Here is a 113494-nt window from a genome sequence, read left to right as displayed (position 1 = left end):
GACGCTGCTGGGCGGCGACTGGTACCCGTCGCTGCACCTGGCCTGGGCCAACCCGTTCGACGACCAGCGGGCGGCCGGCGGCATCCTCTGGGCGGGCGGCGAGTTCGTCAGTGTGACGATGATCGCGGTGCTGGTGGTGCAGTGGATTCGTGCCTCCGAGCGGGAGGCCCGCCGGATCGACCGCGAGCTCGACCGGCAGGAGGCCCGGGAGCGGGCTCAAGATCAAAACGATGCGACGGTACGATCGGCGGCGCACGACTAACGACGTGGGAGCCTTTCGATGACCGACCGCACGTACACCGTCCTGCTCTACAGCGACGACCCGAAGGTGCGCGACCGGATGCGCCTGGCCGTGGGCACCCGACCGGCCGCCGACCTCCAGGTCGAGTTCGTCGAGGCCGACGACTACGACGCCTGCGTACGCCTGGTCGACGACTACGAGATCGACCTGATGCTGCTCGACGGCGAGGCGACCCCGGCCGGTGGCCTGGGCCTGGCCCGGCAGATCAAGGACGACCGCCCCAACGCCGCGCCGCCGGTCTGCCTGGTGCTGGCCCGGGCCGCGGATCGCTGGCTGGCCGCCTACGCCCAGGTCGAGGGCACCCTGATGTTCCCGCTCGACCCGATCGAGACCGGCCGCACCGTCGCGGCCATGCTCCGCTCGTACGCCTCCGGCGGGCCGGTCACCACCGCCTGAGTTCCCCCCACACCTCCGGCCCGACACGGGAGGCCCGGCATGGGCGATCGGACCTGGCCCAACCTGCTCGCCGCGCTGCTGCGCGACGAGGACCTCGCCACGCCCGACACGGCCTGGGCGATGGGCGAGATCATGGCCGGCTCGGCCACGCCCGCCCAGATCGCCGCGTTCATGATGGCGCTGCGGGCCAAGGGCGAGACCCCGGCCGAGCTCGGCGGCCTGGTCGAGGCGATGCTCACCGCGGCGGTCACGGTCGACCTGCCCGAGTCCGTCCGCGCCGACGCGGTGGACGTGGTGGGCACCGGCGGCGACCGCGCGCACACGGTCAACATCTCGACGATGGCGGCGATGGTGGTCGCCGCGTGCGGCGTGCGGGTGGTCAAGCACGGCAACCGCGCGGCGTCGTCGCTGTGCGGCACCGCCGACCTGCTGGAGCACTTCGGCATCCCGCTGGAGCTCGGCCCGGCCGGCGTGGCCCGCACCGTCGAAGAGGCGGGCATCGGCTTCTGCTTCGCCGCCCGGTTCCACCCGGGCATGCGGCACGCCGGCCCGACCAGGCGCGAGATCGGCGTGCCGACCGCCTTCAACTTCCTCGGCCCGCTGAGCAACCCGGCGCGCCCCCGCTCCGGCCTGGTCGGCTGCTTCGACGAGCGCATGGCGCCGGTGATGGCCGCGGTGTTCGCGGGCCGCGGCGACTCGGTGCTCGTGGTCCGCGGCGAGGACGGCCTCGACGAGATCAGCACGGCCGCGCCGACCCGGGTCTGGCTGGCCCATTCCGGGGCGGTCCGCGAGACCCGCCTCGACACGGTCGACCTGGGCCTCCCCCGCTCGGCACCGGGCGACCTACGCGGCGGCGACGCGACCTTCAACGCCGACGCGGCCCGCCGCGTCCTGGCCGGCGAGACCGGCCCGGTCCGCGACGCCACCCTGGTCAACGCCGCAGCGGCCCTGGTAGCCCACGCAGGCGGCACGGACGACCTCCTACCGGCCCTGAGCACGGCGTACGAACGCGCCGCCAACGCCGTAGACAGCGGCGCCGCAGCAGCCCTCCTGGACCGCTGGGTAACGGTCGCCCAAGCCGCTAAGGCCGACGGTCTGTAACCCGAGATCCAACGCAACGAGGCCGCCCTACGGGCGGCCTCGTTCGCGCTTGCGCGCAATCGCCGCACCACGCCGACCGGCAGCGCGCCGCGTTTCGGCGCGTCGCTCGCCGACGCGCCGACGCGGCGCGGATCTGGGTAAACGGGTGCTGCTCCAGCAGCAATCCCTTACCTAGATCTCGTGGGCGCGACCCAGCGCGGGCCTGGCAGCGGAGCGAAGCGGAGCGGTCCCCGGCGGGAGCAACGGTCCGGACCATCGCGAACCCGGGCAAAAAATAAGGCCGACCCGGACGAACCGGGCCGGCCCTACGCGAAGAAAAAGTTATCAGTGTTCGGCGGTGCGGCGGGTGCCGGTGTAGTACTCGAAGAGCAGGCCGCAGGCGGCGAGGACGACGCAGACCAGGCCGATGGCCAGCAGCCAGACCTGCCAGAACACCAGGCCGAGGCCCGCGATCGTGGCGGCCAGGGCGATGCCGAACGGCCAGTAGCTGCCCGGGCTGAAGAAGCCGATCTCACCCGCACCGTCGGCGATCTCGCCGTCCGAGCGGTCTTCCGGGCGCGGCTCGATGCGTCGGCTGACGAACCAGAAGAAGCCGCCGCACATCGTGGTGAGCAGGAAGCTCAGCGCGAGGGCGACCGTGCCGACCCAGTCGATGCCCTGGGTCTGCGCGTTGGTCCAGAAGGCGTAGACGAACGTGGCGACGAACAGGAAGGCGGAGATGACGCTGAACAGTTTCCATTCGGTGCGCATGGCCGGCCTTTCAGTTGCCCGTGCCGGCGGCGGTGCCGCCCGGGTTGAAGTTCGAGAGGTCACGCCGCGTCGGGAACGGTGACGTGGTCGACGCCAGCGGGTCCTCACCGATCGTCTCGAGCGCCTGCTGCGTCGTCTGCCCGGCCTGCTTCGCGGCCAGGAACTGGTCGTACTTGTCGCCCGAGACGGCGCGCAGCTCGAAGTTCATCATCGAGTGGTACGTGCCGCACAGCTCGGCGCAGCGGCCGACGTACGCGCCCTCCTGGTCGATGGTGACCTCGAAGACGTTGCGCACGTTGCCCGGGAAGACGTCGCGCTTGAACAGGAGCTCCGGCACCCAGAACGAGTGGATGACGTCGCGGCTGGTCTCCTCGAACCGGATCGTGCGACCGGTCGGCAGCACGAGGATCGGGATGATCTCGGTGGTGCCCAGCGTGGACGTGACCGTCTCGCCGACCCGGCCACCCTCGGTCGGGCCGGACTGGTAGTTGAACTGCCAGTTCCACTTGAACGCCTCGACCTCGACGGTCACGGCCGGGTTCGCGGTGGTCTTGTCGACGTCGGTCTGCACGATCGCCGTGTAGTAGAACAGCACGGAGACGACCAGCACCGGCGCGATGGTGTAGAGGAACTCCATCGGCATGTTGAAGCGGGTCTGCACCGGCAGCTTGTCGCCCCGCTTGCGGTAGCGGATGACGCACCAGAAGATCAGCGCCCAGACGAACACGCCGACGATCAGAGCGGCGACGGTCGACCCGATCCAGAGGTCGTACATCCGCTTGGACTGCTCGGTGATGCCGTTCTGCGGCCACCCGAAGCCGTCGACGTGACTGCCGACGTCGCAACCGGAGAGCAGCAACAGCAGCGCACCGCCGACGCCGACACCGGCCAACCGGACGGCCGTCGACCGCGCTTTCGAACGCACTGCGGACACGTTGTGGTCCTGCCCCTCTCGCACCTGCCGTCACCGACGGTCGCACATTACTCGACCAAGGTCGTCACACCGCTCCGGGGGTCGGCGCGCCGTCCGGGGATAACGTTTGATCGTGGGGGTTTCCGAAGCCTATTTCGACACCGCGAGCGCCGCTCCGCTGCACCCGGCGGCCAGGCAGGCACTGGCCGCGGCGCTGGACGACGGCTGGGCCGATCCGGCCCGGCTCTACTCACGAGCGCGGCGGGCCCGGCAGCTGCTGGACGCCGCCCGCGGCGCGACCGCCGAGGTGCTCGGGGTGCGTCCGGACGAGCTGTCGTTCACCGCGGGCGGCACGGCGGCGGCGCACGCGGCCGTGCTCGGCGCGCTCGCCGCCCGGGAACGCGTCGGCCGCGGGCTCGTGCACTCGGCGATCGAGCACTCGGCCGTCCTGCACGCCGCGGAACGGCACGTCGCGGCTGGTGGCACGGCCCATGAGGTGGGTGTGGACCGGCTCGGCCGGGTCGACCTGGCGGCGTTCGCTGACGCGGCCGCGCAGCCCGGCACCGCGTTGGCCGCGCTGATCAGCGCCAGCCACGAGGTCGGCACGGTGCAGCCGGTCGAGGCGGCCGGCGAGGCCTGCGCGCAGCACGGCGTGCCGCTCTATGTGGACGCTGCGCAGTCGGTCGGACGCGTGCCGTTGCCGTTCGGCTGGTCTTTGCTCACGGCCAGTGCCCACAAATGGGGCGGACCACCCGGAGTCGGGCTGTTGGTGGTGCGCAAGGGCACCCGCTTCGTCCAGACCGGCCCGTCCGAGGAGCGCACCGACCGGTCCACCGACCTGCCGGCGATCGTGGCGGCCGCGGCGTCCCTGCGAGCGGCCCAGGCGGAGGCCGCGGCGCTAGCCGAGCGGCACCGCGTGCTGGTCGACCGGATCCGCGCGACGGTGGCCGCGACCGTACCCGACGTCGAGGTCGTCGGCGACCCGGCCGACCGGCTGCCGCACCTGGTGACGTTCTCGTGCCTCTACGTCGACGGCGAGGCGCTGCTGCACGCGCTGGACCGGCGCGGGTTCGCGGTCTCGTCCGGCTCGTCGTGCACGTCGTCGACGCTGACGCCGAGCCACGTGCTGGTCGCGATGGGCGTGCTGTCGCACGGCAACGTGCGGGTCTCGCTGCACCGCGACAGCACGGAGGCCGACGTCGACCGCTTCCTGGCGGAGCTGCCCGGCATCGTGGCGGACCTGCGCGCCGAGGCGGGGGTGGTGGACCTGTGACCGAGATCCTCGACTGCCGGGGCCAGCGCTGCCCGCTGCCGGTCATCGCGCTGGCCCGGCGCCTTCCGGAACTACCGGTCGGCGCGACGCTGCGGGTGCTGGCCGACGACCCGGCCGCGGCGACCGACATCCCGGCCTGGTGCCGGATGCGCGGCCAGCACTACCTGGGCTCCCCGGAAACGCACGCGTTCGACGTGCGGCGCGATGTCTGAGCCGCGCCCTAGTCGTTGATCCAGGAGAGGGTGCCCGGCAGCGGGTCCCCGGCGATCGCCGTGTCGACGACCAGGCGGCGGCCGATGTACGGCTCGTACTCGGCCATCCGCAGCACCGTCTGCTCCCACGTCGGGTGGCCGTCGGGCGCGGCGGCGTGGCGCGTCTCGACCCGGCGCCGGTGCTCGGTCATGTCGTTGCACCAGACCTCGACCACGCGCAGCGCCGCCCCGCTGCGTTCGCACAGGGCCGGCCAGGTCGCGCGGGCCGCGGCGACCGCGTTGACGGCGTCGACCACGACGGTCAGCCCCATCGCGAGCTGGGCCTCGGCCAGCGCGGCGACCACGTCGTACGCGGTGACGCCCGGCGCCGGCTCGACCACGTCGTGGGCGCGCAGCACGCGGTCGACGTGGTCGACGGTCAGCACGGGCGCGGCCAGCGCCGTGCCCACCCGGGCGGCCAGGGTGCTCTTGCCGACCCCGGGCAGGCCGGCGAAGACGACCAGGCGGGGAGTCACCCCTTCAGGTGCGGCCGCACCTCGTCGGCCGCTTCCTGCCCGTACGAGTCGCCGAGCCGCTTGAGGAAGGTGTCGGCGCGCAGGTCGTACTCCTGGCCGCCGGCGCCCTCGAGGACGAGCCCGGCGAGCAGCGAGCCGATCTGGGCGGAGCGCTCGAGGCCGAGGCCCCACGACAGGCCGGCGAAGAAGCCGGCGCGGAAGCCGTCGCCGACGCCGGTCGGGTCGATCGGCTGCACGTCGGCGGCGATCGGCACGTGGATGCGCTCGATGTCCTTGCCGGTGATCTCGACGCCGTTCTTGCCCAGCGTGGTCACCCGGATCGCGACCTTGTCGAGCACCTCGGCGTCGGACAGGCCGGTCTTGCTCTCCAGCAGCGACTTCTCGTAGTCGTTGGTGAGCAGGTAGGCGGCGCCGTCGATGAGCGAGACGATGTCGTCGCCGTCCATCCGGGCGAGCTGCTGCGACGGGTCGGCCGCGAAGCGGTAGCCGCGGTCCCGGCACTCCTGCGAGTGGCGCACCATGCCCTGCGGGTCGTCGGCGCTGATCAGGACCAGGTCGAAGCCGCCCACCCGGTCGTTGGCCGGGGCGAGCTCGATGTTGCGGGCCTCGCTCATCGCACCCGCGTAGAACGAGGCGATCTGGCACATGTCCTCGTCGGTGGTGCAGACGAAGCGCGCGGTGTGCAGCACCTCGGAGACGTGCACCGAGTCGCAGTCGACGCCGTGGCGCTCGAGCCAGGACCGGTAGTCGTCGAAGTCCGTGCCGACGGCGCCGATCAGCACCGGTCGCAGCCCGAGCCGGGCCATCCCGAAGGCGATGTTGGCGGCCACCCCGCCGCGCCGGACCACCAGGTCGTCGATCAGGAACGAGAGCGAGACCTTGTGGAGCTGGTCGGCGATCAGCTGGTCGGCGAACCGACCGGGGAAGTGCATCAGGTGGTCGGTGGCGATCGAGCCGCTAACGGCGATCTTCATGTCGGCCCTCGGGGGTCGGTGGACAGATGGGCACACCGGGCTGCGGTGCGCGGGGTAGCTTACCGGCCGGTCAGACACGACGAACGGGACCGCCGGAGGAGGCGGCCCCGTTCGTCAAACAGCTATGTTGCGGCTTGCTCAGCGTGCGGCTTAGTGGAACGAGTCGCCGCAGGCGCAGGAGTTCTGCGCGTTGGGGTTGTCGATCGTGAAGCCCTGGGCGTCGATCCGGTCCGCGAAGTCGATCGTCGCGCCGGTCAGGTAGGGGGCGCTCATCCGGTCGATGACGACCTCGACGCCGCCGAAGGCGTTGACGATGTCGCCGTCAAGCGAGCGCTCGTCGAAGAAGAGCTGGTAACGCAGGCCCGAGCAGCCACCCGGCTGGACGGCCACGCGGAGCCGCAGGTCGTCGCGGCCTTCCTGCTCGATCAGGGCCTTCACCTTCACCGCCGCGACGTCGGTGAGGACAACGGTCGTAGCCGCGGTCTCGGCCGACCCGGTCTGCGCTGAAGTGGTCACGTGGGATCTCCCTGCTCGCTGCGATCGCCGGCCCCTGGGACCAACGTGGTCTCTCGGGCCAACGCTAGCCCGTCGGCCGGGCATTCCCCATCAGGGTCGCCAGCAAATTCTACCCCTGTCGCCGTTCTCGGGCCTGGTGAGGCCAATGTCACTGCCGTGACCACTGACCCGCGAGTCGACGCGCCAGTTCACGCAGGCCAGCGGCGGGTTCAGCGAGCGCTCGCGCCTCGTCGCCGAAGTGGTCCACCAGGCTGTAGGTCTCGGTCACACCCGCGTTGGCGGCCTCCCGGCGGCCGGTGCTGACCCGGCCGGCCAGCACCACGCAGGGCACGCCGCGGTCCCGGGCGCCGCCGGCCACCCCGGCGACCACCTTGCCGCGCAGCGACTGGTGGTCGAACGAGCCCTCCCCCGTGATCACCAGGTCGGCGGCGTCGAGGGCCGCTTCCAGCCCGATCATCCCCGTGACGAGCCCGATGCCCGATTCGCAGCGTCCGCCGAGCGCGAGGACGGCGGCGCCGAGGCCACCGGCGGCACCCGCGCCCGGGAGCGCCGCGACATCCGGTGGGCAGGTCGGAAGGGCCTTCACGAGTACGCCGGCGAACCGCTCCAGCGCGGCGTCCAGCAGCAGGACGTCGGCGCGGTCGGCGCCCTTCTGCGGCCCGTAGACGCTGGACGCGCCGTGCAGGCCGGTGAGCGGGTTGTCGACGTCGGTGGCCGCGACGAGGGTGGCGCCGCGCGTCATCGGGAGGCCGCCGAGCCCGGCCGCGTGGGCCAGCGCGGCGCCGCCGTAGGGCAGCGCGGCACCGTGCTCGTCCAGCGGCGCGGCACCCAGCGCGGCCAGCATGCCGGCGCCGGCGTCGTTGGTCGCCGAGCCGCCCAGGCCGATGACCACGGTCCGGGCCCCGGCCTCGACCGCGGCCAGGACCAGCACGCCCAGCCCGTACGACGTGGTGGCCTTGGGGTCCCGTTCGTCGCTTTTCAGCAGGTGCAGGCCGCAGGCCTGGGCGCTCTCCACATACGCGGTCGCCCGGTCGGGGGTCAGCAGCACCTCGGCGTCGACCGGGCGGCCGAGCGGGTCGGTGGTGCGCACCGGGATCCTGGTGCCGTTGACGGGAACGGCGAGCACCTCGACGAAGCCCGGCCCCCCGTCGGAGAGTGGCCGCAGGGTGAGCTCGTCGCCGGGTGCGTGCTCCCGCCAGCCCGCGGCGACCGCCTCGGCCACCGCCGGGGCCGAGATCGTGCCGGCGAACTTGTCGGGACAGACCAGAATCCGCATGTCGGCAGTGTGACAGCCCACAGTCACCAGGCCGCTGGGGGCGGGCGTGACGGTGGGAAGATTGATCGGTGACGTCGACCTGGACCGAACCCACCAACACGGCGACCGCCCTGCTGCTCCTCGGGCGTGGCGCCGACCCGTCGTCGGAGAAGGGTGTCGACTGCCCGGGTGATCTGCCCGCGCCGAGCGACCCCGATCTCGTGGCCCGCGCCACCGCCGCGAAGGCCAAGCTCGGCTCGAAGGTGTTCGTGCTCGGCCACCACTACCAGCGCGACGAGGTCATCCAGTTCGCCGACGTGACGGGTGACTCGTTCAAGCTGGCGCGCGAGGCCGCGGCCCGCCCCGACGCCGAATACATCGTGTTCTGCGGCGTGCACTTCATGGCCGAGTCCGCCGACATCCTGACCACCGACGCGCAGAAGGTGATCCTGCCCGACCTCGCGGCCGGCTGTTCGATGGCCGACATGGCGCAGCTCCAGCAGGTCGAGGCGGCCTGGGACGCGCTCGTCGACGCGGGCGTGGCCGACTCCACGGTCCCCGTGACCTACATGAACTCGTCGGCCGACATCAAGGGCTTCGTGGGTCGCCACGGCGGTGTGGTCTGCACGTCGTCCAACGCCAAGACGGCTTTGACCTGGGCGTTCGAGCGCGGGCAGCGCGTGCTGTTCCTGCCCGACCAGCACCTCGGCCGCAACACCGCCGTCCTGGAGATGGGCTTCGACGCCGACGACTGCCTGCTCTACGACCCGCACAAGCCCAACGGCGGCTTGACCCAGGCGCAGCTCGGCGAGGCGAAGATGCTGCTCTGGCGCGGGCACTGCTCGGTGCACGGCCGGTTCACCAAGTCGGCCGTCGACGAGGTGCGGATGCGGGTGCCGGGCGTCAACGTGCTGGTCCACCCCGAGTGCCGCTACGACGTGGTGACCGCCGCCGACTACGTCGGCTCGACCGAATACATCATCAAGACCATCGAGAACGCGCCCGCCGGCTCGGCCTGGGCCGTCGGCACCGAGCTCAACCTGGTCCGCCGGCTCGCCCTGGCCCACCCCGACAAGCAGGTCATGTTCCTCGACCGGCAGGTCTGCTACTGCTCGACGATGAACCGGATCGACCTGCCGCACCTCGTGTGGGCGCTCGAGGAGCTCGCCGAGGGCCGCTTGGTGAACCAGATCACGGTCGATCCGAAGACCTCGGCCGAGGCCAGGTCCGCATTGGACCAGATGCTCGCCCTGCCCTGATCTTCCCGTGACTCTTCGTGGCGCCCGGCGTTACCGGGTGCCACAGTCGTCCTGATTTCGTGCCAGACAACCCGGTGTGTGTGGCCCCACGCCCATCACCGAGCGCTATGCTGCCCGGGCGCCACTCCCGATCAACCCGCGATTCCGCGCATTGGTTACGGCCTACGTGTCGAATCGCTGCCCGCCCCGGAGGTTGCCTTGCCCGATGACGTCCTGGTCGTACACGGCGGCACGCCCCTGCATGGTCAGATCCGGGTACGCGGAGCCAAGAACCTCGTCTCCAAGGCGATGGTCGCGGCCCTGCTCGGTGACGAGCCCAGCCGGTTGTTCGACGTGCCCCGGATCCGCGACGTCGAGGTGGTCCGCGGACTGCTCGGCCTGCACGGCGTCAAGGTCACCGACGGCGCGGAGGACGGCGAGCTGGTCCTCGACCCGGCCAACGTCGAGCGGGCGTCGACCGACGAGATCAACGTGCACGCGGGCTCCAGCCGGATCCCGATCCTGCTGTGCGGACCGCTGCTGCACCGGCTCGGCCACGCGTTCATCCCCGACCTGGGCGGCTGCCACATCGGCCCGCGCCCGATCGACTTCCACATCCAGGCGCTGCGCGAGTTCGGCGCGGTGGTCGACAAGACCCCCGAGGGCATGCACCTGACCGCGCCCGCGGGCCTGCACGGCACCAAGTTCGAGCTGCCGTACCCGAGTGTCGGCGCGACCGAGCAGGTGCTGCTGACCGCGGTGCTGGCCAACGGCGTCACCGAGCTGCGCAACGCGGCCGTCGAGCCGGAGATCATCGACCTCATCTGCGTGCTGCAGAAGATGGGCGCGATCATCACCGTGCACACCGACCGGGTGATCGAGATCGAGGGCGTGCCGCGGCTCGGCGGCTACACCCACCGGCCGATCCCCGACCGGATCGAGGCGGCCTCCTGGGCGGCGGCTGCGCTGGCCACCCGCGGCGAGATCGAGGTCCTCGGCGCGCAGCAGGTCGACATGATGACCTTCCTCAACGTCTTTCGTTCCATCGGTGGCGAATACAAGGTCACCGACACCCTGCCGCCGCGTGGCGGGTCCGGCGGCACCGAGGGCGGCATCCGCTTCTGGCACCCGGGCGGCGAGCTTCGTGCCGTCGCGCTGGAGACCGACGTGCACCCGGGGTTCATGACCGACTGGCAGCAGCCGCTGGTGGTCGCCCTGACCCAGGCGCGCGGGCTGTCGATCGTCCACGAGACCGTGTACGAGCAGCGCCTGGGCTACACCGAGGCGCTCAACACGATGGGCGCGACGATCCAGGTCTACCGGGACTGCCTCGGCGGCACGCCGTGCCGGTTCGGGCGCCGCAACTTCAAGCACTCCGCGGTGATCGCCGGCCCGTCCAAGCTGCACGCGGCCGACCTGGTGATCCCCGACCTGCGGGCCGGGTTCAGCCACCTGATCGCCGCGCTGGCCGCCGAGGGCACCTCGCGGGTCTACGGTGTCGACCTGATCAACCGGGGCTACGAGGACTTCGAGAGCAAGCTCTCCGCGCTGGGCGCCCACGTCGAGCGGCCCTGACCCTGGTCGATGCCGGGACGAGCTGATCTTGGGGTCGGCTCGTCCCGGCGCGTCCGGGCCGGTTAACCTTCTGGTAAGCGCCGCGCCGCAGAAGGGCATCCCGTGCAGTCGCTGTTCCGACGCAAGTCATCCGACGTGGTCGAGGAGACCGTTGAGGCTCCCGAGACCGTGGAGTCCGGCCGTCCCAAGGGCTATACGCCCGCCAAGGGACGGGAGACCCCGAAGCGCCCGAACGCCGGCCGCCAGCCCGCCGGCAACGCCAAGGCGCTGACCAAGGAAGAGGCCAAGGAGCGCAAGCGCACGCTGCGCCAGGAGGCCGCCGCAGAATACCGCCGTGAGGGCGGCCCCCGTGACCGCGGCCCGGAGCGCCAGCTCGCCCGCAACGTGGTCGACTCCCGCCGCACGGCCGGCACCTACTTCTTCGGCGGCGCGCTGATCGTGCTGATCGGCTCGAACGGCGCCATGCCGGACCTCGTGCGCACGGTCGCCACCTCGCTGTGGGGCGTCCTGCTGCTGGCCGTGATCGTCGACGCGGTGCTGATCGCACGCAAGATCAAGCGACTGGTCAACGAGCGCTACCCCAAGACCGAGCAGAAGATGGGCTCGCTCTACATGTACGCGATCATGCGGTCGCTCACCTTCCGCCGCATGCGCGTGCCCGGCCCGGCCGTGAAACTCGGCGAGAAGGTCTGACGCCGCTCCTGCGAAACCGACCCCCTGGCGCTGGCCAGGGGGTCGTCGCTTTACTCGAGGCCCGCCAGGCGGAGTAGCGCGGCGGTGGCGGCGGCCGCGACCACGACCAGCACGAACGGGGCCCGGCGCCAGGCCAGGACCGCGCCCACCGCGACGCCGGTGGGCCGGGCCACGCCCGCGAAGACGCCCGAGTCGTAGAACGTCGCCGTGGCCGCCAGCGCGGCCAGCAGGGCTGCGGCGGCCATCGGCAGCAGGACCTGGACCCGCTCGGGCAGCGCGACCCGCTCCCGCAGGACGACCCCGGCCAGCCGGAACGCGTACGTGCCGATCGCCAGCCCGACGATCACAGCGAGGATCATGACGAGACCTCCCCCACCGCGCACCGCGCCTGCGCGCGGCCGACGAGCACCGCGAGCGGCATGGCGCGGCCTCCGCCCCGGCGTGACGCCGTTCGGCGGCCACCCGGCAGCGCTGCGCCGGTAATCACGACGCGGCCTTCCGCGGTCGTACCGCCACCATGACCAGGCCCGTCAGGGCCAGGAGGACCGGTAGGCCGGCGGGCAGGATCGGGGTGGTGACCAGGGCCACCAGGGCGCCGGTCAGCGCGACCAGCCGGACGGTCGGATCGCGCAGCGGGGGCAGCAGCAGCGCGATCAGGCCCGCGGGGAACGCGGCGTCGAGGCCCAGGCGCGCTGGATCGCCCACGTTGCCGAGTAGGACCCCGAGCGCCGCTCCGATGTTCCACAGGACGAACAGCGTGCAGCCGGTCGCCCAGTAGGCCCGGCGGCGGCGGGCGGGGTCCGGCTGGGCCAGGGCGAACGCGACCGACTCGTCGATCAGCAGGTGGGCGCCGACCAGCCGCTGCCACCAGCGGGTGCCGATCACCTCGCCGATCGCCAGGCCGAACGGGAGGTGCCGGGCGTTGAGCAGCAGGCCCGCGAAGATCGCCGCGAACGGGTTGCCGGCCGCGATCAGGCCCACCGCCAGGAACTGGGAGCCGCCGGCGAAGACCAGCAGCGACATGAGGATGGTCAGCCCGGCGGGGATGCCGGCCGCGACCGCGATCGCGCCGAACGAGATGCTCACGGCGAACACCGCCAGGCCCAGCGCCCCGACGTCGCGCACCAGCGAGCGATCGCCAAGGATGGACCCGACAGTCATGGTTACCGATCGTGCCCGCGCGGGGTAGTGTTCGTCAAGCCGAACAACTCGACCGATGGAGCGAACGAGCGTGACCGAGCCCACCATCGCCGCCACCATCGCCGCCGCGCTGCGCCACGAGCGGGAGCGGGCCGGCATCTCGCTGACCGAGCTCGCCCGCCGCGCCGGCATCGCCAAGTCGACGCTCTCCCAGCTCGAGAGCGGCGTCGGCAACCCCAGCGTCGAGACGCTCTGGTCGCTCGGGGTCGCCCTCGACGTGCCGTTCAGCCGGCTCGTCGAGCCGCCCGCGCCGGCGCTGCGGGTGATCCGGGCCGGCGACGGGCCGCGGATCAAGTCGGACCAGCTCGACTACACGGGCACCCTGGTCGCGGCCGGCTCCCGGGCCGCGCGGCGGGACATCTACGTGCTGACCATCGAGCCCGGCGCGGCGCGGCACGCCGAGGCGCACATCCCCCGCAGCGTCGAGCACATCGTGGTGGCCGCGGGCCGGCTGCGCACCGGGCCGGCCGGCGACACCGTCGACCTGGACCCGGGCGACTACGTGACGTTCGCGGGCGACGTGCCGCACACCTACGAGGCGCTGGCGCCCGGCACGTTCGCGGTGCTCGTCATGGAGCATCCGTGACCGGCACGCCGGTGTAGAGGCGGGCCACCACGTCCTCGATGTCGGGCTCCACGATGGACACATCGCGGATCGGCAGGCCGGCCAGCCGGACCAGCAGCTCGCCGGCGGTCGCACCGGTCAGGTCGTACTCGAAACGCAGTGGGGTGACCGTGACCAGCGTCGCGCCGATCACCTCGGGTGGCGCCGCCGGCGACTCGAGCTCGACCACCACCCGCCGGCGCGAGCCGTAGCGGGCGTGCAGCGCCTCGATCGTGCCGTCGTGCACCACCCGGCCGTGGTCGATGACCAGCAGCCGCCGGCACAGCTTCTCGATGTCGGCCAGGTCGTGGGTGGTGAGCATCAGCGTCACGTCGCCGGTCGCGCCGAGCTCCGCCAGGAAGCCGCGGACCGCCTGCTTGCTGACCACGTCGAGGCCGATCGTCGGCTCGTCCAGGAAGAGCACCTCGGGACCGTGCAGCAGCGCCGCGGTCAGCTCGCCGCGCATCCGTTGGCCGAGCGAGAGCTGGCGGACCGGTGTGTCGAGGAACTCGTCGAGGTCGAGCAGCGCCCGGCATCGCAGCAGCCGGGCGGCGTGCTCGGCCGGCGGCACCCGGTAGATGTGCCGGAGCAGCTCGAACGACTCGCGCAGGGGCAGGTCCCACCAGAGCTGGCTGCGCTGGCCGAAGACCACCCCGATCCGGCGGGCCAGCCGGGTGCGCTGCCGCACCGGCGAGAGCCCGCACACGCTGATGTCGCCGGCGGTCGGGGTCAGCACGCCGGTGAGCATCTTGAGCGTGGTCGACTTGCCGGCGCCGTTGGGGCCGATGTAGCCGACCATCTCGCCCCGCTCGATCGCGAGGTCGACGCCGTCGACCGCGGCGACCGTGCGCCGGTCGCGGCGCAGCCGCCCGACCTTGACCCGGACCGTGAACTCCTTGCGCAACCCGCGCGCCGATATGACCGTCATCAGGACCCCGTGCTCGTGTAGCGCCGAATGCCCGCCCGCCAGATCAGCGCCGCCGCGCCGGTGGCCGGCAGGGCGACCAGCGGCGCGATCCAGCCGACCCAGCCGGGCAGGCCGATCGGGTCGGGCTTGCCCAGCAACGCCAGCGCCGGGTAGTAGGAGACGAAGGCGAATCCCAGCCCGTACGCGAAGGCGTTCCGAAACCATCCACTGTAGACGCTGACCGGATAGCTGGTGAAATCCCGGCCACCGTAGGTGAAGGCGTTGCCGAACTCGCCCGACTCCGTCCACCAGAACGCGACCGAGGCCGTGACGACGAACACCGCGCCGAAGAACACGACCCCGCCGACCGGGGCGATGACGGCCAGCAGCGCCCGGCCGGGCGTCCAGGCGATGTCGGCCGCGCCGAGCGCGACCAGGTAGACGGTGGCCCCGAAGGCCGCGCGGGAAAGCTTGTGCAGCGGCAGGTCGAGCAGCACGAGCTGCGGCAGCGCCGGCAGCGGGCGGACCAGCACGGCGTCGAAGCGGCCCGTGCGCACGTACAAGGTGATCCGCTCGATGTTGCCGACCAGCATGTCGCCGGTCGCGAACGCGCACGCGGACATGCCCGTGACCACCAGCGCCTCGTGCAGGTCGAGGCCGCCGAGCGTGCGGGTCACCGCGAACAGCACGAACACGGTGAACACGTCGAGCGCGGTGGCCCAGACGTTGGAGACGAGGTCGATGCCGAAGGACAGCCGGTACGAGGTCTGGCTGCGGGCCTGGCCGCGCAACAGGGCCCAGTAGGCGCGCATGGCGCCGGGCTCAACCACCCTGCACGACCAACCGGCGCTCCGCCCGGCGTTGCACCACCCGGCAGAGCACGAGCACCAGCACCACCCAGGCGGCCTGCAGCACCACGAGCCAGAGCTGGCGCGGCGTCGGGTCGATCTCGACCAGCACGTCGAGCGGCGTCTGGAACAGGCTCGGCAGCGGCGTGAGCACCCACAGCGGCACCACGAGAGCGTCGGGCAGGAAGCGCAACGGGAAGTAGAGCCCACCGAGGACGCCGGAGACCAGCGCCCACAGGATCATCGGTCCGCGGATGTCCAGCAGCCAGTAGCCGGTCGCATTGACCAGATAGCGGCAGCCGAAGCAGAGCACGGTGGCCAGCAGCACCGAGACGGCGAACAACGGCACGGTCGTCCAGCGATGCGGGACATAGAACGGGAAGAACAACGGACCGATGAGCACCGGGGGTACGAATCGCGTCACCACCGCGTGACCGGCCCGGCCCAGATCCGTGGCCAGATAACGGGTCACGGGGTGGACCGGGCGGAGCAGGTCGGCGACCACGTCGCCGGTGCGGATCCGGTCGGCGAGCTCGGTCCAGCCCCAGAGCAGGACGACAGCCAGCAAACCCTGTCCGAACCAGACGAACGTGGCGAGACGGGCGGGGTCGTAGCCGGCGACCGTCGCGGTGCCGGCGCCGGCCGCCACGGCCAGCAACACGTAGCAGCGGAGGAAGCCAAAAACGGTGTTGGTGAACGCGCCCGCGACAGTTGCCTGCCGATAGGTCGAGTATCGGCGGAATCCAGCGCCCATTAGCGCCAAAAATGTCCTGATATTGCTGGCGACATTCGCAGAACGCTGGCGAGGGACAGTGGCGGTGACCAAGTCCACGCCGTTACCCTCCATCCGCGACATACGCCGTATCCGGCCGCATGACAGTATCGGGTGCCGGCGGATGCCGCGCGACACAAATTCCGACGAGGTGACCCGCCGTGAACGATCGACGCGAACCGCGCTCCAGCGGCTCGCGCGCGGGTTGCGCACAGCGGATCGGTGTGCCCGGATGAGCAACGAACGGGCAGACCGCCGGCGTCGCGACGGCGGCCGGGGTCGCGACCGCGATCGGCGCGGCGACGACGACCGACTAGACAGCGGTTGGGGCGACGAGGACGGCTGGCTGCGCGAGCTCGGCCGCAGTGACACCGGCACCACCGGCGGCGGCGGATACCGCGACCCCAACGACCCGTGGGCCTGGGCCAAGGACCGCCCACCGGCGCCGGGCTGGGAGCCCACCGGTGTGCCGGCCGGCCCGGGCGGACCCGGCTGGGACGACGGACCCGGCCAGGCTCCTGGCCAGACCGGCGGCTTCGGCCCCGGACCTCGACGGGTCGCGTCGACCGAGCCCTCCTGGGTCAGCGAGCGCACCGACGAGTGGGCGGCCTCGGGCGGCGAGCGCTACCCGGGCGACCAGCCCCAGCCGCGCTCCGGGCGCTCGTCCGGGCGCGCCGTGGTGCGCGGCCGGGCCGGTGCCGCACCGGACCCGGTCGACGAGTCCTACAACGCGGACCCGCGCAAGGCCGACCCGAGCGCCACCGACCCACACATGCCGGATCCCCGTGCGCCGCACCCGATCTCGCCGGTCGACGGCGTCGGCCGGCGCGGCCGGGCTGCCGACCTCGACGGCCCGCCGGCCCGCCGGGGCGCACCGGCCGGGCGCGAGGCCGCCTTCCACGACGAGCGCGGGCGCGGCCCGGCCCACGACGACCCGCGTGGCGGCCGGCCGCAGCACCCGGCCGACGACCGCCGCGCGCCCGCTCCCGGCTGGGCCGCGCGACCGCAGTCGCCGGCGGGGCCCGACTGGGCCGGACGGCCGCAGTCCCCCGCCGGACCCGGCTGGGCCGGACGGCCGCAGTCGCCGGCCGGACCCGGCTGGGACGACCGGCCGCAGTCGCAGCCCGGTCGGCGTGGTGCGCCGCCCGGGCGTGAGGCCGCGTTCCACGACGAGCGCGGAGCCGAGCCGTGGGACCGCGGCGGTCGGCCGCCGGTCGACGGCGCGCGGCGCGGGCCGGCCGGGCCGGTGTCGCCGGGCTACCCGCACGAGCAGTTCCCGGACGAGCGCCGGCGCCCGGCGGGGCCGCCGCGTCAGGTGGACCGGCCCGCGGCGCTGCACGACGAGACCCGGCGCGGGCGTCCCTACGACGATCGCGCGCCGCACGACGACCGCGACGGGCCGCGCCGCGCGGACCGCCCCGGTGGCTGGGACGAGCGCCGCGGCGGGCCTCCCCCGGGCTACCGCGACCGGCCGGCCGAGCCGATCTCGCCCGCCTACCCCGACGAGCCGGTCCGGCGGGGCGAGCCGGACCGCCGGCCGCGCCGCGACGAGCGCCCGGCCGCGTTCCGCCAGCCCGGTCCGCCGCCGGGGTACTCCGACGCGCCCGACGGACCGCGCCGCGACGAGCGGCCTGCCGCCTACCGCGACCAGGCGCCACCGCGCCACGCGCCGGGCCGCGACGAGCGCGTCGCGCCGTTCCGCGAGCCCGACGAGCGGCGCCGCGACGAACGTCCAGCCGCCCGGCACGAGCCGCCGCGCCGCGAGCAGGTCCCGCCGCACGCCGAGCCCCCGCGCCGCGACGAGCGGCCGGCCGCGTTCCGCGAGCCGGTGCCGTTCAGCGAGGCGTCCCGGGTGGAGCAGCGTCCGGCCGCCCGGCACGAGGAGCGGGTCGCTCCGCGTCCGCCGCTGGTCGACGACCTGCCGACCGCGCCGCTGTCGCCGCCTCCGCCGCGCCAGCCGGAGCGGCTGGGCGACGCCCCGACCCGGGCCGCCCGCGACGGCGGCACGCCCGAGCCGTGGCTGGTGGCACCGCCGCCGCCGTCCGTACCGGAGTTCGGCGGGTCCCGACCGGCCGCGCCCGAAGCGGCACCGGAGCCGGTGCGCGCCGAGGTTCCGCCGCCGGCCGAGGTGCCGGCCGCCCCGCTGCCGGTGGCCGAGGTGCCACCGGCGGCCGAGGCCGCCACGGGCATCCGCGTGCCGGCACCGCGCACACCGGACTCCGCACCCGCCTACCCACGCCGGGTCTCCGACGACGAGCTCCACGCCGCACCGACGGACGAGCCGCCGACGCCTGCTCCCGCCGAGCCCCGCACCGACACGGGCTGGTTCGCGGCCGCCCTCACCGAACCGACCACACCGACCGAGCCCGCCGAGCCGGTCGCCGAGGTCGCGGCGCCGACGGTCGAGCCGGTCGCCGAACCCGAACCGGTCGCGGAGCCCGAACCCGTCGTCGAGCCCGAGCCCGTCGTCGAACCCGAACCCGAGGCCGTCGCGGAACCCGAGCCCGAGCCCATCACGGAGCCCGAGCCCGTCGTTGAACCCGAACCCACCGCGGAGCCCGAGCCGGTCGAGGCCGAAGCCCCGGCCGAAACGGCTGAGCAGGCCGAGCCAGCGGAGGACGCGCCGCAGGACGAGACTCCGGCGGCCACCGAACCCGCAGAGCCGGAGCCGGCCCCCGAGCCGATCGCGGTGGCGGAAAACGCCGCGACCACCGAACCGGACGCCACCCCGGCACCCGTGGACGAGCCGGTCGCCGAGGAAACGGCGGAGCCCGAGGACACCACCGAGACGGACGAGGCGGAGGCGACCCCGGACGACAGCACGACCGACGACACCGGTCCGGCACCGTCGCCCGTATCCCCGGAAGAGCCGGAAGCTGCCGCGGACCCTGTTCCGACCGCCGAGCCCGGCCCGACGACCGAGCCAGAACCCGCCCCCGAGCCGGAACCGGCCGACGAAGCAGAACCCGAGCAGAAGGCGTCCGCCGATACCGTGCTGCCGGTGCCGGAAGGCACCGCGGCCGGCGCGGCGACGGCTCTGCGCGCGCCCACGATGCTTCACCCAGTCGTCACGACCGAAGCCGACGAGGACGAGAAGCCGGATTCACCCAAGGACCCGGAACAAGTGCTCGCTGGTTACCAATGGCGTTTCCATCGCGAGACGTTGCGGGAGCTTGTCGAGGATCCGGAGGAGCTGCGGACGATCCGCGACCAGCTCACCGTGAAGGTGGACGCCGCGACCGACAACGCCTCGCGGGCGCGGCTGCTCAGCCTGCGCGCGGTCGTCTCGCGGATCCTCGGTGACCTCGGCAAGGCGCTGGCCGACGGCAAGCTGGCGCTGGCCCACGCCGAGGCGACCGGCGAGCTGCGCCGGATCTCGATCGCGCAGGCCCGCCTGGCCCACGTGCTGCAGTGGCGCGGCGACTTCGCGGAGGCGGACCGGCTCAACGCGCTGGCCAACTCCCCCGAGCTCCCGGACCGGCTGCGGGCGACGATGCACGAGCACGCCGGGCGCTCCTGCTACGACCAGGGCCGCTACATCGAGGCCTGCAACCACTTCGAGAAGGCGCTCGACCTGCGCAAGGTCGACGATCCGGAGCTGATCGCCCGGACCGAGCAGGCGCTCGACGCGGTGCTGGCCAAGGTGGCGACGAACGGCCTCGGCCCGTACCCGCGCGACGAGGACGAGATCCTCCAGATCCACAAGCCGCCCAAGCCCCGGTTCAGCGAGAAGGTGCAGCGCTGGGGGTACGTGGACGCGGAGGGTGAGTGGGCGATCGCACCGAGCTACGCCGAGGTGCAGCCGTTCCGGGAGGGTGTCGCCTGGGTGCGCCGGCCGGAGACCGAGCCGTGGGAGCTGATCGACGAGTCCGGTGAGGTGCTGCTCTTCGCGTCGCTGGGCTACCTCGGCGTCGGCTCGTTCCACGACGGGCTCGCCTGGGTCTCGCACAACGGCCGGGGCAACTGGCTGGCGATCGAGAAGTCGGGCGACGTCGTCATCAACATCGGCTTCGAGGACGTACGCCCGTTCCGCGGCGGGGTCGCGGCGGTCAAGCGGGGCGCCTGGGGCGCGATCGACAAGGCCGGTCGCACCGTGTTGCCGCCGCAGTACACCGGGTTCGCGACGGCGCTGACCGACGGCCGCTATGTGGACGGTTTCACCGACGAGGGACTGGCCGTCGTGGACTCCGGCGGGCGCAAGGGCGTGGTCGACCGCAACGGCCGGGTGCTGGTGCCGCCGCGCTTCCCCGCGCTGGTCATCCACCCGGTCGCGTTCCTCGTCGGTGGCGGGCAGGGCCTGTGGGGAGCGCTCGACCGGCGCGGCGAGCCACTGATCGACATCATCCACGGCAGCCGGGCCGCGGTGACCGAGGAGATCGACCGGTTACTCGCGGACACCAAACCCGTACTCTAAGCAGGATCATCCGCTTGGGTCACCGCGTTTGGTCGGGGTTAATGTGTCCCACATGGAATTCCGTCACCTAGGCCGATCGGGCCTTCAGGTCAGCGCGATCTCGTACGGCAACTGGATCACCCACGGCTCCCAGGTCGAGGAGGACGCCGCGGTCGCCTGCGTCAGTGCCGCACTCGACGCGGGCATCACCACGTTCGACACCGCCGACGTCTACGCCGGCACCCGTGCGGAGGCCGTGCTCGGGCGCGCCCTCAAGGGCCAGCGCCGCGAGGGCCTCGAGATCTTCACCAAGGTGTACTGGCCGGCCGTCCCCACCGGACCGGACGACACCGCCACCCCCGGCCACAACGACCGCGGCCTGTCGCGCAAGCACATCATGGCCTCCATCGACGGCTCGCTGCGTCGGCTGCAGACCGACTACGTGGACCTCTACCAGGCGCACCGGTTCGACTACGGCACGCCGCTGGAGGAGACAATGTCGGCGTTCGCCGACGTCGTGCACTCCGGCAAGGCGCACTACATCGGCGTCTCCGAGTGGCGGGCGGAGGAGCTGCGGGCGGCCCACGAGCTGGCCCGTGAGCTGCGCATCCCGCTCGTCTCGAACCAGCCGCAATATTCGATGCTGTGGCGGGTCATCGAGACCGAGGTCGTGCCGACCTCCGAGGAGCTCGGCATCAGCCAGATCGTCTGGTCTCCGATCGCCCAGGGCGTGCTGACCGGCAAGTACCTGCCGGGCCAGCCGCCGCCGGCCGGCTCGCGGGCGACCGACGAGAAGTCGGGCGCCAACTTCATCTCCCGGTTCATGTCCGACGAGGTGCTGACCGCCGTGCAGAAGCTCAAGCCGCTGGCCGAGCAGGCCGGGCTGACGATGGCCCAGCTCGCGGTCGCCTGGGTGCTGCAGAACCCGAACGTGGCCTCGGCGATCGTCGGCGCCACCCGCCCGGAGCAGGTGCACGACAACGTCAAGGCGGCCGGCGTGAAGCTGGAGGAGGGTCTCCTCAAGCAGATCGACGAGGCGCTGGGCGGCCTGGTCGAGCGCGACGCGGCCAAGACCGAGTCGCCGCGCAACATCCGCGCGTGATGTCAGGTGGCGGCGCGGCCAGGTCCTGGCCGCGCCGCCGCCGTCACCGTTCCCAGAACCGGATCAGCTCGCGGCCCAGCGCGTAGAGCTGGTCGGGTAGCCCGAGCCCGTCGCCCACGAAGAACACGAAGTCGAAGAAGTAGCGGTTGATCTCCGACTGCCAGAGCAGCACGAACAGCAAGATGAAGCCGTACGGCGCCAGGACGTTGTACATCCGCTGGGTGTTGGGCTTGAGCCACGGCGCCAGCGCGTTGCCGCCGTCGAGCCCGGGCACCGGGAGCAGGTTGAGCACGGTCGCGGTGAGCTGCAGGAAGGCCAGCAGCGCGACACCCGACCAGAACTCCAGGTGCAGCCAGACGTCCGGGTCGAACGCGAACGGGATCAGCAGCAGGAGCGTGAAGAGCAGGTTGACCGCCGGGCCGGACAGGCTGATCAGCGACTTGCGCAGCCGGCCCCGGATCGCCGCGTGGTCGACCCAGACCGCTCCGCCGGGCAGGCCGATGCCGCCGAGCAGCACCACCACCAGCGGCAGGACGATCGACAGCAGGACGTTGCTGTATTTGAGCGGGTTGAGCGTCAGGTAGCCGCGGTGGGCCACGTCCGTGTCACCGGAGCGGTAGGCGACCAGGGCGTGTGCGTATTCATGAAGGCACAGCGAGACCAGCCAGCCCGAGATGACGAACAGGAACACCGCGAAGCGCGGGGTGACCTGGTGCCACGCCATGAACCCGCTGGCGGCGAAGATCGCCACCAGCGCGAGGAAGATGCCGCTCGGCCGGAACGCCGCACGGGGCAGGCCGAGCACCAACGGGTCGCCCCGGCGCCAATCGGTCATTCGCCCGCCGGTGCCAGCGGCATCCGGTATTCGACCCGGTCGTCCTCGGCGAGCGCGACGGTGGCCACACCGGCGCCGGCGAGGTCGCGCCAGGTCTGCCCGATCCAGGACTCGGCATCGGCCTGACTCCCGAACGTCTCGGCAGGACCGGTGACCGGCTTGCCGTCCGCTCCCTCGTACCGCCAGCTCCACGGCATCGTGTCGACTCCCCTCGTGATCCCGGAACAGCACACAGCCTAGTCGGGCGACCACCGCTACCCCGAGGCATAGCGCGCGGCCGTAAGGTACGGGGCATGTCCGTAGACGGCTGGCGCTCCGTTCTCGTCCTCGGCGGGATCCGGTCTGGTAAGTCCGAACTCGCTGAGTCCTTGGTTGGCGAGGACGGCCCTGTCCGTTATGTCGCAACCGGCTCCCCCGCCGGCCCCGACGATCCCGATTGGGACGCCCGGGTCACCGCGCACCGGGAACGCCGGCCGGCCTCCTGGCCGACCGAGGAGGCGGGTGCCGACGTGACGCGCCTGCTGGAGCTCCTGTCCGGGGCCGACGAGGGCGAGACGCTGCTGGTCGACGACCTCGGCGGCTGGGTGACCGCGCTGATCGACCCCGAGCGGCAGCCGGCCGACGACGTGGCGACGATCACCGATCTGGCCACCACGGTACGCGAGAGCAAGGCGCGGCTGATCCTGGTCAGCTCCGAGGTCGGCCTGTCCCTGGTGCCGCTGACCCCGGTCGGGCGCGCCTACACCGACGCCCTGGGCGCCACGAACCAGGCGGTCGCCGAGGCGGCCGACGCGGTGGCCCTCGTGGTGGCCGGTCAGGTCGCGTGGCTCAAGCAGCCCTTTGCCGCCGCCTCCCCGGCCCCCGCGCTCGCCGCCGCCCCGGTTTCGGCCGAGCCCGCCGCCGCGCCGGTGGTTCCGGCCACGTCGCCCGAGGTGCTCACGCCCGCGCCGGCGCCGGCGGCGGACGTCAACGGTGCCGGGGCGGCCGGGCAGCCGGCCTGGTCCCAGCCGACCATGACGCTGCCCGCGCTGGCCACCGGGCTGATCATCCAGCAGGGCATGTCCCTGCCGATGCCCGACGAGTACACCCCGCCGCACGCCCGCGAGCGGCTCGGCACCCTCGACCTGGGCGGCGCCGGCTTCGGCGGGTTGCAGCGGGTCGTCGAGTTCGCCGCCGCGACCCAGGGGCGCGCGCTGCCGCAGCCCTGGCAGAAACCGCGCGTGGTGCTGATCCGGGGCGACCACAACGGCGGCGCCGCGGCCGGCACGCTGCCCGGCGAGTCCCGCCGGCGCGCCGACCAGGCCCGCGCCGGCGAGGGCCCGATCGCCCGGCTGGCCGCCGCCGCCGGCGCCACGCTCCAGGTCGTCGACGCGCCCGCCTGCGCCGCCATGGAGGAGCGCGAGGTCCTAACGCTGGAAGAGGTCGACTCGGCGCTGCGCTACGGCTGGCGGCTGGCCGAAGAGGCCTCGGACGACGGCGTCGACGTGCTCGTGCTGGGCGCCCTGGGCAGCGGCTCCGAGGCGGCCGCCGCGGCCGTCCTGGCCGCGACCACCGGCGCCGAGCCGGCCGCCGTCCTCGGCCGGGTCGTCGTGCCCGGGGCCGAGATCGACGACGACGCCTGGATGATCCGCTGCGCGGCCGTCCGCGACGCGATGCACCGCGTGCGGCGCAGCGCCCGCAGCGCAAAGCAGGTCCTGGTAGACGTCGGCGGCGGCGACATCGCCGTGGCCACCGGCTTGATCCTCGGCGCCGCCGCCCGCCGCGTCCCCGTGCTGCTCGACGGGCCGGTCGGCGTCGCCGCCGGCCTGGTCACCCGCGACCTGGCCGGCCAGGCCCGGCACTGGTGCCTGCTGCCCGACCACGGCAACGACCCGGCGGTCAAGCTGGGCGCCGACGTGCTCGGCCTGACCCCGGTGCTCGACCTGCGACTCGGGCTCGGTGAGGGAGCCACCTCGCTGGCCGCGCTGCCGCTGCTGGTCTCGGCGCTCACGCTGGCCGCCGGGCTGCCGGTGCACCCGGCCGTGGCACCCGACGACGAGACGCTGGCCGCCGCCGACTCCTTCGACGAGCCGGCCGACCCGGCCGAGCTGCCGCCGTCGGCGTGGCAGGGCCACCCGGAGCCGGACCCGGCCGCCACGACCTGGTCGGATCCGGTCGACGCGTCGGCCGCGACCTGGTCGGACCCGGCCCCCGAAGCGGCGCCGGCCTGGCCGGTCAGCCCGGCTCCGGACCCGGTCGAGAAGCCCGCCACGGCGTGGCCGGGCACCTCGGACCCCGACCCGGCCACGACCTCGCCCGCTTCCTCGGGCGACGCGGTGCCCGCGCCGCGCGACGGCGGCGACGACCACGCGACCGGCAACGGCACATCGGCCTCCGTCGAGCCGGAGCCGCGGCCGTCGGCGCTGGAGAGCTGGTTCAAGCCCGCCGACACCGAAACGGACCAGCCGACCCGCGGTGCCTGACGGCCTGCGGCTCGCGCTGACCACCCTCACCGTCCTGCCGGTCCGCGCCGGCCGGGTCGACCGGTCCGCCGCAGCGACCGCGATGGGCCTGGCCCCGCTGGTCGGCGCCGGACTCGGCGCCGCGGCCGGCGGCACGGCCGCCCTGCTGCACGCCGCCGGCGCGCCCGGCGTGGTCGCGGGCGCGGCCGCCGTCGGGCTGGCCGCCCTGCTGACCCGCGGCCTGCACCTGGACGGGCTCGCCGACACCGTCGACGGGCTCGGCTCCTACCGGTCCGGTCCGGCCGCGCTGGAGATCATGAAACGCCCGGACATCGGCCCGTTCGGCGTGGTCGCGCTGGTCGTCACCCTGCTGCTCCAGGCGGGCGCGCTGGGCGGACTGTCCGGCGCGGCGGCGGTGCTGGCCGGCACGGCCGCGTTCGCCACCGGACGGCTCGCGGTGAGCTGGGCCTGCCGCCGAGGCGTGCCCGCGGCCCGGCCGGACGGGCTGGGCGCGCTGGTCGCCGGCACGGTGGGTGCCCCGGTGTTGGTCCTGGGAACCCTGCTGACCACCGCCGTCGCGGTGCCCGCCGTGCCCGGGCGCCCCTGGCAGGGACCGCTGGCGGTCGCCCTCGGGCTCGCGGCGAGCCTGCTGCTGGTGCGGCACGCCGTGCGCCGCTTCGGCGGGATCACCGGAGACGTGCTCGGCGCCGCCGTGGAGACCGCCACCAGCGTGGCGCTCGTGGTGCTGGTGTTACGGGCTTAGCGCACGGACGGCGTCACGAACGGCGGCTTGACCACCTTCATCTCGGCCCGGCGGCCGCGGATGTCGACCTCGACGGTGTCACCGTCCTTGAGCCCGGCGGCCGTGTCGAGCAGGGCCAGCGCGATGCCGACCTTCTTGGTCGGGGAGAACGTCCCGCTGGTAATCTCGCCGATCGCCTCGTCGCCCACGTACACGGTCATGTGCGGGCGGGGAATCGCCCGGCCGACCGCCTCCAGCCCGCGCAGGGTGCGGCGGGGTCCTTCGGCCTTCTCGGCCAGCAGCGGCTCGCGGCCCCAGAACTCCGGCTTGTTCCAGCCGACGGCCCAGCCGACCCGGCCCTGCAGGGGCGTGATGTCCGGGCCGAGGTCCTGGCCGTGCAGCGCGTACCCCATCTCGGTGCGCAGCGTGTCGCGGGCGCCGAGCCCGCACGGCAGGATGTCGAAGGGCGCGCCGGCCGCGAGCACCGCGTCCCACACCGCCCCGGCGCCGTCAGCCGGCACGACCAGCTCGTAGCCGTGCTCGCCGGTGTAGCCGGTGCGGCAGACGACGAGGTCGACGCCGTCGAGGGTGGCCGGCTCGAAGCTCATGTAGTCGTGCTCGGTCGGCAGGCCCAGCGCCGCGAGCACCGCAGCCGACGACGGGCCCTGCACCGCGAAGATCGCGTGCCCGGTGTGCTCGTCGGTCACGGTCAGCCCGGCCGGCGCCGCGGCGGCCAGGCGGCGGACGACCTCGGCGGTGTTGGCCGCGTTGGGGATGAGGAAGACGTGGTCGTCGGCGTAGCGGTAGGCGATGATGTCGTCCACCACGCCGCCGGTCGCCGGCTCGCAGCACAGCGTGTACTGCGCCTGCCCCGCGCCGATCCGGTCCAGGTCGTTGGCCAGGCAGCTGTTGACGAACGCCGCCGCGCCCGCGCCGCGTACCCGCGCCTTGCCCAGGTGTGACACATCGAAGATGCCGACGCCCGTGCGGACGGCCGTGTGCTCGCGGATCACGCCGCCGCCCGGGTACTCCAGGGGCATCTCCCACCCGCCGAACGGCGCGAACTTCGCGCCCAGCGCGACGTGCCGGTCGTGGAAGGGAGAAAGGAGCGGTACGGCGTCGGTCATGGGTGGCAACTTACCGGGATCGGTCCGGATGGTTAGCATCGGCGGGACAAGACGGCTCCGGGTCGGTAGGTTTCGGCCGCAGAGACCGTCCATCGACCGGCCGGCCGTCATGAGCGGCCGACCCGCAGCCCAGCCCGGAGCCGCCGCGTGACCGCGCCCTTGACCACCGACCTTCGCCTCGTCGACACCGATCCCGCCGAGCTGACCACCGATGCGATCGTGATCGGTGTGCACAGCGTCGCGGACGCGGGTGGCGACGGCCCGCCGGGGCTGGCCGGCACACTGCTGCTGGCCAGCGGCGCCGAGAGCATCGCCGCCGCGTTCGACGGCAAGCTCACGGAGACGCTGGCCCGGCTCGGTGCGTCCGGCGCGGCCGGCGAGGTAACCAAGGTCGCCACGCTCGGCACCGTCGCCGCGCCCGTGGTCGCGGTCGTCGGCCTCGGCCCGGAGCCGTCCGGAGCGGCCCCCGCGCCCGAGACGCTGCGCCGCGGCGCCGCCGCCGCGATCCGCTCGCTGGCCGGCAACGCGTCGGTCGCGGTCTCGCTGCCGCTGCCGGACGACGAGGACGGCCCGGCCGCGCTGCGCGCCGTCGCCGAGGGCGCGCTGCTCGGCGCCTACAAGTTCGCCGGTTACAAGACCAAGCCGGCTCCCCGCGGGCCGGTCGGCGACATCGCCGTGCACGTCCCGGACGCCGCCGACAAGACCGCTCAGGACGAGCTCACCCGCGCCCAGGTGGTGGCCCGCGTCGTCGGGCTCTGCCGCGACTGGGTCAACACCGCACCCAACGACCTGCGCCCGCCGCAGTTCGCCGACGCGGTCGACGCGGCCGCGACCGCGGCCGGCCTCGAGGTCGAGGTGCTCGACGAGGAGCAGCTCGAGGCGGGCGGCTACGGCGGCATCCTGGCCGTCGGCCTGGGCTCGTCCGCCCCGCCGCGGCTGGTCAAGCTGACCTACAAGCCGGTCGGCGACGGTGCCCGCAAGCGGGTCGCGCTGGTCGGCAAGGGCATCACCTTCGACACCGGCGGCGTGTCCATCAAGCCCGCACAGGGCATGTGGGAGATGAAGAGCGACATGGCCGGCGCGGCCGCCGTCGCCGCGACGCTGCTCGCCGTCGCCGAGCTCAAGCCCGACGTCGAGGTCTCCGGCTACCTGCCGATGGCCGAGAACATGCCGTCGGCCACGGCCTACCGCCCCGGTGACGTCGTGACGATGTTCAACGGCAAGAACGTCGAGGTGCTCAACACCGACGCCGAGGGCCGGATGATCCTCGGCGACGCGATGGCGCGAGCCTGTGCCGACGGCTGCGACTACCTGTTCGAGACCTCCACGCTGACCGGCGGCCAGGTGATCGCGCTGGGCAAGCGGGTGGCGGGCGTGATGGGCACGCAGGAGATGTGCGATCGGGTGCGCGACGCCGGCGACGCGGTCGGCGAGGCGGCCTGGCCGATGCCGCTGCCCGACGACGTGCGCACCGGCATGGACTCCGACGTGGCCGACATCTCGCAGGTCAACGCCGGGATGGACCGGGCCGGGCACATGCTGCAGGGCGGCGTGTTCCTGCGCGAGTTCGTGGCCGACGGCGTGCCGTGGGCGCACATCGACATCGCCGGGCCGAGCTACCACTCCGGCGAGCCGACCGGGCACTGGTCGAAGGGCGGCACCGGGGTGCCGGTCCGCACCCTGCTGGAGCTGGTCGACCGGATCGCCGCCGAATAAACGGTTTCAGGCCCCATCGCGTACGGCGGTGGGGCCTGTCCGTTTCTAAGGGGGTCAGTTGGCGGCGCGCTTGCGTCGCTCGTTGTAGTCACGCATGCGCTGCGGGTATCCGACCAGTCGCACGTCGTAAATGGGGATCGCCATCCGGTGCGCGAACCGCCGCGCGCCCTCGGGGCCGTCGACCCGGCGCCGGGTCCACTCGCCGTCGTGTGCGATCAGCATCACTGTGGTCTCCGTGACGGTCGTCTTGGGCTCGATGAACGCCTCGACGCCGCGTCGGGACCGGACAAAGTTCTCAAGATGGTCGAGATCGGCCTGTGCGGTCGGCCTTCCGGCCTGCCTGCCGGGCGTTGCCTTCCGCCGCCGGAACCAGGACACCGACCCTCCCCTACGAAACGGACATCGAAGACTGCGGCAAGCGTACGTCCCAACGCCACATCGGCGGGTACCTCGTTACGCGGCCTGGCTCCACAAGTGACAAGATGGCCGAGGTAGCCCGCGCGACCTGGGAGATGACTGTGAGCCAGCCGAACGACGCAACCTTCGACGTCGTGATCCTCGGAGGTGGCAGCGGCGGCTACGCGGCCGCGCTGCGTGCCGCACAACTCGACCTGTCCGTGGTGCTGATCGAGAAGGACAAGCTCGGCGGCACCTGCCTGCACCGGGGCTGCATCCCGACCAAGGCGCTGCTGCACGCCGGCGAGGTCGCCGACCAGACCCGCGAGTCCGAGGCGTTCGGCGTCAAGGCCGAGCTGCTGGGCGTCGACATGGCCGGCGTCAACACCTACAAGGACGGCGTCGTCGGCCGCCTTTACAAGGGCCTCCAGGGCCTGGTCAAGGGCTCCAAGCTGATCACGTACGTCGAGGGTCACGGCACGCTCGTCGCGCCGAACGCCGTCGAGGTCGACGGCACCCGCTACACCGGTCGCAACGTCATCCTGGCGACGGGTTCCTACTCGCGCAGCCTGCCGGGCCTCGAGCTCGACGGCAAGCGGGTCATCTCCAGCGAGCACGCACTCACCCTCGACCGCGTGCCCACCTCCGCGATCGTGCTCGGCGGTGGCGTGATCGGCGTCGAGTTCGCCAGCGCCTGGAAGTCGTTCGGCGCCGAGGTGACGATCGTCGAGGCGCTGCCCCGCCTGGTCGCCGCCGAGGACGAGGACCTGTCGAAGGCGCTGGAGCGGGCCTACCGCAAGCGCGGCATCAACTTCAAGGTCGGCAAGCCGTTCGAGAAGGTCGAGCACACCGAGAACGGCGTACGCGCGACGCTGGCCGGCGGCGAGACCATCGAGGCCGAGCTCATGCTGGTCGCCGTGGGCCGCGGCCCGACGACCGCCAACCTCGGCTACGAGGAGCAGGGCGTCACGCTCGACCGCGGCTTCGTCACCACCGACGAGCGGCTGCGCACCAGCGTCCCCAACGTCTACGCGGTCGGCGACATCGTGCCCGGCCTGCAGCTCGCCCACCGCGGCTTCCAGCAGGGCATCTTCGTGGCCGAGGAGATCGCCGGCCTCAACCCGCCGGTCATCGACGAGGCCGGCATCCCCCGGGTCACCTACTCCGACCCGGAGCTCGCGTCCGTCGGGCTCACCGAGGCCAAGGCCAAGGAGAAGTACGGCGACAAGGTCACCGCCTACAACTACAACCTCGGTGGCAACGGCCGCAGCGCGATCCTCAAGACCCAGGGGTTCATCAAGGTCGTCCGGGTGGACGACGGGCCCGTTGTGGGTATTCACATGGTCGGCGCACGGGTCGGCGAGTTGATCGCCGAGGCGCAGCTGATCTACAACTGGGAGGCCTACCCGGCCGAGGTCGCCCAGCTCATCCATCCGCACCCGACGCAGTCGGAGGCCCTCGGCGAGGCCCACCTGGCCCTGGCCGGCAAGCCGCTGCACGCGCACGCCTGACGACCTCGGTCGCACGACAAAGGAGTCTGAAGAGAGATGCCGGTATCGGTCACCATGCCTCGCCTCGGCGAGAGCGTCACCGAGGGCACGGTCACCCGCTGGTTGAAGCAGGAGGGTGACACCGTCGAGGTCGATGAGCCGTTGCTGGAGGTCTCCACCGACAAGGTCGACACCGAGATCCCGTCGCCCGCCGCCGGCGTGCTCAGCCGGATCGTCGTCCGCGAGGACGAGACCGCCGAGGTCGGCAGCGAGCTCGCGGTGATCGACGGCGACGGCTCCGGTGGCGGTGCCCCGGCGCAGGAGTCGGCACCGGCGGAGCAGGCGGCACCCGCCGCGGCCGCCGAGGAGCCCGAGGGCGTCGAGCCCGAGGCCGAGCCCGCCGAGGAGTCCGAGCCTCAGCCGGCCGCCGCGTCCGCTTCCGCGTCCGGCAACTCCGGTTCCGGCGGTGGCGAGTCCACCACGCTGACCATGCCGGCGCTCGGTGAGAGCGTCACCGAGGGCACGGTCACACGCTGGCTCAAGGAGGTCGGTGACACCGTCGAGCTCGACGAGCCGCTGCTGGAGGTCTCGACCGACAAGGTCGACACCGAGATCCCGTCGCCGGTCGCCGGCACGCTGCTCGAGATCAAGGTCCCGCAGGACGAGACCGCCGACGTCGGCGCCGCGCTCGCGGTGATCGGTGCGGCCGGTGCTGGCGCTTCCGCGCCGGCCGAGACCGTGCAGCCCGAGGCCAAGCCGAAGGAAGAGCCCAAGGAGGAGCCCAAGCCGGCTCCCGCCGCAGAGAAGGCTCCCGAGCCCGCTCCGGCGAAGGCTCCGGCCCCGCGCCAGGCGCCGGCCCGCGAGCCCGCCCCCGCGGCGGCCCGCCCGGCGCCGTCCGCCGCTCCCAGCGGCGACGAGAGCAACGGCTACGTGACCCCGCTGGTCCGCAAGCTCGCCAGCGACCAGGGCGTCGACCTGTCGACGCTGAGCGGCACCGGCGTCGGTGGTCGCATCCGCAAGCAGGACGTCCTGGACGCCGCCGCCAAGGCCAAGGCCGAGGCCGAGGCGGAGGCCCGCGCGGCCGCACCCGCGGCCGCCGCCAAGCCGGCCGCCGCACCCGCCGCCAAGCCGGCGCCGAGCCCGCTGCGCGGCCGGGTCGAGAAGCTGTCCCGGATCCGCCGCACGATCGCGACGCGCATGGTCGAGTCGCTGCAGGTCTCGGCCCAGCTCACCACGGTCGTCGAGGTCGACGTGACCCGCATCGCGCAGCTGCGCCAGCGGGCCAAGAACGACTTCCTGGCGCAGCACGGCGTCAAGCTGTCGTTCCTGCCGTTCTTCGCGCTGGCGTCGGTGGAGGCCCTGCGCACCCACCCGTCGGTCAACTCGAAGATCGACATGGAGGCCGGCGAGGTCACCTACTACGACGCCGAGCACCTGGCGATCGCGGTCGACACCGAGAAGGGCCTGGTCGTCCCGGTCATCAAGGACGCCGGCGACCTCAACCTGGCCGGCCTGGCCAAGCGGATCGCCGACGTGGCCGACCGCACCCGCAGCAACAAGATCAGCCCGGACGAGCTGTCCGGCGGCACGTTCACGCTGACCAACACGGGCAGCCGGGGCGCGCTGATCGACACCCCGATCATCAACCAGCCCCAGGTGGCCATCCTGGGCACCGGCGCGGTGGTCAAGCGGGCGGCCGTCATCAACGACCCCGACCTCGGCGAGGTCATCGTGCCGCGCTCGATGGTCTACCTGTCGCTGTCGTACGACCACCGGATCGTCGACGGCGCCGACGCGGCCCGCTTCCTGACCGCGGTCAAGGAGCGGCTGGAGGCCGGCAACTTCGAGGCGGACCTCGGTCTCGCCTGAGCTGTTCGCTGACGGAAGGCCCGGCTTCGGCCGGGCCTTCCGCGTTTCGAGGGCCTTTCGCGTAACCGGACGGCACGCGAGCATGGCGGGGTGCAACCCTCGCCGCCGGTCATGGACCGCCGTCTGACGTTCCTGTTCGCCGTGGCCGCCGGCGCCGCCGTCGGCAACCTCTACTGGGCGCAGCCCCTGCTCGACGTCATCGCCGACGACCTGCACGCGTCCACCACCAGCGCGGGTTGGCTGGTCACCGCCACCCAGGTCGGCTACGCCACCGGCGTCCTGTTCGTCGTGCCGCTCGGCGACATCCTCGACCGGCGCCGCCTGGTGCCCGCGATGCTGCTCCTGTCCGCGGTCGCGCTGCTGTGCTGCGCGCTGGCGCCGACCATCGGCCTGTTGCTGGCCGCCGTCACGCTGGTCGGGCTGACCACGGTGTCGGGCCAGATCCTCACGCCGCTGGCCGGCGACCTGGCGCAACCGGAACGCCGGGGCCAGGTGGTCGGCGTCGTCGCGTCCGGCATTCTCACCGGCATCCTGGCCTCGCGTACGGTGAGCGGCCTGGTCGCCGACATCGCCGGCTGGCGCGCCATCTTCGCCCTCGCGGCGGTGGTCGCGGTCCTGTTCGCGGTCCTGCTGTTCCGGGCCCTTCCGCCGCTGGAGCCGAAGGCGCGCCTGCCGTATCCGGCCCTGATCGCGTCGGTCGCCTCGGTCGCCTTCCGCGAACGCACGGTCCGCTGGACCCTGGTCCTCGGCGCGACCGGCTTCGCGGCGTTCTCGATGTTCTGGACGGCGCTGACGTTCCTGCTGTCCGCACCGCCGTTCAGCTACCCGGTCTCGGTGATCGGCCTCTTCGGGCTGGCCGGGCTGGCCAGCGCGCTCGCCGCCCAACGCGCGGGGCGCCTGCACGACCGGGGCTGGTCGCTGCCCGCCACGGGCGCGGCGTGGTCGCTCGTGCTGGTCGCGTTCGTGCTGGCCGGTTTCGCGGGCCGATCCGTCGCCCTCGTGCTCGTCGTGGTCGTCACCCTGGACGTCGCGCTGCAGTCGCTCCAGATCCTCAACCAGACCAGGGTCTTCGCTGTCTCCCACGAGGCCCGCAGCCGGATCAACACGGCGTACGTGGTCAGCAACTTCATCGGCGCCGCCCTCGGCTCGGCGGCCGCGACGACGCTCTGGGAAGCCGGCGGCTGGTCGGCGGTGACCACCACCGGCGTGGTGCTGAGCTGTTTCGCGCTGACCGTGTGGGCTCTGGGCCGCCGCGGCGCCCTCGTCGTGGCCACCGCGACCCGATGACGCGTCGCCTGACGATCCTGTTCGCCGTCACGGCCGGCGCGGCGGTCGCGAACCTCTACTGGGCGCAACCGCTGCTCCACCTGATCGCCGGCGACCTGTCGGTCTCCACCGCGACCGCGGGCTGGCTCGTCACCACCACCCAACTCGGCTACGCGGTCGCCGTGCTGCTGATCGTCCCGCTGGGCGACGTACGCGACCGCCGCCGCCTGCTGCCCGCCCTGCTGTTCTGCTGCGCCGCCGCGCTGCTGGCCTGCGCGGTCGCGCCGACGATCGGCGCCCTCCTGGTCGCCACCACGGTGCTCGGCCTGACCACCATGTCGGCGCCTCTCCTGATCCCGCTGGCCAGCGAACTGGCTCCGCCGGACCGCCGGGGTCAGGTGGTCGGCGTCGTGGTGTCGGGCGTGCTGACCGGCATCCTCGCCGCCCGCACGATCAGCGGCCTGCTGGCGGCCGCCGCGGGCTGGCGCGCGGTCTTCGCGGTCGCGGCGCTGGCCACGGCGACCCTCGCGGTGGTCCTGCGCCGCGCGCTGCCGCCCCTGCCCCCGAAGTCGACCATCCCGTACCCGGCGCTGATCGCCTCGATCCCCGCCGTGGCCCTCGGTGAGCGCACGGTCCGCTGGACGCTGGCCCTGACCGCGCTCGGCTTCGCCGCCTTCAGCATGTTCTGGACGGCGCTGACGTTCCTGCTGAGCGCGCCGCCGTTCAGCTACCCGGTCTCGGTCATCGGCCTGTTCGGGCTGGCCGGCCTGGCGGGCGCGCTCGCCGCCCGGAACGCCGGCCGCCTGCACGACGCGGGCCGCTCCATCCCCGCGACCGGCGCCGCGTGGCTGGTCATCCTGGTCGCCTTCGGGGTTTCCGCGGTGGCTGCCGACTCCGCGGTGCTGCTGCTCGTGGCGATCGTCGCGCTGGACGTGGCCTTCCAGAGCGCGTCGATCCTCAACCAGATCCGCATCCTGGCGGTCTCGCCGACGGCCCGCAGCCGCCTGAACACGACGTACGTCGTGGCCTGCTTCACCGGCGGCGCGGCCGGCTCGATCCTCGCCACCACCCTCTGGCCGGTCGGCGGCTGGCCCGCCATCGTCACGGCGGGCCTGCTGCTCAGCGCCGCCGGCCTGACGGTCTGGGCCGTCGGACGTCCTGCTCTGGAGGTAGCCACACCGTGAAGCTCGTGACGCTGACCGGCGGAGCCGGCGCCGGGAAGACGACCCTCGCCGCGGCGATCGGTGCCGGTGTCGTCGTGCACCAGGACGACTACTACCACTTCGCCGACCCGGGTCGCGGCGTATGGATGCCGGACGAGAACGGTGTCCCGCGACTGGACGTAGGCGATCCGCGATCGGTCGACTTCACCCGGCTCGACCACGACGTGAGCGACGCGTTGGAAACCTCGGCGCTCGTAATCGTGGAAGGAATGTTCGCGATAGACGTGCGCCCGACGCGGCCATGTGTCCGCCTCGACGTGTTCGTCGACCTGCCGGCGGACCTACGGCTGGCCCGCAAGATCTACCGGCAATGCGTCGAGGGCGACATGCCACTCCACATCCTGCTGACCAACTACCTGAACCACCGCCGCGCCGCCTACGAACGGCATGTAGAGCCCTCGCGCGATCGCTGCGACCTCGTGGTGGACGCCCAACTACCCACGGAGCACCTCGCAGCCACCGTTCGGGGACTTCTGCGGGCCGTGCCGACTGCTCCATAGTCGACGGATGGCGGAGAAGCTGAGCTACGCGTACGCGGCACGCCTACTCGGCGGCGGCGAGAGCAAGGTCGTCAAGGCCCTCGACGCGGTGACCGGCGGCCTGCTGCTCGGCCTGGCCGGCCCCGTGCCCGGGGTGCTGAGCCTGTTCGACGCCAAGTCCGAGTTCATCCGCCTCTCGCACGAGTTGGTCCGGAAGGCGTCGGAACGGCGCAGCGGCCTGTCCCGCTACGACCGCACCCAACGCTTCGAGGCCGCCCACACGGTGATCATGGTCGTGGCGTTCTTCGAGGCGCTGGCGGAGGCCGCTCTTCCCCTCCGCGCCGTCGAGCTTGAGCTGACCCCGACGGAGCAGCTGACGATCGCGAGGGGCACGACCGCCACGGACCTGCTGCGCGGCCTGCTCACGGCCGAACCGCCTATTCCGTTGGCCCATTACGGCCACGACGTCAACCTTGCCGTCGTGAAGGAGTTCTACCAGGAAATGCGCCCGAACCTGGTCCAGTTCGTCGGCCGACTCGCGGTCTGGGACCGCATGTCCGACCGCGACCGGTCGGACGCCGAGGCGCGGCTTGAAGCGCTGCCCGCTGCGGCCTGCCGCCGCTACGCGGAACTGTTGCGGCAGCTGGCCGTGGACTTTCCGGAGGTCGGCTTCTGGATCAACCTGGGCCAGCACTCGGAAACCAGAGCGCAGGTGCGGGCCGGCCTGGCGCGGCTCGAGGACGCGCTGACCCGAAGCTCCACCGGCGACTCCCCCGACGCCCGCCGCGACGGCCTCGCCCGCGCCTACCGGGCCGAGCTGGATCTTCCGGTGGTGGCCGGCGGCGAAGTGCCCGGCACGCTCCGGGTACCCACGCTCGGCGCCGCCTACCTCGCGCCACGGTTCCGGGTCGGCGAGGCCGACCCCGCGGACAAGCCGAACGAGGAAGGCTGGTGGGACGGGCACGAGACCCGTGACGACTTCGACGAGTTCCTGGTCGGCCACCTCACCTCTAGAGCCGCGCTCACGGCTCCGCTGCTCGTGCTCGGCCAGCCAGGTTCCGGCAAATCGGTGCTCACCAGGGTGCTCGCCGCCCGCCTGCCCCCGAACGACTTCATGCCGGTCCGGGTGCCGCTGCGTGAGGTGCACGCGGCCGGCGACCTCCAGGAGCAACTGGAGCAGGCCATCCGCGCAGCCACCGGCGAACGGCTGGAGTGGCCGGCGCTCGCCGCCGCGGCGGGCGACGCCCTGCCGGTCGTTGCTCGACGGCTTCGACGAACTGCTGCAGGCGGTCGGCGTGAGTCACACGGACTACCTGCGGAAGGTGGCCGACTTCCAACGCCGCGAGGCGGTGCAGGGTCGTCCCGTCGCCGTGCTGGTCACGAGCCGCACGGCGGTCGCCGACCGGGCGTACGTGCCCGCCGGAACCGTCGTGCTCCGGCTGGAGCCGTTCGACGAGCCCAGGATCGAAGCCTGGCTCGACATCTGGAACGAGACGAACGCGGAGTCTTTCCGCGCGGCGGGTGTCGCACCGCTGTCGGCCACGTCGGTGCTGGCCCAGCGTGCCTTGGCGGAGCAGCCGCTGCTCCTGCTGATGCTCGCCATCTACGACGCCGACGGCAACGCGCTGCAGAAGCTCGGTGCGGACATCGGCCAGTACGAGCTGTACGACCGCCTCCTCACGACGTTCGCCCGCCGCGAGGTCGAGAAGCACCGCGCAGGTCTGTCGGAGGCCGATCTTCACCTCGCCGTCGAGGAGGAGTTGCGCACGCTCTCGGTGGTTGCTTTCGCGATGCACAACCGCGGCAACCTCTGGGTCACAGAGGAGGAGCTGCAGGCCGATCTCCCGGCGCTGTTCGGCATCCCCCGCGTTCCCACGGCGGGTGGCGACCTGCGGGTTCCGTTGCGGGCCGCGCAGTTGATGATCGGCCGGTTCTTCTTCGTCCACCGGGCCCGCGCCGCGACCGGTGCCGACGAGCGACGCGAGACCTTCGAGTTCCTACACGCGACGTTCGGCGAGTTCCTGATCGCCCGGCTGACGTGCCAGGTGCTCGACAGCATGGCCGCCCAGGAGCGGGCCACGATGATGTCGGTAGCCGCCGCCCCGGTCGACGACGACCTTCTCCACGCGTTGCTCTCGTTCTCGCCCCTGACCTTCTCGACCGCCATCCCCGGGTTCATCGAGGAGAAGATCGGCGCGGAGTTGGCCTCGCTCACGAGCCGCCTCTACCAGGCAGCCGGCGAAGACCCACCCGCGCGCCGCCATGGCGACTACCGACCGCGGCGCCTGCCCGACGCGGCCCGCTTCGCCGCCTACAGCGCGAACCTGCTCCTGCTGACCCTGTGCGCGGTCCGCGAGGTCTCGTACGCCGACCTGTGCCCCACCACCGACGACGTGGTGGCCGCATGGCGCCGTCAGACGCTGCTGTGGCGTTCGCAACTCTACGGCGAGGCGTGGACGAGCCTGCTCTTCACCATCCGCGTCGACAGGGAATGGCAGGACGGCCGCCGCGCGATCCGCCTGGGCTGGTTCAACGACGAACAGGACACCAAGCCCATCGATCCTTATTGGACGTACGACCTGCGACCGGCTTCCACCAACGGTTTCTCGGACTCGCGGGAGTCCCCTGACTTCTTCCTGCACAGGGCGAACTTCGAGTGCGACCGGATCGACGACGTCATCGGACACGCGCTGGAACCACTGGCCCGGTCCCTCGACGCGAGCGTCAACACCTTCACGGCCTGGTCGCCCGACGCCTGCTCCTCGGCCGTTCGCACGCTGCTGGAGGCATGGCTCCTCCCGCTACAGGATGCCGGCACCGACGAGCCGCGCGGCGTGTACGAGCGAGTCGCCGGAACCGCGGTCCTGAGATCGCCGTTATGGGGTTTCGACACCGACCTCCGCTTCGCCGGCCTGGTCCTCGACCGCCTTGCCACCGACCACCTCGTGTCGCCCGAGCTGGCCGTGCAGGTGTTGGAACGGCTGTTGGGGACCAGACGCCTCAGCGGCTCGCTCGCTCTCGCGCCTCATTTCGTGAGGTGTTTCCTGGCCTTCGCGGGACGGGAGTCTGACACAGACCTCGTTCTGCGGGACCTCTTCACGGATCGCGTCGACGCATACCTGCACGTGATGAACCCCGCCGACCGCGACCCGCTGGTTGAGGTGATCATTCGCTTCCAGGAGCTGGGGATCCCGATTCTGGGGCGCGCGACGTCGGACTGGCACCACGAAGCCGTCGCGACCACGCTCGCCAGACGCGTCGACCTCAAGAAGCGCTGGGCGGCGCTAGCGGCCGACGACGTCGGCGACCTGGGTGCGCGAGGCGACGCCGAGCTTGTGGAGGATGTTGCTGACGTGGACCGCGGCCGTCTTGGGTGAGATGTAGAGGCGCTTCGCCAGCTCCGCGTTGGTCAGGCCGTCGGCGATCAGCAGCGCGACCTCGCGCTCCCGCGGCGTCAGCGCGGCCGCACCCGTAACGGCGCGGTCGCCGTCGCGGGGCGTCAGGCCCAGCTGTTCGCGGACCCGGTCGAGCGCCGCCACCCGCCACCCGCCCCACCGCGCCAGCAGCTCAGAAGCCCGCGCCGCGTCGGCGGCGGCCTCCGCCGGGCGGTCGAGCGCCAGCGCACACCGTGCCGCACCCACCGCCGCGGTGCCCCGGATGGACGGCGGCAGGATCTGCGACCCGCAGACGGCCTGATACCCAGCCAGCGCCTCGGGCAGCCGCCCCGCCACCTCGGCGAGTTGCGCGTCGATCAGGCTGCGGTAGTCGTCCCAGACGTTGACGTCGAGCAGCGCACGCGTCAGCTCCGACAACCGCTCCTCCGGCAGCCCGCCCTCGATGGCCGCCGTCAGCAGGTCGTGGGCCTGCGAGCCGCTGCGCCAGCTCTGGTCGGCCACCGCGGCCAGCACCTCGTCGAACAACGCGGAAGCATCGCCATAACCCGGGCGCCGGCAGGCCAGGTGGAAGGCCAGGCCCGGCACCGTCAGCGGCTCGACCGTCGGGCCGGAGCGGAGCGACTCGATGATGGTGGCGACGCCGTCGTGCGACCCCAGCTCCAGGTAGAGGCCGGCCAGGAAGACCGCGTGGTAGTCGGCCCAGCGACCACGACGCAGATAGCTGCGGTCGCGCTCGCGACCCGTCTCCAGCGCGGCGATCGCGCGCGCCAGGTCACCCTCGCGGACCGCGATCCGCGCCTGGCCCTGGTAGTAGGCGGCGACGGCCAGCGACTCGAAACCCGCCCGCTCGGCGTCGACGCGCATGCGTTCGAGCAGCTCGGCGTGCTCGGCCGGCGAGTTGGGTGGCACGCCCTGGACCAACTCGTTCAACGCCCGCGCGGCCAGCACCCACTCGCCGGCCTTTTCGGCCTCGTCGACCAGGCCCGCCAGGATGGCCTGGCCCTCGGCCGCCAACGACGGCCACTCGGTCATCGCCAGGCCCTTCTCGACCAGCGCCGCCAGGCGTACGCGCGGCAGGTCGAGCTCGGACGCCAGCGCCAGCGCGCGGTCGGCCCAGGCGATCGCCTCGGCGGTCTCGTCGCGCAGCATCGACGACTGGGCCACGGCGGTCATCGCGAGGGCCTGGTCGGCGCCGGGTGGCAGCTCGGCGATCAGCAGCTCGACCTCGTGGGTCAGCTCGTCCATCTCGGCGACCTCGTCGGCCTCCCAGGCGAGCCGGATCATCAGGTAGAGCGCGTCGTTGCGGTCGGTGGCCGAGCGGGCCCGGTCGCGCCAGCGGCGGGCGTAGCCGATCGCGTCGGGCAACAGACCGGCCAGCCAGGCGGCACGGGCGGCGCCGGCCAGCAGCGACGGGTCTTCGGCGTCTTCGGCGAGGCCCATCTCGGCCAGCTCGAGCGCCTGGTAGGCCGAGCCGATCGACAGGTAGAGGGCCACGCCCTTGCGGGCGGCCGCCAGCATGTCGTCGTAGCGGCCGGCCGCCTGGGCGTGGTGGGCGAGCATCGCCGGGTCGTGCGGCAGCCGGCCCGCGGTGTCGGCGAGCAGGGCCTCCAGGGCCGCCTCGTGCAGCCGCCGCCGCTGCCGGCCGATCAGGTGGCCGGCGATCGCCTCGCGGAGCAGGGCGTGCCGGAAGCTGAACTCGTCGTCGCCGGTCTCGACCAGCACGTCGCGGGCGACCAGGGCACCCAGCGCGCGGATCAGCTCGTCTTCGCCGGCGCCGGTCACCGCGGCCAGCAGGTCGAAGTGCACCCGGTGGCCGAGCACGGAGGCCGCCTCGACGATGCGGCGCTGCTCGGGCTCGAGGTCGTCGACCTGGCGGCGGAGCACCTCGGCCAGGCTCCACGGCAGGGGTTGCTCGTAGACGGCTTCGAGGTCGTCGCGCTCGTGCCCGCGGAGCAGCTCTTCGAGGAAGAACGGGTTGCCGCCGGTGCGCTGGTGCAGGGCGGCGACCGCGCGCGGCGGCGCGGGCCGGCCGGTGACGGCGGCGAGCAGGGTGGCGGTGTCGGCCTCGTCGAAGGGATGCAGGTCGAGCCGGGTCAGCGAGTGGCGGCGGCCCAGCCGGGCGAGCAGGGCGGTGACCGGGTCGCGGCCGGTCACCTCGGCGGGCCGGAAGGAGCCGATCAGCACCTGCGGGCCCTCGATGTCGGCGATGCGCTCGAACAGCGCCGCGCTCTCGGAGTCGGCCCAGTGCAGGTCTTCGAAGACGATCACCGCCGGTCGCCCGGCGATCAGCTCGGTGACCAGGCGGACGCCGCTGTGCAGCCGCTCGACGGGGCTGCGGGCGGAGTCGCCGAGCTCGGCCAGCAGGGCCGGGTCGACACCGTCGCGCGCATCGAGGGCGTCCATCAGCACCTCGTAGGGCCGCGACAGCGAGCCGGGCTCGGCCTGGCCGACCAGCACCACGGTGTCGGCGTCGAGTGTGGACAGCAGCTCGCGGACGAGCCGCGTCTTGCCGACGCCCGGCTCGCCGGCGATCATGGCCACGCCGGACCGGCGGGCCGCGACCAGCTTGCGTAGCTGGCGCAGCTCGCGATCGCGCCCGATCATCACCGGGCTGGCGCCTCCCCGCGTCGTCCGCACGCGGACAGGCTACCCGCGGGCACCGACAACTCCGCACCCCGCGACAACTCCGCATCCCAGGGAAGCCAGGGGAGAATGCGGGCATGCGGATTCTCCTGGCCGGCGCGTCCGGCTTTCTCGGCAACCGGCTCATCACCGGCCCGCTGCGCGGCCACGAGATCGTCCGGCTGGTGCGGCGGGCGCCGCGCGGCGCCGACGAGATCCGCTGGACCCCGGCCTCCGGCCAGCTCGACCCAGCCGCGCTGGACGGCGTCGACGCGGTGATCAACCTGTCCGGCGCGAACATCGGCGACCAGCGCTGGACCCCGGCCTACCGCCGCCTGCTGCGGGACAGCCGGGTCGAGCCGACCCGCACGCTCGCGGAAGCGATCTCCAAGCGGACCGACCAGCGCCCAAAAACGTTCCTCAGCGCCAGCGGGATCAACATCTACGGCGACACCGGCGACCGGGTCGTCGACGAGTCCGACACCCCGGGCGAGGGCTTCTTCCCCGACCTCTGCCGGGTCTGGGAGGCGTCGACCCGGCCGGCAGAGGAGGCCGGGGTGCGGGTGGTCCTGCTGCGCAGCGGCGTACCCCTGGAGAAGAACGAAGGCTTTCTCAAGCCGCAGATGCTCCCGTTCCGGCTCGGCATCGGCGGGCCGATCGCCGGCGGCCGGCAGTGGGTTCCGTGGATCTCGCTGGACGACTGGCTGCGCGCGGTCGGCTTCCTGCTCACCGAGCGCACCGACATCGCGGGCCCCGTCAACCTCTGCTCTCCCCTTCCGGTGACCAACGCCGAGTTCACGAAGGCGTTCGGGGCGGCGCTGCATCGCCCGGCGGTGCTGCCGGTGCCAGAGTTCGGCGTGCGGCTGGTGGTGGGTGGCGTGGCCGAGTTGGCGGTCATGAGCACCCGGGCCGTGCCGGGCGTGTTGAGCCGGGCCGGTTTCACCTTCCGCCACCCGGACGTCCGTTCCGCGCTCGCGGAGGCCCTCGCGGATCGGTGACTGCCGATTCGGCAGACTGCGCAACCGCGCCCGAATAGCCTGACCGCATGTCGGCGGCATCGGGCGACAACAACGCGCTTTCGCTGTTGGCGTGCGTGTTGTTCGTCCTGGGAGTGGTGATAGTCGCGTTGGCGGTGGCCCGCCGTCGCGCGGGCGACCGTGTCACCCCTCGCCACCGGAGTCCCGCCGGCCACCGCCGCCGCAGGAACCTCTTCCGCCGCGAGCGCGAACGCGCGGAACAAGCCGCCGCGGAACAGGCCGAGCCGATCACGACCGCCCCGCCCGAGCCCGTGCGCGTCTTCGACGAGCCGCCCGCCTCCGCCTGGGCGCCACCCGACCAGGGCGGCTGGGCACCCAGCGACAGCGACGACCCGCCGACCCGGCCGGCCGGTCCGGCGGGTCCGGCCGAACGCGCCGGTCCGCGCGACGACGCCGACACCCTCGACCTCGGCGGCGACCTGCCCACGGCCCGCCTGCTCGCGCAGGCGGACGCGGCACTGGTCGCCGCCGACAACGCCCTGTGCACGAGCGAGCAGGAGCTGGCGTTCGCGCAGGCCCAGCACGGCCGGGACGCGACGGTGGCGTTCGTGGAGGCGGTCACCGCCGCGCGGGCCGACGTCGCCGAGGCGTTCCGGATCCGGCAGCACCTCGACGACCACGAGCCCGAGGACGAGTTCAGCCGGCGGCGGGTGCTGCGTGCGATCGTCGAGCACTGCGCCGCCGCCAACCAGCGCCTGGACGCCCGGGCCGAGCCGTTCGAGCTGCTCCGCTCCAGCGAGGAGGCCCGCCTCGGCGGCCGGTTGACGGTCCGCCGGGACGAGGCCCGCACGCGGCTCCAGGTCGCCGGGACGACCTGGAAAGAGCTGGCGGCGGCGTACGCGGAGAGCGCGCTGAGGCCGGTCGCCGAGAACCTGGCGCAGGCCGCGGCCCGCATCGACTTCGCCACCGCGGAGATCGAGCAGGACGGTCGCCGGACCGGCCTGCGGACCGCCCAGCAGGCGCTCGGCCAGGCCGAGGCGTTGCTGGACGCGCTGGACACCTACGCCGCCGACCTGGCCACCGCCGAGGACGCCGCGGCCGAGCTGCTCGCCGACCTGCACGCCGAGGTCGCGGCCGGCAAGGCGGTGCTGGCGATGGCCGGCCGGCCGCCGGGCAACGCCCGGGGCGACAAGGTCGGGCTGGCCGCCGACGTGACCCGGGCCGACGAGGCCGCCAGCGCCCTGGCCACCGAGCTCGCGGAGGCCAAGCCGGACCCGGTGGCCGGCCTGCGCCGGCTGGAGGCGGTATCCGGGCCGCTCGGCGAGTCGCTGGGCGCCGTCCGCGACCCGTCCTCGCGGGTGGCGCACGCCCGCGAGCAGCTCGACCAGGCGATGTTCGCCGCCCGCGCGACCATCGACGCGGCGGCCGGCTTCCTGGTCACCCGGCGCGGCGCGGTCGGCGCCCGGGCCCGTACCCGGCTCTTCGCCGCCCGCTGCGAGCTCGGCCAGGCGGCCGTGGCCACCGAGGCCGAGCCGGTCGAGGCCCTGGCCGCCGCCCGCGCGGCAGAGTCGCTGGCGAACCAGTCGCTCGCCGCAGCCCGGGCCGACGTGGAGCGCTGGTCACCGCCGGAGGTCGAGGGCATGGAATGCGCGCTGCTCGGCGGCATCGTGCACGCGCCGGACCAGACTGGCCGACCCTACGGCAGCCGCTTCGGCGGCCCCGGCACGAGAGACCGGGACCGCGCGGCGTAAAGCGGGGTTCAGCAGCCCACGACCCAGTAGTCCGGGCCGGTCTGCTTGAGGGCGTTGGTCTGGAACACGTTGTAGAGGCCCATCGCCTGGTTCGAGCCGCGGGCGTACACGTAGCCGAGCTGTTGGTAGGCCCGCCCGGCGGAGACGTGGGCGTAGTTCGTCGCGGTGATGCACGGCCCGGTCGTCGGCGGCGGAGTCGTCGGCGGCCCCGTCGTCGGCGGCGCGCTCGTTGGCGGCGTCGTCGGTCCGCCCGTGTTCAACCCGAAGAAAGTCGCGTCGTGGTACGCCGAGCAGATGGTGTCCAGGAAGTACGCCGCCGCCGTGCCGCACTGGTCGGCCGCGCTCCCGGGATCGACCGGCGTGCCGTGCCCCATCCCGGACACCCGGTAGACGCGCACCTGGTCGTTGCCGTAGCGCTCCAACGTGGTCCCGCCGGACAGCGAGGCGGTGCCGGTCGGGCTGGCCGAGATGCCGAGCACGTTGGTCCACTGGTCCCGCGACTCGTTGGCGTTCGCGGTCGCGACGGTGTAGTCGGACGTGCCGTGCCAGACGGCGACCTTCGGCCGGGGACCGGTGTAGCCGGAGTACGCGCCCCGGACCAGGTCGCCCCACTGCGCCGGGGTCTTGTCGACGCCCGGGTTCATGCAGCTGAACGCGTTGACCATGCTGGTCGCGCAGCGATACGGAATGCCGGCGATCACCGACCCCGCCGCGAACACGTCCGGATACGTGGCCAGCATGACCGCGCTCATCGCGCCGCCGGCCGACAACCCGCTGACGTAGACCCGGTTGGCCGCGATGCCCCAGGTGCTCACCGCGTACGCGACCATGGTGCGGATCGAGGCCGCCTCGCCCTGCCCCCGCGCGGTGTCGCCGGTCTCGAACCAGTTGAAGCACGACGTCGAGTTGTTGCCGCCGCTCTGCTGCGGGATGACCAGCGCGAACCGCCACCGGTCGGCGAACGTACGCCAGCCGCTGTTGGTGAAGTAGCCGTTGGCGTCCTGGCCGCAGCCGTGCAGCAGCACCACGGCCGGCGCGCCGCTGGGCAGGCCGTCTGGGCGGTACGCGTACATGGCCAGGTTTCCGGGGTTGGACCCGAAGCCGCTGACCTGGGAGAGCTGTGCCGCCTGCGCGGGCGCGGCCAGCGCGAGCACAGCCGCGACGACCAGCGCCGCGCCGGCGGCACAGAGGGACAGGATTCGTTTCGTCACGGCGACCTCCCTCGAGGTGTTTCAGGGAGGCTACGATTCGCGACCATCGATCTGACATGGTCGACGAGCCCACACTTCGCCGTGCGTCAATGTGGCGCGGCTAACAGTCCCGGAGCTCAGGGGACTGGTTACGGAGCTGTTCGCGGGGCGAGACGAACTCCCGGTAGCCGGCACCGTCGACCGCCGCCGGTGGGAACGCGGCGACCCGGTGGCAGTTCTGGAAGGCCAGCTTGACGCCGAAGTGGCGCTCCAGCGCACCCCGGATGGCGTCGCTGGCCAGCGCGCGCAGCAACTGGCCACGCTCGGCCTCGCTCGGCGGCGGCACCGCGTGCTCGGCCACCTCGTCGGCGGCCCGGGTGGCGACGTCGGAGACGACCTCCCAGGCGTACGGCAGGGAGGTGCGGACGCAGTCGACGAAGTCCGCGTCGTCGACGGGGCCGGCCTCGGCGCGGTCGAGCAGGTCAGCATTCACGGTCAGGGACATGACTCTCTCCTCAGTGGACGAGCAGGTGGTGGTCACCCAGGACGAAGTCCGGGTCGATCTGGTCGGTCAGGTCGGCGCCGGCCCGGTCGTTGGCCCAGGCGACGGCGTTGCGGCGGTGGAACTCGGCGGCCTGCCGGGCGTACCGGGGCCAGTCCTTCTCCGCGGCGTCGGCCGCTTGGCGCAGCAGGTCCAGGGCCGCGTGGTTGGCGGGTTCGAGGGCGTCCAGCGACCGGACCTCACCGCGCTCGGCCGCCCGCACCCAGTCGGAGCGGCCGAGGACGGTCAGCAGATCGGCCCCGACGTGCGTGCGGAGGAAATCGACGTCCGACTCGTCGGTCACCTTGTTCCCGACCACGTGCACGCGCACGTCGTGGTCGCGGGCGTAGCCCAAGTACTGCCGGTAGACCCCGACGCTGCGCAGGGTCGGCTCGCAGACCAGGAACGTCGCGTCGAAGCGCGTGAACAGGCCCGACGCGAACGAGTCGGCGCCGGCGGTCATGTCGACCACGACGTACTCCCCCGGGCCGTCGACCAGGTGGTTGAGCAGGAGCTCCACCGCGCCGACCTTGCTGTGGTAGCAGGCGACGCCGAGGTCCCGCTCCGCGAACGGGCCGGTCACGGCCAGCCGCACGCCGCGCACCTGGCGCACCGTCGCGTCGTACACGGGATTGGTCCCGGCGACGGTGAGCAGCCGCGAGCCGCGACCCGGCGGCGTGGTCTTGACCATCGCGGCGGCGGACGCGATCCGGGGGTTGTCGCCGCGCAGGTACTCCTTGAGCTCCGTCAGGTGGTCACCCAGCGCCGGGAGCACCGCGTCCTCGCCCCCGCCGAGCGCGGCGGCCAGGTGCTGGTTGATGTCGGCGTCGACGGCGAGCAGCGGCGGGCGGTCCGGCGCCGCGGCCAGGTGGCGGGCGAGCAGGGCGGCCAGCGTCGTCTTGCCGCTCCCGCCCTTCCCGACAAAGGCGATTTTCATGCTGACATTGGAAGTCATTTTCAATAAGATCACAAACAACGGGCGCTTCCTGGGCGTGTCGTCCCGATTGGTAGCCTCCGCCCGTGTCGATCGCGTCCCCCGCTCCCCCAGACGTCGCTCCGGTCTCGCCGGCCCGCACCTCCCGGTGGCGGGCGGACCTGCTGGTCACGGGCATAGCGCTGGTCCTGGCGGTCTGGGTGACCAGCGGCCTGTGGATCGACCCGAACGGCCGCGCCATCAAGGTCAACTCCAGCGACCAGGCCCTGTTCGAGTGGTTGCTCTCCTACGGCGCCCGGGCGATCACCCATGGCGAGAACCCGTTCTTCACCCACCTGATCGGATTCCCGGACGGCGCCAACCTGGCCGTCAACACCTCGATCACCGTGTACGCGGTGCTGTTCGCGCCGTTGACGTTCCTGGTCGGAGCGCCCGCCACGTTCCTGGTGATCCTCACTCTCAACCTGGTCGCGACGGCGTACGCCTGGTTCTGGCTGCTCTCCCGCCACCTGGTCCGCTCTCCGCTCGCGGCGGCGACCGGTGCGCTGTTCATCGCCTTCGCGCCGAGCATGGTCTCGCACGCCAACGCCCACCTGAACTGGACGGCCGGCTGGCTGGTGCCGATCGTGGTCTGGCGGGTGCTGCGGCTGCGCGACGGGCGCTGGCTGCGCGACGGCGCTCTGCTGGGCGTGCTGGTGGCCATCGCCTTCTCCATCGCGGCCGAGGGGCTGTTCTTCATCGCCCTGGCCTGCCTGGTGTTCCTGGGCGTCTGGTCGCTGTCGAAGGCCACCCGGGCCGAGGCCCGCGCCGCGCTGCCGGCGATGCTGCGCGGCCTGGGCGTCACCGCGGTCGTCGGGTTCGCCCTGCTCGCGTACCCCATCTGGATGCACTTCCTGGGTCCGCAGCGGTTCCACGGCACGGGCTTCGACGCGCGCGTGCACAGCGAGGACATCGCGGGGTACTTCGCGTTCCCGCAGCGCTCGCTGGCCGGCGTTCTCGGCCTGGACACCTCTTTGGCGCCGAACGAGACCGAGGAGAACTCGTTCTTCGGGCTGCCGCTGGTGCTGCTGGCGATCGGCGCGTTCTGGTACCTCTGGCGAGTCGCCACGCCGGGCCGCCGCGCCACGCTGCGCGCACTCGGGGTGACCGCGCTGGTCTTCACCGTGCTGTCGTGGGGTCCGGCGGTGAAGATCTTCAAGAACTACACCGACTTCCCCCTGCCGTACGCGCTGCTGAACCCGCTGCCGGTCTTCAACGCGGCGTTGCCGCAACGGCTGGCGCTGGTGGTCACGCCGATCGTCGGACTGCTGCTGGCCCTGCTGGTCGACGCGCGGCCACGCGGACGGGCCTGGGTGGCGGCCTTCGCGGTGGCGCTGGTGCCGATCCTGCCGGTCAACCTGCTGACGGTCGCCCGCGAGCCGATCCCGACCTTCATCACGTCGGGGAACTGGACCTCGGTGGTCCCGCCGGGTGGGGTGCTCGCGACGGTGCCGTTCACCCTGGACACCGTTCCGGACGGACAACGCTGGCAGGCGTACGCATGGACGCATGGTCAGGGCGAGTTCTCCCTGGCGTCTGGCTTCTACCTGGGCCCCGGCGGGCCGGACGGACGGGGCCGGATCGGCCCGGTGCCGCGATACACGGACGGGATGCTCTACGAGGTGGCCCAGACGGGCGTGATCCCACCGATCGGCCCGGCAGAACAGGCCCAGGCGCGCGCGGACGTGGCCTACTGGCGGCTCGACGCCCTGGTGCTGGCGGACCAGATCCACGGCTCGAAGTGGCCGGTCCAACACGACGCGCTGCTGTCCGCGACCCAACAGTTGTTCGGCCCGGGCGAGCGGATCGACGACGTGTGGGTGTGGCGCGTCAAAGGGTCGTGACCTCAGCCCTTGTTCAGCTCGACCACGAACGCAACCACCAAGTGGACGGCGCCGAATACGACGAAGAGTGCGCTCACCGCGGCGCCTATCCAAACCGCCGGGCCCGGGGCGCCCGGATCCAGGAAGAGGTAGACGACCGCGGCAATGGCAATGACGTACGGAATGCAGACCACGACGGTGTTCTTCAACGCGACACCCCAGGCGAGCAGGGTGGGACCGCCGATGAAGTCGACCATTTCCACGTCACTCGACACAATGGTGCTGGAGGGCGTCAACGAGGTATGGAGCTGTTGCCGGTAGACGCCGGGGAGAAATTTCCTGAAGACCTCGTCACAGATGGCATCGATCATGACCGAGCGACCGATCAGAGCGGACACGCTGTAGGCGAGGTACGCGAGAACCGGCGGTATGCCCAGGCGGATTGGCTCCAGCTTGGAAATCTTGACCGGGCCCATGCTCAATTCCCCGACCACGCCAATGCGCAGGAAAACGTAGACGGCGCCGATGGACAACAACAGAAGATAGGCCCGGGCAATCTTCGATTCGACGGCGCGATACTCGGCCAGCAGTGATTCCACGAAGAATCGCAGCGTTTCCCGGTCTTCCAAGTCTCCGGACGCGTCCCTGACGCTCGCGCTAATGGACCGCATGCTCCATCCCTCGCAACGTCACCGAAGAGCAGAGTTTTTCTTACCAAATTAAGTCAGACGCAATGACCATCGTCAAGGACTCCTGCGCCGATCCCGGTGGCGCTCGTCTCACCAGAGATAGCCGACCGCGAAAGCGGCAGCGACCAGCGCGAACATCGCGATAGCGGCGGCCCGGAACCGGCGTCGGAGGGCGGGTAGCTCGGCCGGCAGGGCGAACACCCTGCGTGGCCAGCCGCGCCAGGAGACCCACCAGAAGAGGACAGTGGCGGCGGCGAGCAGGACGATCTTGACTGCCGCGGCGGGACTGGGCTCGCTGATGGTGAGAATGATCCCGGTGACCCAGAGCACAGTGATCATGGCGACGACCGGGCGGCGGTTGCCGTGGGCCAGGGTGCGCTGGGCGTCCTCCTGGTCGGTCGCGATCGCTGGCAGCTTCGGCTGCACCACGAACAGGCTGTAGGCCATCGAGCCGAGCCAGAGCGCGGCGACCCCCGCGTGGATCAGGACCAGCGCCCGGGTCACCATGACGCGAATCATGTCAGGGGGCCGGGCCGCCGGGCGAGGGCTACGCTTTGGGGCGTGACCAGCGTGCTTCCGAAGCTCCAGGCCCGCCGTCTCGGCACCGTCGACTACCAGGTCGCCTGGGACGAGCAGCGCCGCCTCCACGACGAGGTGGCCGACGGCGTCACTCCTGACACCGTGCTGCTCCTGGAACACCCCTTCGTCTACACCGCCGGCAAGCGCACCGAGCCCTGGGACCGTCCGACCGACGGCAGCCCGGTGATCGACGTCGACCGCGGCGGCAAGATCACTTGGCATGGGCCGGGGCAGCTCGTCGGTTACCCGATCCTGCGCCTGCCGGCGCCGATCGACGTGGTCGCCTACGTGCGGCGCACCGAGCAGCTGCTCATCGACACGTGCGCCGAGCTGGGCCTGGCCACCACCCGCATCGAGGGCCGCAGCGGCGTCTGGGTGGCCGAGGACGACCGCGGGCCGGCCCGCAAGGTCGCCGCGATCGGCATCCGCGTCTCGCGCGGCGTCACCCAGCACGGCTTCTCGATCAACGCCGACTGCGACCTCGCCGCGTACGACCACATCGTGGCCTGCGGCATCCGCGACGCCACGACGACGTCCCTGACCGCCGAGCTCGGCCGCCGGATCACCGTCGACGACGTGCTCCCGATCGTGGAGCGTCGCCTGCCGACGCTCCTGGGCTGAGCAGGGGGCGACTTTCGCCGCCGCTGGGCTGAGGCTGGTTTGCCAAGAAGGGTCCCTTCCTAGGAAGGGACCCTTCTTTTCTACGGCGTGAGGCGGTGCAGGTCGCGCGGGAAGACCGCGACCTCGCGGACGTTGGTCGCGCCCAGCAGGCGGGCCACGAAGCGCTCCAGGCCGATCGCGAAGCCGCCATGCGGCGGCATGCCGTGTCGGAACGCCTCGACGTAGGTCTCGACCCCGGTCAGGTCGCCGTTCAACGCGGCCACGTAGTCGGCGTGCTCGTGCAGCCGCTGCCCGCCCGTGACCATCTCCAAGCCGCGGAACAGCAGGTCGAACGAGTTCGAGTGGGTCGGGCGGCCCGGCTCGGGGTGCGTGTAGAACGGCCGCTTGCGCATCGGGTAGCCCGTCACGAAGAGGAAGTCCGAGCCGTGCTCGCGCAGCGCCCACTCGCCCAGCGCCCGCTCGTGCGCGGGGGCCAGGTCGGGCTCGTCGGCCGGCGCACCGGCGATCTCCAGCGCGGTCGTGAAGTGGACGGCCGGGATCTCGGCCGGCACGATCGGCATCTTCACGCCGGGCAGCCGGTCGGCGACCGCCTCGGTCATGCCGGCCACGACGTCGCGCAGCACCGCCATCACGTCGAGGTGGTCCTCGATGAAGCCCAGCTCGACGTCGAGCGACGTGTACTGGGCCAGGTGGCGGGCCGTGTCGTGCGGCTCGGCGCGGAACACGGGGCCGACCTCGTAGACCTGCTCGAAGACCCCGACCATGAGCTGCTTGTAGAACTGCGGGCTCTGGGCGAGGAAGGCCCGGCTGCCGAAGTAGTCGATGCCGAAGACGTTGGCCCCGCTCTCGGTGGCCGAGGCGACGATCTTGGGTGTGAAGATCTCGGTGAAGCCGCGCGCGTCGAGGGTCGCGCGGAACCCCTCGGCGGCGGCCGCGGCGGCCGTGACCGCACGGCGGCGGGTGGCGTGCCGCAGCGCCACGGAGGCGTGGTCGAGCTGGGTCGGCAGGTTCGCCGTGAGCAGCGGCCGGTAGAGGTCGAACGGGGGCGGCGCGGCTGGCGCGCTCAGTGCGCGTACCACCGGCTGGGTGAGCTCCACGCCCAACGGCGCGGCGCTGTTGATCGTCACCGTGCCGGTGACCTCGACGACCGTCTCCTCGGTCAGCTCTTCGAGCTTGTCGCGCAGGTCGGGGTCGGTGACGACGATCTGGACCAGGCCGGCCCGGTCGCGCATGATCAGGAAGGCGACGGCCTTCAGCACGCGGCGGCGGTGGACCCAGCCGGCGACCGTGACGGTGCGGCCGGCGTAGGCGGGCAACTGGCTGGACAGGATGCGTTGCATGGGTGGACCTCCTCGTCAATCGCAACGCGATCCCCGGGAGGTGTGGGCGAGCGGGTTCCTCGCGGTGCCACCACACCTTCGCCCCCACGTTTGTGGCGCGGGGACCTCATTTGTCGTGCTCGGCTCGGGAGTGTCTTCGCGACCGGCGCCGGGCCACCGTCACAGCTGCTGGTGGCTCTCTCTGCCGGCGTGGTCGATCGCTACTTGGTTCCGTCTGCGCCGTTGCGGCAGAGATTACCGGATGGCGCCAAACGTTTGGCCCCGTGATCGCCGTCACAGCCCTTCCGCACCTGTGTTCCGTGTCGCCCCGTATGCAGGAAGGATGAACACCGGGATACGCTCGGATTCGTGACGATCGCTCCAGAAGGCCGCCGGCTCCTGCGCATCGAGGCGCGGAACGCCGAGACGCCTATCGAGCGCAAGCCACCGTGGATCAAGGTCAAGGCCAAGATGGGCCCCGAGTTCACCTCGCTCCACGGACTGGTTCAGCGCGAAGGCTTGCACACCGTGTGCCAGGAGGCTGGCTGTCCCAACATCTACGAGTGTTGGGAAGACCGCGAGGCCACCTTCCTGATCGGCGGCGACCAGTGCACCCGCCGCTGCGACTTCTGCCAGATCGACACGGGCAAACCGGCCGAGTTCGACGCCGACGAGCCCCGCCGGGTCGCCGAGTCGGTCGCCACGATGGGCCTGCGCTACGCGACGGTCACCGGCGTGGCCCGCGACGACCTGCCGGACGGCGGTGCCTGGCTCTACGCGGAGACGGTCCGCCAGATCCACGCCCTCCAGGAGGGCTGCGGCGTCGAGCTGCTCATCCCGGACTTCAACGGCACGCCCGCGCTGCTGAACGAGGTCTTCGAGTCGCGGCCCGAGGTGCTCGCCCACAACGTCGAGACCGTGCCACGGATCTTCAAGCGGATCCGACCCGGCTTCCGGTACGAGCGGTCGCTGGATGTGATCACCCAGGCTCGCACGTTCGGGCTGGTGACCAAGTCCAACCTGATCCTGGGCATGGGCGAGGAGCGTGCCGAGGTCTCGCAGGCGCTGCGCGACCTGCACGAGGCCGGCACCGAGCTGGTGACGATCACGCAGTACCTGCGCCCGTCGCCCCGGCACCACCCGGTCGAGCGCTGGGTCAAGCCGGAGGAGTTCGTCGAGCTGGCGCAGGAGGCCGAGCAGATCGGCTTCGCCGGCGTGATGAGCGGTCCGCTGGTGCGGTCCAGCTACCGGGCCGGCCGGCTCTACAAGCAGGCATTGGCCGCGCGTACGCCGGCCGTCTAGCCCGTCAGCTTCGCCCGCTCCTCGGCGTCCATACGCAGCTCCTCCAACTGCTCGGGAGTGGCGGCCTGGATCGCGCGCCGGTACCACCGGTTCGCGCGCCGCTGGTCGCCTCTGCGCTCGGCCAGGATGCCGAGGCCGTTCATAGCCAGCGGGTCACCGGCGTCGGCGCCGTGCCGGTACCAGCGTTCCGCCTCCGCCAGCTCGTCGGCCTTCTCGTGCAGGCGGCCCAGGTTGTAGCCCGCGAAGACGTTGCCGGCATCGGCGGACCGCTCGTACCAGAGCCGTGCGCTGGCGAGGTCGCCGTCTTCCTGGTCGAACAGCCCGACGCTGAACATCGCGTTGTGGTAGCCGGCCTCGGCCGCGGTGTGGAACCAGTGCCGGGCCTCGGCGCGGTCGCCCCGGGTCTTGTGGACGATGGCCAGGCTCTGCATCGCGAACGTGCTGCCGGCCTCGGCGGAACGCCGGTACCACCGCTCGGCCTCCGCCGGGTCCTTCTCGCGCAGCGACCAGCCCAGGAGGTGCATCGCCCCCGGTTCGCCGGCCTCTGCGCCGGGGCGATACCAGCGCGCCGCCGCCTCGTCGTCCATGGTGTACGGGGTCAGCTCGTCGAGGTAGTACATCGAGGCCGGGTCGCCCGCCTCGATCGCCCGCAGCCACCACCGCTTGGCTTCCGCCTCGTCGCCGCGCTCCCAGCGCAGTCGGCCCAGGCTGCCCATCGCGGTGGCGTTCCCGGCGTCGGCACCGTGCCGGTACCAGCGCTCGGCCGTCTTCGTCTCGCCGCGTTCCCGGCAGAAGTCCCCCAGGCGGTTCATCGCGTCGGTGTCGCCACGCTCGGCCGCCTTCTGGAACCATTGCTCGGCGTCCGGCCGCTCATCCTGGCGGTCGTAGAACGCCGCGAGGTTGAACAGCGCGGTCGGGTGCATCGACTCGGCCGCGCGGCGGTACAGCCGCTCGGCCTCGTCGCGTTCGCCGCGTTCCTGGAGCAGTGCGCCGAGCTCGCACATCCCCCAGATGTTGCCGCCGTCGGCGGCCCGCTGGAACCACGACTCGGCCGGCTCGCCCCGACCCTGCATGAGGAAGCCGACCTGGAGCATGGCATCGGCGTCGCCCTCCCGGGCTGCCCGCCGGTACCAGACCTCGGCCGCGGCCGGGTTGTCCCGCCGGGCCATGGTGGTGCCGATGTTGACCATGGCGCCGGTGTGGCCGGTGCGGGCGGCCCGGCGGTACCACTGCTCCGGCTCCGCGCTCGTCGGGTCGTCGGCACCGATCAGCTTGCCCAGGTTGACCATCGCGTCAGGGTCGCCCTCGTCGGCCGCGCGCCGGTACCACCTGGCGGCCTCTTCGCGGTCACCGCGACGATCGAGGACGGTGCCGAGGTTGAACATGCCGATCACGTCGCCGGCCTCGGCGCCGGCCCTGAACCAGCGCTCGGCACCCGCCGCGTCGTCGCGCTCGTCGAGCAGGATCCCCAGGCGGACCATGGCGTCGGCGTCGCCGGCCTCGGCGCTGCGCCGAAACCACCGCACGGCCTCGTCCCGCTGGCCCCGGTCGAGCAGGGCCCGGCCCAGGCAGTTCATGGACTCGGCCTGCCCCTCCAGCGCGCCGCGCCGGTACCACCGCTCGGCCTCGGCCTTCTCGCCCCGCTGCTCCAGCGCGCTGCCCAGCCAGACGATCGAGTCCTCGTCGCCGGCCTCCGCCGCGAGCCGATGCCACCGCTCGGCCTCGGCCAGGTCGCCCTGCTCCTCGCCCAGTTCACCGAGGTAGTACATGGCTGTGCTGTCTTGGTCGTCCGCCGCGCGTCGGAGCCACTTCTCCGCCTTGGCTCCGTCGCCGGCCGCCCGCAGGATCTGGGCCAGCGCCACCATCGCGTCGGTGTCGCCGGCGTCGGCGCCCTGGCGGCTCCAGCGCAGGGCGCCGGCGCGGTCACCCTGGTCGGCGAGCAGGAGGCCGAGGGTTGCCATCGCACCGGTGTCCCCCGCCTCCGCGGCCCGCTCGAGCCACCGCGCCGCAGCGGCCGGATCCGCACTCTCCTGCCACAGCTGGCGCCCGAGGGTGACCATGGCTTGGACGTCACCGGCCTCGGCCCGCGCCGGCAACTGACTGTCCGCAGTGGACTTCGCTGTGGCGCTGCGGCCGTCCGGCCAGGCTAACGCGCCCGCCAGGCCGCCGAGGGCGAGCAGTCCGCCCACCGCGCCGAGCCAGTCCCAACCGCTCGCGCCGCTCAGATCACGGACCATGTAGACCAGCGCCACCGCGAGGCCGAGGGCCGCCACCCGCCACATCAGCCTTCGTCGACGCATGGCCACATGGTCATTCATCAGGTCCAGTCGGGACGAGCCACCGTCCGGCTCAATTTCCGGACCGCTCGTGCCGTGACCGCGCCCCAGCGCGGACCTGGCAGCGCAGCGCAGCGGAGCGCTCCCCGGCGGGAGCGACGGTCGCGCCCACGACGAACCCGGGAGCTGGTCTAGGTATGGGTGCCAGACCGTTCCTCGCCCTCGCGCGACTGGGTCGCCACGAGGTCGAGGGCGCGGGGTGTACGCGTCTCGGCGATGAGCTCCAACAGCCGGCCGCGGACCTCGTGGTCGGGTTCGCGGCGGAACTCGTCGATCAGGCGGTCGACGTGCCCGGCGGCGAGGCCGCGCAGCCGTTGGAAACCGTCCTCGGCCAGCTGCGGGTCACGGCGTCGCATCAGAAGCAGGGCCCGCGCGAACTCGTCCGCCATCGTCGCAGGTTAGTCCCCCGCGGGCCGCGTGCGCGAGGGTCAGAATCCGCCGGAGTCACCCCGGGCGGCGCGGAGGCTGCCGAGGTTGACCTGCGCGTGGTGGTTGCCGGCCGCGACGGCGCGCTCGTACCACTCCTCCGCAGCCGTCAGGTCCCGGCGTTCCTCGGCCAGGACGCCGAGGTTGAACATGCCCGCGGCGTTGCCGGCGTCGGCGGCGAGGCCGAACCACCGGCTCGCCTCGTCCGGATCACCGCCGGTGGAGGCGAGGATGCCGAGGTTGACCAACGCGTCGGTCTCACCCGCGTCGGCCGCGCGGTGCAACCACTGCTCGGCACCGGCCCGGTCGTCGCGGTCCGCCAGGAGCCCCGCAAGATTGATCATCGCGTCGGTGTCCGCGGTCTCGGCGGACGTCCGGTACCAGCGCTCCGCCTCGGCCAGCTCGCCGCGCATCGTCAGCAGCACGCCGAGGTTGACCATGGCGCCGGCATGCCCGGCGTCGGCGGCCCGCTGGTACCACTCCTCGGCCTCGGCCAGGTCCCACCGGTCCTGCATGATCTGCCCGACGGCGGCCATCGCGTCGGCGTCACCGTTCTCGGCGGCCCGCCGCAGCCACCGCTCCGCACCCGCCATGGTTCACATCCTCGCCTACGCGTGCAGAACCAGCTCGGCGAACTCCCGTACCCGGGCGGTCGTGATTCCCTCCCGCTGCTCGACGGCCAGCGGGTGGTCGGTGGGTTCGAGCCGCAGAATCGGCCGCTCACCGACCGGCTGGGTCACCACGTGGGTCTTGAGCCAGAGCGTGGACCGGTCGTAGCCTGGCAGATCCGTCGACAACCAACCGAAGTAGTGCGGCTCCTGCTCCCGGCCCTCCGTGGTCCACAACTCGCTCATGCGGCGAAAGTTCGGCTCGCTGAGCGTCGTCCACACACCCCAGTCGAAGTCGGTGTCCGCGTCGACGACGGGGATCAGGATGCGGGCGCGCACGAAGAAGTGCTCGCCGCGAATGACACACCGCTCGTCGTCGAGCTCGCTGTCGTCATCGGCGGCGAACTGGTCGCTCCAGACGGCGGGCGCGTCGGAACCGTACGAGAACGGCGGCCCGGCGTGCTCCTGCGCACACGAACCACAACGAAAACTCATCTCGATCACTGCGGCACAGTACAGCGCACCGCGACGGCGAAGGGAAGCGACATGGATTTCGCGCTACCGGACAATCGGGTCCTGGGTTGGGCCGAGTACGGCGATCCGGCCGGAGCGCCCGTGGTGTTTCTGCACGGCACGCCAGGTTCCCGGCTCAGCCGCCCGGACGACGGGGCGTTGGCGGGCATTCGCCTGATCACTGTGGACCGACCTGGCTACGGTCGGTCGACACCCGCCCGGCGGCCGACGCTGCTCGGCGTCGCCGACGCGATCGGTGCGCTGACGACGTCGCTGGGGATCGAGCGTTTCGGAGTGGTGGGGTTCTCCGGCGGCGCACCGTACGCGGTGGCCTGTGGCGCCCGGTTCCCGCACCGGCTCACCGGTGTCGTCACCGCCGGTTTCACGGGCCCGTACCGGGAACTGGGCACGGTACGCGGCTGGCAGCGACTTCAGACGTGGGCGGTGTGCACGATCCCGGGACTCGGTCGCCGTTATGTGACCCGCGCTGCTGCCTGGTACGCGGAGGACCCCCTGAAACAACACCGGGCCCTGCTAGCGAGCGGCCAGGACACCTGGATCCAGCGAGGCGACGAGTCCAACCTCGAAGGAGCCCGCCAGGGCGCCGCCGGCCTGGTCAACGACTGGCTGGCCACAGATATTCGGCGGTGGGGGTTCCGGCTTCGCGACGTGCGCTGCCGCACCCTCGTCTGGGCCGGTCGACACGATGCCGGGAGAGCTGTCCCCGACGCGCCGTTGATCGCCGCCCGAATGCCGGACGCCGAGGTCCGCATCGGCGAGGACACCGCTCATACGCCTTCTCCTGCCGACTGGCGGGAAATGCTGACGTGGGTCACGAACAGCTAGAACGCGGCGAGCCGCCGACCAGACCCCGAGCGGGGTGGTCGACGGCTCGCCGGTTGTTCCGGGCTTGATCAGACGTCGTAGTACATGGCGAACTCGTGCGGGGTCGGGCGCAGGCGGACCGGGTCCACCTCGTTCGCGCGCTTGTAGTCGACCCACGTCGAGATCAGGTCCGGCGTGAAGACGCCGCCCTCGAGCAGGTAGTCGTGGTCCTGCTCGAGCGAGTCCAGGACCTCCGGCAGGGAGCCCGGGACCTGCTTGACGGAGTTGTACTCCTCCGGCGGCAGGTCGTAGAGGTCCTTGTCGATCGGCTCCGGCGGCTCGATCTTGCTCTTGATGCCGTCGAGGCCGGCCATCAGCATCGCCGAGAAGGCCAGGTAGACGTTGGCCGACGGGTCCGGCACGCGGAACTCGACGCGCTTGGCCTTGGCGTTGCTGCCCGTCACCGGGATGCGGGTGCAGGCCGAGCGGTTGCGCTGCGAGTAGACCAGGTTGACCGGGGCCTCGAAGCCGGGCACCAGGCGGCGGTACGAGTTGACCGTCGGGTTGGTGAACGCCAGCAGCGACGGGGCGTGGTGCAGCAGGCCACCGATGTACCAGCGGGCCGTGTCGGACAGGCCGGCGTAGCCGGTCTCGTCGTAGAACAGCGGCTCGCCGTTGAGCCAGAGGCTCTGGTGGGTGTGCATGCCGGAGCCGTTGTCACCGAACAGCGGCTTGGGCATGAACGTCGCGGTCTTGCCTGCGGCCCAGGCGGTGTTCTTCACGATGTACTTGAAGAGCTGGAGCTGGTCGCCCGCGTGCAGCAGCGTCGAGAACTTGTAGTTGATCTCGGCCTGGCCGGCGGTGCCGACCTCGTGGTGCGAGCGCTCCACGGTGAAGCCGCTGTCGACCAGGTTGCGCACGATCGAGTCGCGCAGGTCGGCGTAGTGGTCCACCGGCGGCACCGGGAAGTAGCCACCCTTGTACGGGGTCTTGTAACCCCGGTTGCCGCCCTCTTCCTCACGGCCGGTGTTCCAGGCGCCCTCGATCGAGTCGATGTAGTAGAAGGCCTGGTTCGCGCTGGTCTCGTGGCGGATCGAGTCGAAGATGTAGAACTCGGCCTCGGGCCCGAAGTAGGCGGTGTCGGCGATGCCGCTCGCCGCCAGGTAGGCCTCGGCCTTCTTCGCCACGTTCCGCGGGTCACGCGAGTACGCCTCGCGGGTGAACGGGTCGTGGATGAAGAAGTTGAGAGCGAGGGTCTTCTGCGCCCGGAACGGGTCGATGAACGCGGAAGCCACGTCCGGCAGCAGCAGCATGTCGGACTCGTGGATCTGCTGGAAACCACGGATCGACGAACCGTCGAACGCGAGGCCGGTGGTGAAGATGTCGTCGTCGATCGACTCGACCGGGGCGTTGAAGTGCTGCATCACGCCGGGCAGGTCGCAGAACCGGACGTCGACGAACTTCACGTCCTCGTCTTTGAGGTATCGCAGGAGTTCCTCGGGATTGGCGAACAACACGTCCTCCTGGCACGTCGCTTACTTGGCTCTTTAGGTCTCTTCAGCAAGGCTGGCAGCGACGGTATGGCTAGGCCGTTGCCCGAGCGTGTCGCAAAAGTTTCTGCCGTGTTACGTCACCCGCGAGCCGCCAGGAATGCCCGTTTGACCGGCGATAGAACCGACCAAACCCGAACATATACCCACGAGTGCGTACGCCCTGCGGACTCGCCGACCGTGTGACGCCGCCCATTGTCGCGCCCTGGCCGGGTACGCGGAACCCCACGCTCCGCAGTGTTCGCGGTGGCGGCGCGAGGTCCGGATGGGTCAGGCGTGCCCGCGGAGCAGCCGCCGCTTCCAGGTTGGCCAGCGGCCGTGGGGTCTGGCGGAGGCGCCCTTCGACGGGCGCCTTCTCTTGGGGATCACGCCCTGGCGCCGGGTACGCGGAACCCCGCGCTCCGCCGTGTTCGCGGTAGAGGCGCGGGGTCCGGATGGGTCAGCGGCCGCGGGCCTGGCGGAAGCCGCCCTTCGACCGGCGCCTTCTCTCGAAGATCACGCCCTGGCCCCGGTACGCGGAACCCCGCGCTCCGCCGCGTTCGCGGTAGAGGCGCGGGGTCCGGGTAGGTCAGCGGCCGCAGGTCTGACGGAAGGCGCCCTTCGACCGGCGCCTTCTCTCGAAGATCACGCCCTGGCCCGGATACGCGGAACCCCGCGCTCCGCCGTGTTCGCGATGGAGACGCGGGGTCCGGGTAGGTCAGCGGCGGCGGGCCTGCCCGGAAGGCGCCCTCAGACGGGCGCGTGTTCTTCAAGATCACGCCCTGGCCCGGATACGCGGAGCCCCGCGCTCCGCCGTGTTCGCGGTGGAGACGCGGGGTCCGGGGTAGGTCAGCGGCCGCGGGTCTGGCGGAAGGCGCCCTTCGACGGGCGCATGTTCTTGGGGATCGCGCCCTTCGGCATCTGCGGCCGGGCCGCGGACAGCGCCGTGAGGCGCTTGTCGAGGGAGTTGACGTCCTTGCCGCTCAGGGCGCGCGGGAGCCGGGTCAGGGTCATCCGGAGCTTGCGGATCGGGACCTCGTCGTCGCCGTTGCCGATCACGTAGTCGTGCAGCGGCGCGTTGCCGATGACCTTGGCGAGGCGGCGCTTCTCCTGGCCGAGCATGCTGCGGACGCGCTGCGGGTTGCCCTCCGCGAGGAGGATGACGCCGGGCTTGCCGACGACCAGGTGGATCATGTCCATCGCGGTCGTGGAGCTCACCGCCGCGCGGACCCGCCAGTCGCCGCGCATGTTCTCGATGATTGACGCGGCGGCGCCGGGCTGGCCCTCGGCCGCGTTCATCATGGCGCGGTTGGAGCGCAGGTTGAGGACGATGAGCAACGCGAGCAGGGCGACCAGGATGCCCAGCGGGATGAAGATGATGCCCCAGCCCACCACCACCGCGAGCGCGGCGAGCAGCAGTGGGATGAGCACCGCTCCGACCGCCAACGGGAGGAACATCTTGTCCTGTTTAGCGGTGAACGAGAAAACCATCCCGATCTGCTTAAGGCGTCCGCCGAACGACACCTTCTCTTCTGCCCTGGCCATGCGACGCAGTCTAGTGTCCGGATGCCGTCGTCTGTCCGCCGGCAATCAGGTCCGGCCCGAGCAGCCCGAGGCGGTGGGCAACTGCTGCCGCTTCGATCCGATTCGTGACCTCCAACTTGGCGATGATGCGTGATACGTGCACGCTGACCGTTTTCGGCGACAGATAGAGCTCCGCGCCGATTCGGCTGTTGCTGTGACCGGCCGCGACCAGCCGGAGCACGTCGCGCTCGCGGGCGGTCAGGATGTCGGGCCCGGCCCGCACGGCGCCGCGGAGGCCGACCCGCCGGGCCAGCCGGGCGACCTCGTCGCGCAGCGGTCGGGCATCGAGGTCTGCGGCGATCGCTCCGGCCTCTTCGAGAGCCTCCCGGGCCGCAGCCCGGTCTCCGGCCGCGGCGGCCGCCTCGGCCTGGCTGACCAGCACCCGGGCAAGCGCGTAGGGCTGGCCGTCGGTGCGCCACGCCTGCACCGCCGCCGTCCACCGCTCCAGCGCACCACGGCCCGCGGGACCACCCCCAGCCACCCCGGACCCACCAGCCGTCCCGGCACTCTCAGCGTCCGCGCGACCATCAGCCGCCCCTAGGCCAGCAACCGCCGCGCCACCACCAGCCGCCGCGTGGCCCCCGGCCGCCGCGCCACCACCAGCCGCCGCGTGGCCCCCGGCCGCCGCGCCGCCACCAACCGCGGCGTGGCCGCCAACCGCGGCGAAAGCGCCGGCCGGGAATGCCTCGCCCAGGCACGCGGCGATCTGGGCCGCGTAGGCCCGTTCGGCCGGGTACTGGCACTCCACCCGCCCGGCCAGAGCCTCGACCGCCGCGCCGAGCGCCGCGTCGCCGGCCGCCACAGCGGCCCGGGCCGAGGCCGCCAGCAGCGGCCAGGCGTAGCGCGGATTGGCGATCAGGTCAGCGACGCCGACCGGGACCTCGGCCCCCGTGTCCGGGTCCCGGTCGCCATCTCCGCCGGCCCCGCCCGAGCGCCCGGTAGCCCTCCTGGCGCCGATGCGGCCGAGATGCGAATCGCCGCTCCGCGGCGCCGGGACCGCGAACCCACCAGCGGCACCGCCGCCGACCGCGGCGTGTGCGGCCTCCGCCGCAGCGGCGGCGTCGCCGATCGCCAGTGCGGCCTCGATCTTGAGCGTGAGTAGCGGCAGCCGATGCTGCGGACTGACGTAAGGCCGCGCCAAGAACGCGAGTGACCGCCCCACCAGCTCCGTCGCCGAAGCCTCGCCACGGGCCAGCCGCAGGCCCGCCCGTAGTTGGAGCCAGTGCAGGCCCAGATGGCCCGGTGGGTCGAAGCGGGCGGACTCCGCGCAGATCGCGTCGGCCTCGTCCCAGCGGCCCAGGGCCACCAGTGCCTCGGCGTGGTTGGAGCGGACGAACGCGCCCGTGGAGCGGTCGACACCGACCTTGCCCGCGTCCTTGGTGCCCAGGGCCGCGGACGCGGCGGAGCCGGCGTAGTCGCCGACCTCGAAAAGCGCGTCGGAGATGCTGACGCGGGCGTGCACCAGGCCCTCGACATCGCCCAGCGACTTGGCTCTGGCCTCTGCCTGGCGCAGGTCGGCCAGGCCGAGCTCGGCGGACACAATGCGGTTGCAGGCCCGCTGCATCGTCAGCGTCGCGTGGACCGCCGCGCCTTCGTGGCCGAGGGACTCGGCGGCGGACCGGGCCAGCGCGGCGATCCGCGCGCCCTCCTCGCGGTCGGCGCGGCTGATCGCGTAGGCGATGTCGGCCAGCAGCATCGCCCGGGCCGCGTCGTCGGGTGCGGCCTCGGCGAGGGCTACGGCCTCGTGGAGCTGCGCCACGCCGTCGCTCTTGCCCAGCGAGGCGAGCAGCTTGCCGCGCCGGGTGTGCAGGCGGGCCGCACGGAGCGGCTCGGCCGACTCGTCGATGGCGTGCAGCGCCGCGCGGTTGAGGCTCAGCGCCCGCTTGAAGTCGCCGGCCGTGTAGGTGGCGGCCAGGGTCTCCTCGAGCAGCGTCAGGTGGTCGAGGCCGAGCAGGTCGGCGGCGTCGGGGACCTGCTCCCACAGCTCGAGCACCCGCTCCAGCAGCCGGGCCTGCTCGGCGTGCGCGTAGCGCTCGCCGGCCGCGACCGCCGCCGCGTGCGAGGTGACCAGGGCGCGCGGGGTGTCGTGCGCCGCGTACCAGTGGTGCGCGACCTCGGCCGGGGCCCGCCCGGCCGCGACCAGCGCCGGGTCGGCCTCGATCGCCGCCGCGTAGCGGGCGTGCAGGCGGGCGTGCTCGCCCGGCAGCAGGTCGTCGTGGACGGCCTCGCGGACCAGCGCGTGGCGGAACTCGTAGCCACCGTCGGCGTCGGCGACCAGCAACTGCGCCGTGACCGCCGTGCGCAGCGCGGCGTCGAGTGCGGCCTCGGGCAGGCCGGCGACGGTGGCGAGCAGCTCGTGGCCGATCCGGTTGCCGCCGGCCGCCGCGATCCGCAGGACCGGCTGGGCCGACTCGGGCAGCCGGTCGACGCGGGCGAGCAGCAGGTCGCGCAGGCTCTCGGGGATGTCGGCGCAGGCCGCCGGGTCGCCGGAGGCGGCCAGCTCCTCGACGAAGAACGGGTTGCCCTGGGCGCGCTGGTGCACCTTGTCGATCGCGCGCTGGCCCGGCTCGGCGCCGTAGACGCTGGCCAGGATCTCGGCCGTGCCCTCGCGGTCGAGGCGGCCGACGTCGAGGCGCTCGACCCCTCGGGCGCGGTCGAGCTCGGCGACGAAGCCGCGCAGCGGATGGCCGCGGTGCAGCTCGTCGGTGCGGTAGGTGCAGACCAGCAGGACCCGCGCGGTGCGGGCGGCGCGGACCAGGAAGTCGATCAGGTCGCGGGTGGACCGGTCGGCCCAGTGCAGGTCTTCGAGGACCACGACCAGAGGCTGGTCGACGGCCAGCCGGGCCAGCAGCGCCGAGACCCGGTCGAAGAGCACGCCCCGGCCGGGCTCGGGCGAGACGGCGCCCAGCTCGGGGAGGAGCCGGGCGAACTCGGCCTCGTGGCCGTCGAGGACCGCGACGCCCTCGGTGCGGACCAGCTCGCGCACGATGCCGGCGAACGGCGCGTAGGGCAGGCCCTCCTCGCCGAGCTCGAGGCACTGCCCGGTGAGGAACCGCGCGCCGGGCGCGTGCCGGGCGAACTCTTCGAGCAGTCGGGTCTTGCCGACCCCGGCCTCACCGCCGACCAGCACCATGGCCGGCTCGTCGGTGCGGACCCGCTTGAGCGCCTCACGCAGCGCCGCGATCTCGGCGTCACGGCCGACGAACACGGTGCTGCGCGGGCGAGTGGTCACGGCATCGAGAATGCCATGCGGGTACGACATGTCGCCGCCGAGATTTCGCGCGGTCAGGACGGCCGCCGGCGACGCGTGGATGCCCGCCTGCGCAGGGCGCGGGCCAGCCGACCGGTCCGGGCGTCCTGCGTCAACGTCTCGACGCGGGCGCGGTGCAGCTCAAGGGTCAGGTACGGGTCGTTGATCATTGCGAGCTCCTCGAACAGTCAGTGGTGTCGACGTTGACCATTCGCGCGTAGGTAGCCCCGGCACACCCGGCACCAGCCCTAATCCCGCCCTCCTTACCTGACCGAGAGACCCCACGTAAGGCAGGTAAGGTACTCAGCCGTCAACGATTCATTGACACAACGCCGCCAGCCGCGCGAAAATCAACCGCGTGGAGCCCGACGTGGAGCGCGACCTGCACACCCTGCTGACAGCAGCGCGGAACGACGACGACGCACTCGAGGCGCTCAAAGTGCTGCGCGGCATCCGCGACCGCCTCGACACCACCGAACGCGCGCTGATCGAGTCGGCCCGCAACAGCGGCGCGAGCTGGGCGACCATCGCCACCGCCCTGGGCCTGACCAGCCGCCAGGCAGCCGAACAGCGCCACCTGCGACTGGGCGGCAACGGCGGCCAGAATCGGGACGTGGCCCCAGCCCGGGCCGCCAGGCATCGTCAGCGAACCGTTGACACCCACCACGGCCCGGCCATTGCCCGACTCCGCACCGCCACCCGTACCCTCCTCAGAAGAGTCGAGGCCGACGAAGCCTGGCCCAACCGATTCACCCGCGCCGCCCTGGCGAAAGACACCCTCACGATGGCCGTGGATGCCACTCCCGGAGCCCTGTACGCCCTGGCCACCAGCGTGATCGACGATCTCCGACAAGCCACGGAAACCGAGCTCCCACAGCCGATCGCCAAGGCCGCCGAGGACCTCCAAAAGGCCCTGACCTGAGCCGACCAGACTCAACCAGCGGTTGACACACCATCACGACCTGACCCAGGATCTGAGTCGCAACGGCTCAAGGGTCCTGGGGAGGGCACGTGCGACCGACTCTCGGCGCGCGCTTCGCGGTGCTGCGACTGCGCGACTTCCGCATCTTCGCCGGCGGCTACGCCACGTCGATGATCGGCACGCAGATGGCCGGCGTGGCCCTCGCCTTCGCCGTCCTGCGCAGCGGCGGCTCCCCCGCGACCCTCAGCTACGTACTCGCCGCCCGGATCGTCCCGATGGTCGCCGTCCTGCCGTTCGCCGGTGTCCTCGGCGACCGCTTCCCCCGCCGGCTGGTGATGCTCTGGGCCGACGTCCTGCGCGCCGGAGCGCAGGCCGCGATCGCGGTGCTGTTCTTCGCCGGCACCCCGAACCTGACCGTCCTGCTCGTCCTGGCGGCGCTCGGCGGCCTCGGCGAGGCGGTCTTCCGCCCGTCCTTCGACGGCCTGGTGCCGCAACTCGTGCCGGAAGACCGTCGCCACGAGGCCAACACGCTCCTCGGCCTCGTCCAGTCGACCGCCAGCGTGGCCGGCCCCGCGCTCGCGGCGGCGCTGGTCGTCCTCACCTCACCCGCGACGGTGCTGCTGGTCGACGCGGTCACCTACGTACCCAGCATCCTGGCCCTGCTCCGGCTCCGCGTCGCCGACCCGGACCCCGTCGCCCGCACGTCGATGCCGCACGAGATGCGCGCGGGCTGGCGGCTCTTCGCCTCCCTGCCCTGGCTGTGGACCATCACCCTGCAGTTCACCCTGTTCAACCTGCTGCTCTGGGCGCCGTATCTGGTGCTGGGCCCGGTCTCCGCCGACCGCTGGTACGGCGGCGCCGGCGCCTGGGGCGCGATCACCGCGACGTACGGCGCCGGCGCCATCCTCGGGGGCCTCGTCGTGCTCGGCTGGAAACCCGCCCGCCCGCTGCTGGTCGCCACCGCCGCGACGATCCTCTGGGCGGCACCGTCCGCGGCCCTGGCCGCCCGCGCCCCACTGCTCGTGGTCTGCGCCGGAGCACTGCTCGCCGGCATCGTCAGCGCCATCTTCGGCACCCTTTGGATGACCGCGATCCACCAGCGCGTACCCGCGGAAGCCATGTCCCGGGTCAACTCCTATGTGGTCTTCGGCTCGTTCTCCGTCGGCCCGATCGGCCTGGCGCTGGCCGGCCCCGCCGCCTCCGCCACCAGCATCACCACCGTCCTCACGGCAGGCGTTGTTTGGCAACTGCTCTCAGGATTGGTTCTCCTGACGCTGCCGACCATCCGCGGCTTTCGACAGAAACCCGAAAAGGCCACAAAGCCAGCACTGACAAGTGCTTGAAGAGCCAGGCGGTCCCGGGTCCGCCGGGGGCGCGACCGTCGCTCCCGGCCGGGGACCGCTCCGCTGCGCTGCGCTGCCAGGTCCGCGCTGGGTCACGGCACGATCACGAACAGGAACGCGACGCCGCCCGACGGCGTCTACCTGGCATGACCTCGCGCAGGATGCTCGCCGTCGCCGTCGTGGTGCTGCTCGCCGTCGCCGGGTGCGGGCGGGTCTTCGGCGGCCGGGTCGTCTACGAGGGCGACTACCCGCGCTACCAGAGCGTCGCGGAGCTAATGGAGCGGGCGACCCTGGTCGTCGAGGCGACCCCGGCCAACCCGAGGTTCGAGAAGCTCTATCCGACCGACGGCCCGAAGACGGACGACACCGCCGTCGTCGTCACCGTCTACGACGCCACCGTGACGAGAGTCCACAAGGGATCGGCTCGCCCGGGCGACGTGGTCCAGGTGAAGCAGATGGGTGGCGAGATGGGCGGCGTCGTCTACGAGAGTGCCGAGGAGGTTCCGTTCCGCACGGGCACCGCGTACCTGCTGTTCCTGGAGACCTACCCCGACTCGCCGGCGTCGTTGCTCAACCCCGACCAGGCCCAGTACGAGATCGACCCGGCCGGCGGCTACCAGCCGGTCTCCGACAACACCCTGACCGTCACCGCCGCGGACCTCGAGAAGCCTTAGCGGCCAACTCGCGGACCACCGACACGAACAGCTCGAGGTCCCGCGACGTCGTGCGCCAGTTGACGATCGCCGGCCGCAGGGCAACCTTGCCGTCGTAGACCGTCGTGCCCGCGAACACCCGGCCGTCGTCCAGCAGCGCCTCGCCCACCCGCCGGTTCAGGTCGTCCAACTCCGCCGGTGGCACCCCGGGCGGACGCACCCGGAAGCAGACGATGCACAGCGGCACGTCGGCCAGCCGCTCCAGGTCCGGCGCCGCGTCGACCAGCCCGGCCAGCTCCTGCGCCAGGTCCAGGTGCCGCTCCACCATCGCGCGGTACCCGGACCGCCCGTACGCCGCGAGCGTCGCCCAGATCGGCAGCGACCGCGCCCGCCGCGACGACTCCGGCCCGAGCTGCCCGTAGCCACCGCGCGGCGAGTCGGCGCCCGGCAGGTACGGCGCGCCCGGCATCCCGAACGCCGCGCCGAGCCGGGCGGGGTCGCGCAGGAAGGCGAACCCGCTCTCGTACGGCACGTTGAGCCACTTGTGCCCGTCGCACGCGATCGAGTCGGCCCGCTCCACGCCGGCGACCAGGTGCGCCGTCCGCGGCGACAGCGCGGCGAACAACCCGAACGCCCCGTCGACGTGCAGCCACGCGTCATGCCGCTCGACCACCGAAGCGAGCGAGGCGAGGGGGTCGAAGTCGCCCGCGTTCACCTCGCCCGCGTTGGCGATGACCACCGCCGGCCCGGACGACGCCAGCGCCCGGTCCAACGAGGACAGATCCACCCGCCCCGAGCCGTGCACCGACACCGAATCCCGGCCGTGGCCGAGCAGCTGGAGCGCCTTGCGCGCGCTGGCGTGCACGTAGCCGCCCGAGAACACGGGCATCCGCGGCAGCCCGGCCAGACCGGACGCGGCCACGTCCACCCCGTGCCGGGCGGCCCACCAGTGCGTCGCCGCACCCAACGCGGTGAAGTTCGCGAACGTCGCGCTGCCCACGAGCGCGCCGCCGAACGACGGCGGCAGGCCGAACAGCGACCGCAGCCAGTCCAGCGCCGTGGTCTCCATCGCGGTCGCGAACTCCGACGCCGCCCGGGAGAACGCGTTCTGGTCGAGCAGCGACACGGTCCAGTCGGCGGCCAGCGCGGCCGGTGTCACACCGCCGGTCACGAAGTGGAAGAACCGCGGCCCGGCCGAGTGGGTCGCCGACTCCAGGCCCACGGACAGCAGCTGGGACGCGACCGAGGACGCCCCCGCGCCGTCGGCGGGCAGCGCGCCGCCGAGCTCCCGCACGCGCGCGGAGCCCGCGTACACGGGCCGGGACGCCAACGAGGAGAGATAGGGCCCGGCCGCGTCGAACACCGCCCGCAGCGCGTCGGACGTGCCGTCGTCGTGCAAGGGGTCCATCAGCCCTCCAAGACGTGCTCCAGGGCCGCCCGCGCCCGACGCGCGGTGCGCAGGTAGTCGTCGAGGAACTCGCCCGGGTCGTCGCGCCCGAGCATCCGGACCACCGCGGCCAGCTCCACCCCGTGCCGGGGCAGCTGGTCGCCCGGCTTGCCGCGGGTCAGGGTCAGCGCGTCGCGGACCCGGGCCGCCTGTTGCCAACCGGCGGCCAGCGCGGCGGCGTCCGTGTCGGGCAACAGCCCGGCCTCCTCGGCGGCGGCGATCGCGTCGACCGTGCGGGTCGTACGCAACGCCGGGTGCGCGCCCGCGTGCCGGAGCTGGAGCACCTGGGCGGCCCACTCGACGTCGGCCAACCCGCCCCGGCCGAGCTTCACGTGGGTGGCCGGGTCGGCGCCGCGCGGCAGCCGCTCGTTCTCCACCCGCGCCTTGATGCGCCGGATCTCCACGTGCTGCTCGCGGGTCAACCCCGCGGCCGGGTACCGCACGCGGTCGGCCATCGCCACGAACCGCTCGCCCAGCCCGACATCACCGGCCACCGGCCGCGCCCGCAGCAGCGCCTGCGCCTCCCACACCTTCGACCAGCGCGAGTAGTACTGCGCGTACGCGGCCAGGCTGCGCACCAGCGGGCCCTGCCGGCCCTCGGGCCGCAGGTCGGCGTCGACGCCCAGCGGCGGGTCGGGTGCCGGCATGCCGAGCAGCCGGCGCAGCTCCTCGGCCACCGCGTGCGCGGCGGCCGACGCGGCGTCGTCGGGCACGCCCGGCGGCGGGTCGTAGACGAACAGCACGTCGGCGTCCGACGCGAAGTTGAGCTCGTAACCGCCCAGCCGCCCCATCCCGATCACCGCGAAGGTCAGCCCCGATGGCAAGGGATAGACCCGGGCCGCCGTCCGCAGCGCCGCGCCCAGCGTCGCTTCGGCCACATCGGACAGTGCGGTGCCGACGCCGCGGACGTCGAGCACCGGTGATGGCGCGAGCGAACCGTGGCTGAGCGCGTCGGCGCAGGCGATCCGGAACAGCTCCCGGCGGCGCAGGCCGCGTACCGCGCGGATCGCCCCGACCGGATCCTCGTGCCGGTCCGCGGCGGCGCCGAACCCGTCGCGGAGCACGTCGCCGGGGCGGGGTGCGAGCTCCGCGTCGTCGGCCAGCAGCCGCAGCGCCTCCGGGTCGCGGGCGAGCAGGTCGGCGGCGTACCGGGACAGGCCGAGCACCCGGGCCAGCCGCCGGGCGACCGGGCCCTCGTCGCGCAGCAGGCGCAGGTACCAGGGCGTCGAGCCGAGCGTGTCGGAGACCTGGCGGTAGCTGAGCAGGCCGCGGTCCGGCTCGGCGGCGTCGGCGAACTCCTGGAGCAGCACCGGCAGCAGCGTGCGCTGGATCGCCGCGGTGCGGCTGACGCCGCCGGTGAGCGCCTCCAGGTGGCGCAGCGCGCCGGTCGGGTCGGCGAAGCCGAGCACCTCGAGCTGGCGGCGCGCGGCCTCGGGGGTCAGCCGCAGCGACTCGGCCGGCACCCGGGCGACCGCCTCCAGCAGCGGCCGGTAGAGCAGCTTGACGTGCAGCCGGCGCACCTCGCTGGCGTGCGCGACCCAGTCGGCCTTGAAGGACTCGACCGCGTCACGCCCCGGCTCGGCCGTGTAGCCGAGCGCGGCCGCGAGCCAGCGCAGCCCGGCCGGGTCGGCCGGCACGGTGTGCGTGCGGCGCAACGCCTGGAGCTGGAGCCGGTGCTCGACCGTACGCAGGAACCGGTAGCCGCGCAGCAGCGTCTCGCCGTCGGCCCGGCCCACGTAGCCACCGCTGACCAGCGCGCGCAGCGCAGGCATCGTGCCCGTGACCCGCAGCGTCTCGTCGGCCCGGCCGTGCACGAGCTGGAGCAGCTGCACGGCGAACTCGATGTCGCGCAGGCCACCCGGACCCCGCTTGATCTCCCGCTCCATCTCGCGGGCCGGCACGTTGTCGACGATCTTGCGGCGCATCGCCCGCACGTCGTCGACCGCCTCCGGCCGCTCGGCGGCATGCCACACCAGCGGCGCCAGCGCGTCGATCCACTCCTGGGCCAGCGCGACGTCGCCGGCCGCCGGGCGGGCCTTGAGCAGGGCCTGGAACTCCCAGGTGCGGGCCCAACGCTGGTAGTAGGCCTGGTGGCTGGCCAGCGTGCGGACCAGCGGGCCGCGGCTGCCCTCGGGGCGCAGCGCCGCGTCGACCGGCCAGGCGACCAGGCCGCAGACCTCGATCAGGCGCGTCGCGATGCGGGTGGCGGCGGGCAGGTCGTCGTCGGAGGCGGCGACGAAGATGACGTCCACGTCGGACACGTAGTTGAGCTCGTTGCCGCCGCACTTGCCGAGCGCGACCACCCCGAGCCGGGGCTCGCTGCCGACCTCGGCCGCCGCGATCGCGTACGCGGCCCGCAGCGTCCCGTCGGCCAGCGCCGACAGCGCCGCCATCGTCTGCTCCAGCCCCCGCCCACCCGTCAGGTCGGCGGCGGCGATCTTCAACAGCGCCAGCCGGTACGCGAGCCGCAAGGCGGCCACCGGGTTCGGCCCGTCGACCGGTTCGAGGTGGCCGGTCGCCTCGGGTGCCCGGCCGTTCTGGTCGCGCAGCGCGGTCCACTGGTCCGGGTTGGCCACGAGGTGGTCGCCGAGCGCCGACGACGCGCCCAGCACCGCGACCAGCCGGCGCCGCACGCCGTTGTCGACGAGCAGCGCGTCGACCAGCTCCCGGCGCCCGCCGTTGCGGTCCAGGGCCTCGACCAGCCGGTGCAGCTGCCGCAGGGCCAGGTCGGGGTCGCCGGCGCGGGACAGCGCCGCGATCAGCCCGGCGGCCTGCTCGCCCACCGGCTCCTGGGTCGTCGGGTCCCACAGCCCCAGACCGTCCGGCCCCAGCACCTCCGCGGCCCGGTCCCCGAAGCCGAACCGGGCCAGCCGGTTCGTCCGCTCACTCGCCGGCCGGGCCACGGCTCACCGCCCGAGCAGTGGGAGCGTGGTCCGGGGCAGGTCCAGCTCGCCCTGCGCGAGCGCGGCGAACCGGATGGCGAACGGTTGCCAGACGTCTTCGAGGTCCGGCAGCACCGACGCGCAGGCGCCGACCACCGCCTCCTCGGACAGCCCGAGCTCGGCGAGCTCGGTCGAGCCGGCCGCCCAGGACGCGATCATCTCGGCGTCGCACTCGATGTGGAACTGCAGGCCCCAGGCCCGCTCCCCCAGCCGGAACGCCTGGTTCGGGTAGTACGTGGAGGCGGCCAGCAGCACCGCGCCCCGGGGCAGCTCGGTGATCTCGTCCTGGTGCCACTGGAGCACGTCGGGCGCGATCGGCACCCAGCGGAACAGCGGGTCGTGCTCGGCGGCGTCGCGCTTGGCGACCAGAGCCGGGCCGATCTCCGGCCCGGAGGCGCTGCGCTCGACGGCGCCGGCGTGGGCGGTGGCCAGCAGCTGCGCGCCAAGGCAGATGCCCAGCGTCGGCAGGTTGGTGCGGACCGCCTTGCGCAGCAGGCCCTCGACCTTCGGCAGCCACCAGCCGTCCCAGACCCCGTCGTCGTCCGGGTACGCGTTCTGCTCGCCGCCCATCACCACGAACGCGTCGTAACCACTCAGGTCGTCGGGCAGCTGGTCGTCCTCGTACGGGCGGAGCACGTGCTGCTCCAGGCCGCCCTCCGTGAGCCACTCGCCCAGCCGGCGCAGGTCGTCGGTCGGGTCGTTCTCGATCACGAGTGCGGTAGCCACGTTGTCGACCTTATCGGGAGCTAGTCTTCGGACGTGCACGCGATCAAGGCCCCTGCTCTGCGCCCCGGCGATGCCGTGATGCTGGTCTCACCCGCTGGCCCGACCCGGCCCGAGCGGATGGAGCGCGGGCTCGAGCTGCTCGAGTCGTGGGGGCTTAGGGCGGTGCTCGGGCCACACGCGTACGACCGGGCGGGTTATCTGGCCGGCACCGACGCCGACCGGGCGGCCGACGTCAACCAGGCGTTCGCCGACCCTTCGATCCGGGGGGTGTTGTGCACCCGGGGCGGCTACGGCGCGCAGCGGATGGTCGACGCCGTCGACATGGCCGCCGTCCGCCGTGACCCCAAGGTGGTGGCCGGCTTCTCCGACATCACCGCGCTCCAGTTCGCGCTCTGGCGGGGCGCCCGGCTGGCCTCCGTACACGGCCCGGGTGTGGCCTGGAACGACGAGCGGACCCCGGCCGACTCGGCGGAGTCGCTGCGGTCCGCGCTCATGAGCACGGACCCGGTCACGATCGCCAGCGTGCCGACCGAAGACACGGCGGGCGTACGCGTGCCCGGCCTGGCCGCCGGCCCCCTGCTCGGCGGCAACCTCTGCCTGATCGCCGCCTCCGTCGGGACCGTGGACATGCCCGACCTGACCGGCGCGATCCTGCTGGTCGAGGAGGTGCAGGAGCCGCTCTACAAGATCGACCGGATGCTCACCCACCTGCGCCGGGCGGGAGCGCTCGACGGGCTCGCCGGTGTCGCGCTCGGCCAGTTCACGGACTGCTCGGACGACTGGGGCACCGGCCTGGCCCCGATGCTGCTGGACCGGCTCGGCGACCTCGGCGTGCCGGTGCTCGGCGGGCTGCCGATCGGGCACGGCCCGGGTCAGCTCAGCGTGCCGGTGGGCGCACTGGCCACCGTGGACGCCACCGCCGGCGTGCTGACCGTCGAGTCCGCGGTCGGCTGAATTTCGCGGAATGTCCCGCTGGGGTCACCGCGCGTCGATCGACGTGGTGGAATGCCCGAGGTTCCGGCCCGACCGGGTCGGACACACCGCGGCGTCCGGGTCGTCGCCGGCGCCCGAGCGCGGAAGGCGGCGGCCATGCGCGAGCGGCCGGAGAAATCGACCTGGCTGAAGATCGGCCTCGTCATGCTCGTGCCGATCCTCGCCACGGTGGTCCTGGTCGGCACCGGGCTGCGCGACGGTCGCGACTCCACGCGACAGGCCGAGGAGGCACGCGACCTCGCGACGGTCGTGGCCGCCGCGGGTGGGCTCGTCCAGGGCATCCAGGACGAACGGGCGGCGGCTGGCAAACTGTTGGGGAGCTACTCGATGCCGCAGGCGTCGCGAAACCGGGCCGCCTTCGAAAGCGCCAGTGGCGCCGTGGACGGCGCGGTGAGCGCCTACGTGACGCGGCGCGCCGCGCTGACCGACGTCCCGAGCAGCGTGGCGAGCCCGCTGGCCCAGATCGACGACGGGCTGCGCGGCCTGGCCGCGCACCGAAGCGCCATCATCGGCAGCACGCTGGCCTTCACCGACGCGGCGAACGCCTACAACGCCCTGGTCGACAGCCTGCTCAAGCTGCGGGACGGCGTCGCCAACCTGACCGCCGACCCGGCCCTCACCCAGCGGATGCGGGTGGCCGCGACGGTGTCGCGCCAGAAGGAACACCTCTCGCGGGAACGTCTGGTCGTGCTCCAGGGTTACGGCGCGGGCGCGCTGAACCAGAACCTCCGCAGCGAGTTCGTCGCCGCGCAGGCCGGCCGGCGCGAGGCGCTGGAGCAGTTCTCGGCGGTCGCGACGGAAGAGGAGAGACACCAGCTGAGCCAGGCCGTGGCGGGCCCCGACCCGCGCAAGGTGGCCAGCTACGAGGGTTGGATCCTCGGTGTCATGCCGAGCACCGGGAGGCTGATGACCGCGCCGTTCAAGGTGGATACCTGGGACGGCGCGCTGCTCGAGTACGGCCGGCTGATCCGCGGCGTCGAGGCCCAGTTCGACTCGGCGGTCGTCGACACCGCGGCCGACGCGGTCGACGACGAGCGCCGAGAACTGATCGTCCGGACCGCCGTGCCCGGCGCGGTCCTGCTGCTCGCGCTGCTCGTCGCCTGGCTGGTCGGCCGGGGGATGACGCGGCGGCGGCACGAGCCGGGCGACGGCTCGAACGTCCCGACCAACCCGGACCGTCCGTTGGCGGCGACCCGGGCCGGCGGCGTCTAGGTTCTAGGCGATGCAGGCGGCGACGATCAGGGCGACGCCGAAGTGGCTGGCCGCGCTGACCCGCGCGGCCGGGTGCGGCTGGTCGTCACAGATGATCTCGCCGAGCTTGCCCGGGGTCAGCATGTCGAGCACCAGGAACGCGAGGCCCATCAGCACGATGCCGAGCAGTCCGAAGAGGACGGTCGAGGCCAGGCCGTAGCCGAAGTCGGCGTAGCTGGTGATGATCGCCGTGAAGACGATCACCGCGATGCCGAGCTGGTTGGCCGCGAGCAGCAGCGAGGCGTTGCCGTTGCGCTGGATCCAGATCAGCTCGCGCAGCTTGCCCGGGGTGAGCATGTCGACCAGCATGAAGCCGGCCGCCATCAGGGCGATCCCGACCACGCCGTAGACGATGCTGTGCCACGCGCCGGTGAACAGGTCCTCCCACATGGTGCGCATCCTCCCGAACACAGGAACGTCAATGCCACCCACGTGGCGTCCAGGGGACGATAGCGCGATCATGCAAGCCCAGCGTCGCCCGATCGGTCCGACCTCCGTCAGACCCCCACGAAAACCAACGCGAGGAGGACCAGCGCGACCAGGCCGGCGCGGACCGGCCAGGGCACGGTGCGCGAGGTCACGGCGGCCGCGACAGCCCACGCCACCGCCCCCGACAGCCCCGCCAGGACGGGTCCCGTCCCGACGCCGAACGCGAGCGTGGCCAGTCCTGCCACGTAGAACGTGCCGAACGCGCCGCCCACGATGACGAGGGGTGGCAGCCAGACCGGCTGCCTGGCCACCACCGCCAGCAGCACCCAGAGCAGGGCGAAGAGCAGGGGAACACCGACCGACAGCCAGAGCAGCGCGTCGCCGACGCACTCCCTGGGCGTACAACCGCTGGTGTCGGCATGCTCTTTCTGCGCTCTCCACCACACCGCGACGGCGAACGCCGTGACGCCACCGAGGACCGGTGGCACCACGAGACGACGGCCGGCGGTCCCGGCATCCCGACGGGACGTCTCCACCTGGTCCCCTTCCGTCGCGGGAGGGGCCGGCTCGGACGAGCCGGCCCCCGGCGTAGCTACCACGTGTAGGGAAGCACGCCCATGCGCGAGGACACCGCCGTGGCGTATCCCTGGTGGCCCGCTGGGTTCGGGTGCATCGTGCCCTCGCCCACGTACTCTCCGCACTTCTCCCCGTCGTCGTCCGGGAACAGGAGGCACGGAAACTCTCCGGGCACGATGGGGTTCAGCCACCGCTCGAGCGAGCTGAGCCCGCCGACCCCACGTCCATCGAAGTCGGCGCGGACATCGATGCTATTGATCTTGTTTGGCAGATCGGAGTAGAGGAGCTCCGCCGCCGCCGTTCCAGCCGCCTGGTTCAGCCAGGTGACCTCGTCCCCGCTGATGAGGAACTCCTGACCCAGGATCTCTCCGCCTACGCTGGAGCCGTCGTTAAAGATCTTCGGATAGCCGGGCATGATGATCCACGCGTTCGGCGCGCGTTCCTTGATCTCCCGGATGACGCGCCGCACGTCGGGCTGCACCCAGTCGTGCAGCTTTCTCGGGACGAGCTGCGTCAGCGGTAGGTTCTTCAGCTCGGGTATCTCTTCCTTGTCGAACCTGAAGCTCGGGTCCAGGCAGTCGTTGAAGAAGCACGCGTTCACGACATCGCTCCAGCCCGCGTCGTTCCCGCCGATCTGGAGCAGCACCAAAGTGGTGTTGGCGTCGACGAACCCCTGATCGAGCTGCGTGAGCTCGCCCTGCGTGCCCGCCGGCGGCTTGTTCCGTTGGCTGACCGGAGCCGGTGCGCCGGTCAGCGTCGTCGTCGACATGAGGTTGTGCGTCTGCGCGCCCGCGCAGGCGACGTGGTGGAAGTCGACGGCGCTGTTGTGGCCGTCCGCCAGCGATCCGAGGGTCGCTCCGCCGGGCGTGTTCGGGATGACGACCTTCCGGCTCCAGGCCCGCGGACTGCGGCGGCAGGCGTCCTTGTTCGCCGGGTCCTCGCCGTACTGGTCGGAGACCCGACTGTAGTCGAAGTTGCCCTCACCGGACGAGTAGGAGTCCCCCATCGCCACCACGAAGTGCCTGGGCTTCGCCGCCAGAGGTTCGACCGCGACCGCGTCCCACGCGATGTCGTGCAGGAACGAGCCGTTCTGCGTCACGTTCGACAGTTCGATCCGCGGCGACGAGGTGCCGCGGAAGTCGAACACACCGATGTCCAGCCACGTGTTCGCCTCGTGCCGGGTGGGAATGGCACGATGCGCGCTCGGCGTGGTCGCTCCCGGGCGGTAGATCTGGTAATCGGCCTGGCCCGTGTGCGCGCCATGGTCGGGCACGTGTACGTACACCCGCGTCCAGGCGTTCGTCGGGTTGATCGTCCATTTTCCGGTGACCTTGACCGGCCTGTTGACGCTCTCGTTGTTCATCGTGTGGGCAAACCAGAAATGGCCACCGAACCCGGCGCCGATCTGGTGGAAATCGACCTTGGCGGGGTAGATCGTCGAGCCCTGTGGGCCGGTGGCGCTGCCGAACGTGAACTCGAAAGATCCACCTTTCGTGAACGTCGGCTCGCAGCCGCCGGAGCCCATCGCCACCGACGTCGAGATGTCGTCGATGATCCGGGCGCCGGACGGCAGGCCGTCGACCTTGCAGGACCCGTCGCCGTTGGTCGGGGTCGGATACATGCTCTCGATCAACGGGCGGGGTTCGACGCTGGTGTACGTGCGCTTCTCGACGCCGCAGATCGTCGCGCACTCGACCCAACTCGCCGGCCCACCCCACCAGCACCGCAGGTCTTCGCGCAGGCACGGACCCGGCTTGGTGCCCGGATAGTCGTCAGGAGTCTCCTGCGCGGCCGGGTCGCAGGAGTTGGCGGCGGTGCAGAACGTGAACCGCCCCGGCTGGGCCTGGATCGCGTGGGTGCCGTCGGCCGGGACGTACGTCGACTGCCACTCCTCGTCGGCGTAGTTGTACCGCCGCAGCGACGTGTAGGCGAACCCGATGACCCGCTCCGGGTAGGCCCAGTGGTTGGGGTGCTTGGCGTTGTCGTAGCCGCCCTCGTCGTCGTACGCGGGCTCGTCACCCTCGGCCGGTACGTCGAGCGGCGCGGTCAGGAACATCTGCCGATCCGGCGGATAGTCCTGGTTGGCCACGTTGTTGGCCCAGCCGACGCCCCACGGCTCGTTGGGCGCCCCGGCGTCCCTGGGGTAGAAGCCGGTGTTGTACGCCCACAACGCGAACCACCAGTTCTCCAGGAAGCTCGCGGCGCCGTTGTTGGCGATCAGTCCGGCGGACCGGGTCTGGTTCCACTTGTCCTGGAGGATCCGCAGCGCTGCCGAGACGTTGGTCGCGTAGTCGAGCGCGACCGCCTTCTGCTTGTTGGCGTCCCAGACGACTCCGGCGATGGTCCTGCCGGTGTCGGCCTTGAACATGCCGGAGGTGACCTGCCCGACGCCGTAACCGCAGTCGGTCTTCGACCAGTCGATCCGCATCGCACCGTCGCGGTCGCCGCTCTCGATGCCGTAGTAGCCCAGGCTGGTCAACGGGTTTCCGGCCTCGCCGTCGACGGCGTGGAAGCTGGCCTGCATGTGGTTGGACTCCTGCGCCATGATGCCGAGCATGATCTGCGCGGGAACCTGTCCGCCGCCGGACAGCGCCAACGGCGGGAAGTAGCCCTGCGGCGAGTACGCGGGCATGCCATTGTTGAGCCAGTTCGCCGGCCGCTGGAACGTCAGCTGCCCGCGCACCGCCAGGTCCGCCGCCCACTCGACCTGCTTCGGGCTGGGCTGGAACACCTGGATCTTCGGGTCGTTGCGCCAGACCGCGCAGGAGGCGTCCGGATCCCACGTGGTCGTCGAGTAGTCGGCAAGCGCGCCGACCCGCCCCGCGGGCTGCTTGGCCCGCGATCCGCCCAGCGTCGGCGACGGCAGGCGACCCGCGGCGTCCTCGGCCGGCGTCGTCGAGAAGCGCAGCTTGCTGCCATCGGTCAGCCTGCCGGCGATGGTGACCGGGTCGGCCTGGCCGTCCGGGCGGTCCGCCTTGACGTTGCCGGCCGCCTCCTTGCCTGTCGCCGCGTACGTCACCACGAACGCTCCCGTGGTGGACACCTCGCTGTCCGGCTGCGCGTCGACGGCCTTCCACGTCGTCGGCAGGCCGCGGGACAGTCGTTGCGTCGCCTTGCCGCCGACGGCGAAGACCCGCCCGCCGCCACCGCCGCGAAGACGCACCGTTCCGGACGGTGCCGATCCGATGATCGAGTCCCGTCCGCCGACGTACCGGTGGAAGGAGACGTTGGCGCCGTCCTTGACCTGCAAGGCGACGCCCGTCGGCCCGTCCGCGACGAGGCGGTGCGGGCTCCCGGACAGCTCCGCCAACGTGGTGACCTTGCCGTCGCCGAGCAGCTTGACCAGTGAATAGCCCCGGACACCGACCAGGTCGGCCCCCACGGGCAGGATCGAGGTGAGCTGACCGCCGCTGCGGAGCGCACGGACCCAGGTCGCCTTCGCGGTGTCGAGGACGCCGACCCAGGTCGCGGCGGGCGCGTCGATCTTCTGCTGCTCCAGGCGACTCAACGTCGCGGTCTCGCCCGCGCCGCAGCCAGGGTTGTGGTACGCCAGCGAGACGTTCTCGGCCAGCTTCGACACGGCGCCGGTGCTGAGGTCGACCACCGCGGCGAAGCCACCGCGCTGCATGAGCGTGGTGTCGTTGGTGAACTGCCGCGGGGCGTAGACGACGACAGCGCGCCGGCCCGAGCCGGTCACACAGGCGTTGCCGATCCACTGGTCGGTCTCGAAGCCCGGCTCGGCCAGCGTCGCGGCGGTGCGCCACCGGTACCCCGCCTTGCGGTCGGCGACCAGAACGTGCAACCCGGTCTCGTCGCCGGACGTCACGACGCTCCGGTCGTCCGAGGTTCGCCATCCGGCGCCGAGCGTTCGGTCGGGGTCGGCGATACGGTCAGGGGCGATCGCCTGCGGCGCGGCGGGACTCGGGGCGGGCGGTTTCGCCGCCGCGCCGTCCGGCACCGGCACCCCGGTCAGCCCCAGGGTGACGCCGCACAATCCGGCGACCAAGGGTCTCAACAGCTTGCTTCTCACGGACTTTCTGCCTCCCTGGACAACGGATTCGGGAGTCGATTGTCAGCAACACATTCATCGATCTATCACCGTCGTACGAACTCACCCGGTGGCCCCCACGTGAAAGGCGACCTCCGGGCGTATGCCCGGAGGTCGCCTTCGTAGCGGCTGCCCCGATTACATGAAGTACTTGAAAGTGCAGGCGGCGGTGGAACCCTGGCTCATGCATGCCTTCTGCCCATAACCGGCCCCGTTCACCATCTGGGTCCAGTTGCTCTGCACGAAGCCGTGATACGACGTGCGGAGCGCGCCCGAGGTGGTGTAGCTCTCGATGCGCGGCACCGTCGCGCCCGCGGGAGTGAGCCGCGTCCAGGCGGTGCGGCACGCCGCGCTCGCGAGCAGCTCCAGCTTCGGGAAGCCGGCGGCGGGGTTCTGGTACTCCACCGTCCGCCGGTCGTCGTAGCAGTACCGGTAGGACGAACCGGAGTAGTAGACCTTGAAAGAGTAGGGGTTCTTTCCGTCGCATGCGCTGCCACAACCAGTGGCCGCCAAGGTCGCGGCATCGATGTAGACGGCGTTCCCCGACGCGATCTCCGCTTGCGCAGCGGCCGACAGCGACGGTCCCACTGGCTTCGCGGCGGCCGGAGTGGCCCCGGTCAGCAGGCCCGTTGCGAGGGTGACAGCGCCGATCAGGGCGCCGATGAAGCGTTTGGTGCGCATCGCATCTCCTTGCGTGTCGCTAAGCACGGCCGGCTGCCGCATCGACAGCATGGAATGGACCGTCACACCGTCATCACCGTTCTGCCATCTCCTCGGTAACGGCTCTGTTCACATCGAGACGCGAAGGACGTCGAGGACGGCGTTCAACTGGCTGACCGCCAGCCCCAATGCCTCGACGACCCGGCGCTCGACGACCACTCCGCCCGGGTGCGGCAGGTTCGGCGGCTCCACCCGGAGCAGCCCGGCGTGGACCGCGTCGATCGCCGCGCTGCTGGAGATTCCCAGGTCCGCCCGCAGGCGCGACCTCAGGTCGTGCACCAGGCGCAACGCCTCGGCCGTGCGTCCGCTCCGCGCCAGCGCGACCGCCAGATGCCCGTGCAGACCCTCGTCGTACGGCCGCTGCGCGGTCCACACCGACAGGTCCGCGACGAGGTTGTGGTGACGGCCGAGGGCGAGCTCCAGCCGCGCGTAGTGCTCGAGCGCCCGCACCCGCAGCTCTTCGAGCTGCACCGCGACGCCGGACAGTGCCATCGAGCCCACGTCTTCGAACGGGTCACCCTGCCACAGGTCGATCGCGCGGCGGAGCACGGCGGAGGCGCCCTCGAGGTCGCCATCCTTCGCGAGCGACTCGGCCTCCTGCGACAGGGAGCGGAAGACGGCCGCGTCGAGCGCGTCGGCGTTGACGATCAACGCGTACCCGGACGACATCCGGGACAGCCTCGGGCGGTGCTGGAGATGGTTCAGCGACCGCCGGAGCGAGCCGATGCAGTTCTGGACCTGCTGCACCGCCGTTGCCGGTGGTGAGTCGTCCCAGACGGTGTCGACCAGTCGCTCGATGGACACCGGATGGTTGGTGGTGGCCAGCATCGCCGCGAGGATCCGGCGATGCCTTTTGCCACGGACAGGCTCGTAGTCGTGCCCTGACCAGAGGGTCAACGGGCCGAGGATTCGGAACTCGATCACAGTGGGTCTCCCGCGGTGGTGCTGCGCGGCGGGCCCGCGCGTGGTCATGGAACCCCACCGGCCCCCGTTCGCGGCAGGCCGGATGGCGTTCCACCGCACCGAATGCCGCGCCCACACCGCCGGTGACCTGCGCTTCGAGGCCGTTTTCAAGATCGCAAACGAATGGCGGACGCATGGCCGACAACGTCCGTAACCATCGACGGCGACCTACGCGCCGACGCCCGCCGGGAGCGGGATCAGCTCCTCACAGCCAGCCGTTCTGTTCCGCGATCCGGACCGCCTCGGCCCGGGTACGCGCGCCGGTCTTGCCGATGGCCGCCGACAGGTGGTTGCGGACGGTGCCCTCCGAGAGGTGCACGACGGCCGCCAGGTCGGCGACCGTGCCGCCGTCGCGGGCGGCGCGCAGCACGTCGGTCTCCCGCGCGGTGAGCGGGCTGCGCCCGGCGACCAGCGTCTCGGCGGCCAGCGACGGGTCGACCACCCGCAGGCCGGCGTGCACGCGGCGGACGGCCTCGGCGAGCTGCCGGGCCGGGGTGTCCTTGACGACGAAGCCGCTGGCGCCGGCCTCCATCGCTCGCCGGAGATAGCCGGGTCGCCCGAACGTGGTGACCACCAGGACCCGGCAGCCGGGCACGGCCTCGGCCAGGGCCGCGGTCGCGGCGATCCCGTCGGCGCCCGGCATCTCGACGTCGAGCAGCGCCACGTCGGGCGCGGTCCGCCGGGCCGCGTCGACCACCTCGTCGCCGCGACCCACCTCGGCGACGACCTCCAGGTCGGGCTCCAGCGACAGCAGGGCGGCCAGCGCACCTCGGACGAGGGCCTGGTCGTCGGCGAGCAGCACCCGGATCAGCGCGTCGCTCACGCCGGCACGCTGACCCGCAGCACGAACCCGGAGCCGGGCGCCCGACCGACGGACAGCTGTCCCCCGCACGCCTCGGCCCGCTCGCGCAGGCCGCGCAGCCCGGAGCCACCGGTGCCGTCGCCGGGGCCGCGGCCGTTGTCGGCGATCTCCACCTCGTCCCGGCGCACGGTGATCACGCAGCGGGTCGCGCCGCTGTGCCGGACCACGTTGGTCACGCCCTCGCGGACGGCCCAGCTGAACAGCGTGCCGCGCGGCTCGGGCACGTCCGCCGAGCGCGGCACCTGCGCCTCGATGCCGGCCGCGGACAATGCGGACACCGCGCTGGCCAGCTCCTCGTCGAGACACACCTCGCGGTAGGCGCCGACCGTGCGCCGGATGTCCGCGAGGGCCTCCCGGGCCAGCCGCTCCATGTCGTCGACCTCGGCCTTCGCGCGGTCCGGCGCGCCCGGCAGCAGGCGGCCGGCGAGCTCGGCCTTGATGGTGATCACGGTGAGCGAGTGGCCGAGGATGTCGTGCAGGTCGCGGGCCGCGCGGGCGCGCTCCTCGGCGACCGCGAGCCGGGCGATCTCCCGGTTGGCCGCGGTCAGCCGCATGTTGTGGTCGATCATCCGGGTCACGCCGAACATCGCGAACGCGGCCAGCACGATCGAGAAGAACAACCCGTTCTCGTGCTTCCAGCCCGGCACGAACACCGGCAGCAGCAGGGGTTGCGTGGCGACCACCACCACGACCGGCACGGCGACCCGGGGCGGCAACACCATGATCGCTGACGCCGCGATGTAGACGAGGCCGACCATCCAGTCGCCGCCCGCACCGGGGATCATCGCGAGGCCGAGCACCAGCGTGACGGCGAGCCAGGCGAACCCGTCGCGCATCCGCGGCTGGCGCTGCTCGATATGGGCGCGCCGGGTCCACAGGAACACCAGGACGTACGAGAGCGCGAACAGCACCAGGGCGGTGAGGCTGAACCACTTCGCGAAGCCGCCAGGGTGGTCGAGGATCGTGCCGAGCGGCTGGCCGAGGTAGAAGAGCCAGACCGAGCCGACCAGCCAGCCGAAGCCGCGCTGGAAGAACGGGCTCGGCTTCGGCATCGCGGACAGGCCCGCCTCTCCCGGACGCGCCGGGGCCGGCCCGGCGGGAACCGGGCCGGCCGTCGGGGACGTGACCGTCATGCCGAACACGCTAGCGCCGTTTCAGACGCGGGCGGTGTCGCGGCGGAAGAGCAGGGCGGCGCCCAGGCCGAAGAAGGCCGTCCAGCCCACCACGTTGAGCACGGCCACCCAGCTGAAGTCGTGCGTGAGCGGGCTGCGCGCGATGGAGCCGACCCCGTACACCGGCGTGAACTTCGCGATCGTCCGCATCACGTGCGGCAGCACCTCCAGCGGCACGAACAGGCCGCCGAACAGCGCGAGCAGGGCCAGGATCGGGCCCATGAACTGCATCACGTTCTCCGCCGGCGCCAGGTAGCCGACGAACAGGCCGAGCGCGGCGAAGACCAGCGAGCCGAGCCACGCGCCGAGGCCCGCGAGCAGCCAGACGTGCGCCGGCATCCGCACGCCGCCGATCGAGCCGACCACGAACTCGACGAGCACCGAGAGCAGGCTGAGCGACAGGGCGGAGAGGACCTTGGTCGCCACGTACGCCGGGGGCCGCAGCGGGGTCAGCCGGAGCTGGCGGCTCCAGCCCTGGGCCCGCTCCACCGCGACCGCGCCACCGGTGGCCGTCGACGCGGTCATCGCGCCGTACACGGCCAAACTGATCATGATGTACGCGATGGCGGCGGCGCTGTTGGCCTGGTCGATGTTCTGGCCCTTCTGCGGCAGGCCGAAGAGCAGGAAGAACACCGCCGGCATGATCAGGATGAAGAAGAGGCTGCGGCGGTTGCGCAGCACCCGGCGGATCTCCAGGGCGAGGTACGTCAGCGAGAACCCGCCCAGCGGCGGGCGCCGGTCGACGGTGGTGCGGGGCAGCGCGGCGGCGGTCATCGGGAGACCCCTTCCAGGTCGGTGTCCTCGCCGCTGGTCAGGGCCAGGAAGGCGTCTTCGAGGTTCCGCGAGGTGATCTCCAGGTCGCGGGCGGTGGTCTGGGTCAGCAGGTAGCGGGCGACCCCGTCGGAGTCGTTGGTGTGCAGCAACACCGTCTCGCCGCGCACCTCGGCCCGGTCGACACCCGGCAGCGCGGCCAGCCGCACCTCGTCGGCGCCGGGCAGCGTCGCCCGGACCTGCCGGCCGGCGGCCAGCGCCTTGACCTCGCTCGCGGTGCCGTCCGCGACCACCTGGCCCTTGCGGATCAGCACGATCCGGTCGGCGTACGCGTCCGCCTCTTCCAGGTAGTGGGTCGCGAACAGCACCGTGCGGCCGGCCTGGGCGTCGGTGCGGATGGCGTTCCAGAAGTCCCGCCGCCCCTCGACGTCCATCCCCGTGGTCGGCTCGTCCAGGACCATCAGGTCCGGGTCGGGCAGCAGCGCCAGTGCGAACCGCAGCCGCTGCTGCTGGCCGCCGGAGCACTTGGCCACCCGGCGGTCGGCGATGTCGGCGATGCCGGCGCGCTCCAGCACCTCGTCCACCGGCCGCGTGTTGGCGAAGAACGACGCCGTCATCCGCACGATCTCGGCGACGGACACGTCCTTGAGCAGGCCGCCGGTCTGCATCACGGCCGCGATCCGGCCCTGGTTGATGGCCTCGGTCGGCGCCAGCCCGTACACCTCGACCGAGCCCTGCGTGGGGCGGGCCAGGCCGAGCATCATGTCGATGGTGGTGGTCTTCCCGGCGCCGTTGGGCCCGAGGAACGCGACCACCTCACCGGGCTCGATCCGCAGGTCGAGCTGGTTCACCGCGGTGACGGCGCCGAACTTCTTGGTCAGACCCCGCAGGAGTACGGCCGGCGTGCGGGTCCCCGTGGTCTCGCTAGCCGCGAGAGTGTCCGTTCGCATAGGACCACTCTCGTGGCCGCGCGGCCCCGGACCTGGGGCCGCGCGTCACGAGGCGACCGTGACAAATGTCAGGGATGTTGATCTAGAGAGCCCCGAGGTAGCGCTCGCGCTCGTAGGGCGTGACCTCGCGCCGGTACTGCTCCCACTCGGCGCGCTTGTTGCGCAGGAAGTAGTCGAAGACGTGCTCGCCCAGCACCTCGGCGACGAGCTCCGACCCGGCCATCACGTCGATCGCCTCGGACAGGTTCTCCGGCAGCGTCTCGTAGCCGGCGGCCTTGCGCTCCGCATTGGACAGTGCCCACACGTCGTCCTCGGCGCCCGGCGGGAGCTCGTAGCCCTCTTCGATGCCCTTCAGGCCCGCACCTAGCATGACCGCGAAGGCGAGGTACGGATTGGCGGCCGAGTCGATCGAGCGGACCTCGACCCGGGCCGAGTTCGGCTTGCCGTAGGCGGGCACGCGGACCAGCGCCGAGCGGTTGAGGTGACCCCAGCACACGTACGCCGGAGACTCGGTGATCCGGTCCGGCAGGGCCTGGGGGAACAGCCGCTTGTAGGAGTTGACCCACTGGTTGGTGACCGCGGTGTATTCCCGGGCGTGCACGAGCAGACCGGCGATGAACGCGCGGGCGACCTTCGACAGCTTCATCGGGTCGCTCGCGTCGTGGAACGCGTTGCGCTCGCCCTCGAACAGCGACAGGTGCGTGTGCATCCCGCTGCCCGGCTGGTCGGTGAACGGCTTGGGCATGAAAGTCGCCTGGACGCCGTGGCTGAGCGCGACCTCCTTGACCACGTGCCGGAAGGTCATGATGTTGTCGGCGGTGGTCAGCGCGTCGGCGTAGCGCAGGTCGATCTCCTGCTGGCCGGGGGCGACCTCGTGGTGGCTGAACTCGACCGAGATGCCGATCCGCTCGAGCGCGAGCACCGCCTGGCGGCGGAAGTCCCGGGCCACGGCGTGGGTGGTGTGATCGAAGTAACCACCGGCGTCGACCGGCACCGGCACCGACCCGTCGTTGGGCCGGTCCTCCAGCAGGAAGAACTCGATCTCCGGGTGGGTGTAGAAGGTGAAGCCCTTCTCGGCCGCCCGGGAGAGCATGCGGCGCAGCACGTGGCGGGGGTCGGCCCAGGACGGCGTGCGGTCGGGCAGCAGCACGTCGCAGAACATCCGGGCGCTCTCGCCGCTGACCCCGCCCTCGAACGGGAAGACCTGGAACGTCGTGGGGTCGGGCATCGCGATCATGTCGGACTCGAAGACCCGGGCGAAGCCCTCGATCGCCGAGCCGTCGAAACCGATGCCCTCGTCGAACGCGGACTCCAGCTCAGCGGGGGCTACCGAGACGCTTTTGAGCGTGCCCAGGACGTCGGTGAACCACAACCGGACAAACCGGATGTCACGCTCTTCCAGCGTACGGAGCACGAACTCCTGCTGACGATCCACGGCCAACCCCTCTGAGCTGCATGTGTGCTAGCCGACCAGTGTTGCTCGGTGTCGTTACGGCAACGTTACGGTAGGACGATGCCCGCCGATGCGGCGGGTTCGTGGTGATCTCAGGCCCGCTGCCGGGTGGGAGGATTGACGTATGCCCACGTTGCGTATCGCGCTCGCGCAGGTGAACCCGACGGTCGGCGACCTGTCCGGAAACGCCTCCATCGTGCGGTCCAGCACGCGCGCAGCCGTCGACGCGGGCTCCCGGCTCGTCGTCTTCCCCGAGATGATGCTGACCGGCTACCCGATAGAAGACCTGGTCTTCCGCCAGTCGTTCCTGGCCGCGACGTGCTCCACGCTGACGCGACTGGCCGCGGACCTCGACGCCGACGGGCTCGGCGAGACCCCGGTGGTGGTCGGCTACCTCGACGCGGACGGCCCGCCGGCCGTCAACTCCGCGACCGACCCGAGCGCCGGCCCCCGCAACGCGCTGGCGGTCCTGCACCGGGGACGGGTGGCGGCCCGCTACTTCAAGCACCACCTGCCCAACTACGGCGTTTTCGACGAGGACCGCTATTTCGTACCCGGCAACACGCTCGTCGTGGTCCGGATCGACGGCGTCGACGTGGCGCTGACCATCTGCGAGGACATGTGGCAGGCCGGCGGCCCGTTCACGGCCGCCCGCCGGGCCGGGGTGGGCCTGGTGCTCACCGTCAACGGCTCGCCCTACGAGCTCAACAAGGACGACACCCGACTGGCCCTGGTCCGCCGCCGGGCGGCCGAGGCGAACGCCACAGTGGCGTACCTCAACATGGTCGGCGGCCAGGACGAGCTCGTCTTCGACGGCGACTCCATGATCGTCACGGCGGACGGCGAGGTGCTGACCCGGGCGCCGCAGATGGCCGAGCACCTGCTGATCCACGACCTCGACCTGCCGCTCGGCCTGCTCCCGCCGCCGCCGTCGACCCCCGCGTTCGCGCCGCGGACCAGGGCCGAGGTGGGCGGCGACCAGATGGGCATCGAGCGGGTGCACGTCTCCGACCCGCACCCGGCGCCGGACGGGCCGCCGCTGCTCGGTGGCCAGGCCACCCGACTCGACGACGAGGCCGAGGTCTGGGGCGCGCTGGTGCTGGGCCTGCGCGACTACGTCCGCAAGAACGGATTCCACAAGGTCGTCCTGGGCCTCTCGGGCGGCATCGACTCCGCGGTGGTCGGCGCGATCGCCGTCGACGCGATCGGCGCGGCGGACGTGATAGGAGTGTCGATGCCGAGCCAGCACTCGTCGACGCACTCCCGCGAGGACGCCGCCGAGATGGCCAAGCGCACCGGCCTGGAGCTGCGGATCCACGAGATCCAGGCGATGGTCGACAGCTTCCAGTCGAAGATGTCCCTGTCGGGCCTGGCCCTGGAGAACCTCCAGGCCCGCGTCCGCGGCGTCGTCCTGATGTCGATCTCCAACCAGGAGGGCCCGCTGGTCCTGACCACGGGCAACAAGAGCGAGCTCGCGGTCGGCTACTCGACCCTGTACGGCGACTCGGTGGGCGGCTTCAACCCGCTCAAGGACGTGCCGAAGACCCTGGTCTGGAAACTCGCCCGCTGGCGCAACGACGAGGCCCTGCGGGTCGGCGAGGAGCCGCCGATCCCGGAGAACTCGATCGCCAAGCCGCCGAGCGCGGAACTGCGCCCGGACCAGCTCGACACGGACTCGCTGCCGGACTACGACAAGCTGGACGCGATCCTGCTGTCCTACGTCGACGGCGACCAGGGCCGCGCGGACCTGATCGCCGCGGGCCACGACCCGGCCCTGGTGGACCGGGTGCTGCGCCTGGTCGACCTGGCGGAATACAAACGCCGCCAGGCGGCCCCGGGCACCAAGATCTCCATCAAGGCCTTCGGCCGCGACCGCCGCCTACCGATCACGAGCCGCTGGCGCGAGGTCGACCAGTCCGGCGCTTAGTCCCGACCGACGCGACGGTCGAGAAATTGCAGGGCGGCGCTCACGATCGCGCCGATGGCGCCAATCGCGGCAACGCTCCGCAAGCCGCCGCCCATGGCCATGACCAACAAAAAGACAATGATCGCGGTCACCGCCGACAATACGGCGACCACCGTCCCTACGGTCCACTCCGGCTCTCGATTCCACACGTCCGCCTCCTCTGTGGTCAGGGAAGCAGGGCGACCAGCCGAAATCCACGGCATGGCACACAGATGAAAGAAGTTTGCGTGACTCGCAATTCATCGCCGACAGTGAGCCTGTCCTCCCGCAGCTGTCCCGGGAACGCCGATGACCACGGAAAAGAACTGGCTGGATCTTCCCGAGGCGCGCCGGGCCATCGCCGCCAGCGACTTCGGGACGCTTTTGCGTGTCGCGCGCACGGCGAAAAGCTGGACGCTCGCGGAGGCCGGTAGGCGGTGCGGATACTCCGCGGCCACCCTCAGCCGGATCGAGCGTGGCCGACAGCCGTTGTTGGACGTCGCTCTGCTCCGTCGGCTGTGCGGCGTGTTCGACATCCCTCCGGAGCATTTCGGGCTCGCCACGCGGGCCGAATCTGTTGCGCTACCCGTCCCGATCGATAGGGTGCGCGGAAGAACCGCGCAAGCGGACGGAGAGGGAGCAGTGCGACGACGAGATCTCCTGGGTGGAGTCGTCGGCGTTGCCGGATTCGGCTTGTCCGACGGCGCTGCGGCGTCGCTCCGTCCACAGGTCCTGCGGCCGGACGACCTGCTTCTCGGTACCCCACTGGACGGCGCCACGGTTGGTCCCGCCGAACTGCGTGCCGCGCTGACGGCAGCTCGCTCGGACTTCGTCGCATGTCGATTCCAGCAGCTCTCCGCCCGGTTGCCGCGTTTGATCGCCCAGGCGAGGACGAACCGCGACCGGGCCGGTTCCGACAACACGGCGCTGGCCTCGACGCAGCTCGCGCAGGCGTACGGCATCGCCACCGCGCTGCTGCTCAAACTGCACGACGACGTGTTGGCCTGGTCGTCCGCCGACCGCGGCCTGCAGGCCGCGCAGGCCTCCGGTGATCCGGTGACCCTTGCGGAGGCGAGCCGCCTGACGGCGACGGTGATGCGGCGAACCCCGCACCGGGACGGCGCGCAGCAGTTCGTCCTCACGGCCGCGGAACGCCTCGAGCGCGACACCGGGCTCAGCGACCAGCGCGAGTCCGCCATGTATGTGCGCCTGCTGTCAGCTGCCGCGTATACGGCCGCGCTCCACGACAAACGCGACGCGGCATGGGCGTTGCTGCGTGAGGCGGACGAGGCAACCGAGCGGACCGGCGGGCCCCAGGCGTTGGCCCTGGACTTGGCGGTCTACCGGGTCAGCGTGGCCCGCGTGCTGGGCGACTTCGGCAGCGCGGTCGACTTCGCGAAGCGGGTCGACCCCACCCGAATCAAGATCCCCGAGCGACGCGCCCGCTACTGGGAGGACACGGCCCTGGCCTGCTTCGGGCGGGGTCGACCCTCGGCCGCGTTCCAGGCCCTCCAGATCGCGGAACGCGACACGCCCCAGGAGGTCCGGTTCCGCCCCTGGGCGCAACAGTTGGTCGGCGACCTGCTGTCCGGCGACACGCGGGGCGCGCTACCGGGGATCCGCGAGTTCGCCGCCCGCGTCGGCGCATAGCGGGCCGCCCGGCGTGTGAAAGATTCCACGCTCGTCTCTCCCGCCGGGGTCTGCGGTGGGACCATCGGAGGGTGCCCAGGGACCGCACCGGAGCGGCCTTGAGGCGAGAGGAGAGCTGCGATGAGTGAGCAACCGTCCCTCTACGGCGGGCCCCCCAACCGCCGCGTTCGTACTCGGGAGTTGGTCGCCGCCAAGGAGCGCGGTGAGCGGTGGCCCATGTTGACCGCGTACGACCAGTACACCGCCGCGATCTTCGACGAGGCCGGGATTCCCGTGCTGCTCGTCGGGGACTCGGCCGCCAACAACGTGTTCGGGTACGAGACCACCCTCGCCGTCACCGCCGACGAGCTGCTGCCGCTGGTCAAGGCCGTGGTGCGCGCCACCAAGCGCTCGCTGGTCGTCGGTGACCTGCCGTTCGGCTCGTACGAGGAGGGGCCGACCCAGGCCCTGCGCACCGCCGTGCGGTTCATGAAGGAGGGCGGCTGCCACGCCGTCAAGCTCGAGGGTGGGCGGCGGACCGCGCCGCAGATCGAGGCGATCACCGCGGCCGGCATCCCGGTCATGGCGCACATCGGGTTCACACCGCAGAGTGAGCACACGCTCGGCGGCTACCGGGTGCAGGGGCGCGGCGACGCCGCCGACGAGGTGATCGCCGACGCGCACGCGGTGGCCGACGCCGGCGCGTTCGCGGTGGTGCTGGAGATGGTGCCTGCCCACGTCGCCAAGCGGATCACCAACGAGATCGCGGTGCCCACCGTCGGCATCGGCGCCGGGCCCGAGACCGACGCCCAGGTGCTGGTCTGGCAGGACATGGCCGGGCTGCGCACCGGCAAGCTCCCGCGGTTCGTCAAGCGCTACGCCGACCTGCACGGCGCCCTCCGGGACGCCGCCACCGCGTTCGGCGACGAGGTACGCGGCGGGCAGTTCCCCAGCTCAGAGCACAGCTTCTAGCTCCGCCCGCGCCACGGCCAGGGACGGGCCGTACCACGTGAGAAACCGGCCGCTGACCAGCGCGTACGGCAGCTCGGGGAAGGCGGACGGGCCGTCGTCCGCCGTGAACCTGTACGGCTCGTCCGGCAGCACCAGCAGGTCCGCGCCCGCCGCTCGCAACTCCGCCAGCGGTGGGCGCGGATAGCGCTCCGGGGCCGTGGCATAGACGTTGTCGACGCCGAGCCGCGCGAGCAGGTCGCCGGCGAAGGTGTCCGAGCCCAGCACGACCCACGGTCGCCGCCAGACCGGGATCAGCGCGCTCCGGCGTACCCCCGTGAACGGTGGTGACCAGGCCTCTCGCGCGGAGAGCAACCAGGCCGGCGGCGCCGCTCCCAGCGCGGCCAGCAGCCGTTCCAGGCTGGTGAGCGCGGCGTCGAGCGTCCGTGGATAGGTCACCCAGACCGGGATCCCGGACGCCCGCAGCGCCTCGACGTCCTCGCGGCGGTTCTCCTCGGCGTTGGCCAGCACGAGGTCGGGCGTGGCGGCCCGGACCCGGTCGAGGTCGGGGTACTTCGTGCCGCCCACCCGGAGCACGTCCAGGCCGGCGGGCTCGACACACCAGTCGGTGGCGCCGACCAGCACCTCCGGGACCGTGCGGGCGACCGCCTCCGTCAGCGACGGCACGAGCGAGACGACCCGCCGAGGCGGTCCGGCCAGCGGGACGGGCGTGCCGAGATCGTCGTTCAGACGTCCGTCACCCGGAACCCGGCGTGCGCCTTGTAGCGGCGGTTGATCGCGATCAGGTTGGCGGTCAGCGCCTCGACCTGGTGCGCGTTGCGGAGCCGACCCGCGTAGATGCCGCGCATGCCCGGGATCCGGGCGCAAAGCCCCGCCACCACGCCGGCCAGGTGCCGGTCCTCGGCGCAGATCAGCACGTCGAGGTCCATCGACTCGACGGCGGGGTCGGCCAGCAGCGGCGCGCTCACGTGGTTGAAGGCCGCGGCCACGGTCGACTCGGGCAACAGCGCCGCCGCCTGCTGCGCGGCGCTGCCCTCCTCGACGTGCAAGGGGTACGGCCCATGGTTGTCGAAGCCGAGCGGGTTGACGCAGTCGACGACCAGCTTGCCGGCCAGCGCGTGGCGCAGCGCGGTGACCGTGTCCCGGTGGCCGGCCCACGGCACCGCGATGATCGTCAGGTCGGCCGCCGCGGCCACGTCCTCGTTGGCGCCGCCCTCGACCGGCCGGGTGACGCCCGGCAGCGCGGAGATCTCGGCCGCCGAGGCGGTCGCCCGGGCGGCCTGGCGGGAGCCGATCAGCACCCGCTGGCCCGCCTGGGCGAGCCGGTACGCCAGGCCGCGGCCCTGGTCGCCCGTGCCGCCGATGATGGCGACGGTCAAGCCGGAGACGTCAGGGAGCGCGCTGGGGTCGTAGGCCATGCGGGCATCGTCGCAAACCCTTACTTCCGGGTGAACAGCACCGTCCGTTTGACCGGGTCCGCGGTGACCAGGGTCACCCGGACGCGCTCGCCGAGCGGCAGTTCGCCCGTGCACCGCGCGCGGACCGGCGGCTCGTCGAGGGCGACCGTGCCGCCGGGCTGGCGGCCGTCGGGGTTGGCCGGGGCCGGGGCGGTGCGGCGCGGCCCGTCGACGTCGACCACGGCGGCCTCGAACGTCTCGCCGATCCGGTGCTGGAGCAGCACCGCCTCGGTCAGGTCGACCGCGCCCCGGGCCGCCGCGCTGGTGACCCGGTCGGTGCCGCTCATCACCTTGGGCAGCCTCGGCAGCGCCTCGCGCGCCCACTCGGGCACCGCCAGACCGCCGGTGAGGGCCAGGCAGGCCTCGGTGGCATACCTGTCGGCCAGCCGGCGCAACGGGGCCGTCACGTGGGCGTAGGAGGCCGCCACGCCACCATGCGTGGACTGCTCCGGCGGGGTGCCGTCGAAGGCCGTGTAGCCCGCGCCGCGCATGAGCTCGGCCGCCTGGTCGAGGAAGGCGGCGCCGCGCGGGTCGGCGGCGTCGACGGCGGCGATCACCCGGCCGACGGGCGCGCCGTCCGGCCATTCGACGCCCAGCGCCTGCGCGGCGGCCCGCAGCCGCTCGACCGCGGCCGGGTCCGGCGGCGGCATGGTCCGCAGCAGGCCGACCCCGCCCGCCAGCATGATGCCGGCGGCGGCCACGCCGGTCAGCAGCGAGATCTGCGCGTTGTGCTCCTCGGCGGGCAGCGGCGGCCGGAGCACGAGCCGGTAGCCGGCGCCGTCGCGTTCGATCTCCTGTTCGGGCAGCGGCAGGTTGATCGCCCCGCGCTCGAGGCCCCGCTCGACCAGCCGGGTGCCGATCTCCGGCAGCAGCGCGATCGGGTCGGCCGCCGTGCCGGCCGCGAACTGGCCCTGCACGGTCGCGTAGTCGAGCTGCGCCCGGCTGCGCACCAGGGCCCGCTCAAGCGCGACGGCGGTGGTGTCGCCGTGCTCGTCGAGGTCGATCGTCCACAGCACGGCCGCGCGGGTGCGCTCCGGCAGGAGGCTGGCCGCGCCCTCGCTGAGCGCCACCGGGTGCAGCGGGACGTTGCCGTCGGGCAGGTAGACGGTCTGGCCGCGGCGCCAGGTCTCCTCCTCCAGCGCGCCGCCCGGACGCACGAACGCCGCCACGTCGGCGATCGCGTAGTGCACGCGATAGCCGCCCGGGCGGCGGGTCAGGCACATGGCCTGGTCGAGGTCGCGGGACCCGATCGGGTCGATCGTGACGAACGGGATGTCGGTGCGGTCCGGCCGGTCCGGCAGCGGCGCGCTCGCGGCTTCCTCCGCCTCGCGCTGCGCCGCGGGCGGGAACCTGTCGGGCAGGTCCAGCTCGCGACGCAGCGCGGCGAAGTCGAACTGGGGCGCTCGGACACGTCTGGTCACCACGCGTACTTCATACCAGCGTGCCGAGCGCCCCGCTCGGGTCGTGCTCCGTGCCGTTATCGGGCGGACTTGCGGGCGGTCGCCTTACGCGGGCTGGCCGCCTTGCGCACCGTGCTCTTGCGCGCGGTGGTGGTCCGCTTGGTTGCCGTCTTGCGGGCGGTGGTGGTCTTCTTGGCCGCCGTCCGCTTGGCGGGTGCCTTCTTGGCGGTGGCCCGCTTCGCCGGCGCGCGCTTCGCGGCCGTCTTGGCGGTGGTGGCCCGCTTGGTGGCCGTCTTGCGCGCGGCGGTGGTCTTCTTGGCCGTGGTCTTGCGGGCCGTGGTCTTCTTCGCCGCGGTCTTCTTGGCAGTGGCCCGCTTCGCGGGTGCCTTCGTGGCCGCCTTACGCGCCGTGGGGCGCGTCGTGGTCTTCTTGGCGGCGGTCTTGCGCGCCGTGGTGGCCTTGCGCGCGGTGGTCTTCTTGGCGGTGGTCCGCTTGACCGCCGTGGTCCGCTTGGCAGCGGTGGTGCGCTTGGCCGCGGTGGTCCGCTTCGCCACGGTCCGCTTGGCAGCGGTGCGCTTGGCGGGCGTGCGGGTCGTGGTCGCCTTGCGCGCGGTGGTCTTCTTGGCCGTGGTCCGCTTGGCCGTCGCCCGTTTCGCGGGCGCCTTCTTCGCGGTGGCCTTGCTGGTGACCGTTTTACGCGCGGGCGTCTGCGCCGAGACGGTCTTCCGTGCGGTGCCCGAGGCGCGGGTCGCCGCGCTCGTACGCTTGGCCGCGGGTTTCTTCGGAGCCGCGCGTTTCGCGGCCCTCGGTGTCTTGGCCTTCAACGCTTCGGCCATGGTGGGTTCCTCCTTGCGAGACGTGCGTCGGGTCCGGCTCCGTCGCGGAGACCGCGGAGTTGCTCGCCGTGTACGAGTGCCGCGGCGCTTACCTCTCCTCCCCTGCCCAGCGGCGGTCCTCTTCGTCCCACGCGTCGTTGCGCTCCTGCACGGATTGCAGCGCGTTCTCGGCGTCGGACTTGGACCTGTAGGGACCGAGCACGTACATCGCAGGGCAAACGTCAGCCTGCGTCTCGACCCTGTGGTGACGGGTGCACCAGTAGTACTCCGTCCCACGTCCGCTGTCGCTCATGGGACCACTGTGCACCGCAAAACGGCATAGCGCCACCGTTTCACACAAAAAGAGGGGGTCCCATCCACTGTAGACCGGCTGCGGCGAGAAGGGACTGAATCGCCCCCGGCGTGTCCCTACCGAGTGAAGGGCCGAGAATTCACGCTGTTTTCCGTCTGTAACATACAGTCATGAACGCGGAGGACTCCGTCATCGGCCGGATCGAAACCGAGGTAGCGCTCCTGATGCGCTTCGCCGAGGCGACCCGGCGGGCCACCCCGGTCGAGGCGCACCGGTCCCTCGACCGCGCGGCCTACGTGATCCTGCGCCACCTCGACGAGGCCGGCCCCCAGAACGTCTCCGCGCTCGCCGCCCGCCTCAACCTCGACGGCTCGACCGTCACCCGACAGGTCGGGGCCATGGAGCGGGAAGGCCTGATCGCCCGCGAGGCCGACCCCAGCGACGGCCGCGGCACCCTGGTCTCCGCCACCCCGTCGGGCCTGCGCCGGATGGCCGTGGTTCGGGCGGCCCGGGCGGAGATCTACGACGAGATGCTGGCCGCGTGGACGGAGACCGACCGGTCCGACCTGGCCACGCTGCTCACCCGGCTCAACGAGGCGCTGGCCCTGCGCAGTCAGGCGCGCCGCCGCCTGTGACGGTCCCTGTCCCGGGCCCGGGTGTGTTGCGGGCCCGGGCATACTGCCACGCATGACTGCCTCCCTCACCCTCACCACCGCGGACGGCACACAGGTCCCGGACCCCGATCCGGCCCAGATCGCGGCCGCGCTGCGGGCGCTGACGATCGACGACTGGTTCGCGATCCTCGAGTTCAGCGACGACACCTTCCTCCAGGTCGCGGTCAAGGCCGACTCGTACGCCCTGGAACGCCGCGCGGGCGGCGACGAGACCCACGTGGGCACCGAGGTCACGACGGTCGACGAGGTGGTGGAGGCGTTCCAGGCGTACGCCCGCCAGGACCCGACCTGGATCGCGGGCCACACCTGGGAACCGGTCAAGCTGTAGGGTCCCGCCGTGCGCGAGGTGACGCTGACTCTCGAGCGGGCCGACGGACCCGATTTCCCTTTCGGCACCGTCACCGGGCGCCGCTGGCTGGTGGTCGTGCTCTCCGTGGTGGCCGCGCTGGCCGCGTTCCTGGCGGTGGGCTACCACTTCCACGGGCCGTTCAGCGTGCTCGTACCCACCGCGCTGTTCGTGGCCATTCCCCTGGCCGCCCTGGCGTACGCCACCGGTGGCCGGGTTTCGGGCCTGTTCGCCCGGGTCCGCTGGCGCGACGTGCGGGCCATGGTCGGGTACGGCGTGCTGTCCATCCTGGCCACGATCGTCGCGGGCTACGTCGCCGGCCCGTTGGTGGGGTGGGTTCCGCCCAACCCGATCTTCGACCAGATCGCCGACGCTCCGCCGCTGTGGCTGGCCACGTTCTACCCGCGTACCGCGCTGCAGTTGCTCGGCGAGGAACTGCTGACCGTCCTGCCGTTCCTCGCGCTGCTGCACTGGTTGACCGCGCGGCGCGCGCGGACGCGCGCGATCGTACTGGCGTGGGTCGCGTCGTCGGTGTGGTTCGGCCTGGTCCACCTGCCGGCGTACGGCTGGAACGTGCCGATGTGCGTCCTCGTGGTCGGGGCGGCCCGGCTGGTGCTGACCTGGTCGTACATTCGGACAAAGAACCTGTGGGTGTCCACCGGCGCCCATATCGCCCACGACTGGCTGCTGCTGACGCCCTTCGTTCTCGCGGCCCTCTATGGTGCTGGCCATGCGTGAACTGACCGCTTCGGACCACGAGCTCATCGCGTACGCGCGCCAGATCGTGGACGGCAACACCGACGGCGACGGCGGAGTGCACACGATGGGCGCGGCGGTCCGGGGTGCCGACGGCGGCATGTACGGCGGCATCAACCTGTATCACTTCAGAAGCGTCCGCATCACGGACCTCATGCCGTACGGCGGGGTCTGGACCGTGGACGAGGGCACGCAGCCCTTCGACCCGGAGGTGTTCCGATGATTCAGGCGGTGCTGGCCGAGCTGGCCTCGCTCGAGGACCCGAAGGTGCGCGCGGTCAACGAGAAGCACGGCGACGACCACGGGGTGAACCTCGGCAAGCTGCGCGCGGTGGCGAAGCGGCTCAAGACCTCGCAGGAGCTGGCGGTCGAGCTGTGGGCGACGGACGACACCGCCGCCCGGCTGCTTTCGCTGCTGATCTGCCGCCCCAAGGCGTTTTCTTTTGCGGAGCTGGACGCCATGCTGCGGTCGGCGCGGGCGCCCAAGGTGCACGACTGGCTCGTGAACTACGTGGTCAAGAAGAGCCCGCACGCGGAAGAGCTGCGCGTTACCTGGTTCGCCGATCCGGATCCGGTCGTCGCCAGCGCCGGGTGGGCATTGACGGTCGACCGGGTAGCGAAGAAGCCGGCGGGCCTAGACCTGGCCGGGCTGCTGTCCCTCATCGAGGCGGAGCTGAAGGACGCGCCGGAGCGGCTGCAGTGGGCGATGAACCACTGCCTGGCCCAGATCGGCATCGACCACCCGGCGCTGCGTGCCCGCGCTGTCGACATCGGGGAACGCCTGCGGGTGCTCGAGGACTATCCGACCTCACCGGGCTGCACGTCCCCGTACGCCCCGATCTGGATCGCCGAGATGGTCCGACGCCAACCCACCACATAGGACGGCGTTGACCAGTCCCGCGGTTCTTGTCGGTGGGTCCTCCTACGATGTGCCGGTGACGCGATTCGAGGGGCAGTCGGATTACGAGGGTGCGGAGTTCGTCGACCTGTCGATGGCCGGCGCGACCTTCCGCGAGGTGGATCTCAGCGACACCCGGATGCATGGCGTGCTGCTGGTCAACGCCGACATCGACGGGGCGATAGACGGCCTACGCGTCAACGGCGTCGAGGTCATGCCGTTGATCGAGGCCGAGCTGGATCGCCTGCACCCCGAGCGACTACGGCTGCGGCCGACCACGCCCGAGGAGATGCGCGACGCGGTGGACGTCATCGAGGAGCTCTGGGCCGCGACCGTCCTTCGGGCGAGCGCATTGCCGGCGGAAGCGGTACACAGGTCGGTGAACGACGAATGGTCGCTGGCCCAGACCCTGCGCCACACGATCTTCGTGGTAGACGCGTGGTACGGCCACGCGGCGGCCCTGCGCCCACGGCCGTTCCATCCTCTCGGCCTTCCCGCGGCGTTCATCACCAACGGCGCCGAGTTCGGCATCGACGAGTCGGTTGCGCCGACCCTCGACGAGATCCTCGCGGCACGCGCCGAGCGCATCGCGGATCTGCGCGCCTATCTGGCCGACGTCACCCAGGAGGAGCTGGACCGGGTGCGGGGCCCGAACACCGCGCCGGGCTGCCCGCCACCGGCCGAACGCACGGCGGCGCAGTGCCTGCGAGTCATCTTCAACGACGAGTGGGCCCACGCCCAGTTCGCCAACCGAGACCTGGCCATCCTGGAACAGGCCTGACGTCAGTCCCAGAAGTTGAACAGCAGCTCGCCGACGCTGGTCGGCCGCCAGTACCCGATCTGTTCGTGTTCGGCCGGGCCGAGAGCGCCGAGGTCGGCCTGCGACACCGGAGCGTTCAGCTGTCCGGCGGACAGCACCGGAACGCCCGACATGGCGGCAGCGAGATCGGGGTGGTCGACGAACGTCAACGCCAGCTCACCATCGCCCCGCGGGTCGGTGAAGGCGACCAGCGGCAGCGTGCTATGTCGCAGCACGGCGATTCGCTGCTGGCCGAGGCTGATCTCGACGGTATGGAAGCTCGGCGTCGGTCCGGCCGGAACGACGCGGGTGACGGCACCTCCGGTGGCCCGGGCGGCGTGGTGGCAAGCGGTGGTGAAGCCGCGCACCTCGGCCTCGTCAGCGACGGCCGCGTCGAAGCCGGTGGCACCGGCCGGCAGTTCCATGGCAAGACCTTCGGGCAACAGCTCAGGAGAGTGACGGGCGAGTCGGCCTGTACGCCGGATTCTGTTCCGGCCGCCTCTCGGCGGCCGGTGGCGGCCATCCATCTAGGCCTGCCGTTGCCGGCAGGCTCGAGCGGCCTACCCGCAGGCTCGGGCGGGCAGCCCTCGAACACCTGCGCAGGTCGTCCATGGGACGGCCCTTTTGGCCTTGCTCCGGGTGGGGTTTACCAAGCCGCTCCGGTCACCCGGCGCGCTGGTGGGCTCTTACCCCACCGTTTCACCCTTACCGGGCGCGTACGCCCGGCGGTTTGTTTTCTGTGGCACTTTCCCGCGGGTCACCCCGGGTTGCCGTTAACAACCACCCTGCCCTGCGGAGTCCGGACGTTCCTCGGCGGCGGCCCGAAGGTCACCGACGCGGCCGCCCAGCCGACTCGCCCGTCATGCCCCATCGTACCGGTGCGGCTAGGCTGCCCTCCGATGGATCTCTCCCAAGCCGTGTTGCTGGTCGCCGCCGGGCTCGCGGCCGGCCTGATGAACGCGATCGCCGGTGGGGGGTCGCTGATCACCTTCCCCGCCCTGCTCGGCGTCGGGCTCGCGTCCGTGCCCGCCAACGTCAGCAACAGCGTCGCGGTGTGTCCGGGCTACTTCGCCAGCGTGTACGGGAGTCGGCACGAACTGCGCGGGCAGGTCCGGCGGACCGTTCTCCTGCTGCCGACCGCCGTCGGTGGGGCGATCGCCGGGTGCGTGCTGCTGCTGATCACCCCGGACTCGGCGTTCGACAAGGTGGTGCCGTTCCTGGTGCTCGGCGCGACCGCAGTGCTCGCCTTCCAGGACCAGCTCCGCCGGGTGGTCGGGCATCCGGCCCGGATCAGCCCGGCCCGGCAGCAGGCGATGCTGCACGGGATGGTCGCGATCGGCAGTGTCTACGGTGGATACTTCGGCGCCGCGCTCGGTGTGATGTTCGTCGCCGGCTTGGCGTTGGTGCTCGACGAGTCGCTGGCCCGGGTCACCGCCGTGAAGAACCTGTTGTCCGCCACCGTCGGCCTGACCACGGTCGTCGTGTTCGCGCTCTTCGGCCCGGTCAACTGGGCCACCGTCGCGGTCCTGGCGCCGGCCACGATCCTCGGCGGCTACTTCGGCGCCCGCCTGGCCCGCCGCCTGCGCAGCGGCGTCCTCAAGGCGATCATCGTCGTCTTCGGCACGGGCATCGGCCTCTATCTCCTGGTCCACGCCTTCACCTGACCGACGGAGCCACGTTGACCGGCTACTGGGATCCGACGCCACACCTCGACCTGAACCCGCACTGGTACGGCACCTGGGCGGACCGCAACTGGCGCAACGTGCCGGGGCCCATCTACGCCGCGCTGACCGACAACTGCTGGGTGGGCCGGCTCCACGCACCCCGGCACATCCTCTACGGCGCCGACAACCAGTACGACACGGAGTTCCTCTACCGCCAGCCCCGCTCGGAGGCCGAGCTCGCCGACGTCGTCCGCGGAATGAACCAGGACCCGTGCAACGGCTGGGCGTACGACGGTGACGCGCACTGGACGCCGGACCTGGTCCGCGCCTGGTGGCGGGACCGGGGCCGACTCCTGGAATGGATCAGTGACGCCTACGGGCGATGGCACGCTGGCAACGAAGACGAGCGGGAGGCCGCGACCGGTCTGCTCGACTACCGCGCGTACGTCGACGGCGAGCTAGCCGATCACCTACGGGAGTACATGTTCTTCCTCGACAACGGCCGGCGAACGACCGAGCGCGACCAGCTGCCCGCGCTGTGACCGCGGCGCCAGGATGGCGCCGACCGAGAGCAGGACCGGAAGCGCGGCCACCGCGAAGCACCACGCCAGCGGCACCCGCCCGATCAGCAGGCCGACCGCCGCCGTGCCGCCCGAGGACCCCGCGTTGAAGGCCGTGTTCACCCAGGTGCCCGCCCGGGTGCGGGCCGACGGCGGCGCCTCCTGGTCGGCGAGCAGGTAGGCCGTCGTCAGTGCCGGTGCCACGAACACCCCCGCCAGCGCCATCCCGGCGGCCAACGCCACGATGCCCGGTGCCAGCCCGGTGATCGCCAGGACCACCGCGACCGCCAGCGCCAGGAGGGCGAGCCGTTGACGGTGCGGCAACGCCCAGTTCCGAGCGCCGTAGGCGAGGCCGCCCAACGCGCTCCCGGCCGCCAGGGCCGCCTCCACCCAGGCCACCGCAGCGGTCTGGCCCCGGCCCGCGGCGAACGCGACGACAAGCAGTCCGACCGCGCCCAACGCCAGCCCGAGCCCGCCCGCCACGAGAACCGGTTCGACCAGCCCCCGACCGCCGGGCAGGCGGCCCGCCACCGGACCGGACGAGGGTCGGGGCCAGGAGGCGGCGGCCGGTGACGAGACCATCGCCAGCGTGCCGGTGATCACCAGCAGCGCGCTGACCGCTACGCCGAGGGCCGGGTGGCCCACCGCGATGAAGACGCCCGCGAGCACCGGGCCGGTCACGAACAAGAGCTCCTCGGCGACCGTGTCGAGGGCGAACGCGCGTTGCCGGGCGGCCGGGTCGGGCAGCAGGTTGCTCCACATCGCGCGCATGATCGGGCCGAGGGGTGGCGAGCAGACGCCCGCCGACGCGGTCAGCGCCAGCAGGAGCCCGGCCGGCGCGCCCGGTCGCCAGGTCGCGGCCGCCAGTGCGACCAGCAGGACGGCGTAGGCACCCGCCAGTGGCGGCAGGACCCGCCGTGGTCCGTACCGGTCGATCAGGCCCGCGCGCAGCGGCGCGACCAGGACGACGCCGAGCCCGAACAGCGCGATCGTGACACCGGCCAGGGAGTAGGAACCGGTCGCGCCGGTGACGGCGACCGTGAGGGAGACGAAGACGACGCCGTAGGAGAGGCGGCCGACCAGGGCCGCTACGAAGGTTCGCAGGGCATGCGGAGTACGCAGCACGGCGCGATAGGACATGGCTTTGTTCCTCGGGGAGAGCGGGAGTAGGGACGCCGGAGGGCCGCGCGAAGCGGGCCGGCGTCGTCCTACGCACGAAGGAGGAACATGCCGCTGATCCTAGAGATCATGGGCGCCCCCTGTCGACAGGCAACAGGGGGCGCCCATGAAGCGCTCAGACCTTCGGGGACGGTGCCGGGTCGAGGTCGGGGTCGGTGCTGGTCGGCTGCGCCGGCACGGAGACCCGCGGGTCGCCCTCGTCGGCGAAGTAGTCGTCCTGCACGGTGTCGTCGCCGCCGTCGGGCACCTTGCCGGCCCGCAGCGCGAGCGTGGCCAGGGCGGCGACAGCCAGGTTGACGGCGACGGCGACCAGACCGACGTACACGGTGGTCTTGGTGTCGAAGCCGAACTTGTCGAGTGAGAACGCCGAGCCGCCGAAGTGCGCTCGGCCGGTCGCGGCGTTGGGGACCTGGTAGAGCATCCACGTGCCCAGGCCCATGCCCGCCACCCAGCCGGCGATCAGGCCGCCGCGGTGGAACCACCGGGTGTAGATGCCCAGCGCGACCGCCGGCAGCGTCTGCAGGATGATCACGCCGCCGATGAGCTGGAGGTCGATCGAGAACTGCGGGTCGAGGAAGACGATGCAGGCGACCGCGCCGACCTTGACCACCAGCGAGGTGATCTTGGAGACGTTGGCCTCCTGCGCCGGCGACGCGTCGCGCTTCAGGTATTCCTTGTAGATGTTGCGGGTGAACAGGTTGGCCGCGGCGATCGACATGATCGCGGCCGGCACCAGGGCGCCGATGCCGATCGCGGCGAACGCGATGCCCGTGAACCACGACGGGAACTGCTGGTCGAAGAGCAGCGGCACCACCGTGTTGCTGTCGACCGAGCCCTCCTTGGCGCCGGGCAGCGGCTTGACCCCGGCCGCGATCGCCATGAAGCCGAGCAGCGCGATCAGGCCGAGCAACAGGCTGTAGGCCGGCAGCGCGGACATGTTGCGCTTGATCACGTCGCGGTTCTTGCTGGCCAGCACGCCGGTGAGGCTGTGCGGGTAGAGGAACAGCGCGAGCGCCGAGCCCAACGCCAGCGTGATGTATTGCCACTGGTTGGCCGCGGTCAGCAGGATGCCGTCGTTGGGATTCGGCGAGGCGTCGAACTTGGCGTCGGCCGCGTCGAAGATCGAGCCCCAGCCGCCCAGCTTGTAAGGCAAATAGATGATCGCCACCAGGATCACGATGTAGATCAGCGTGTCCTTGACGAACGCGATCAGCGCCGGCGCCCGCAGCCCGGACTGGTAGGTGTAGGCCGCGAGGATCGCGAACGCGATGATGATCGGCAGGTGCCGGGCGATCGCGCTGTCGCCGGTCACGCCCATGGTCTTGAGCACGGCCTCGATGCCGACGAGCTGCAGCGCGATGTAGGGCATCGTCGCCACGATGCCGGTGATCGCGATCAGCAGCGCCAGCGTCGGCGACTGGAAGCGGGACCGCACGAAGTCGGCCGGCGTCACGAAGCCGTGCCGGTGCGAGACCGACCAGAGCCGCACCAGGACCAGGAAGACCAACGGATAGATGATGATCGTGTACGGGACGGCGAAGAAGCCGGCCGCACCGGCACCGAAGAGCAGGGCCGGCACCGCCACGAAGGTGTACGCCGTGTAGAGGTCGCCACCCACGAGGAACCAGGTGATCCAGCCGCCGAAGCTGCGCCCGCCCAGGCCCCACTCGTCGAGGTGGGCCATGTCGTTGGGTGCCCGCCACCGGGCCGCGACGAAGCCCATGCCGCTGACCAGCAGGAACAGGACGCTGAAGATGACGATCTCGGTTACGTGGTCGCCCATCGTGCTCACCGCCGCTTCTTGGTCATCTGGTAGACGACGGTGGTCGTCGACACGCCCAGCACGATGAACAGCAGCTGCAGCCAGTAGAACGTCGGGAAGCCGAACAGCCGCGGCGAGTCGTTGTTGAACAGCGGCGTGATCAGCGGGACGACGATCGGCACGAACAGCAGCCAGTTCCACGCGCTCTTGTCTTTGGCGCGGGCGACCGTCGGCCCGGGTGCGGGTGTTTCTGGATCACTCATGACAAACCTCCGGCCGTCATGGTTCGTTTTGACGGCCGGAGGTTATCTGTCCGGTGTGACATAACTCGCCGTTCAACGGAGCCGACGCGCTGAACGGCTCTTCAGTTGCGCCGAATGGCCTACGGCGTCCAGAGCCCCAGGTGCAGGGTCTTCGTCAAGGTCGCGTTGTCGTCGTCGCCGTCGAGCGACCAGACCATCGCACCGCCGAGCCGCTCGGAGCGGATCCACAGTGCCTTCTGGAGCAGCACCGCCGGGTCGTCGTACGTCCAGAAGGTGGTGCCGTTGTAGAGCCAGGCGGTGCCGGCGCGCAGGTCGCGGTAGACCCGGTAGCCGTCGGTGCCAATCTTGGTCTTGAGCACCTTGTAGTCCTCGGAGCCCGCCTCGAAGGTCGCCGGCGCGGCGCCACCGGTCGACGTGCCGAACAGGCCGTTGCGCCCGCCGGTCACGCCGGTCCAGCCGCGGCCGTAGTACGGGATGCCGACGACCAGCTTGTCGCGCGGCGCGCCGCGATCCCGCCAAGCGTCGATGGTGTTCTCGATCGAGAACGACGGCCCGGGCGCACCGGCCGGGATGCGCAGCGCCGACTGCTGGTTGGCGGTCGCCTCCCAGGTGCCGTGGAAGTCGTACCCCTGGATGGTCGCGAAGTCCAGGGTCTTCATGATCTTGGGAACCTCGAACCCGGCGTCGATGGCGGTCGGGTTCGCCGGGAGGAACGCGCTCAGCTCGAAGTGCTTCTTCTGGCTCTTGCCGTACGCGTCGAGCTGCTTGCGGAACTCGGCGACCAGCTTGGTGAAGTTCTGCTTGTCCTCGGGGCGGTAGACCGTGTCGACGTCACCGGGCGAGCCCGGCCATTCCCAGTCGAGGTCGATGCCGTCGAAGACGCCCTTGAGCGTGCCCGGCCCGCCCGCGCTGCCGTCGGGGTTCGGCAGGTTGCCCTTGAGGTAGAGGTCGATGCAGGACGAGACGAAGGTCTTGCGCGAGGCGTCGGTGAGCGAGGCGTCGGAGAAGTGCGTCGACCACGACCACCCGCCGAGCGAGATCATGACCTTGAGCTTCGGGTACTTGACCTTCAGCTTCTGGAGTTGGCCGAAGTTGCCGTTGAGCGGCTCGCCCCAGTTGTCGCCGACGCCGTCGACGCTCTCCTCCGCGGGCACGGTCCGCTGGTAGTCGGCCCACGAGTCACCCTCGGGCGCCGCACCGTCCACGTAGCACTTGCCGTCGGGACTGACGTTGCCGAACGCGTAGTTCAGGTGCGTCAACCGCGCGGCGGCGCCGGAGGTGTCGAGCTTCTTGACCGGGAACGCCCGGCCGTAGATGCCCCACTGGGTGAAGTAGCCGACCTGGCGGAAGCTCTGGCCCTTGCGTTCGGACGCCGAGGCCGGCACCGAACCGAGAGCGGACACGAGGAGCGTTGCTACGGCCGCCACGGCGGCAATTCTGCGCATCAGGACTCCTGTCGGAAGGAAACAGTAAGGCTTCTTTCCTGTACGCGCCGAACGTAGGCTGTCGAATCGACGCCCGTCAAGCGTCCGGTCGGCCAGTCGGCGCCATGGATGGTCGGCTAGCGCGATGGTTGGTCGTCGGCTTTCGGCGGGCGCACGAACCGCCGGCAACGCTCGTCGCACGCGCCGAACGCCGCGAATTTGCGCCGGACCCCCGGAAACGGGCGCCGAGCAGAGGCAATTGGTGGGCGCCGCTGCCTCATGAGCGATACCGTGCGGCCGAATGCCGTGACCGCAGGGTGGAACGGCCCGATCGTCATGGGAGCCGACGTGCTCGTCGAGATACCCGGCAGCCAGGTGCGAACGGAGCTTGACTTCCACCAGGCGTTGGCGAGCCGGCTGGACTTCGGTCCCTACTACGGTCGCAACCTCGACGCACTGTGGGATCGGCTCTCCGCCGACATCGAACGACCGGTTCACCTCGTCTGGCACGACGCCGACGTCAGTCGACGGCAGCTTGGCCCGCAGCTGTACGACCGGATCCGCAAGGTGCTGGATGACGTCGTAGAGCGGGACGAACGGCACGACCCAGTCGAGCGGTTCACCTACGAGCTCCGGTAGAACGTCCCCCGAACCCTCGGATCACCGAGAACCAGCTGGCGTCAGGGGTGGTCGATCGGATAGGCGACCTCCGGCACCACCTCGATCGGCATGATCTCCGCGTGGACGTCGGCGTGGGCGTGTGCGTCGGCGAAGGCTGCTTCCTCGGCGCCCGGTTCGTCCGGCCGCTGCTCACCGGACCAGCCACATTCGCAGCTCGCGATGAAGAAGGGCGGGTATTCGTCCTTGTCCTTGACGTACATGACCTGAACGCTTTCGAACACGTCGCGCTGCTTCTTTCTCCACCACGCCACCGCGAGCTCCCGAGATCTCGAAAGAACCATGAACGAACATGATCACGCGCCCGGCATCACACCCGCATCGGTCGATGCGGCCGTCGCCGACGCCGATGGACGGAAGTCCGCGACCGCCTGTTAGCGCCGGATCTGCCATCCATCCCAGAGCCGCGGGCAGGGTGAGTAGCACCGATCGGCGGAGGTCATCGCGAGAGTCGAAGGGCCCGCGGGCCTACCCGCCGGTCGGCAGCCTGGGGTGAACCGCGGGAAAGTGCCACAGAAACCAACCGCCGGGCGTACGCGCCCGGTAAGGGTGAAACGGTGGGGTAAGAGCCCGCCAGCGCGCCGGGTGGCCGGAGCGGCTTGGTAAACCCACCCGGAGCAGGGCCAAAAGGGTCACCGCCGGTGGCTACGTCAACTCTCGGGCGCCCTCAACGACTCCCACGTCGCCACGAGCGCCGGATCTGGTGGGATCCTGACATCGTCGGGCCGGGTGACCTCGTCTCCCTGCGGGTCGTAGATCATGAGTCCGTAACGTCGGGCGAGTTCATCGATCAGGCTCAGCGCCGGGTCACTGCGCTGCGAATAGCTCAGCTGCATGCTGACGTGATCGATGCCCACATCAAGCGGCGTCGACATCCAGGGCGAGTCCTCGTCGTACGGCGGGAAGTCGGGATAGTGCGACCGCAGGCTCTCGTAGAAGCCGACGATGCGGTCGTCCAGCTCGCCTTCGACGTGGCTACCGCTGTCGCACCGCCGCACCATGGCACGCACCTGCTCGTCGCTCGCGTTGGGATCGATCGCCACCACGACAAGGTCGAAACTCACGAGCACATAGTCCCCGACCAACCCTCACCAATCGAGGTGATCAGTACGGCTGGCCGCACACCTTCCAGTTCGCGATGTCCCCCCGAGGTGATCCGCGTCTCGGCGCGGCTCTCAGCGGTCGCGGTGTCGCCGGCTCGCTGGTGAGGGTGGCTCGCCGTTGCGGATCTTCGCCAAGTGGTACGCGGCTAGATCTCGAACGACGAGGTCGGGCGAGCGGGCAAGCGACTCCAGCGCGGCGATCGCATCGCCGGTGCGGATATCGCTGAGCGCCCACATGCACTTGCGGGACAACGCGCGATTCCCGTCGTACGCGAGATACGGCAGGTCCAGTTCGGCGGCGCGGTGCAGCGCCGGCACGGCCGCCGGGTCCGCGAGTTGTTGCAGGAGCCGTGCGACGTCTTCGTGCCTGTGGTGCCACTCAGCCACGAGCAGCTCACACAGCACCGGGACGCGTTCGGGGCCGAGCTGGTCGAAGCGAGCCATCAGCCCGAGGCCGGCCTCGACTCCGTCCGCGTCGCGGCGGTGCATGGTGTCGGCCAGAAACCCCGGCAGGAACTCCGCGTCCGACCGCGGGTCCGCGCCCAGGACTGCCACGGTGTCCGCCTCGGACCTGGTCCCGAGCAGGAAGTCCCACACCACCGTGTACTGGGAATCGCTCAGCATCCCGCTCCGCCCGTCAGAGGCGGCACATGCGCACCTGGTCCTAGCCAGCGCCGGGCCCCAGGGCTCCCCCCGCCCGGCGCTGGCTGAGCGGCGGCTAGCGCGCGGCTTCGCGGACCATCGCGTCCAGGTCGGCGTCGGGCATGATCTCCCGGACCTCCTGGGCGCACTGGCAGGCCGCCGCGATCTTGGCTGCCCACTCCAGCGCCTCCGCTCGGGTCGGGACGTCGACGACCACCAGCCCGCCGATGACCTCCTTGGTCTCCGGGTACGGGCCGTCGGTGACGATCCCGTCCGTCGCCACGATGCTCGCCTGCTGGCGCAGCAGGCCACCGCCGTAGACGTACACCCCGGCCTTGATGGCTTCCTCGCACACCGCGTGCGCGGCCTCGCCCACCTCAGGAAGGTCCTGGTCGCGGATGTGGTCCATCGCGCCGTCGTTGAACGAGATCAAGTAGTGCGTCATCGCCTGACTCCCTTGTCGCGGCGACCGCTTCCGGCCGCCTGCCATCTGTCCTACGAACGACCCGCGCCGGATCGGACACGACTCCGGAAGGAAATCAGCGGGTGAGCGCCTCCGCCAGCTCGGACCACGATTCCACGCGATGCACCGCGGGCAGGAACGTGCGGAACCGCGCGATCTCCGCCTCCGACGGCTGGAAGAGATACCGGTGCGGCACCGTCGTCAGGTGCGAGAGCACTTCGAGGCGGTCGTCGACGAAATGGGTCAGGCCCAGCCGCTCGGCGATCGGCGCCTTGCCCTCCCGGGTGCGGCAGAAGTGGACCTGGTCGAGGGTGATGCCGGTGCGGTCGAAGAAACGGTGCTGGAAAAGCCATTCCCGCGTACGCGCCTCCGTCGCCTCGCCGCACTTCGAGACGACGAACATCCGCGGGCCGAACCGTTCGCGCGCCAGCCGGGCCAGCGCGTCGATCGCGCCGGGCATCTCCGGTCGTTCCAGGTAGCGCGCATGGAACAGCTCCGTGTCCTCGGAACGGTCCGTCGGCACGATGAGCACGCCCCCGACGTCCACGCCCAGCGCGTCAGTCAAAGCACCACCTAGGCTTCCTGGGCCGGCCGCACGCGCGCCCCGTACATGGTCTCCAACTGCGCCATCCGCCGCGCGATGTGCTGGCCGGGCTCCAGGGCGAACTCGGCCGCCAGGTGCCCGAGCAACGCGGCCTCGGTCGGGTCGTCGGGTGGCCCGCCGCGTTCCAACCGGTTGATCATGTCCTGCCGGTCCCAGGCGTACGCGAGGCTTTCGAGACCGAAGTAGCCCGCGTTCCTGCCCAGCGCGAGGAACTCGCGGATGTCGCCCGCCAGGATGTGGTTCGGCTGGTCGAACGCCATCGGCACGGTCATCACCACCGGCGCCACGCCCTCGCAGTCGACCAGCGAGAAGTGCACGCCGTTGACGCCCGTGGCCGCGAACGTCGTGGCGTGCGCCGGCGTACAGTCGTAGCCCCACGCGCGGGCCAGGGTCGGGTCACCCAGGAACAAGCCGACGGGCGCGAAGACGGTCTCCGGGTCTCCCCCGAGCCGTTCGGCCAGCCGCCACAGCCTGGTCCACCCGGCAGTGAATGATTCCGGCCCCATGGTCATTCGCAGATGATGCCAGGCGAAAGCGCACGGATGGCGTCGAGGGCCGGATCCTCCTTCCGGGCGTACGCGGCGAACGTCGGTGGCGTGTAGAGGTCTGGTGGCAGCCACGTCCGGTGGTCCATCGGCCACGACGTCTGCCAGTACAGGTCGGACACGTTGACCTGGAACCGGCTGTGCGGCAGCTCGAACGGCGCCGTCTCGCCGACGAAGTTGGGGCTCGACCCGGTGGGCTCACCGACGAACAGCGCGGGCGTGTGGTTGGCGATCATCGTGCTCAGGTTCTGCGCCGCCGACAACGTGTGCCGTCCGATGACCACGAAGATCTCCCCGGTGTACGCGACGAGCCGGTGCAGAAATGGCACGGTGAGGAACGTGTTGCCGCCCTCGTTCCAGCGCAGGTCGATGACGAGCCGGCGGGGCGCCCGGCGGGCGAGATCGGCGAACAGCCCGGCCACGAACGCCGCGAAGGGCTCCGCCGGGTCGTCGGTGACGCTGTTGATCTGCACGTACAGCAGGTCGTCGTCGGGCTGGTCGGTGTACCAGTAGGGCGCTCCGGCGTTGCGCAGATAGAGCGGCAGCGGCGGCGCCAGCAGGAAGCTCCAGCCCGGCGGGCAGGGCCGGGCGTCGGACTCCCCCTTGCTGACCGGCCGCGCGGGCACGGTCACCTCGGTGCCGGCGGCCAACCACAGGGTCACCCGGTCGTCGTGCCGGGCGACGCCGAGGGCGTGCAGGAGCGTGGTCCGCGGCAGCTTGCGCGTGACTCCGGCGAGGGCGCCGTACGCGTTGTCGCGGCCCACGATCCGGTCGACCCGGGCGAGCACCTCGTCGAGCTCGACACCGTCGAACGCCAGCACCTCGGCACCCAACAGGTCGGCCTGCTCCGGCGCGGCGGCCGTGACGAACACGCCGTCCGTGAAGTGCTCGAACCGCAGCGGCACCGCCAGGTGCAGGTCGGCCCGGTCAGCCGGAGGATCGACCCGGGCGTGCCCGTCGCCGAGCGCGGCCACGATCCGCGACAGCCCGACGAGGAACTCGGCGTCGGACAACCGATCCACGCCGGGGCGCAGCAGCTCGACCTCGGCGTCGACCGACGTGTGCCGGAAGGCCCGCCGCTTCACCTCACGGGCGAAGAGCTCCAGATCCCCGGCCCGGCCGGGAGCGAGCGGCGCGAGGGGCCAGCGCTCGTCCTGCCGGAGCGCCGCCAGATGTGGGTCGGAGACCAGCACATCGAGGTCACGGAACCCGAGCTCGAGCGCCGACCGCAACGCGTCGAACGCACCGTCGAGATCACCCAACCGGGCCCGGCACTGCGCGACCCGGTGCACCACCTCGGCCGGAAGCGGCGTCGCGGACCCGAGCCAGGCTCCGATCAGCGCAGGTGTGAGGTGTCGTTGACCGTGCGGACGGCTACCCCGCCGTCCGGCCAGGTGTCCACCGTGGACACGCCGGCCGGGTCCAGATACAACCGGTGCAGGAAGCCCGGCCCGCCCGCCAGCGCGTCCTGCAGGATCAGCTTGATGGGTGAGACGTGGGAGACCACGACCACCGCGCTCGACGGGTACGTCGCCTGCAGTGCCGAGACCGCTCGGCGGGCTCGGGTGGCGACCGCGGCGAACGACTCCCCGCCCGGCGGCGCGACCGACGGGTCCGCCAGCCACGCGTCGAGCTCGGAAGCCCACCCCGCGCGTACCTCCGCGAACGTCAGGCCCTCCCACGAGCCGAAGTCGCACTCGATCAGGTCGTCGTCGACCCGGATCGGGACGCCGCCGAGCTCGCGGGCGATCGCCTCCGCCGTCGAGCGGCAGCGGGACAGGGGCGAGGTGACCACCGCGACCGCGTCCGGGGCGCGGGCCGCGACCAGGACGCCGGCCGCCGTCGCCTGGGCCTCGCCGACCGTCGAGAGCGGGACGTCTCCGCGGCCCGAGTAGCGGCCCTGCGACGTGAACGCGGTCTCGCCGTGCCGGACCAGCAGCATCCGGGTCGCGCCCTCGATCGGGCGGGGCTCCCACGATCGTGGGGCCGAGGCCGCGGCCGGCTCGGCCGACGACACCGGGGCGATGCCGGCCGCCGCGTCCATGGCGGCGTTGGCCAGGGCGTCCGCGTGGGTGTTGCGGTCGCGCGGCACCCAGGTGAAGGTGACCTTGTCGAAGCGGCTGACCAGGGAGGCCGCCTCCGCCGCGAGCGGGCGCAGGCCGGCGTTCTTGATCTGCCAGCGGCCGGACATCTGCTCGACCACGAGCTTCGAGTCCATCCGGATGTCGGCCTCGGACGCGCCGAGGTCGACGGCGGCCCGCAGGCCGGCGATCAGGCCCCGATATTCGGCGACGTTGTTGGTCGCGATGCCCAGCGCCTCCGAGCGTTCGGCCAGCACCGAACCGGACGGCGAGAAGACAACCGCACCATAGCCGGCGGGGCCCGGGTTGCCGCGCGCGCCGCCGTCGGCCTCGATGACGACGCGGGTGGGGGCACTCACAGGCCGGACTCCTGGGTCCGGACCATGATCCGGCGGCATTCCTCGCAGCGGACCACGTCGTCCGCCGGGGCGGCCTTGATCCGGGCGAGGTCGGCGCCGAACAGCTCGATCCGGCAGCCTCCGCAGCGGCCGTGGGTGAGCAGGGCCGCGCCGAGGCCGCCCGACGACTCGCGGACCTTGTCGTACAACGCCAGCAGGTCGGCCGGGATGTCGCCGGCGACCGGGCCACGGGCGGCGATCCGGGACTGCTCGTCCGCGTCGATCTCGGCCAGCAGCTGGTCGCGCCGGACCTCGGTGTCGCCGCGCTTGCCGCGGGTGGACTCCAGCCGGCCGAGCACCTCGTCGAGCGCGCCCTGCGCGGTCTCCCGCTGCTCCATCAGCTCGAGCTCGCTGTCCTCCAGCTCCGACTGGCGGCGGGTCAGGGAGACCAGCTCGTGCTGGATCGCCTCCAGCTCACGGGCCGGGCCGCCGCCCATGGTCAGCCGGGCCTGGTCGCGGTCCTTGCGGGCGCGGACCTGCTCGACGTCCTTCTCCATGCGGGCGATGTCGCGGTCGAGGTCGTCGACACCCACCTGGGCGCGGACCCGCTCGTCCTCGAGCGCCGACAGCTCCCGGGCCAGGGCTTCCAGCTCCCCGTTCTCCGGCAGCGTCCGGCGCCGGTGTGCGATCTGGGCCAGCGCGGTGTCGATCGCCTGGAGGTCGAGCAGCCGGCGCTGCGCCTTTGGTTCGGCCTTCACGGGAGCGGCTCCTTCGGCGGGGTGAAACGGGCGGACGTGGCGTGCAGCGTCCAGGGGTCGGTGTCGAGGTCCGAGACGAGCACGTCGACCTCCAGCGTGGCACGCAGGTAGGCGGCCAGGTCGTCGAGCCACGGGCGCTCGGTGGCCCAGTGTGCCGCGTCCAGCAGCGCGGGGCCACCTCCGGCGACCGCCTCGCTGGCCGGGTGGTGGCGGAGGTCGGCGGTGAGATAGGCGTCGACGCCGGCGGCGGCGGCCGCGCCGAGGAACGAGTCGCCGGCGCCGCCGCAGACCGCCACGGTAGAGATCACCCGGTCGGGGTCGCCGGCGGCCCGGACACCCCAGGCGGTGGGCGGGAGCACGGCGGCGGCCTGCTCGGTGAGTGCGGACAATGGCCGGGGCACGGGCAGCCGCCCGATCCGGCCGGTGCCCACGTCGGGCGAGACACTCGACGGCACCAGCGGGCGCAGGTCGACCAGTCCGAGCCGGGCGGCGAGGGCGTCCGAGACGCCGGGCGAGGCCACGTCGGCGTTGGTGTGCGCGGTGAACAGCGCCATGTCGTTCTTGACGAGATCGTGGACGATCCGTCCTTTGTAGGTGGTCGTAGCGACCGAGGAGACGCCGCGCATCAGCAGGGGATGGTGGGCGACGATCAGGTCGGCGCCGGCGGAGCGGGCCTCGGCGACGGTCTCCGGGACGGCGTCGACGACGCACAGCACGCGGCTCACCGGCGCCAACGGATCACCGACGACCAGACCGACCCGATCCCACTCTTCCGCCCATGCGGGCGGATAACGGTCGTCAAGTGCCTCGACCGCCGCAGCCAATGTCGTCCTCATCGGCGCAGATCCTACCTTCGAGCGCACTTCGAAGGTCACGAGCAGGATGACTCGGGTTCGTCGTGGGCGCGACCGTTGCTCATTGGGTGATCCTGGTGCTGCCTGGTTGTTGGATGGCCGGGTAGCACCTGGGCCGTTAGATCATCGCCAACCGTTGCAGCCCCCGGTTTGAGGGCCTGCGGGAGTTTCCGCGGGGTCTGGCGGTCCGGGACATCCCGACTGGCAACAGGGCTACTGCGCCGTTGAGCGCCCGTCAATGAGCGTCCGGCAGTGATGTCCCGAACCACCAGGTGCTTCCCCACTGGGTTGAGCAGCGGAGGAGCTTGGGTTGAGTGTGACTGATGACGGCGGCGCGGCGCGAGCGGTGACGGTCGGTGTCGACTGGGCCACCGATGATC

Annotated in this window: 106 protein-coding genes, 1 other RNA gene and 1 pseudogene (1 of these 108 cut by a window edge); 44 read left to right on the top strand and 64 right to left on the bottom strand. The window is 72.0% G+C overall.

Annotated features, from left to right (window positions below):
* The 3 genes in view from CHC05_RS20610 to trpD are tightly spaced (at most 39 nt apart) and all read left to right on the top strand, a layout consistent with a single transcriptional unit that may run on beyond the window.
* Positions 1 to 262, top strand: partial view of a cytochrome c oxidase assembly protein gene (locus CHC05_RS20610; RefSeq protein ID WP_089251276.1) — the 3' end only. Its footprint begins 665 nt before the window's first position; only the last 262 of its 927 coding nucleotides appear in the window; its start codon lies off the left edge, out of view; its stop codon occupies positions 260 to 262.
* A gap of 18 nt (positions 263 to 280) precedes the next feature.
* Positions 281 to 697: a response regulator gene (locus CHC05_RS20605; RefSeq protein WP_089251274.1), complete on the top strand. Its 417-nt coding sequence runs from the start codon at positions 281 to 283 to the stop codon at positions 695 to 697.
* Positions 698 to 736: 39 nt separating this feature from the next.
* Positions 737 to 1798 (top strand): anthranilate phosphoribosyltransferase, encoded by a 1062-nt coding sequence (gene trpD, locus CHC05_RS20600; protein ID WP_089251272.1) that lies wholly within the window; start codon positions 737 to 739, stop codon positions 1796 to 1798.
* A gap of 324 nt (positions 1799 to 2122) precedes the next feature.
* Here the strand turns inward: trpD and CHC05_RS20595 are convergent, their stop codons facing one another.
* The gene (locus CHC05_RS20595; protein ID WP_089251270.1) at positions 2123 to 2548 is read right to left on the bottom strand and encodes a cytochrome c oxidase subunit 4; all 426 of its coding nucleotides are present in this window, start codon (positions 2546 to 2548) and stop codon (positions 2123 to 2125) included.
* 10 nt (positions 2549 to 2558) lie between these two features.
* Positions 2559 to 3482, bottom strand: coding sequence for an aa3-type cytochrome oxidase subunit II (gene ctaC / locus CHC05_RS20590; RefSeq protein ID WP_425426809.1), 924 nt, complete (start codon positions 3480 to 3482; stop codon positions 2559 to 2561).
* 112 nt (positions 3483 to 3594) lie between these two features.
* Here ctaC and CHC05_RS20585 point away from each other — a divergent pair, with 112 nt between their 5' ends.
* Positions 3595 to 4734, top strand: coding sequence for a cysteine desulfurase family protein (locus CHC05_RS20585; RefSeq protein WP_089251266.1), 1140 nt, complete (start codon positions 3595 to 3597; stop codon positions 4732 to 4734).
* Positions 4731 to 4946, top strand: coding sequence for a sulfurtransferase TusA family protein (locus CHC05_RS20580; protein ID WP_089251264.1), 216 nt, complete (start codon positions 4731 to 4733; stop codon positions 4944 to 4946). The genes CHC05_RS20585 and CHC05_RS20580 overlap by 4 nt, the downstream gene beginning before the upstream one ends.
* Positions 4947 to 4954: 8 nt before the next feature.
* Here the strand turns inward: CHC05_RS20580 and CHC05_RS20575 are convergent, their stop codons facing one another.
* The 4 genes from CHC05_RS20575 to CHC05_RS20560 all read right to left on the bottom strand — a co-directional run bounded on the left by CHC05_RS20575 (position 4955) and on the right by CHC05_RS20560 (position 8227).
* The gene (locus CHC05_RS20575; RefSeq protein ID WP_089251262.1) at positions 4955 to 5461 is read right to left on the bottom strand and encodes a P-loop nucleotide/nucleoside kinase family protein; all 507 of its coding nucleotides are present in this window, start codon (positions 5459 to 5461) and stop codon (positions 4955 to 4957) included.
* Positions 5458 to 6435, bottom strand: coding sequence for a carbohydrate kinase family protein (locus tag CHC05_RS20570; protein ID WP_089251260.1), 978 nt, complete (start codon positions 6433 to 6435; stop codon positions 5458 to 5460). Before CHC05_RS20570 ends, CHC05_RS20575 begins: the two co-directional genes overlap by 4 nt.
* A 150-nt stretch (positions 6436 to 6585) precedes the next feature.
* Positions 6586 to 6951 (bottom strand): iron-sulfur cluster insertion protein ErpA, encoded by a 366-nt coding sequence (gene erpA / locus CHC05_RS20565; RefSeq protein WP_089251258.1) that lies wholly within the window; start codon positions 6949 to 6951, stop codon positions 6586 to 6588.
* A gap of 148 nt (positions 6952 to 7099) precedes the next feature.
* Positions 7100 to 8227, bottom strand: coding sequence for a glycerate kinase family protein (locus tag CHC05_RS20560; protein ID WP_089251256.1), 1128 nt, complete (start codon positions 8225 to 8227; stop codon positions 7100 to 7102).
* 68 nt (positions 8228 to 8295) lie between these two features.
* Here CHC05_RS20560 and nadA point away from each other — a divergent pair, with 68 nt between their 5' ends.
* From nadA to CHC05_RS20545, 3 genes are all read left to right on the top strand, one after another.
* Positions 8296 to 9465, top strand: a complete 1170-nt coding sequence (gene nadA, locus CHC05_RS20555; protein WP_089251254.1) for a quinolinate synthase NadA — start codon at positions 8296 to 8298, stop codon at positions 9463 to 9465.
* A 198-nt stretch (positions 9466 to 9663) separates the two neighbouring features.
* Entirely contained in the window at positions 9664 to 11019 is a 1356-nt protein-coding gene (murA, locus tag CHC05_RS20550) for a UDP-N-acetylglucosamine 1-carboxyvinyltransferase (protein WP_089251252.1), read from the top strand.
* 102 nt (positions 11020 to 11121) lie between these two features.
* Positions 11122 to 11712, top strand: coding sequence for a DUF3043 domain-containing protein (locus CHC05_RS20545; RefSeq protein ID WP_089251250.1), 591 nt, complete (start codon positions 11122 to 11124; stop codon positions 11710 to 11712).
* A 50-nt stretch (positions 11713 to 11762) separates the two neighbouring features.
* On the opposite strand, the gene CHC05_RS20540 is transcribed toward CHC05_RS20545, so the two are convergent.
* Together CHC05_RS20540 and CHC05_RS20535 are read right to left on the bottom strand one after the other, a co-directional pair.
* Entirely contained in the window at positions 11763 to 12071 is a 309-nt protein-coding gene (locus CHC05_RS20540) for an AzlD domain-containing protein (RefSeq protein WP_089251248.1), read from the bottom strand.
* A gap of 124 nt (positions 12072 to 12195) precedes the next feature.
* Positions 12196 to 12873, bottom strand: coding sequence for an AzlC family ABC transporter permease (locus CHC05_RS20535; protein WP_089251246.1), 678 nt, complete (start codon positions 12871 to 12873; stop codon positions 12196 to 12198).
* Positions 12874 to 12943: 70 nt separating this feature from the next.
* Between CHC05_RS20535 and CHC05_RS20530 the strand changes: the two genes are divergently transcribed.
* Positions 12944 to 13498, top strand: a complete 555-nt coding sequence (locus tag CHC05_RS20530) for a helix-turn-helix domain-containing protein (protein ID WP_245871084.1) — start codon at positions 12944 to 12946, stop codon at positions 13496 to 13498.
* On the opposite strand, the gene CHC05_RS20525 is transcribed toward CHC05_RS20530, so the two are convergent.
* From CHC05_RS20525 to CHC05_RS20515, 3 genes are read right to left on the bottom strand one after another with little or no spacing between them, the layout of a single operon-like run.
* Positions 13482 to 14444, bottom strand: a complete 963-nt coding sequence (locus CHC05_RS20525; RefSeq protein ID WP_089251242.1) for an ABC transporter ATP-binding protein — start codon at positions 14442 to 14444, stop codon at positions 13482 to 13484. The two genes, CHC05_RS20530 and CHC05_RS20525, sit on opposite strands and share 17 nt — an antisense overlap.
* A complete protein-coding gene (locus tag CHC05_RS20520; RefSeq protein WP_089251240.1) occupies positions 14444 to 15235 on the bottom strand; it encodes an ABC transporter permease in 792 nt (263 codons plus the stop codon). Before CHC05_RS20520 ends, CHC05_RS20525 begins: the two co-directional genes overlap by 1 nt.
* Before the next feature lie 10 nt (positions 15236 to 15245).
* Complete coding sequence (locus CHC05_RS20515; protein ID WP_425426808.1) at positions 15246 to 16103, bottom strand: ABC transporter permease; 858 nt, start codon at positions 16101 to 16103, stop codon at positions 15246 to 15248.
* Between the two features lie 172 nt (positions 16104 to 16275).
* On the opposite strand from CHC05_RS20515, the gene CHC05_RS42560 reads away from it, so the two are divergent.
* Both CHC05_RS42560 and CHC05_RS20500 read left to right on the top strand, forming a co-directional pair.
* On the top strand, positions 16276 to 20457 hold the full coding sequence (locus CHC05_RS42560; protein WP_245871083.1) for a WG repeat-containing protein: 4182 nt from the start codon (positions 16276 to 16278) through the stop codon (positions 20455 to 20457).
* A 52-nt stretch (positions 20458 to 20509) separates the two neighbouring features.
* The gene (locus tag CHC05_RS20500) at positions 20510 to 21538 is read left to right on the top strand and encodes an aldo/keto reductase family protein (RefSeq protein WP_089251236.1); all 1029 of its coding nucleotides are present in this window, start codon (positions 20510 to 20512) and stop codon (positions 21536 to 21538) included.
* Between the two features lie 43 nt (positions 21539 to 21581).
* Here the strand turns inward: CHC05_RS20500 and CHC05_RS20495 are convergent, their stop codons facing one another.
* Both CHC05_RS20495 and CHC05_RS20490 read right to left on the bottom strand, forming a co-directional pair.
* Positions 21582 to 22373 (bottom strand): site-2 protease family protein, encoded by a 792-nt coding sequence (locus CHC05_RS20495; protein WP_089251234.1) that lies wholly within the window; start codon positions 22371 to 22373, stop codon positions 21582 to 21584.
* On the bottom strand, positions 22370 to 22570 hold the full coding sequence (locus tag CHC05_RS20490) for a hypothetical protein (protein ID WP_089251232.1): 201 nt from the start codon (positions 22568 to 22570) through the stop codon (positions 22370 to 22372). The genes CHC05_RS20495 and CHC05_RS20490 overlap by 4 nt, the downstream gene beginning before the upstream one ends.
* Positions 22571 to 22666: 96 nt before the next feature.
* On the opposite strand from CHC05_RS20490, the gene CHC05_RS20485 reads away from it, so the two are divergent.
* Both CHC05_RS20485 and CHC05_RS20480 read left to right on the top strand, forming a co-directional pair.
* On the top strand, positions 22667 to 24835 hold the full coding sequence (locus CHC05_RS20485) for a bifunctional adenosylcobinamide kinase/adenosylcobinamide-phosphate guanylyltransferase (protein ID WP_089251230.1): 2169 nt from the start codon (positions 22667 to 22669) through the stop codon (positions 24833 to 24835).
* Positions 24828 to 25577 carry an adenosylcobinamide-GDP ribazoletransferase gene (locus CHC05_RS20480; RefSeq protein WP_089251228.1) on the top strand — a complete coding sequence of 250 codons (750 nt, stop codon included), beginning with the start codon at positions 24828 to 24830 and terminating at the stop codon, positions 25575 to 25577. Before CHC05_RS20485 ends, CHC05_RS20480 begins: the two co-directional genes overlap by 8 nt.
* Here the strand turns inward: CHC05_RS20480 and gcvT are convergent.
* The gene (gene gcvT / locus CHC05_RS20475; RefSeq protein ID WP_245871082.1) at positions 25574 to 26683 is read right to left on the bottom strand and encodes a glycine cleavage system aminomethyltransferase GcvT; all 1110 of its coding nucleotides are present in this window, start codon (positions 26681 to 26683) and stop codon (positions 25574 to 25576) included. The two genes, CHC05_RS20480 and gcvT, sit on opposite strands and share 4 nt — an antisense overlap.
* Before the next feature lie 147 nt (positions 26684 to 26830).
* On the opposite strand from gcvT, the gene CHC05_RS20470 reads away from it, so the two are divergent.
* A complete protein-coding gene (locus CHC05_RS20470; RefSeq protein WP_089251224.1) occupies positions 26831 to 28399 on the top strand; it encodes a leucyl aminopeptidase in 1569 nt (522 codons plus the stop codon).
* Between the two features lie 54 nt (positions 28400 to 28453).
* Here CHC05_RS20470 and CHC05_RS20465 read toward each other — a convergent pair whose 3' ends face one another.
* Positions 28454 to 28777 carry a hypothetical protein gene (locus CHC05_RS20465; protein WP_089251222.1) on the bottom strand — a complete coding sequence of 108 codons (324 nt, stop codon included), beginning with the start codon at positions 28775 to 28777 and terminating at the stop codon, positions 28454 to 28456.
* A gap of 104 nt (positions 28778 to 28881) precedes the next feature.
* Here CHC05_RS20465 and lpdA point away from each other — a divergent pair, with 104 nt between their 5' ends.
* From lpdA to CHC05_RS43085, 7 genes and pseudogenes are all read left to right on the top strand, one after another.
* Positions 28882 to 30306 (top strand): dihydrolipoyl dehydrogenase, encoded by a 1425-nt coding sequence (gene lpdA / locus CHC05_RS20460; protein ID WP_179266291.1) that lies wholly within the window; start codon positions 28882 to 28884, stop codon positions 30304 to 30306.
* Positions 30307 to 30342: 36 nt separating this feature from the next.
* The gene (gene sucB / locus CHC05_RS20455; protein ID WP_089251220.1) at positions 30343 to 32154 is read left to right on the top strand and encodes a 2-oxoglutarate dehydrogenase, E2 component, dihydrolipoamide succinyltransferase; all 1812 of its coding nucleotides are present in this window, start codon (positions 30343 to 30345) and stop codon (positions 32152 to 32154) included.
* Between the two features lie 111 nt (positions 32155 to 32265).
* Complete coding sequence (locus tag CHC05_RS20450; protein ID WP_089251218.1) at positions 32266 to 33441, top strand: MFS transporter; 1176 nt, start codon at positions 32266 to 32268, stop codon at positions 33439 to 33441.
* Positions 33438 to 34604 (top strand): MFS transporter, encoded by a 1167-nt coding sequence (locus CHC05_RS20445; protein ID WP_089251216.1) that lies wholly within the window; start codon positions 33438 to 33440, stop codon positions 34602 to 34604. The genes CHC05_RS20450 and CHC05_RS20445 overlap by 4 nt, the downstream gene beginning before the upstream one ends.
* Positions 34601 to 35143, top strand: a complete 543-nt coding sequence (locus CHC05_RS20440) for a uridine kinase family protein (RefSeq protein ID WP_089251214.1) — start codon at positions 34601 to 34603, stop codon at positions 35141 to 35143. The genes CHC05_RS20445 and CHC05_RS20440 overlap by 4 nt, the downstream gene beginning before the upstream one ends.
* Before the next feature lie 7 nt (positions 35144 to 35150).
* Positions 35151 to 35750, top strand: a pseudogene (locus CHC05_RS43460) (NACHT N-terminal helical domain 7-containing protein); the annotation flags it as partial.
* A 628-nt stretch (positions 35751 to 36378) separates the two neighbouring features.
* Entirely contained in the window at positions 36379 to 38499 is a 2121-nt protein-coding gene (locus CHC05_RS43085; RefSeq protein ID WP_089251210.1) for an NACHT domain-containing protein, read from the top strand.
* On the opposite strand, the gene CHC05_RS43080 is transcribed toward CHC05_RS43085, so the two are convergent.
* The gene (locus CHC05_RS43080) at positions 38407 to 41154 is read right to left on the bottom strand and encodes an ATP-binding protein (RefSeq protein ID WP_281257695.1); all 2748 of its coding nucleotides are present in this window, start codon (positions 41152 to 41154) and stop codon (positions 38407 to 38409) included. The genes CHC05_RS43085 and CHC05_RS43080 overlap by 93 nt on opposite strands.
* 83 nt (positions 41155 to 41237) lie before the next feature.
* Here CHC05_RS43080 and CHC05_RS20420 point away from each other — a divergent pair, with 83 nt between their 5' ends.
* Positions 41238 to 42137 (top strand): TIGR01777 family oxidoreductase, encoded by a 900-nt coding sequence (locus CHC05_RS20420; protein ID WP_089251206.1) that lies wholly within the window; start codon positions 41238 to 41240, stop codon positions 42135 to 42137.
* Positions 42138 to 42184: 47 nt separating this feature from the next.
* Positions 42185 to 43867, top strand: a complete 1683-nt coding sequence (locus CHC05_RS20415; protein WP_089251204.1) for a hypothetical protein — start codon at positions 42185 to 42187, stop codon at positions 43865 to 43867.
* 8 nt (positions 43868 to 43875) lie between these two features.
* On the opposite strand, the gene CHC05_RS20410 is transcribed toward CHC05_RS20415, so the two are convergent.
* The 3 genes from CHC05_RS20410 to CHC05_RS20400 all read right to left on the bottom strand — a co-directional run bounded on the left by CHC05_RS20410 (position 43876) and on the right by CHC05_RS20400 (position 46535).
* Entirely contained in the window at positions 43876 to 45078 is a 1203-nt protein-coding gene (locus CHC05_RS20410; RefSeq protein ID WP_425426807.1) for an extracellular catalytic domain type 1 short-chain-length polyhydroxyalkanoate depolymerase, read from the bottom strand.
* A gap of 100 nt (positions 45079 to 45178) precedes the next feature.
* Positions 45179 to 45562, bottom strand: coding sequence for an SCO5389 family protein (locus tag CHC05_RS20405; protein WP_089251202.1), 384 nt, complete (start codon positions 45560 to 45562; stop codon positions 45179 to 45181).
* A gap of 10 nt (positions 45563 to 45572) precedes the next feature.
* A complete protein-coding gene (locus tag CHC05_RS20400; protein ID WP_089251200.1) occupies positions 45573 to 46535 on the bottom strand; it encodes an ATP-binding protein in 963 nt (320 codons plus the stop codon).
* Positions 46536 to 46624: 89 nt separating this feature from the next.
* Here CHC05_RS20400 and CHC05_RS20395 point away from each other — a divergent pair, with 89 nt between their 5' ends.
* Positions 46625 to 48415, top strand: a complete 1791-nt coding sequence (locus CHC05_RS20395) for a DUF6311 domain-containing protein (protein WP_089251641.1) — start codon at positions 46625 to 46627, stop codon at positions 48413 to 48415.
* A 2-nt stretch (positions 48416 to 48417) separates the two neighbouring features.
* Here the strand turns inward: CHC05_RS20395 and CHC05_RS20390 are convergent, their stop codons facing one another.
* Together CHC05_RS20390 and CHC05_RS20385 are read right to left on the bottom strand one after the other, a co-directional pair.
* Positions 48418 to 49065: a hypothetical protein gene (locus tag CHC05_RS20390; protein ID WP_089251198.1), complete on the bottom strand. Its 648-nt coding sequence runs from the start codon at positions 49063 to 49065 to the stop codon at positions 48418 to 48420.
* 108 nt (positions 49066 to 49173) lie between these two features.
* Positions 49174 to 49590, bottom strand: a complete 417-nt coding sequence (locus CHC05_RS20385) for a hypothetical protein (RefSeq protein ID WP_089251196.1) — start codon at positions 49588 to 49590, stop codon at positions 49174 to 49176.
* A 54-nt stretch (positions 49591 to 49644) separates the two neighbouring features.
* On the opposite strand from CHC05_RS20385, the gene lipB reads away from it, so the two are divergent.
* On the top strand, positions 49645 to 50283 hold the full coding sequence (gene lipB / locus CHC05_RS20380) for a lipoyl(octanoyl) transferase LipB (RefSeq protein ID WP_089251194.1): 639 nt from the start codon (positions 49645 to 49647) through the stop codon (positions 50281 to 50283).
* Positions 50284 to 50363: 80 nt separating this feature from the next.
* Here the strand turns inward: lipB and aspS are convergent, their stop codons facing one another.
* Positions 50364 to 51623, bottom strand: coding sequence for an aspartate--tRNA(Asn) ligase (aspS, locus tag CHC05_RS20375; protein WP_089251192.1), 1260 nt, complete (start codon positions 51621 to 51623; stop codon positions 50364 to 50366).
* A 348-nt stretch (positions 51624 to 51971) separates the two neighbouring features.
* On the opposite strand from aspS, the gene lipA reads away from it, so the two are divergent.
* Positions 51972 to 52904, top strand: a complete 933-nt coding sequence (lipA, locus tag CHC05_RS20370; protein WP_089251190.1) for a lipoyl synthase — start codon at positions 51972 to 51974, stop codon at positions 52902 to 52904.
* Here the strand turns inward: lipA and CHC05_RS20365 are convergent.
* The 4 genes from CHC05_RS20365 to CHC05_RS20350 all read right to left on the bottom strand — a co-directional run bounded on the left by CHC05_RS20365 (position 52901) and on the right by CHC05_RS20350 (position 56769).
* Entirely contained in the window at positions 52901 to 55204 is a 2304-nt protein-coding gene (locus tag CHC05_RS20365; protein ID WP_179266290.1) for a tetratricopeptide repeat protein, read from the bottom strand. The genes lipA and CHC05_RS20365 overlap by 4 nt on opposite strands.
* 167 nt (positions 55205 to 55371) lie before the next feature.
* Positions 55372 to 55629 carry a hypothetical protein gene (locus CHC05_RS20360; protein WP_089251186.1) on the bottom strand — a complete coding sequence of 86 codons (258 nt, stop codon included), beginning with the start codon at positions 55627 to 55629 and terminating at the stop codon, positions 55372 to 55374.
* Positions 55630 to 55668: 39 nt separating this feature from the next.
* On the bottom strand, positions 55669 to 56259 hold the full coding sequence (locus tag CHC05_RS20355; protein ID WP_089251184.1) for a tetratricopeptide repeat protein: 591 nt from the start codon (positions 56257 to 56259) through the stop codon (positions 55669 to 55671).
* Between the two features lie 15 nt (positions 56260 to 56274).
* The gene (locus CHC05_RS20350; protein WP_144022704.1) at positions 56275 to 56769 is read right to left on the bottom strand and encodes a DUF2199 domain-containing protein; all 495 of its coding nucleotides are present in this window, start codon (positions 56767 to 56769) and stop codon (positions 56275 to 56277) included.
* A 51-nt stretch (positions 56770 to 56820) separates the two neighbouring features.
* On the opposite strand from CHC05_RS20350, the gene CHC05_RS20345 reads away from it, so the two are divergent.
* On the top strand, positions 56821 to 57633 hold the full coding sequence (locus tag CHC05_RS20345) for an alpha/beta fold hydrolase (protein WP_089251182.1): 813 nt from the start codon (positions 56821 to 56823) through the stop codon (positions 57631 to 57633).
* A 68-nt stretch (positions 57634 to 57701) separates the two neighbouring features.
* Here CHC05_RS20345 and glnA (CHC05_RS20340) read toward each other — a convergent pair whose 3' ends face one another.
* The 4 genes from glnA (CHC05_RS20340) to CHC05_RS43075 all read right to left on the bottom strand — a co-directional run bounded on the left by glnA (CHC05_RS20340) (position 57702) and on the right by CHC05_RS43075 (position 64145).
* Positions 57702 to 59126 (bottom strand): type I glutamate--ammonia ligase, encoded by a 1425-nt coding sequence (gene glnA / locus CHC05_RS20340; RefSeq protein ID WP_089251639.1) that lies wholly within the window; start codon positions 59124 to 59126, stop codon positions 57702 to 57704.
* An 864-nt stretch (positions 59127 to 59990) separates the two neighbouring features.
* Positions 59991 to 60686: a DUF4191 domain-containing protein gene (locus CHC05_RS20335; protein WP_089251180.1), complete on the bottom strand. Its 696-nt coding sequence runs from the start codon at positions 60684 to 60686 to the stop codon at positions 59991 to 59993.
* A gap of 10 nt (positions 60687 to 60696) precedes the next feature.
* Complete coding sequence (locus CHC05_RS20330; RefSeq protein WP_218824617.1) at positions 60697 to 63969, bottom strand: helix-turn-helix transcriptional regulator; 3273 nt, start codon at positions 63967 to 63969, stop codon at positions 60697 to 60699.
* Between the two features lie 41 nt (positions 63970 to 64010).
* A complete protein-coding gene (locus tag CHC05_RS43075) occupies positions 64011 to 64145 on the bottom strand; it encodes a hypothetical protein (RefSeq protein ID WP_281257691.1) in 135 nt (44 codons plus the stop codon).
* Between the two features lie 200 nt (positions 64146 to 64345).
* Between CHC05_RS43075 and CHC05_RS20325 the strand changes: the two genes are divergently transcribed.
* From CHC05_RS20325 to CHC05_RS20315, 3 genes are all read left to right on the top strand, one after another.
* Positions 64346 to 64897, top strand: a complete 552-nt coding sequence (locus tag CHC05_RS20325; RefSeq protein WP_144022698.1) for a hypothetical protein — start codon at positions 64346 to 64348, stop codon at positions 64895 to 64897.
* Between the two features lie 89 nt (positions 64898 to 64986).
* Positions 64987 to 66240 carry an MFS transporter gene (locus CHC05_RS20320; protein WP_089251174.1) on the top strand — a complete coding sequence of 418 codons (1254 nt, stop codon included), beginning with the start codon at positions 64987 to 64989 and terminating at the stop codon, positions 66238 to 66240.
* Between the two features lie 146 nt (positions 66241 to 66386).
* Positions 66387 to 66914, top strand: coding sequence for a hypothetical protein (locus CHC05_RS20315; RefSeq protein ID WP_089251172.1), 528 nt, complete (start codon positions 66387 to 66389; stop codon positions 66912 to 66914).
* Here CHC05_RS20315 and CHC05_RS20310 read toward each other — a convergent pair.
* The 3 genes from CHC05_RS20310 to CHC05_RS20300 are packed head-to-tail and all read right to left on the bottom strand — an operon-like array spanning position 66886 to position 72008.
* Positions 66886 to 68301, bottom strand: coding sequence for a pyridoxal phosphate-dependent decarboxylase family protein (locus tag CHC05_RS20310; protein ID WP_089251170.1), 1416 nt, complete (start codon positions 68299 to 68301; stop codon positions 66886 to 66888). The genes CHC05_RS20315 and CHC05_RS20310 overlap by 29 nt on opposite strands.
* Positions 68301 to 71243, bottom strand: coding sequence for a bifunctional [glutamine synthetase] adenylyltransferase/[glutamine synthetase]-adenylyl-L-tyrosine phosphorylase (locus CHC05_RS20305; RefSeq protein ID WP_089251168.1), 2943 nt, complete (start codon positions 71241 to 71243; stop codon positions 68301 to 68303). Before CHC05_RS20305 ends, CHC05_RS20310 begins: the two co-directional genes overlap by 1 nt.
* A 3-nt stretch (positions 71244 to 71246) precedes the next feature.
* The gene (locus tag CHC05_RS20300) at positions 71247 to 72008 is read right to left on the bottom strand and encodes a type 1 glutamine amidotransferase (RefSeq protein WP_089251166.1); all 762 of its coding nucleotides are present in this window, start codon (positions 72006 to 72008) and stop codon (positions 71247 to 71249) included.
* A gap of 78 nt (positions 72009 to 72086) precedes the next feature.
* Between CHC05_RS20300 and CHC05_RS20295 the strand changes: the two genes are divergently transcribed.
* Together CHC05_RS20295 and CHC05_RS20290 are read left to right on the top strand one after the other, a co-directional pair.
* Entirely contained in the window at positions 72087 to 72962 is an 876-nt protein-coding gene (locus CHC05_RS20295; protein WP_089251164.1) for a S66 peptidase family protein, read from the top strand.
* A gap of 135 nt (positions 72963 to 73097) precedes the next feature.
* Positions 73098 to 74213, top strand: coding sequence for a nitrate- and nitrite sensing domain-containing protein (locus tag CHC05_RS20290; protein WP_179266289.1), 1116 nt, complete (start codon positions 73098 to 73100; stop codon positions 74211 to 74213).
* A 3-nt stretch (positions 74214 to 74216) separates the two neighbouring features.
* Here the strand turns inward: CHC05_RS20290 and CHC05_RS20285 are convergent, their stop codons facing one another.
* The 10 genes from CHC05_RS20285 to glnA (CHC05_RS20240) form a co-directional block, all read right to left on the bottom strand.
* Entirely contained in the window at positions 74217 to 74642 is a 426-nt protein-coding gene (locus CHC05_RS20285) for a DUF350 domain-containing protein (RefSeq protein ID WP_089251637.1), read from the bottom strand.
* Between the two features lie 107 nt (positions 74643 to 74749).
* Positions 74750 to 75217, bottom strand: a complete 468-nt coding sequence (locus CHC05_RS20280; RefSeq protein ID WP_144022697.1) for a hypothetical protein — start codon at positions 75215 to 75217, stop codon at positions 74750 to 74752.
* Positions 75218 to 75273: 56 nt separating this feature from the next.
* The gene (locus CHC05_RS20275) at positions 75274 to 79272 is read right to left on the bottom strand and encodes an SGNH/GDSL hydrolase family protein (protein WP_245871080.1); all 3999 of its coding nucleotides are present in this window, start codon (positions 79270 to 79272) and stop codon (positions 75274 to 75276) included.
* 171 nt (positions 79273 to 79443) lie between these two features.
* Positions 79444 to 79986, bottom strand: coding sequence for a DUF2690 domain-containing protein (locus CHC05_RS20270; RefSeq protein ID WP_179266288.1), 543 nt, complete (start codon positions 79984 to 79986; stop codon positions 79444 to 79446).
* A 108-nt stretch (positions 79987 to 80094) separates the two neighbouring features.
* A complete protein-coding gene (locus CHC05_RS20265; RefSeq protein ID WP_179266287.1) occupies positions 80095 to 80949 on the bottom strand; it encodes an AfsR/SARP family transcriptional regulator in 855 nt (284 codons plus the stop codon).
* A 244-nt stretch (positions 80950 to 81193) separates the two neighbouring features.
* On the bottom strand, positions 81194 to 81799 hold the full coding sequence (locus CHC05_RS20260) for a response regulator transcription factor (RefSeq protein ID WP_089251634.1): 606 nt from the start codon (positions 81797 to 81799) through the stop codon (positions 81194 to 81196).
* A gap of 8 nt (positions 81800 to 81807) precedes the next feature.
* The gene (locus CHC05_RS20255; RefSeq protein ID WP_144022696.1) at positions 81808 to 82983 is read right to left on the bottom strand and encodes a sensor histidine kinase; all 1176 of its coding nucleotides are present in this window, start codon (positions 82981 to 82983) and stop codon (positions 81808 to 81810) included.
* 21 nt (positions 82984 to 83004) lie between these two features.
* Entirely contained in the window at positions 83005 to 83796 is a 792-nt protein-coding gene (locus tag CHC05_RS20250) for an ABC transporter permease (protein WP_089251152.1), read from the bottom strand.
* Positions 83793 to 84743, bottom strand: a complete 951-nt coding sequence (locus CHC05_RS20245) for an ABC transporter ATP-binding protein (protein WP_089251150.1) — start codon at positions 84741 to 84743, stop codon at positions 83793 to 83795. Before CHC05_RS20245 ends, CHC05_RS20250 begins: the two co-directional genes overlap by 4 nt.
* Before the next feature lie 82 nt (positions 84744 to 84825).
* Positions 84826 to 86178, bottom strand: coding sequence for a type I glutamate--ammonia ligase (gene glnA, locus CHC05_RS20240; RefSeq protein WP_089251148.1), 1353 nt, complete (start codon positions 86176 to 86178; stop codon positions 84826 to 84828).
* 142 nt (positions 86179 to 86320) lie between these two features.
* Between glnA (CHC05_RS20240) and CHC05_RS20235 the strand changes: the two genes are divergently transcribed.
* Positions 86321 to 88123: an NAD+ synthase gene (locus CHC05_RS20235; RefSeq protein ID WP_089251146.1), complete on the top strand. Its 1803-nt coding sequence runs from the start codon at positions 86321 to 86323 to the stop codon at positions 88121 to 88123.
* Here CHC05_RS20235 and CHC05_RS41570 read toward each other — a convergent pair.
* A complete protein-coding gene (locus CHC05_RS41570; protein ID WP_179266286.1) occupies positions 88120 to 88275 on the bottom strand; it encodes a hypothetical protein in 156 nt (51 codons plus the stop codon). The two genes, CHC05_RS20235 and CHC05_RS41570, sit on opposite strands and share 4 nt — an antisense overlap.
* Before the next feature lie 175 nt (positions 88276 to 88450).
* On the opposite strand from CHC05_RS41570, the gene CHC05_RS20225 reads away from it, so the two are divergent.
* Together CHC05_RS20225 and panB are read left to right on the top strand one after the other, a co-directional pair.
* Positions 88451 to 89791 (top strand): helix-turn-helix domain-containing protein, encoded by a 1341-nt coding sequence (locus CHC05_RS20225; RefSeq protein WP_089251142.1) that lies wholly within the window; start codon positions 88451 to 88453, stop codon positions 89789 to 89791.
* A 120-nt stretch (positions 89792 to 89911) separates the two neighbouring features.
* Entirely contained in the window at positions 89912 to 90742 is an 831-nt protein-coding gene (panB, locus tag CHC05_RS20220) for a 3-methyl-2-oxobutanoate hydroxymethyltransferase (RefSeq protein ID WP_089251140.1), read from the top strand.
* Here the strand turns inward: panB and CHC05_RS20215 are convergent.
* Genes CHC05_RS20215 through CHC05_RS20200 form a run of 4 tightly spaced genes read right to left on the bottom strand, consistent with a single transcriptional unit; the run spans position 90725 to position 94432 of the window.
* Entirely contained in the window at positions 90725 to 91438 is a 714-nt protein-coding gene (locus CHC05_RS20215) for a helical backbone metal receptor (protein ID WP_089251632.1), read from the bottom strand. The genes panB and CHC05_RS20215 overlap by 18 nt on opposite strands.
* A 26-nt stretch (positions 91439 to 91464) precedes the next feature.
* The gene (npdG, locus tag CHC05_RS20210; RefSeq protein WP_089251138.1) at positions 91465 to 92157 is read right to left on the bottom strand and encodes an NADPH-dependent F420 reductase; all 693 of its coding nucleotides are present in this window, start codon (positions 92155 to 92157) and stop codon (positions 91465 to 91467) included.
* A 20-nt stretch (positions 92158 to 92177) separates the two neighbouring features.
* Positions 92178 to 93620, bottom strand: a complete 1443-nt coding sequence (locus CHC05_RS20205; RefSeq protein ID WP_089251136.1) for an RNB domain-containing ribonuclease — start codon at positions 93618 to 93620, stop codon at positions 92178 to 92180.
* Between the two features lie 53 nt (positions 93621 to 93673).
* Positions 93674 to 94432, bottom strand: a complete 759-nt coding sequence (locus CHC05_RS20200) for a histone H1-like repetitive region-containing protein (RefSeq protein ID WP_089251134.1) — start codon at positions 94430 to 94432, stop codon at positions 93674 to 93676.
* Positions 94433 to 94894: 462 nt separating this feature from the next.
* Between CHC05_RS20200 and CHC05_RS20190 the strand changes: the two genes are divergently transcribed.
* Genes CHC05_RS20190 through CHC05_RS20165 form a run of 6 tightly spaced genes read left to right on the top strand, consistent with a single transcriptional unit; the run spans position 94895 to position 98178 of the window.
* The gene (locus tag CHC05_RS20190) at positions 94895 to 95359 is read left to right on the top strand and encodes a MarR family winged helix-turn-helix transcriptional regulator (protein ID WP_089251130.1); all 465 of its coding nucleotides are present in this window, start codon (positions 94895 to 94897) and stop codon (positions 95357 to 95359) included.
* A gap of 52 nt (positions 95360 to 95411) precedes the next feature.
* A complete protein-coding gene (locus tag CHC05_RS20185; protein WP_089251128.1) occupies positions 95412 to 95726 on the top strand; it encodes a hypothetical protein in 315 nt (104 codons plus the stop codon).
* A 9-nt stretch (positions 95727 to 95735) separates the two neighbouring features.
* On the top strand, positions 95736 to 96482 hold the full coding sequence (locus tag CHC05_RS20180; protein WP_089251126.1) for a CPBP family intramembrane glutamic endopeptidase: 747 nt from the start codon (positions 95736 to 95738) through the stop codon (positions 96480 to 96482).
* Complete coding sequence (locus CHC05_RS20175) at positions 96475 to 96723, top strand: hypothetical protein (protein WP_144022695.1); 249 nt, start codon at positions 96475 to 96477, stop codon at positions 96721 to 96723. The genes CHC05_RS20180 and CHC05_RS20175 overlap by 8 nt, the downstream gene beginning before the upstream one ends.
* Positions 96720 to 97379: a DNA alkylation repair protein gene (locus CHC05_RS20170; RefSeq protein WP_089251122.1), complete on the top strand. Its 660-nt coding sequence runs from the start codon at positions 96720 to 96722 to the stop codon at positions 97377 to 97379. Before CHC05_RS20175 ends, CHC05_RS20170 begins: the two co-directional genes overlap by 4 nt.
* A gap of 55 nt (positions 97380 to 97434) precedes the next feature.
* Entirely contained in the window at positions 97435 to 98178 is a 744-nt protein-coding gene (locus CHC05_RS20165) for a DinB family protein (protein WP_144022694.1), read from the top strand.
* 2 nt (positions 98179 to 98180) lie between these two features.
* Here CHC05_RS20165 and CHC05_RS20160 read toward each other — a convergent pair whose 3' ends face one another.
* Together CHC05_RS20160 and rnpB are read right to left on the bottom strand one after the other, a co-directional pair.
* Entirely contained in the window at positions 98181 to 98621 is a 441-nt protein-coding gene (locus CHC05_RS20160) for a hypothetical protein (RefSeq protein WP_089251118.1), read from the bottom strand.
* A 34-nt stretch (positions 98622 to 98655) separates the two neighbouring features.
* Positions 98656 to 99052, bottom strand: an RNA gene (gene rnpB, locus CHC05_RS20155) — RNase P RNA component class A.
* Between the two features lie 43 nt (positions 99053 to 99095).
* On the opposite strand from rnpB, the gene CHC05_RS20150 reads away from it, so the two are divergent.
* Positions 99096 to 99860, top strand: a complete 765-nt coding sequence (locus tag CHC05_RS20150; RefSeq protein ID WP_089251116.1) for a sulfite exporter TauE/SafE family protein — start codon at positions 99096 to 99098, stop codon at positions 99858 to 99860.
* Positions 99861 to 99874: 14 nt separating this feature from the next.
* The gene (locus tag CHC05_RS40830; protein WP_144022693.1) at positions 99875 to 100402 is read left to right on the top strand and encodes a ferredoxin; all 528 of its coding nucleotides are present in this window, start codon (positions 99875 to 99877) and stop codon (positions 100400 to 100402) included.
* On the opposite strand, the gene CHC05_RS20145 is transcribed toward CHC05_RS40830, so the two are convergent.
* From CHC05_RS20145 to CHC05_RS20130, 4 genes are all read right to left on the bottom strand, one after another.
* Complete coding sequence (locus tag CHC05_RS20145; RefSeq protein ID WP_179266285.1) at positions 100331 to 101560, bottom strand: MFS transporter; 1230 nt, start codon at positions 101558 to 101560, stop codon at positions 100331 to 100333. The two genes, CHC05_RS40830 and CHC05_RS20145, sit on opposite strands and share 72 nt — an antisense overlap.
* A gap of 154 nt (positions 101561 to 101714) precedes the next feature.
* Positions 101715 to 103382, bottom strand: a complete 1668-nt coding sequence (gene mctP / locus CHC05_RS20140; protein WP_089251630.1) for a monocarboxylate uptake permease MctP — start codon at positions 103380 to 103382, stop codon at positions 101715 to 101717.
* A 5-nt stretch (positions 103383 to 103387) separates the two neighbouring features.
* On the bottom strand, positions 103388 to 103624 hold the full coding sequence (locus CHC05_RS20135) for a DUF3311 domain-containing protein (RefSeq protein WP_089251114.1): 237 nt from the start codon (positions 103622 to 103624) through the stop codon (positions 103388 to 103390).
* A 119-nt stretch (positions 103625 to 103743) separates the two neighbouring features.
* Entirely contained in the window at positions 103744 to 105069 is a 1326-nt protein-coding gene (locus tag CHC05_RS20130; RefSeq protein WP_089251112.1) for a glycoside hydrolase family 18 protein, read from the bottom strand.
* 285 nt (positions 105070 to 105354) lie between these two features.
* Here CHC05_RS20130 and CHC05_RS20125 point away from each other — a divergent pair, with 285 nt between their 5' ends.
* Positions 105355 to 105687, top strand: coding sequence for a barstar family protein (locus tag CHC05_RS20125; RefSeq protein ID WP_179266284.1), 333 nt, complete (start codon positions 105355 to 105357; stop codon positions 105685 to 105687).
* A gap of 41 nt (positions 105688 to 105728) precedes the next feature.
* On the opposite strand, the gene CHC05_RS20120 is transcribed toward CHC05_RS20125, so the two are convergent.
* The 10 genes from CHC05_RS20120 to CHC05_RS20075 form a co-directional block, all read right to left on the bottom strand.
* Complete coding sequence (locus CHC05_RS20120) at positions 105729 to 105950, bottom strand: hypothetical protein (RefSeq protein ID WP_144022692.1); 222 nt, start codon at positions 105948 to 105950, stop codon at positions 105729 to 105731.
* Positions 105951 to 106376: 426 nt separating this feature from the next.
* Positions 106377 to 106790, bottom strand: coding sequence for a hypothetical protein (locus CHC05_RS20115; RefSeq protein WP_245871078.1), 414 nt, complete (start codon positions 106788 to 106790; stop codon positions 106377 to 106379).
* Positions 106791 to 106901: 111 nt separating this feature from the next.
* On the bottom strand, positions 106902 to 107453 hold the full coding sequence (locus CHC05_RS20110) for a HEAT repeat domain-containing protein (RefSeq protein ID WP_089251106.1): 552 nt from the start codon (positions 107451 to 107453) through the stop codon (positions 106902 to 106904).
* 94 nt (positions 107454 to 107547) lie between these two features.
* A complete protein-coding gene (locus CHC05_RS20105) occupies positions 107548 to 107916 on the bottom strand; it encodes a YciI family protein (RefSeq protein WP_089251104.1) in 369 nt (122 codons plus the stop codon).
* Positions 107917 to 108010: 94 nt separating this feature from the next.
* Positions 108011 to 108499 (bottom strand): hypothetical protein, encoded by a 489-nt coding sequence (locus tag CHC05_RS20100; protein ID WP_089251102.1) that lies wholly within the window; start codon positions 108497 to 108499, stop codon positions 108011 to 108013.
* Positions 108500 to 108507: 8 nt separating this feature from the next.
* The gene (locus CHC05_RS20095; protein ID WP_144022691.1) at positions 108508 to 109050 is read right to left on the bottom strand and encodes a hypothetical protein; all 543 of its coding nucleotides are present in this window, start codon (positions 109048 to 109050) and stop codon (positions 108508 to 108510) included.
* Positions 109047 to 110375 carry a S41 family peptidase gene (locus tag CHC05_RS20090; RefSeq protein WP_144022690.1) on the bottom strand — a complete coding sequence of 443 codons (1329 nt, stop codon included), beginning with the start codon at positions 110373 to 110375 and terminating at the stop codon, positions 109047 to 109049. The genes CHC05_RS20095 and CHC05_RS20090 overlap by 4 nt, the downstream gene beginning before the upstream one ends.
* Before the next feature lie 44 nt (positions 110376 to 110419).
* Positions 110420 to 111562: a bifunctional RNase H/acid phosphatase gene (locus CHC05_RS20085; protein ID WP_089251096.1), complete on the bottom strand. Its 1143-nt coding sequence runs from the start codon at positions 111560 to 111562 to the stop codon at positions 110420 to 110422.
* Positions 111520 to 112260, bottom strand: a complete 741-nt coding sequence (locus CHC05_RS20080; RefSeq protein ID WP_089251094.1) for a zinc ribbon domain-containing protein — start codon at positions 112258 to 112260, stop codon at positions 111520 to 111522. Before CHC05_RS20080 ends, CHC05_RS20085 begins: the two co-directional genes overlap by 43 nt.
* A complete protein-coding gene (locus tag CHC05_RS20075) occupies positions 112257 to 113096 on the bottom strand; it encodes a Nif3-like dinuclear metal center hexameric protein (protein ID WP_089251092.1) in 840 nt (279 codons plus the stop codon). Before CHC05_RS20075 ends, CHC05_RS20080 begins: the two co-directional genes overlap by 4 nt.
* Positions 113097 to 113494 lie beyond the last annotated feature (398 nt).

The organism is Asanoa hainanensis (assembly GCF_900188485.1).
GTDB lineage: Bacteria > Actinomycetota > Actinomycetes > Mycobacteriales > Micromonosporaceae > Asanoa > Asanoa hainanensis.
This window is presented reverse-complemented; position numbering and strand designations above follow the sequence as displayed.

What these genes read in the sequence shown, in the direction of transcription:
- CHC05_RS20495 (WP_089251234.1), bottom strand. Translation starts at nt 22,373, where the DNA reads ATGACCGATTGGCGCCGGGGCGACCCGTTGGTGCTCGGCCTGCCCCGT.
- CHC05_RS20415 (WP_089251204.1), top strand. Translation starts at nt 42,185, where the DNA reads ATGTCGGCGGCATCGGGCGACAACAACGCGCTTTCGCTGTTGGCGTGC.
- CHC05_RS20525 (WP_089251242.1), bottom strand. Translation starts at nt 14,444, where the DNA reads ATGACGGTCATATCGGCGCGCGGGTTGCGCAAGGAGTTCACGGTCCGG.
- CHC05_RS20175 (WP_144022695.1), top strand. Translation starts at nt 96,475, where the DNA reads ATGCGTGAACTGACCGCTTCGGACCACGAGCTCATCGCGTACGCGCGC.
- CHC05_RS20075 (WP_089251092.1), bottom strand. Translation starts at nt 113,096, where the DNA reads ATGAGGACGACATTGGCTGCGGCGGTCGAGGCACTTGACGACCGTTAT.
- CHC05_RS20290 (WP_179266289.1), top strand. Translation starts at nt 73,098, where the DNA reads ATGCGCGAGCGGCCGGAGAAATCGACCTGGCTGAAGATCGGCCTCGTC.
- CHC05_RS20540 (WP_089251248.1), bottom strand. Translation starts at nt 12,071, where the DNA reads ATGATCCTCGCTGTGATCGTCGGGCTGGCGATCGGCACGTACGCGTTC.
- npdG (WP_089251138.1), bottom strand. Translation starts at nt 92,157, where the DNA reads ATGGCCTACGACCCCAGCGCGCTCCCTGACGTCTCCGGCTTGACCGTC.
- CHC05_RS20520 (WP_089251240.1), bottom strand. Translation starts at nt 15,235, where the DNA reads ATGCGCGCCTACTGGGCCCTGTTGCGCGGCCAGGCCCGCAGCCAGACC.
- CHC05_RS20500 (WP_089251236.1), top strand. Translation starts at nt 20,510, where the DNA reads ATGGAATTCCGTCACCTAGGCCGATCGGGCCTTCAGGTCAGCGCGATC.
- CHC05_RS20400 (WP_089251200.1), bottom strand. Translation starts at nt 46,535, where the DNA reads ATGAAAATCGCCTTTGTCGGGAAGGGCGGGAGCGGCAAGACGACGCTG.
- CHC05_RS43075 (WP_281257691.1), bottom strand. Translation starts at nt 64,145, where the DNA reads ATGATCAACGACCCGTACCTGACCCTTGAGCTGCACCGCGCCCGCGTC.
- CHC05_RS20365 (WP_179266290.1), bottom strand. Translation starts at nt 55,204, where the DNA reads ATGCGTCGACGAAGGCTGATGTGGCGGGTGGCGGCCCTCGGCCTCGCG.
- CHC05_RS20185 (WP_089251128.1), top strand. Translation starts at nt 95,412, where the DNA reads ATGACTGCCTCCCTCACCCTCACCACCGCGGACGGCACACAGGTCCCG.
- CHC05_RS20095 (WP_144022691.1), bottom strand. Translation starts at nt 109,050, where the DNA reads ATGACCATGGGGCCGGAATCATTCACTGCCGGGTGGACCAGGCTGTGG.
- CHC05_RS20535 (WP_089251246.1), bottom strand. Translation starts at nt 12,873, where the DNA reads ATGACTGTCGGGTCCATCCTTGGCGATCGCTCGCTGGTGCGCGACGTC.
- mctP (WP_089251630.1), bottom strand. Translation starts at nt 103,382, where the DNA reads ATGGGCGACCACGTAACCGAGATCGTCATCTTCAGCGTCCTGTTCCTG.
- CHC05_RS20405 (WP_089251202.1), bottom strand. Translation starts at nt 45,562, where the DNA reads ATGTCCCTGACCGTGAATGCTGACCTGCTCGACCGCGCCGAGGCCGGC.
- panB (WP_089251140.1), top strand. Translation starts at nt 89,912, where the DNA reads ATGAGTGAGCAACCGTCCCTCTACGGCGGGCCCCCCAACCGCCGCGTT.
- aspS (WP_089251192.1), bottom strand. Translation starts at nt 51,623, where the DNA reads ATGCAACGCATCCTGTCCAGCCAGTTGCCCGCCTACGCCGGCCGCACC.
- CHC05_RS20110 (WP_089251106.1), bottom strand. Translation starts at nt 107,453, where the DNA reads ATGCTGAGCGATTCCCAGTACACGGTGGTGTGGGACTTCCTGCTCGGG.
- CHC05_RS20385 (WP_089251196.1), bottom strand. Translation starts at nt 49,590, where the DNA reads ATGGTGACCCGGGCGCTGGTCCTGATCCACGCGGGGGTCGCCGCGCTC.
- CHC05_RS20390 (WP_089251198.1), bottom strand. Translation starts at nt 49,065, where the DNA reads ATGCGGTCCATTAGCGCGAGCGTCAGGGACGCGTCCGGAGACTTGGAA.
- CHC05_RS20350 (WP_144022704.1), bottom strand. Translation starts at nt 56,769, where the DNA reads ATGAGTTTTCGTTGTGGTTCGTGTGCGCAGGAGCACGCCGGGCCGCCG.
- CHC05_RS20605 (WP_089251274.1), top strand. Translation starts at nt 281, where the DNA reads ATGACCGACCGCACGTACACCGTCCTGCTCTACAGCGACGACCCGAAG.
- CHC05_RS20360 (WP_089251186.1), bottom strand. Translation starts at nt 55,629, where the DNA reads ATGGCGGACGAGTTCGCGCGGGCCCTGCTTCTGATGCGACGCCGTGAC.
- CHC05_RS20450 (WP_089251218.1), top strand. Translation starts at nt 32,266, where the DNA reads ATGGACCGCCGTCTGACGTTCCTGTTCGCCGTGGCCGCCGGCGCCGCC.
- CHC05_RS20270 (WP_179266288.1), bottom strand. Translation starts at nt 79,986, where the DNA reads ATGCGCACCAAACGCTTCATCGGCGCCCTGATCGGCGCTGTCACCCTC.
- CHC05_RS20570 (WP_089251260.1), bottom strand. Translation starts at nt 6,435, where the DNA reads ATGAAGATCGCCGTTAGCGGCTCGATCGCCACCGACCACCTGATGCAC.
- CHC05_RS20150 (WP_089251116.1), top strand. Translation starts at nt 99,096, where the DNA reads ATGGATCTCTCCCAAGCCGTGTTGCTGGTCGCCGCCGGGCTCGCGGCC.
- CHC05_RS20310 (WP_089251170.1), bottom strand. Translation starts at nt 68,301, where the DNA reads ATGGACCCCTTGCACGACGACGGCACGTCCGACGCGCTGCGGGCGGTG.
- CHC05_RS20255 (WP_144022696.1), bottom strand. Translation starts at nt 82,983, where the DNA reads ATGACGGTCACGTCCCCGACGGCCGGCCCGGTTCCCGCCGGGCCGGCC.
- CHC05_RS20200 (WP_089251134.1), bottom strand. Translation starts at nt 94,432, where the DNA reads ATGGCCGAAGCGTTGAAGGCCAAGACACCGAGGGCCGCGAAACGCGCG.
- CHC05_RS20190 (WP_089251130.1), top strand. Translation starts at nt 94,895, where the DNA reads ATGAACGCGGAGGACTCCGTCATCGGCCGGATCGAAACCGAGGTAGCG.
- CHC05_RS20420 (WP_089251206.1), top strand. Translation starts at nt 41,238, where the DNA reads ATGCGGATTCTCCTGGCCGGCGCGTCCGGCTTTCTCGGCAACCGGCTC.
- CHC05_RS20250 (WP_089251152.1), bottom strand. Translation starts at nt 83,796, where the DNA reads ATGACCGCCGCCGCGCTGCCCCGCACCACCGTCGACCGGCGCCCGCCG.
- CHC05_RS20355 (WP_089251184.1), bottom strand. Translation starts at nt 56,259, where the DNA reads ATGGCGGGTGCGGAGCGGTGGCTGCGGCGGGCCGCCGAGAACGGTGAC.
- CHC05_RS20285 (WP_089251637.1), bottom strand. Translation starts at nt 74,642, where the DNA reads ATGTGGGAGGACCTGTTCACCGGCGCGTGGCACAGCATCGTCTACGGC.
- CHC05_RS20560 (WP_089251256.1), bottom strand. Translation starts at nt 8,227, where the DNA reads ATGCGGATTCTGGTCTGTCCCGACAAGTTCGCCGGCACGATCTCGGCC.
- CHC05_RS20345 (WP_089251182.1), top strand. Translation starts at nt 56,821, where the DNA reads ATGGATTTCGCGCTACCGGACAATCGGGTCCTGGGTTGGGCCGAGTAC.
- CHC05_RS20335 (WP_089251180.1), bottom strand. Translation starts at nt 60,686, where the DNA reads ATGGCCAGGGCAGAAGAGAAGGTGTCGTTCGGCGGACGCCTTAAGCAG.
- CHC05_RS20295 (WP_089251164.1), top strand. Translation starts at nt 72,087, where the DNA reads ATGCTGGTCTCACCCGCTGGCCCGACCCGGCCCGAGCGGATGGAGCGC.
- CHC05_RS20315 (WP_089251172.1), top strand. Translation starts at nt 66,387, where the DNA reads ATGACCTCGCGCAGGATGCTCGCCGTCGCCGTCGTGGTGCTGCTCGCC.
- CHC05_RS20105 (WP_089251104.1), bottom strand. Translation starts at nt 107,916, where the DNA reads ATGACGCACTACTTGATCTCGTTCAACGACGGCGCGATGGACCACATC.
- CHC05_RS20485 (WP_089251230.1), top strand. Translation starts at nt 22,667, where the DNA reads ATGTCCGTAGACGGCTGGCGCTCCGTTCTCGTCCTCGGCGGGATCCGG.
- CHC05_RS20445 (WP_089251216.1), top strand. Translation starts at nt 33,438, where the DNA reads ATGACGCGTCGCCTGACGATCCTGTTCGCCGTCACGGCCGGCGCGGCG.
- CHC05_RS20490 (WP_089251232.1), bottom strand. Translation starts at nt 22,570, where the DNA reads ATGCCGTGGAGCTGGCGGTACGAGGGAGCGGACGGCAAGCCGGTCACC.
- CHC05_RS42560 (WP_245871083.1), top strand. Translation starts at nt 16,276, where the DNA reads ATGAGCAACGAACGGGCAGACCGCCGGCGTCGCGACGGCGGCCGGGGT.
- CHC05_RS20225 (WP_089251142.1), top strand. Translation starts at nt 88,451, where the DNA reads ATGACCACGGAAAAGAACTGGCTGGATCTTCCCGAGGCGCGCCGGGCC.
- CHC05_RS20130 (WP_089251112.1), bottom strand. Translation starts at nt 105,069, where the DNA reads ATGCGCAGAATTGCCGCCGTGGCGGCCGTAGCAACGCTCCTCGTGTCC.
- CHC05_RS20135 (WP_089251114.1), bottom strand. Translation starts at nt 103,624, where the DNA reads ATGAGTGATCCAGAAACACCCGCACCCGGGCCGACGGTCGCCCGCGCC.
- CHC05_RS20085 (WP_089251096.1), bottom strand. Translation starts at nt 111,562, where the DNA reads ATGCCGCCGGATCATGGTCCGGACCCAGGAGTCCGGCCTGTGAGTGCC.
- CHC05_RS20245 (WP_089251150.1), bottom strand. Translation starts at nt 84,743, where the DNA reads ATGCGAACGGACACTCTCGCGGCTAGCGAGACCACGGGGACCCGCACG.
- CHC05_RS20235 (WP_089251146.1), top strand. Translation starts at nt 86,321, where the DNA reads ATGCCCACGTTGCGTATCGCGCTCGCGCAGGTGAACCCGACGGTCGGC.
- gcvT (WP_245871082.1), bottom strand. Translation starts at nt 26,683, where the DNA reads ATGACCGACGCCGTACCGCTCCTTTCTCCCTTCCACGACCGGCACGTC.
- CHC05_RS20595 (WP_089251270.1), bottom strand. Translation starts at nt 2,548, where the DNA reads ATGCGCACCGAATGGAAACTGTTCAGCGTCATCTCCGCCTTCCTGTTC.
- lpdA (WP_179266291.1), top strand. Translation starts at nt 28,882, where the DNA reads ATGGCCGAGGTAGCCCGCGCGACCTGGGAGATGACTGTGAGCCAGCCG.
- trpD (WP_089251272.1), top strand. Translation starts at nt 737, where the DNA reads ATGGGCGATCGGACCTGGCCCAACCTGCTCGCCGCGCTGCTGCGCGAC.
- CHC05_RS20170 (WP_089251122.1), top strand. Translation starts at nt 96,720, where the DNA reads ATGATTCAGGCGGTGCTGGCCGAGCTGGCCTCGCTCGAGGACCCGAAG.
- CHC05_RS20145 (WP_179266285.1), bottom strand. Translation starts at nt 101,560, where the DNA reads ATGTCCTATCGCGCCGTGCTGCGTACTCCGCATGCCCTGCGAACCTTC.
- sucB (WP_089251220.1), top strand. Translation starts at nt 30,343, where the DNA reads ATGCCGGTATCGGTCACCATGCCTCGCCTCGGCGAGAGCGTCACCGAG.
- CHC05_RS20160 (WP_089251118.1), bottom strand. Translation starts at nt 98,621, where the DNA reads ATGGAACTGCCGGCCGGTGCCACCGGCTTCGACGCGGCCGTCGCTGAC.